General features: G+C 72.5%; 106 protein-coding genes (1 of these 106 cut by a window edge). 37 read left to right on the top strand and 69 right to left on the bottom strand.

What is annotated here, in order from left to right; translation table 11 throughout:
• The first annotated feature begins 291 nt into the window (after positions 1–291).
• From ACSMX9_RS10515 to rarD, 3 genes are all read left to right on the top strand, one after another.
• Positions 292–2,247 carry a 2-oxoacid:acceptor oxidoreductase subunit alpha gene (locus ACSMX9_RS10515; RefSeq protein WP_445401835.1) on the top strand — a complete coding sequence of 652 codons (1,956 nt, stop codon included), beginning with the start codon at positions 292–294 and terminating at the stop codon, positions 2,245–2,247.
• On the top strand, positions 2,240–3,322 hold the full coding sequence (locus ACSMX9_RS10520; RefSeq protein WP_445401837.1) for a 2-oxoacid:ferredoxin oxidoreductase subunit beta: 1,083 nt from the start codon (positions 2,240–2,242) through the stop codon (positions 3,320–3,322). Before ACSMX9_RS10515 ends, ACSMX9_RS10520 begins: the two co-directional genes overlap by 8 nt.
• Positions 3,323–3,558: 236 nt before the next feature.
• Complete coding sequence (gene rarD / locus ACSMX9_RS10525) at positions 3,559–4,551, top strand: EamA family transporter RarD (protein WP_445402950.1); 993 nt, start codon at positions 3,559–3,561, stop codon at positions 4,549–4,551.
• Between the two features lie 9 nt (positions 4,552–4,560).
• On the opposite strand, the gene ACSMX9_RS10530 is transcribed toward rarD, so the two are convergent.
• Positions 4,561–6,006: an MFS transporter gene (locus tag ACSMX9_RS10530; protein ID WP_445401839.1), complete on the bottom strand. Its 1,446-nt coding sequence runs from the start codon at positions 6,004–6,006 to the stop codon at positions 4,561–4,563.
• Between the two features lie 327 nt (positions 6,007–6,333).
• Between ACSMX9_RS10530 and ACSMX9_RS10535 the strand changes: the two genes are divergently transcribed.
• Positions 6,334–6,675, top strand: coding sequence for a winged helix-turn-helix transcriptional regulator (locus ACSMX9_RS10535; RefSeq protein WP_445402951.1), 342 nt, complete (start codon positions 6,334–6,336; stop codon positions 6,673–6,675).
• A 39-nt stretch (positions 6,676–6,714) separates the two neighbouring features.
• Here ACSMX9_RS10535 and ACSMX9_RS10540 read toward each other — a convergent pair whose 3' ends face one another.
• Positions 6,715–7,425: a CGNR zinc finger domain-containing protein gene (locus ACSMX9_RS10540; RefSeq protein ID WP_445401841.1), complete on the bottom strand. Its 711-nt coding sequence runs from the start codon at positions 7,423–7,425 to the stop codon at positions 6,715–6,717.
• 21 nt (positions 7,426–7,446) lie between these two features.
• Here ACSMX9_RS10540 and ACSMX9_RS10545 point away from each other — a divergent pair, with 21 nt between their 5' ends.
• From ACSMX9_RS10545 to ACSMX9_RS10565, 5 genes are all read left to right on the top strand, one after another.
• Positions 7,447–7,911 (top strand): VOC family protein, encoded by a 465-nt coding sequence (locus tag ACSMX9_RS10545; protein WP_445401843.1) that lies wholly within the window; start codon positions 7,447–7,449, stop codon positions 7,909–7,911.
• 149 nt (positions 7,912–8,060) lie between these two features.
• Positions 8,061–9,017 (top strand): M28 family metallopeptidase, encoded by a 957-nt coding sequence (locus ACSMX9_RS10550; protein WP_445401845.1) that lies wholly within the window; start codon positions 8,061–8,063, stop codon positions 9,015–9,017.
• Positions 9,018–9,225: 208 nt separating this feature from the next.
• Positions 9,226–10,308 (top strand): iron ABC transporter substrate-binding protein, encoded by a 1,083-nt coding sequence (locus ACSMX9_RS10555; protein WP_445401847.1) that lies wholly within the window; start codon positions 9,226–9,228, stop codon positions 10,306–10,308.
• Between the two features lie 34 nt (positions 10,309–10,342).
• Positions 10,343–11,947: an ABC transporter permease gene (locus ACSMX9_RS10560; RefSeq protein WP_445401849.1), complete on the top strand. Its 1,605-nt coding sequence runs from the start codon at positions 10,343–10,345 to the stop codon at positions 11,945–11,947.
• A complete protein-coding gene (locus ACSMX9_RS10565; protein ID WP_445401851.1) occupies positions 11,944–13,011 on the top strand; it encodes an ABC transporter ATP-binding protein in 1,068 nt (355 codons plus the stop codon). The genes ACSMX9_RS10560 and ACSMX9_RS10565 overlap by 4 nt, the downstream gene beginning before the upstream one ends.
• 22 nt (positions 13,012–13,033) lie before the next feature.
• Here the strand turns inward: ACSMX9_RS10565 and ACSMX9_RS10570 are convergent, their stop codons facing one another.
• The 4 genes from ACSMX9_RS10570 to ACSMX9_RS10585 form a co-directional block, all read right to left on the bottom strand.
• Positions 13,034–13,231, bottom strand: a complete 198-nt coding sequence (locus ACSMX9_RS10570) for a hypothetical protein (RefSeq protein ID WP_445401853.1) — start codon at positions 13,229–13,231, stop codon at positions 13,034–13,036.
• A complete protein-coding gene (locus tag ACSMX9_RS10575; protein WP_445401855.1) occupies positions 13,228–13,551 on the bottom strand; it encodes a hypothetical protein in 324 nt (107 codons plus the stop codon). The genes ACSMX9_RS10570 and ACSMX9_RS10575 overlap by 4 nt, the downstream gene beginning before the upstream one ends.
• Positions 13,552–13,646: 95 nt before the next feature.
• Positions 13,647–14,390 (bottom strand): hypothetical protein, encoded by a 744-nt coding sequence (locus ACSMX9_RS10580; protein ID WP_445401857.1) that lies wholly within the window; start codon positions 14,388–14,390, stop codon positions 13,647–13,649.
• A 91-nt stretch (positions 14,391–14,481) separates the two neighbouring features.
• Complete coding sequence (locus ACSMX9_RS10585) at positions 14,482–14,760, bottom strand: DUF7848 domain-containing protein (protein WP_445401859.1); 279 nt, start codon at positions 14,758–14,760, stop codon at positions 14,482–14,484.
• 590 nt (positions 14,761–15,350) lie between these two features.
• On the opposite strand from ACSMX9_RS10585, the gene ACSMX9_RS10590 reads away from it, so the two are divergent.
• Positions 15,351–16,502, top strand: coding sequence for a helix-turn-helix transcriptional regulator (locus ACSMX9_RS10590; RefSeq protein WP_445401861.1), 1,152 nt, complete (start codon positions 15,351–15,353; stop codon positions 16,500–16,502).
• Between the two features lie 238 nt (positions 16,503–16,740).
• Positions 16,741–17,268 carry a GNAT family N-acetyltransferase gene (locus tag ACSMX9_RS10595; protein ID WP_351248328.1) on the top strand — a complete coding sequence of 176 codons (528 nt, stop codon included), beginning with the start codon at positions 16,741–16,743 and terminating at the stop codon, positions 17,266–17,268.
• Between the two features lie 16 nt (positions 17,269–17,284).
• Here ACSMX9_RS10595 and ACSMX9_RS10600 read toward each other — a convergent pair whose 3' ends face one another.
• From ACSMX9_RS10600 to ACSMX9_RS10620, 5 genes are all read right to left on the bottom strand, one after another.
• On the bottom strand, positions 17,285–18,184 hold the full coding sequence (locus tag ACSMX9_RS10600; protein ID WP_445401863.1) for an ABC transporter permease: 900 nt from the start codon (positions 18,182–18,184) through the stop codon (positions 17,285–17,287).
• Positions 18,171–19,106, bottom strand: a complete 936-nt coding sequence (locus ACSMX9_RS10605; RefSeq protein ID WP_445401865.1) for an ABC transporter ATP-binding protein — start codon at positions 19,104–19,106, stop codon at positions 18,171–18,173. The genes ACSMX9_RS10600 and ACSMX9_RS10605 overlap by 14 nt, the downstream gene beginning before the upstream one ends.
• Positions 19,107–19,212: 106 nt before the next feature.
• Positions 19,213–20,499, bottom strand: coding sequence for a LolA family protein (locus tag ACSMX9_RS10610; protein ID WP_445401867.1), 1,287 nt, complete (start codon positions 20,497–20,499; stop codon positions 19,213–19,215).
• A 250-nt stretch (positions 20,500–20,749) separates the two neighbouring features.
• Entirely contained in the window at positions 20,750–21,760 is a 1,011-nt protein-coding gene (locus tag ACSMX9_RS10615) for a polyprenyl synthetase family protein (protein WP_445401869.1), read from the bottom strand.
• Positions 21,761–22,188: 428 nt separating this feature from the next.
• Positions 22,189–23,064, bottom strand: a complete 876-nt coding sequence (locus tag ACSMX9_RS10620; RefSeq protein ID WP_445401871.1) for a Cof-type HAD-IIB family hydrolase — start codon at positions 23,062–23,064, stop codon at positions 22,189–22,191.
• A 267-nt stretch (positions 23,065–23,331) separates the two neighbouring features.
• Between ACSMX9_RS10620 and fahA the strand changes: the two genes are divergently transcribed.
• Positions 23,332–24,654 carry a fumarylacetoacetase gene (fahA, locus tag ACSMX9_RS10625; RefSeq protein WP_445401873.1) on the top strand — a complete coding sequence of 441 codons (1,323 nt, stop codon included), beginning with the start codon at positions 23,332–23,334 and terminating at the stop codon, positions 24,652–24,654.
• A 34-nt stretch (positions 24,655–24,688) separates the two neighbouring features.
• On the opposite strand, the gene recQ is transcribed toward fahA, so the two are convergent.
• From recQ to ACSMX9_RS10700, 15 genes are all read right to left on the bottom strand, one after another.
• Complete coding sequence (gene recQ / locus ACSMX9_RS10630; RefSeq protein WP_445401875.1) at positions 24,689–26,719, bottom strand: DNA helicase RecQ; 2,031 nt, start codon at positions 26,717–26,719, stop codon at positions 24,689–24,691.
• Positions 26,720–26,908: 189 nt separating this feature from the next.
• The gene (gene nuoN / locus ACSMX9_RS10635; RefSeq protein WP_445401877.1) at positions 26,909–28,558 is read right to left on the bottom strand and encodes an NADH-quinone oxidoreductase subunit NuoN; all 1,650 of its coding nucleotides are present in this window, start codon (positions 28,556–28,558) and stop codon (positions 26,909–26,911) included.
• Entirely contained in the window at positions 28,555–30,129 is a 1,575-nt protein-coding gene (locus ACSMX9_RS10640) for an NADH-quinone oxidoreductase subunit M (RefSeq protein ID WP_445401879.1), read from the bottom strand. Before ACSMX9_RS10640 ends, nuoN begins: the two co-directional genes overlap by 4 nt.
• 5 nt (positions 30,130–30,134) lie before the next feature.
• Complete coding sequence (gene nuoL, locus ACSMX9_RS10645; protein ID WP_445401881.1) at positions 30,135–32,033, bottom strand: NADH-quinone oxidoreductase subunit L; 1,899 nt, start codon at positions 32,031–32,033, stop codon at positions 30,135–30,137.
• A gap of 14 nt (positions 32,034–32,047) precedes the next feature.
• Positions 32,048–32,347 (bottom strand): NADH-quinone oxidoreductase subunit NuoK, encoded by a 300-nt coding sequence (gene nuoK / locus ACSMX9_RS10650; protein WP_351248307.1) that lies wholly within the window; start codon positions 32,345–32,347, stop codon positions 32,048–32,050.
• Positions 32,344–33,156 carry an NADH-quinone oxidoreductase subunit J gene (locus ACSMX9_RS10655; protein WP_351248305.1) on the bottom strand — a complete coding sequence of 271 codons (813 nt, stop codon included), beginning with the start codon at positions 33,154–33,156 and terminating at the stop codon, positions 32,344–32,346. The genes nuoK and ACSMX9_RS10655 overlap by 4 nt, the downstream gene beginning before the upstream one ends.
• Positions 33,153–33,821, bottom strand: a complete 669-nt coding sequence (gene nuoI / locus ACSMX9_RS10660) for an NADH-quinone oxidoreductase subunit NuoI (RefSeq protein WP_445401883.1) — start codon at positions 33,819–33,821, stop codon at positions 33,153–33,155. The genes ACSMX9_RS10655 and nuoI overlap by 4 nt, the downstream gene beginning before the upstream one ends.
• Positions 33,814–35,208: an NADH-quinone oxidoreductase subunit NuoH gene (nuoH, locus tag ACSMX9_RS10665; RefSeq protein ID WP_445401885.1), complete on the bottom strand. Its 1,395-nt coding sequence runs from the start codon at positions 35,206–35,208 to the stop codon at positions 33,814–33,816. Before nuoH ends, nuoI begins: the two co-directional genes overlap by 8 nt.
• Positions 35,205–37,712, bottom strand: coding sequence for an NADH-quinone oxidoreductase subunit G (locus ACSMX9_RS10670; RefSeq protein ID WP_445401887.1), 2,508 nt, complete (start codon positions 37,710–37,712; stop codon positions 35,205–35,207). Before ACSMX9_RS10670 ends, nuoH begins: the two co-directional genes overlap by 4 nt.
• Positions 37,709–39,070 carry an NADH-quinone oxidoreductase subunit NuoF gene (nuoF, locus tag ACSMX9_RS10675; protein ID WP_351248296.1) on the bottom strand — a complete coding sequence of 454 codons (1,362 nt, stop codon included), beginning with the start codon at positions 39,068–39,070 and terminating at the stop codon, positions 37,709–37,711. The genes ACSMX9_RS10670 and nuoF overlap by 4 nt, the downstream gene beginning before the upstream one ends.
• On the bottom strand, positions 39,067–39,957 hold the full coding sequence (nuoE, locus tag ACSMX9_RS10680) for an NADH-quinone oxidoreductase subunit NuoE (RefSeq protein ID WP_445401889.1): 891 nt from the start codon (positions 39,955–39,957) through the stop codon (positions 39,067–39,069). The genes nuoF and nuoE overlap by 4 nt, the downstream gene beginning before the upstream one ends.
• Positions 39,954–41,285: an NADH-quinone oxidoreductase subunit D gene (locus ACSMX9_RS10685; RefSeq protein ID WP_351248292.1), complete on the bottom strand. Its 1,332-nt coding sequence runs from the start codon at positions 41,283–41,285 to the stop codon at positions 39,954–39,956. Before ACSMX9_RS10685 ends, nuoE begins: the two co-directional genes overlap by 4 nt.
• The gene (locus ACSMX9_RS10690; protein WP_445401891.1) at positions 41,285–42,019 is read right to left on the bottom strand and encodes an NADH-quinone oxidoreductase subunit C; all 735 of its coding nucleotides are present in this window, start codon (positions 42,017–42,019) and stop codon (positions 41,285–41,287) included. Before ACSMX9_RS10690 ends, ACSMX9_RS10685 begins: the two co-directional genes overlap by 1 nt.
• A complete protein-coding gene (locus tag ACSMX9_RS10695; protein ID WP_361265313.1) occupies positions 42,016–42,570 on the bottom strand; it encodes a NuoB/complex I 20 kDa subunit family protein in 555 nt (184 codons plus the stop codon). Before ACSMX9_RS10695 ends, ACSMX9_RS10690 begins: the two co-directional genes overlap by 4 nt.
• A gap of 35 nt (positions 42,571–42,605) precedes the next feature.
• Positions 42,606–42,965, bottom strand: coding sequence for an NADH-quinone oxidoreductase subunit A (locus tag ACSMX9_RS10700; protein WP_351248286.1), 360 nt, complete (start codon positions 42,963–42,965; stop codon positions 42,606–42,608).
• Between the two features lie 1,164 nt (positions 42,966–44,129).
• Between ACSMX9_RS10700 and ACSMX9_RS10705 the strand changes: the two genes are divergently transcribed.
• Positions 44,130–45,050: a C40 family peptidase gene (locus tag ACSMX9_RS10705; protein ID WP_445401893.1), complete on the top strand. Its 921-nt coding sequence runs from the start codon at positions 44,130–44,132 to the stop codon at positions 45,048–45,050.
• Positions 45,051–45,117: 67 nt separating this feature from the next.
• Here ACSMX9_RS10705 and ACSMX9_RS10710 read toward each other — a convergent pair whose 3' ends face one another.
• Entirely contained in the window at positions 45,118–46,401 is a 1,284-nt protein-coding gene (locus ACSMX9_RS10710) for a geranylgeranyl reductase family protein (protein ID WP_445401895.1), read from the bottom strand.
• Between the two features lie 148 nt (positions 46,402–46,549).
• Between ACSMX9_RS10710 and ACSMX9_RS10715 the strand changes: the two genes are divergently transcribed.
• Together ACSMX9_RS10715 and ACSMX9_RS10720 are read left to right on the top strand one after the other, a co-directional pair.
• Positions 46,550–47,113, top strand: a complete 564-nt coding sequence (locus ACSMX9_RS10715; protein ID WP_445402952.1) for a GNAT family N-acetyltransferase — start codon at positions 46,550–46,552, stop codon at positions 47,111–47,113.
• 177 nt (positions 47,114–47,290) lie between these two features.
• A complete protein-coding gene (locus ACSMX9_RS10720) occupies positions 47,291–47,614 on the top strand; it encodes a PASTA domain-containing protein (protein WP_351248280.1) in 324 nt (107 codons plus the stop codon).
• Positions 47,615–47,667: 53 nt separating this feature from the next.
• Here the strand turns inward: ACSMX9_RS10720 and ACSMX9_RS10725 are convergent, their stop codons facing one another.
• From ACSMX9_RS10725 to ACSMX9_RS10745, 5 genes are all read right to left on the bottom strand, one after another.
• A complete protein-coding gene (locus ACSMX9_RS10725; RefSeq protein WP_445401897.1) occupies positions 47,668–49,332 on the bottom strand; it encodes a zinc ribbon domain-containing protein in 1,665 nt (554 codons plus the stop codon).
• A gap of 273 nt (positions 49,333–49,605) precedes the next feature.
• Complete coding sequence (locus tag ACSMX9_RS10730) at positions 49,606–50,301, bottom strand: demethylmenaquinone methyltransferase (protein WP_351246619.1); 696 nt, start codon at positions 50,299–50,301, stop codon at positions 49,606–49,608.
• A 60-nt stretch (positions 50,302–50,361) separates the two neighbouring features.
• Positions 50,362–50,841 carry an imidazolonepropionase-like domain-containing protein gene (locus ACSMX9_RS10735; RefSeq protein WP_445401899.1) on the bottom strand — a complete coding sequence of 160 codons (480 nt, stop codon included), beginning with the start codon at positions 50,839–50,841 and terminating at the stop codon, positions 50,362–50,364.
• Between the two features lie 7 nt (positions 50,842–50,848).
• Positions 50,849–52,048, bottom strand: a complete 1,200-nt coding sequence (gene mqnC, locus ACSMX9_RS10740) for a cyclic dehypoxanthinyl futalosine synthase (RefSeq protein ID WP_445401901.1) — start codon at positions 52,046–52,048, stop codon at positions 50,849–50,851.
• A 130-nt stretch (positions 52,049–52,178) separates the two neighbouring features.
• Positions 52,179–52,919, bottom strand: a complete 741-nt coding sequence (locus ACSMX9_RS10745; protein ID WP_445401903.1) for a prepilin peptidase — start codon at positions 52,917–52,919, stop codon at positions 52,179–52,181.
• A 246-nt stretch (positions 52,920–53,165) separates the two neighbouring features.
• Here ACSMX9_RS10745 and ACSMX9_RS10750 point away from each other — a divergent pair, with 246 nt between their 5' ends.
• The gene (locus ACSMX9_RS10750) at positions 53,166–53,888 is read left to right on the top strand and encodes a hypothetical protein (RefSeq protein ID WP_445401905.1); all 723 of its coding nucleotides are present in this window, start codon (positions 53,166–53,168) and stop codon (positions 53,886–53,888) included.
• A gap of 309 nt (positions 53,889–54,197) precedes the next feature.
• On the opposite strand, the gene ACSMX9_RS10755 is transcribed toward ACSMX9_RS10750, so the two are convergent.
• On the bottom strand, positions 54,198–55,073 hold the full coding sequence (locus ACSMX9_RS10755) for a menaquinone biosynthetic enzyme MqnA/MqnD family protein (protein ID WP_351246736.1): 876 nt from the start codon (positions 55,071–55,073) through the stop codon (positions 54,198–54,200).
• 421 nt (positions 55,074–55,494) lie between these two features.
• On the opposite strand from ACSMX9_RS10755, the gene ACSMX9_RS10760 reads away from it, so the two are divergent.
• Positions 55,495–55,698 carry a cold-shock protein gene (locus ACSMX9_RS10760; protein WP_351246629.1) on the top strand — a complete coding sequence of 68 codons (204 nt, stop codon included), beginning with the start codon at positions 55,495–55,497 and terminating at the stop codon, positions 55,696–55,698.
• Between the two features lie 202 nt (positions 55,699–55,900).
• Here ACSMX9_RS10760 and ACSMX9_RS10765 read toward each other — a convergent pair whose 3' ends face one another.
• The 6 genes from ACSMX9_RS10765 to ACSMX9_RS10790 all read right to left on the bottom strand — a co-directional run bounded on the left by ACSMX9_RS10765 (position 55,901) and on the right by ACSMX9_RS10790 (position 60,934).
• Positions 55,901–57,841, bottom strand: a complete 1,941-nt coding sequence (locus ACSMX9_RS10765) for an alpha/beta hydrolase (RefSeq protein ID WP_445401907.1) — start codon at positions 57,839–57,841, stop codon at positions 55,901–55,903.
• A 99-nt stretch (positions 57,842–57,940) separates the two neighbouring features.
• Positions 57,941–58,258 carry a helix-turn-helix domain-containing protein gene (locus ACSMX9_RS10770; protein ID WP_445401909.1) on the bottom strand — a complete coding sequence of 106 codons (318 nt, stop codon included), beginning with the start codon at positions 58,256–58,258 and terminating at the stop codon, positions 57,941–57,943.
• Positions 58,259–58,429: 171 nt separating this feature from the next.
• Entirely contained in the window at positions 58,430–58,957 is a 528-nt protein-coding gene (locus ACSMX9_RS10775) for an EF-hand domain-containing protein (RefSeq protein ID WP_445401911.1), read from the bottom strand.
• Positions 58,958–59,406: 449 nt separating this feature from the next.
• On the bottom strand, positions 59,407–59,730 hold the full coding sequence (locus tag ACSMX9_RS10780; RefSeq protein ID WP_445401913.1) for a hypothetical protein: 324 nt from the start codon (positions 59,728–59,730) through the stop codon (positions 59,407–59,409).
• Positions 59,731–59,861: 131 nt separating this feature from the next.
• Positions 59,862–60,599: a hypothetical protein gene (locus tag ACSMX9_RS10785; RefSeq protein ID WP_445401915.1), complete on the bottom strand. Its 738-nt coding sequence runs from the start codon at positions 60,597–60,599 to the stop codon at positions 59,862–59,864.
• Positions 60,600–60,658: 59 nt separating this feature from the next.
• Positions 60,659–60,934 (bottom strand): hypothetical protein, encoded by a 276-nt coding sequence (locus ACSMX9_RS10790; RefSeq protein WP_351246643.1) that lies wholly within the window; start codon positions 60,932–60,934, stop codon positions 60,659–60,661.
• Positions 60,935–61,289: 355 nt separating this feature from the next.
• Between ACSMX9_RS10790 and ACSMX9_RS10795 the strand changes: the two genes are divergently transcribed.
• Positions 61,290–62,360 carry a hypothetical protein gene (locus tag ACSMX9_RS10795; RefSeq protein WP_445401917.1) on the top strand — a complete coding sequence of 357 codons (1,071 nt, stop codon included), beginning with the start codon at positions 61,290–61,292 and terminating at the stop codon, positions 62,358–62,360.
• Positions 62,357–62,917 carry a GNAT family N-acetyltransferase gene (locus ACSMX9_RS10800; RefSeq protein WP_445401919.1) on the top strand — a complete coding sequence of 187 codons (561 nt, stop codon included), beginning with the start codon at positions 62,357–62,359 and terminating at the stop codon, positions 62,915–62,917. The genes ACSMX9_RS10795 and ACSMX9_RS10800 overlap by 4 nt, the downstream gene beginning before the upstream one ends.
• A gap of 60 nt (positions 62,918–62,977) precedes the next feature.
• Here ACSMX9_RS10800 and ACSMX9_RS10805 read toward each other — a convergent pair whose 3' ends face one another.
• From ACSMX9_RS10805 to ACSMX9_RS10845, 9 genes are all read right to left on the bottom strand, one after another.
• On the bottom strand, positions 62,978–64,138 hold the full coding sequence (locus ACSMX9_RS10805; RefSeq protein ID WP_445401921.1) for a hypothetical protein: 1,161 nt from the start codon (positions 64,136–64,138) through the stop codon (positions 62,978–62,980).
• Between the two features lie 225 nt (positions 64,139–64,363).
• Complete coding sequence (locus ACSMX9_RS10810; RefSeq protein ID WP_445401923.1) at positions 64,364–64,624, bottom strand: hypothetical protein; 261 nt, start codon at positions 64,622–64,624, stop codon at positions 64,364–64,366.
• Positions 64,625–64,813: 189 nt separating this feature from the next.
• The gene (locus tag ACSMX9_RS10815; RefSeq protein WP_445401925.1) at positions 64,814–66,160 is read right to left on the bottom strand and encodes a dicarboxylate/amino acid:cation symporter; all 1,347 of its coding nucleotides are present in this window, start codon (positions 66,158–66,160) and stop codon (positions 64,814–64,816) included.
• A gap of 183 nt (positions 66,161–66,343) precedes the next feature.
• Positions 66,344–66,493 (bottom strand): hypothetical protein, encoded by a 150-nt coding sequence (locus ACSMX9_RS10820; RefSeq protein ID WP_351246746.1) that lies wholly within the window; start codon positions 66,491–66,493, stop codon positions 66,344–66,346.
• Between the two features lie 237 nt (positions 66,494–66,730).
• Positions 66,731–67,090: a DUF4229 domain-containing protein gene (locus tag ACSMX9_RS10825; protein WP_445401927.1), complete on the bottom strand. Its 360-nt coding sequence runs from the start codon at positions 67,088–67,090 to the stop codon at positions 66,731–66,733.
• Between the two features lie 63 nt (positions 67,091–67,153).
• Entirely contained in the window at positions 67,154–67,726 is a 573-nt protein-coding gene (locus tag ACSMX9_RS10830) for a GNAT family N-acetyltransferase (protein WP_445401929.1), read from the bottom strand.
• A 172-nt stretch (positions 67,727–67,898) separates the two neighbouring features.
• Entirely contained in the window at positions 67,899–69,062 is a 1,164-nt protein-coding gene (mqnE, locus tag ACSMX9_RS10835) for an aminofutalosine synthase MqnE (protein ID WP_351246657.1), read from the bottom strand.
• Positions 69,063–69,146: 84 nt separating this feature from the next.
• Positions 69,147–69,602 carry an Lrp/AsnC family transcriptional regulator gene (locus ACSMX9_RS10840; protein WP_351246659.1) on the bottom strand — a complete coding sequence of 152 codons (456 nt, stop codon included), beginning with the start codon at positions 69,600–69,602 and terminating at the stop codon, positions 69,147–69,149.
• A gap of 139 nt (positions 69,603–69,741) precedes the next feature.
• Positions 69,742–70,434: a UbiX family flavin prenyltransferase gene (locus tag ACSMX9_RS10845; RefSeq protein WP_445401931.1), complete on the bottom strand. Its 693-nt coding sequence runs from the start codon at positions 70,432–70,434 to the stop codon at positions 69,742–69,744.
• Positions 70,435–70,649: 215 nt separating this feature from the next.
• On the opposite strand from ACSMX9_RS10845, the gene ACSMX9_RS10850 reads away from it, so the two are divergent.
• Positions 70,650–71,237, top strand: coding sequence for a rhomboid family intramembrane serine protease (locus ACSMX9_RS10850; protein ID WP_445401933.1), 588 nt, complete (start codon positions 70,650–70,652; stop codon positions 71,235–71,237).
• Positions 71,238–71,248: 11 nt separating this feature from the next.
• Here the strand turns inward: ACSMX9_RS10850 and mqnP are convergent, their stop codons facing one another.
• Together mqnP and ACSMX9_RS10860 are read right to left on the bottom strand one after the other, a co-directional pair.
• Positions 71,249–72,166, bottom strand: a complete 918-nt coding sequence (gene mqnP, locus ACSMX9_RS10855; RefSeq protein ID WP_445401935.1) for a menaquinone biosynthesis prenyltransferase MqnP — start codon at positions 72,164–72,166, stop codon at positions 71,249–71,251.
• A gap of 40 nt (positions 72,167–72,206) precedes the next feature.
• Positions 72,207–73,658, bottom strand: coding sequence for a menaquinone biosynthesis decarboxylase (locus ACSMX9_RS10860; RefSeq protein ID WP_445401937.1), 1,452 nt, complete (start codon positions 73,656–73,658; stop codon positions 72,207–72,209).
• Positions 73,659–73,745: 87 nt separating this feature from the next.
• On the opposite strand from ACSMX9_RS10860, the gene ACSMX9_RS10865 reads away from it, so the two are divergent.
• On the top strand, positions 73,746–74,120 hold the full coding sequence (locus ACSMX9_RS10865; protein WP_445401939.1) for a PLD nuclease N-terminal domain-containing protein: 375 nt from the start codon (positions 73,746–73,748) through the stop codon (positions 74,118–74,120).
• Positions 74,121–74,216: 96 nt separating this feature from the next.
• Here ACSMX9_RS10865 and ACSMX9_RS10870 read toward each other — a convergent pair whose 3' ends face one another.
• From ACSMX9_RS10870 to hemL, 9 genes are all read right to left on the bottom strand, one after another.
• A complete protein-coding gene (locus ACSMX9_RS10870) occupies positions 74,217–75,158 on the bottom strand; it encodes a CU044_5270 family protein (RefSeq protein WP_445401941.1) in 942 nt (313 codons plus the stop codon).
• Complete coding sequence (locus tag ACSMX9_RS10875; protein ID WP_445401943.1) at positions 75,155–75,802, bottom strand: RNA polymerase sigma factor; 648 nt, start codon at positions 75,800–75,802, stop codon at positions 75,155–75,157. Before ACSMX9_RS10875 ends, ACSMX9_RS10870 begins: the two co-directional genes overlap by 4 nt.
• Before the next feature lie 102 nt (positions 75,803–75,904).
• The gene (ccsB, locus tag ACSMX9_RS10880) at positions 75,905–76,915 is read right to left on the bottom strand and encodes a c-type cytochrome biogenesis protein CcsB (RefSeq protein ID WP_445402953.1); all 1,011 of its coding nucleotides are present in this window, start codon (positions 76,913–76,915) and stop codon (positions 75,905–75,907) included.
• Positions 76,916–76,974: 59 nt separating this feature from the next.
• Entirely contained in the window at positions 76,975–78,693 is a 1,719-nt protein-coding gene (resB, locus tag ACSMX9_RS10885; protein ID WP_445401945.1) for a cytochrome c biogenesis protein ResB, read from the bottom strand.
• 4 nt (positions 78,694–78,697) lie between these two features.
• Complete coding sequence (locus ACSMX9_RS10890) at positions 78,698–79,420, bottom strand: cytochrome c biogenesis CcdA family protein (protein ID WP_445402954.1); 723 nt, start codon at positions 79,418–79,420, stop codon at positions 78,698–78,700.
• 67 nt (positions 79,421–79,487) lie between these two features.
• On the bottom strand, positions 79,488–80,183 hold the full coding sequence (locus ACSMX9_RS10895) for a TlpA family protein disulfide reductase (RefSeq protein WP_351246698.1): 696 nt from the start codon (positions 80,181–80,183) through the stop codon (positions 79,488–79,490).
• Positions 80,184–80,326: 143 nt separating this feature from the next.
• Positions 80,327–81,607, bottom strand: coding sequence for a hypothetical protein (locus ACSMX9_RS10900; RefSeq protein ID WP_445401947.1), 1,281 nt, complete (start codon positions 81,605–81,607; stop codon positions 80,327–80,329).
• A gap of 299 nt (positions 81,608–81,906) precedes the next feature.
• Positions 81,907–82,587, bottom strand: a complete 681-nt coding sequence (locus ACSMX9_RS10905; protein WP_445401949.1) for a histidine phosphatase family protein — start codon at positions 82,585–82,587, stop codon at positions 81,907–81,909.
• The gene (gene hemL, locus ACSMX9_RS10910) at positions 82,584–83,924 is read right to left on the bottom strand and encodes a glutamate-1-semialdehyde 2,1-aminomutase (RefSeq protein WP_351246704.1); all 1,341 of its coding nucleotides are present in this window, start codon (positions 83,922–83,924) and stop codon (positions 82,584–82,586) included. The genes ACSMX9_RS10905 and hemL overlap by 4 nt, the downstream gene beginning before the upstream one ends.
• A 997-nt stretch (positions 83,925–84,921) precedes the next feature.
• On the opposite strand from hemL, the gene ACSMX9_RS10915 reads away from it, so the two are divergent.
• The 8 genes from ACSMX9_RS10915 to ACSMX9_RS10950 all read left to right on the top strand — a co-directional run bounded on the left by ACSMX9_RS10915 (position 84,922) and on the right by ACSMX9_RS10950 (position 93,489).
• Positions 84,922–85,548: a hypothetical protein gene (locus tag ACSMX9_RS10915; RefSeq protein ID WP_351246706.1), complete on the top strand. Its 627-nt coding sequence runs from the start codon at positions 84,922–84,924 to the stop codon at positions 85,546–85,548.
• A gap of 254 nt (positions 85,549–85,802) precedes the next feature.
• Positions 85,803–86,543: a Crp/Fnr family transcriptional regulator gene (locus ACSMX9_RS10920; RefSeq protein WP_445401950.1), complete on the top strand. Its 741-nt coding sequence runs from the start codon at positions 85,803–85,805 to the stop codon at positions 86,541–86,543.
• Positions 86,544–86,714: 171 nt separating this feature from the next.
• Complete coding sequence (locus ACSMX9_RS10925; RefSeq protein ID WP_445401952.1) at positions 86,715–87,479, top strand: hypothetical protein; 765 nt, start codon at positions 86,715–86,717, stop codon at positions 87,477–87,479.
• Positions 87,476–89,722, top strand: coding sequence for a hypothetical protein (locus ACSMX9_RS10930; RefSeq protein WP_445401954.1), 2,247 nt, complete (start codon positions 87,476–87,478; stop codon positions 89,720–89,722). The genes ACSMX9_RS10925 and ACSMX9_RS10930 overlap by 4 nt, the downstream gene beginning before the upstream one ends.
• A gap of 95 nt (positions 89,723–89,817) precedes the next feature.
• Positions 89,818–90,792: a hypothetical protein gene (locus ACSMX9_RS10935; RefSeq protein ID WP_445401956.1), complete on the top strand. Its 975-nt coding sequence runs from the start codon at positions 89,818–89,820 to the stop codon at positions 90,790–90,792.
• Positions 90,789–91,172: a hypothetical protein gene (locus ACSMX9_RS10940; protein ID WP_445401958.1), complete on the top strand. Its 384-nt coding sequence runs from the start codon at positions 90,789–90,791 to the stop codon at positions 91,170–91,172. Before ACSMX9_RS10935 ends, ACSMX9_RS10940 begins: the two co-directional genes overlap by 4 nt.
• Before the next feature lie 140 nt (positions 91,173–91,312).
• Entirely contained in the window at positions 91,313–91,894 is a 582-nt protein-coding gene (locus ACSMX9_RS10945; protein ID WP_445401960.1) for a Pycsar system effector family protein, read from the top strand.
• A gap of 293 nt (positions 91,895–92,187) precedes the next feature.
• On the top strand, positions 92,188–93,489 hold the full coding sequence (locus ACSMX9_RS10950; protein ID WP_445401962.1) for a glycosyltransferase family 4 protein: 1,302 nt from the start codon (positions 92,188–92,190) through the stop codon (positions 93,487–93,489).
• A gap of 55 nt (positions 93,490–93,544) precedes the next feature.
• Here the strand turns inward: ACSMX9_RS10950 and ACSMX9_RS10955 are convergent, their stop codons facing one another.
• From ACSMX9_RS10955 to ACSMX9_RS10965, 3 genes are all read right to left on the bottom strand, one after another.
• Entirely contained in the window at positions 93,545–94,219 is a 675-nt protein-coding gene (locus ACSMX9_RS10955) for an FMN reductase (protein WP_445401964.1), read from the bottom strand.
• Positions 94,216–95,328, bottom strand: coding sequence for an LLM class flavin-dependent oxidoreductase (locus tag ACSMX9_RS10960; RefSeq protein ID WP_351246724.1), 1,113 nt, complete (start codon positions 95,326–95,328; stop codon positions 94,216–94,218). Before ACSMX9_RS10960 ends, ACSMX9_RS10955 begins: the two co-directional genes overlap by 4 nt.
• Positions 95,329–95,480: 152 nt before the next feature.
• The gene (locus ACSMX9_RS10965; RefSeq protein WP_445401966.1) at positions 95,481–96,116 is read right to left on the bottom strand and encodes a TIGR03086 family metal-binding protein; all 636 of its coding nucleotides are present in this window, start codon (positions 96,114–96,116) and stop codon (positions 95,481–95,483) included.
• Between the two features lie 83 nt (positions 96,117–96,199).
• On the opposite strand from ACSMX9_RS10965, the gene ACSMX9_RS10970 reads away from it, so the two are divergent.
• Complete coding sequence (locus tag ACSMX9_RS10970) at positions 96,200–97,036, top strand: AraC family transcriptional regulator (RefSeq protein WP_445401968.1); 837 nt, start codon at positions 96,200–96,202, stop codon at positions 97,034–97,036.
• 31 nt (positions 97,037–97,067) lie between these two features.
• Here the strand turns inward: ACSMX9_RS10970 and ACSMX9_RS10975 are convergent, their stop codons facing one another.
• Complete coding sequence (locus tag ACSMX9_RS10975; protein ID WP_445401970.1) at positions 97,068–97,610, bottom strand: hypothetical protein; 543 nt, start codon at positions 97,608–97,610, stop codon at positions 97,068–97,070.
• A 182-nt stretch (positions 97,611–97,792) separates the two neighbouring features.
• Between ACSMX9_RS10975 and ACSMX9_RS10980 the strand changes: the two genes are divergently transcribed.
• The 3 genes from ACSMX9_RS10980 (at position 97,793) to ACSMX9_RS10990 (ending at position 99,286) form a co-directional block, all read left to right on the top strand.
• On the top strand, positions 97,793–98,131 hold the full coding sequence (locus ACSMX9_RS10980; protein WP_445401972.1) for a YnfA family protein: 339 nt from the start codon (positions 97,793–97,795) through the stop codon (positions 98,129–98,131).
• 145 nt (positions 98,132–98,276) lie between these two features.
• A complete protein-coding gene (locus tag ACSMX9_RS10985; protein ID WP_445401974.1) occupies positions 98,277–99,074 on the top strand; it encodes an SDR family NAD(P)-dependent oxidoreductase in 798 nt (265 codons plus the stop codon).
• Entirely contained in the window at positions 99,071–99,286 is a 216-nt protein-coding gene (locus ACSMX9_RS10990; protein ID WP_445401976.1) for a hypothetical protein, read from the top strand. The genes ACSMX9_RS10985 and ACSMX9_RS10990 overlap by 4 nt, the downstream gene beginning before the upstream one ends.
• A gap of 221 nt (positions 99,287–99,507) precedes the next feature.
• On the opposite strand, the gene ACSMX9_RS10995 is transcribed toward ACSMX9_RS10990, so the two are convergent.
• On the bottom strand, positions 99,508–100,701 hold the full coding sequence (locus ACSMX9_RS10995) for an RtcB family protein (RefSeq protein WP_445401978.1): 1,194 nt from the start codon (positions 100,699–100,701) through the stop codon (positions 99,508–99,510).
• Positions 100,702–100,917: 216 nt separating this feature from the next.
• On the opposite strand from ACSMX9_RS10995, the gene ACSMX9_RS11000 reads away from it, so the two are divergent.
• The 3 genes from ACSMX9_RS11000 (at position 100,918) to ACSMX9_RS11010 (ending at position 104,588) form a co-directional block, all read left to right on the top strand.
• Positions 100,918–101,763, top strand: coding sequence for a DUF3558 domain-containing protein (locus ACSMX9_RS11000; protein ID WP_445401980.1), 846 nt, complete (start codon positions 100,918–100,920; stop codon positions 101,761–101,763).
• Between the two features lie 123 nt (positions 101,764–101,886).
• A complete protein-coding gene (locus ACSMX9_RS11005) occupies positions 101,887–102,732 on the top strand; it encodes a DUF3558 family protein (RefSeq protein WP_445401982.1) in 846 nt (281 codons plus the stop codon).
• Positions 102,733–102,983: 251 nt separating this feature from the next.
• Positions 102,984–104,588, top strand: coding sequence for a DUF2637 domain-containing protein (locus ACSMX9_RS11010; protein WP_445401984.1), 1,605 nt, complete (start codon positions 102,984–102,986; stop codon positions 104,586–104,588).
• 204 nt (positions 104,589–104,792) lie between these two features.
• Here ACSMX9_RS11010 and lysS read toward each other — a convergent pair whose 3' ends face one another.
• Complete coding sequence (gene lysS, locus ACSMX9_RS11015) at positions 104,793–106,517, bottom strand: lysine--tRNA ligase (RefSeq protein ID WP_445401986.1); 1,725 nt, start codon at positions 106,515–106,517, stop codon at positions 104,793–104,795.
• A gap of 292 nt (positions 106,518–106,809) precedes the next feature.
• Here lysS and argS point away from each other — a divergent pair, with 292 nt between their 5' ends.
• On the top strand, positions 106,810–108,582 hold the full coding sequence (gene argS / locus ACSMX9_RS11020; RefSeq protein ID WP_445401988.1) for an arginine--tRNA ligase: 1,773 nt from the start codon (positions 106,810–106,812) through the stop codon (positions 108,580–108,582).
• Positions 108,583–108,647: 65 nt separating this feature from the next.
• On the opposite strand, the gene ACSMX9_RS11025 is transcribed toward argS, so the two are convergent.
• The 4 genes from ACSMX9_RS11025 to ACSMX9_RS11040 form a co-directional block, all read right to left on the bottom strand.
• The gene (locus ACSMX9_RS11025) at positions 108,648–109,838 is read right to left on the bottom strand and encodes an aminotransferase-like domain-containing protein (RefSeq protein ID WP_445401990.1); all 1,191 of its coding nucleotides are present in this window, start codon (positions 109,836–109,838) and stop codon (positions 108,648–108,650) included.
• A gap of 76 nt (positions 109,839–109,914) precedes the next feature.
• On the bottom strand, positions 109,915–110,643 hold the full coding sequence (locus ACSMX9_RS11030) for a hypothetical protein (protein WP_445401992.1): 729 nt from the start codon (positions 110,641–110,643) through the stop codon (positions 109,915–109,917).
• A gap of 272 nt (positions 110,644–110,915) precedes the next feature.
• Positions 110,916–111,911: a porphobilinogen synthase gene (hemB, locus tag ACSMX9_RS11035; protein ID WP_445401994.1), complete on the bottom strand. Its 996-nt coding sequence runs from the start codon at positions 111,909–111,911 to the stop codon at positions 110,916–110,918.
• 71 nt (positions 111,912–111,982) lie between these two features.
• Positions 111,983–113,312: the 3' portion of a uroporphyrinogen-III synthase gene (locus ACSMX9_RS11040; protein ID WP_445401996.1), read on the bottom strand. The gene runs 365 nt beyond the window's last position; only the last 1,330 of its 1,695 coding nucleotides appear in the window; its start codon lies off the right edge, out of view; the stop codon is at positions 111,983–111,985.

Raw genomic sequence — 113,312 nt, forward strand, 5'->3', positions numbered from 1 at the left:
CTCCACGGGCGGGGCGGCCCCGTCCCGCCCGCGGAATCCCCGCCGGCGACGGGCCCGGCGGGGCACGGCCTCCACCGACACGGACGGGTGGGAGTGGGGAGCGTCACCCTCACGGGCGGGCGGAATCGAGGAATCATGGAGCGGCGGGGTATCACGCGGTCTCAGCCGTCTCAAAAACGCGTCCATCATACGAACGGCCGAGGGTAGGTGACCCTTACCGACGTAGGGTGGGCGGTGGAAGGGCCGGTGGGCCGACCCTTCTCAGAGCCGCGCCGAGGGAGGTCCAGTTCAGTGACCAGCCAGGTCAGTAGCCCAGCCGAGCCAGCCGACGGGACCGTCGTGGAGCAAGTGGGCGAGCAGCGTACGCCGACGACCGCGGAGCCGGGCGGTGAGAAGGAAGTCCGCAAGCTGGACCGAGTGATCATTCGATTCGCGGGTGACTCGGGTGACGGCATGCAGCTCACCGGTGACCGGTTCACCTCGGAGACGGCGTCGTTCGGGAACGACCTGTCGACGCTGCCGAACTTCCCCGCCGAGATCCGTGCTCCCGCCGGGACCCTGCCGGGTGTGTCCTCGTTCCAGTTGCACTTCGCCGACCACGACATCCTGACCCCGGGTGACGCGCCGAACGTGCTGGTCGCGATGAACCCGGCCGCCTTGAAGGCGAACGTGGCCGACCTGCCGCGGGGCGCCGAGGTCATCGTGAACACGGACGAGTTCACCAAACGGGCGATGCAGAAGGTCGGCTACGAGACCTCCCCGCTGGAGGACGGGTCGCTGGACGGGTTCCACGTCCACCCGGTGCCGCTGACCACGCTGACGGTCGAGGCGCTGAAGGGCTTCGACCTGTCGCGCAAGGACGCCGGCCGCAGCAAGAACATGTTCGCGCTGGGCCTGCTGTCGTGGATGTACCACCGGCCCACCGAGGGCACGGAGAAGTTCCTCACCGCCAAGTTCGCGAAGAAGCCGGAGATCGCGGCGGCGAACATCGCGGCCTTCCGCGCGGGCTGGAACTTCGGCGAGACCACCGAGGACTTCGCGGTCTCCTACGAGGTGGCCCCGGCGTCGACGGCGTTCCCCACCGGCACGTACCGCAACATCTCCGGGAACCTGGCCCTGTCCCTGGGGCTGGTCGCCGCCGGGCAGCAGGCGGACCTGCCGCTGTACCTCGGCTCGTACCCCATCACCCCGGCCTCCGACATCCTGCACGAGCTGTCGAAGCACAAGAACTTCGGCGTGCGCACCTTCCAGGCCGAGGACGAGATCGCCGGCATCGGTGCGGCGCTGGGCGCCGCCTTCGGCGGTTCGCTGGCGGTGACCACCACCTCGGGCCCCGGAGTGGCGCTGAAGAGCGAGACCATCGGCCTGGCGGTGTCGCTGGAGCTGCCGATGGTGATCGTGGACATCCAGCGCGGCGGCCCCTCCACGGGCCTGCCCACCAAGACCGAGCAGGCCGACCTGTTGCAGGCCATGTACGGCCGCAACGGCGAGGCCCCGGTGCCGATCGTCGCCCCGCGGACCCCGGGCGACTGCTTCGACGCGGCGATCGAGGCGGCGCGCATCGCGCTCACCTACCGCACCCCGGTGTTCCTGCTCTCCGACGGGTACCTCGCCAACGGCTCCGAGCCCTGGCGCATCCCGGAGCCCGGTGAACTGCCCGACCTGCGCACCCAGTACGCCCAGGGCCCCAACCACACCCTCGACGACGGCACCGAGGTCTTCTGGCCGTACAAGCGCGACCCCGAGACCCTGGCCCGCCCGTGGGCGATCCCGGGCACCCCGGGCCTGGAGCACCGGATCGGGGGCATCGAGAAGCAGGACGGCACGGGCAACATCTCCTACGACCCCGCCAACCACGACTTCATGGTGCGCACCCGTCAGGCCAAGGTCGACGGGATCACCGTCCCCGACCTGGAGGTCGACGACCCCTCCGGCGAGGCCGAGCTCCTGGTGCTGGGCTGGGGCTCGACGTACGGGCCGATCACCGCCGCGGTGCGCCGGCTGCGGAACTCGGGCGAGCGGGTCGCGCAGGCCCACCTGCGTCACCTCAACCCCTTCCCCGCCAACCTGGGCGAGGTGCTGAAGCGCTACGACAAGGTCGTGGTCCCCGAGATGAACCTCGGTCAGCTCGCCGCCCTCATCCGCGCCGCGTACCTGGTGGACGCCCGGTCGTACACCCAGGTCACCGGTCTGCCGTTCAAGGCGGAACAGCTCGCCACGGTCCTCAAGGAGACCATCGATGGCTAACCCCACCACCGACGCCGCCCCCGCGGGCCTGCCGGCGCTGTCCCTGGTGCCCAAGGCGACCGCCAAGCAGTCGATGAAGGACTTCAAGTCCGATCAGGAGGTCCGCTGGTGCCCCGGTTGCGGGGACTACGCCGTCCTCGCCGCGGTCCAGGGCTTCATGCCGGAGCTGGGCCTCGCCAAGGAGAACGTCGTCTTCGTCTCCGGCATCGGCTGCTCCTCCCGCTTCCCGTACTACATGAACACCTACGGGATGCACTCCATCCACGGTCGGGCCCCGGCCATCGCCACCGGTCTGGCCACCTCCCGCCGCGACCTGAGCGTCTGGGTCGTCACCGGTGACGGCGACGCGCTCTCCATCGGCGGCAACCACCTGATCCACGCGCTGCGCCGCAACGTCAACCTGAAGATCCTGCTCTTCAACAACCGCATCTACGGCCTGACCAAGGGGCAGTACTCCCCCACCTCCGAGGTCGGCAAGATCACCAAGTCCTCGCCGCTGGGTTCCCTCGACGCCCCCTTCAACCCGGTGTCGCTGGCCATCGGCGCGGAGGCCAGCTTCGTCGCGCGGACCGTGGACTCCGACCGGCAGCACCTCACCAGCGTGCTCCGTCAGGCGGCGGCCCATCCGGGCACGGCGCTGGTGGAGATCTACCAGAACTGCAACATCTTCAACGACGGCGCGTTCGAGGTCCTCAAGGACCGCGAGCAGGCCCAGGAAGCCGTCATCCGCCTGGAGCACGGCCAGCCCATCCGCTTCGGCGTCGACGGCGCCAAGGGCGTCGTCCGCAACCCGGTCACCGGGGACCTGGAGGTGGTGGAGGTCACGGAGGAGAACCAGAGCAGCGTGCTCGTCCACGATGCGCACGGCTCCTCGCCCACCACGGCCTTCGCCCTCTCCCGGCTCGCCGATCCGGACACCCTGCACCACACCCCCATCGGCGTCTTCCGCTCCGTCGACCGGCCCGTCTACGACACCCTGATGGCCGACCAGCTCGACGCCGCGGTGGACCAGTACGGCAAGGGCGACCTGGGTTCGCTGCTCGCCGGAGGCGACACCTGGACGGTCGTCGGCTGACCGTCTCCCCCGTACGAAGGGCCCGGGGTCCGGAACGTGAGCTGACACGTTTCGGACACCGGGCCCTTCTTCCCTCACCGGCCCCGTACCGCATCGTGGTAGGGACATGACAGTCCGGGGAGGTCGGGTCTACCGTCGGAGGATTCGCGCCGTGCGGGTGCGACCGGTCACGAGGAGGACCCTTGTCGGCGCACGAAGGGGAGCCCACGGCGGCAGCGGCGACGGCAGCGCACCCCCTGGGCGGTGTGCCCGCCCCGCCCCCCACCGGCCGTCCCGCACCGGCCCCGACCGGCCCCGGACGGGACGCCCCCGGACCGGACGGCCCCTCCGGTCGGGAGCACCGGTTCGGGCTGCTCAACGGGATCGCCTCGTACGCGATGTGGGGGCTGGTCCCGCTGTTCTGGCCGTTGCTCAAGCCGGCCGGCTCGGTGGAGATCCTGGCGCACCGGATGGTCTGGTCCCTGGTCCTGGTCGCCCTCGCGCTGCTGGTGGTCCGCCGGTGGGGGTGGACCCGGACCCTGCTGCGGGACCCCCGCCAACTGGCGCTGATCACGCTCGCGGCGGCCCTGATCACCGTCAACTGGGGCGTGTACATCTGGGCCGTCAACAACGGGCAGGTGCTGGAGGCGTCCCTCGGCTACTTCATCAACCCGCTGGTCACCATCGCGATCGGGGTGCTGCTGCTGAAGGAGCGGCTGCGGCCCTGGCAGTGGGTCGCCGTCTGGACCGGTGCCGCCGCGGTCGTGGTGCTCGCCCTGGGCTACGGTCGGCCGCCGTGGATCTCGCTCTGCCTGGCCTTCTCGTTCGCGGTGTACGGCCTGGTGAAGAAGAAGACGGGGCTGGGCGGGCTGGAGTCGCTGGCCGCGGAGACGACCGTGCTCTTCCTGCCCGCCCTGGGCTTCCTGGTGTGGTGGGGCGTCCGGGGCGACGGCACCTTCACCACCGAGGGGGCGGGGCACGCGGCCCTGCTCGCGGCCACCGGAGTGGTGACCGCGGTACCGCTGGTGTGCTTCGGCGCGGCGGCGATCCGGGTGCCGCTGTCCACCCTGGGGCTGCTCCAGTACCTGGCGCCCACCTTCCAGTTCCTGCTGGGGGTGCTGTACTTCCGCGAGGAGATGCCGCTGGAGCGCTGGATCGGCTTCGGCCTGGTCTGGGCGGCCCTCTCGCTCCTCACCTGGGACGCGGTACGGACCGCCCGCCGGGCCCGCCGCCGGCTCGCCCTCGGCTGAGCCGGCCCCTCACGCCCGGCTGGGTTCCCGGGCGGCCGACAGGCGGGTCGCCACGGTGACCGCGTGCCGCCGGCCCCGGTGCACCCCGTACAGGGCGAGGACCAGGCCCGCCGCGGCCATGGCGAAGGGCACGGTCAGCGCCCAGCGGAACGCCTCGACGCGGGTGGCGCCGCCCTCCGCGACGATCCCGTACACCGCCGTGACCACCGCGATGCCGATGGCCGAGCCGAACTGGACGGCCGTGGTGAACAGCCCGCCGGCCAGGCCCTGTTCCGAGGCGTCGACCCCCTCGGTGGCCGTCACCGTCAGCGGGCCGTAGACCAGTGCGAAGGCGATGCCGGCGAGCAGCAGCGTCGGGAACAGCGCGAGGTAGGGCCAGTCGGCCCCGAGCGGCAGCACCAGCCCGTACCCGAGGGCCGCGAGGGCGAAGCCGACCGCGGCCACCCGAGCGGTGCCGAACCGCCGCACCAGGTGCGGGGTGAGCGTCGGCGCGAGGACGGCGTCCAGGCCCATCGCGATCAGCGCGAACGCGGTCTGGATCGGGGACCAGCCGCGCACCTCCTGGAAGTACAGGGTGAGCACGAACTGGAAGCCGAAGAAGGCGCCGACGAAGAGGGCGGCCCCCAGGTCCGCGCGGACCATCGCCGAGCGGCGCAGGATCGCCAGTCGGACCAGCGGACGGGCGGCCCGCCGCTCGACCCGGAGGAACACCAGGGTGAGCAGGACGCCCGCGACCAGCACCCCCACCGTGGTCGGCCACCCCTCGAAGCCGTGCTCCAGCCGGACCACGCCGTAGGCGGTGAGCAGCATCGCGCCGGCGGCGGTGACCGCTCCGGGCACGTCGAAGGAGCGGCCGTCCGCGGCCGACCGGGGCGGGTCGGCGGGCACCAGACGGACCGCGGCGGCCCACAGCACCGCCGCGAACAGCACCGGCGCGAAGAACACCCATCGCCAGCCGAGCGCCGTGAGCAGACCTCCGATCACCAGTCCGAGGGAGAAGCCGGCGGCGCCGGCGCCGGCGAACACCATCAGCGCCTTGGTGCGCTCGGGTCCCTCGGCGAAGGAGGTGGTGATCAGGGAGAGGGCCGCGGGGGTCATGAAGGCGGCGGCCACTCCGGTCGCGAACCGGGCCGCGACCAGGGTGGTGCCTTCGGTGGCGAATCCGCCGAGGCCGGAGAAGACGAGGAAGACGCCGAGCCAGGACAGGAACATCCGGCGGCGGCCCAGCAGGTCGGCGGCCCGCCCGCCGAGCAGGGTGAATCCGGCGTAGCCGAGGACGTAGCCGCTCATCACCCAGGCGGCCGTGCCGGTGCCCAGGTCGAGGTCGGCGCGGATGCCGGGAACGGCCACGCCGAGCATCGCCACGTCCGCGCCTTCCAGGAAGATCGTGCCGCACAGGACCAGCAGCAGTGCTCTGGCCCGTCCGGTCATCCGGGAGGTGCTGTCCGTGCCCACCGTGGCACTCCTTCGGCAGTCGTGGTGCCGCGCCCGGCGGGGCACGGCCTGGGGGGTTACCGGATCGAGGGTCGGTTCCCTCTTGTAACCGTCTCGATGGTGCGGCATCCTCAAGACCCCAGGGAAGAAGGCACTATGAAGTCACCCGGTTACTCCGAAGGCACCGTGGACGGCGCACGGGTCGAGGTCGCCGCCGAGGGGCGGCCCCCGGTCGTGCTCGACCTCGGGGGACACGGCCGCGACGGGGCGGCCTGCCCGTCCGCGCCCGCCGTCTGCGCCTGCCCCGACGCCGATCCCTTCCAGTGGGACACCCGCGAGGACTGCGAGGTGCGGCAGATCCTCGACCGGATCGCGGACAAGTGGTCGCTGCTGGTCATCGCCCTGCTCGACGGCCGCACCATGCGGTTCACCCAGTTGCGGCGGGAGATCGACGGGATCAGTCAGCGGATGTTGACGGTGACGCTGCGCCAGTTGGAGCGGGACGGGCTGGTGCTCCGCACGGTGTACCCGGTGGTGCCGCCGCGGGTGGAGTACGCGTTGACCTCGCTGGGCCGCACCCTGCACGAGACGGTGCACGCGCTGGTGGAGTGGACCGAGGCGAACCGTCACGAGGTGGCCGCGGCCCGCGAGGCGTACGACGAGCGGGCCGCGGCGCGCGACGGGGAGTGAACCGGGGGCCGGACGGCGGCGGCTGACGGCCCGCCGGGTTCAGCCGGCCGTCTCCGGGGCAGCGGCGCGCGCCCGGTGGGCGCGGACCTTGTGGCGGTTCCCGCAGCGTTCCATCGAGCACCAGCGGCGGCGGCCCGGCCGCGAGGTGTCCACGAACAGCAGGGCGCAGTCCTCGGGCGCGCACTCCCGGACGCGGTGGGCGTGGGGGCCGGTGAACAGGTCGACGGCGTCCCGGGCGACCGTCGACAGCAACTGGGACACGGTGGCTCCGGGCACCCAGGCGCGTTCGCCGGCGGGGGTGAAGCGCACCCCGAGGGGGGCGTTCCCGGCCGCCGCGTTGACGGTCGCCAGGTGGGCCGGGTCCCACGGGCGACCGTGGGCCCGGTCGGCGGCGAGGACGTACAGGGCGTTGCGCAGGCTCCGGGCGGCGGGCAGGTCCTCGGGGGTGACGGCGAGGTCGAGCCCGTCCGGGAGGCGGCTGAGCGCCGCCCAACGGACGAGGTCTTCGGGGTGGTGCAGGGACTCGAAGCGGGCCAGCCGGCCGGGGCCGCCGGTGAGCACCAACTCCAGGCAGAGCGCACCGGGGTCGAAGTGGAAGGCTGCGCCGTCGCGACCGTGGAGCGTGAAGCCCGCACCCCGGCGCGGGCGTTGCCCGTCGAACCTGATCCCGGCCCGCGGGATCCCGTCCGGGGGCCCCGTGCCCGCCCCGGGGGTGACCTGCCGTGCTGCCGCGCTTGCCGTCTCCGTCATGTAACCACTATAACTAGTTACATGACGAAGAGCCCACGCCCCCTGCACTGGAAACTGGTCGTCGACGCGACCGACCCGCACGCACAAGCCGCCTTCTGGGCCGCCGCGCTCGGCTACGAGATCGAGGACAACGACGCGCTCATCACCCGACTGTTGGGCTTCGGCGCGGTCGGCGAGGAGCAGACCGTCACGGCCTGGGGGCGCCGCACCTGGCGCGATCTGGTGGCGGTGCGCCACCCGGAGGACCCGTACGACGCCGAGAGCGGCACCGGGCTCGGGCGCCGGGTGCTCTTCCAGCGGGTCCCGGAGCCGAAGACCGGCAAGAACCGGCTCCATATCGACGTGCACACCTCAGACGGGGACCGGGAGGCGGAGGTCGCCCGACTGACCGGACTGGGCGCATCCGTCGACCGGCGGGTCACGGAACCCGCAGGTGGCTGGGTGGTCATGGCTGATCCCGAGGGCAACGAGTTCTGTCTGCACTGACGGGTCGTCCACCCCCTCCCCCTTCGCACGGGTTCGACTATCGGACACTTCACCGATAGTCGAACACCGATGTCCGAATAACGCCCTTGAGGGAATCCCCCGTTCCGCTGACCATCGGGCTCACGTCCCCCACGGAACCGGAGCCCCTCATGCCGTTCCCGCACCCCCACCGCTCCCGCCGCGCCCTGACCGCCGCCCTGGTCGCCGGGGCCACCCTGGTCACCAGCGGCCTGGTCACCGGGGCCAGCGCCGCCTCCCCCGCGGTCGCGGCTCCCCCCGACCTGCCGCTGGCCAACGTCCAGACCCATCTCAGCCAGTTCCAGTCCATAGCCACGGCCAACGGCGGCAACCGGGCGCACGGCCGGCCCGGTTACCGGGCCTCGCTCGACTACGTCAAGGCGAAGCTGGACTCCGCCGGCTACACCACCTCCGTCCGGAGCTTCACCTCCGGCGGGCGCACCGGCTACAACCTGATCGCCGACTGGCCGGGCGGCGACCCGAACCAGGTGCTCATGGCCGGCGCCCACCTGGACAGCGTCGCCTCCGGGCCCGGCATCAACGACAACGGCACGGGCTCGGCGGCCGTGCTGGAGACCGCGCTCGCGGTGGCCCGCGCCCAGTACCGACCGACCAAGCACCTGCGGTTCGCCTGGTGGGGCGCCGAGGAGTCGGGGCTGGTCGGCTCGCGCCACTACGTGAACGGGCTGACGGCCGCGGACCGGGCGGCCGTCAAGGGGTACCTGAACCTCGACATGGTGGGCTCCCCCAACCCCGGCTACTTCGTCTACGACGACGATCCGACCATCGAGCGGACCTTCAAGGACTACTTCGCCGCCCTCGCCGTCCCCACCGAACCCGAGACCGAGGGCGACGGCCGCTCGGACCACGCCCCGTTCAAGAACGTCGGCATCCCGGTCGGCGGACTCTTCACGGGCGCCGGGAGCACCAAGTCGACCGCCCAGGCGGCGAAGTGGGGCGGCACCGCGGGCCAGGCGTTCGACCGCTGCTACCACCGGTCCTGCGACACCCTCGCGAACGTGTCGGCCACCGCCCTCGACCGCAACGGCGACGCCTTCGCCCACGCGGTGTGGACGCTCTCGTCCTGATCTCCGCCCGGTCCGCACCACCGCCCGGGGCCCGGGCCCCGTCCACCCCGGGCTGCGGTGCGCCACACCGCCCGCAGAGTGGCTGATCTTGCTCAGATAGTGGCCAGAATTGACAGTAAGGCAAGCCTGACCATATGCATGGGGTCGTCCGAGAACACCCCGATGGCCGAATGTGCGCGGCCCCCGGGTCCAGCCCAGGAGGCCCCTCATGCGTCGTCGTCGCCCGCCCGTCCGTCGCACCACCGCCCTCGCCCTGTCCGCGCTGCTGCTGCCCGCCCTCGCGGCCTGCGGCTCGAACGACGGTGACAAGAACGGCGACGCCAAGGACGCCAAGAAGGACGGTGCGACCACCGCGCAGTCCACGGACCAGCTCGTCATCTACTCCGGCCGCAACGAAGAGCTGATCTCCCCGATCATCGAGAAGCTGGAGAAGGCCACCGGCACCGAGGTCGAGGTCCGCTACGGCGACAGCGCCGAGCTGGCCGCGCAGATCCTCGAAGAGGGCGAGCGCACCAAGGCCGGCCTCTTCTTCTCCCAGGACGCGGGCGCCCTCGGCGCGCTCTCCCAGGCCGGCCTCCTCGCCGACCTGCCGCAGAAGTCGCTGGAGAAGGTCGACAAGGCGTTCCGCGGCTCGGAGGGCGACTGGGTCGGCGTCTCCGGCCGCTCCCGCGTCATCGCCTACAACCCGGAGCAGGCCGACAAGGCCCCCGACAGCGTCCACGACCTGGTCGAGCCCGAGTGGAAGGGCAAGGTCGGCTACGCGCCCACCAACGCCTCGTTCCAGGCGTTCGTCACCGGCATGCGCGTCCTGGAGGGCGACGAGGCCACCCTGAAGTGGCTCAAGGGCCTCAAGGCCAACGGTGCCAAGCAGTACGCCAAGAACGGCGCGATCCTGGACGCCGTCGACTCCGGCGAGGTCAGCCTCGGCCTGATCAACCACTACTACTGGTACGAGAAGGCCGCCGAGGTCGGCGCCGACAAGCTGAAGGCGAAGATCCACTTCCTGCCGGGCGGCGACCCGGGCGCGCTGATCAACGCCGCCGGCGTCGGCGTCCTCAAGGACGGCGGCCAGGACGCCGCCGCGGTCAAGGCCGTCGACTACCTGCTCTCCGACGAGGCCCAGACCTACTTCGCCGAGCAGACCAAGGAGTACCCGTTGGCCTCCGGCGTGGCCTCCGCCGTCAAGGACCTCCCCCCGCTGGACTCCCTGGACGCCCCCGAGATCGACCTGGGCAAGCTGGACTCCCTCCAGCAGACCCTGGAGATGCTGAAGGAAGCCGGGCTGGTCTGAGCCCGCGGACACGGACGGACCACCGGGTACCGGCGTGAAGAACCGAGTGACCGAGCAGGACCGGGTCACCGCCGCTCCGGCGCGCACGGGCGACAGCCCGCGTGCGCGCCGGGGCGGTTTCCCGCGTCCCCGCGCCGGACGGCGCACCCCACCGTTGGTGCTCCTGCTGCCGGCCGCCGCCGCCGCGGTGATCGCCCTGCTGCCGCTCGGTTACCTCGGCGTACGGGCCCTGGAACGGGGCACCGGCTTCGCCCTCGACATCGCCCTCGAACAGCGCACCCTCGAACTCCTCGGCCGCAGCCTGGGACTCACCGCGATCGTGGTCAGCGCCTCCCTGGTGCTCGGCATCTCGCTGGCCTGGCTCACCGTCCGCACCGACCTGCCCGGCCGCAAGGCGTTCGGGGTGCTCGCCACCCTGCCGCTGGCCGTCCCCAGCTACGTCGCCGCCTTCACCTGGATCTCCGCGGCCCCCTCCCTCGCCGGACTCGCCGGCGCCTGCGTCACCCTCACCTTCGCCTGCTTCCCGTACGTGTACCTGCCGGTGGCCGCGGTGCTGCGCGGCATCGACCCGGCGCAGGAGGAGGCCGCCCGCTCCCTGGGCAGCGGGGCGTGGCGGGCCTTCCGCACCGTCACCCTGCCGCAGCTGCGGCCCGCCGCGGCCGGCGGCGCGATCCTGGTGGCGCTGTACGTGCTCTCCGACTTCGGCTCGGTGTCGATCACCCGGTACGACACCTTCACCCGCGCCATCCACACCTCCTACCAGGCCAGCTTCGACCGCACCCCGGCCGCCGTCCTCGGCTGCGTGCTGGTCGCCATGACCGTGCTGCTGGTGGCCGCCGAACACCGCACCCGCGGCCGGGCCGGGCACGCCCGCACCGGACGGGGCAGCGCCCGCCCGCCGGTCCGACTGCGCCTGGGCGCCTGGACCGGGCCCGCGCTGGCCTGGTGCACCGCCGTCGCCGCCGCCTCCGTCGCCTTCCCGCTGCTGACCCTCGGCTACTGGCTCACCGTCGGCAACTCCGGCTTCGACGGCGCGAAGTTCTGGTCCGCGACCCTCACCACCCTCACCGTCGCCGCCGTGGGCGCCCTGGTCACCACCCTGCTGGCGCTGCCGGTCGGCGTGCTCTCCGCCCGCCACCGGGGACGGCTCGCCCGGCTCCTCGAACAGTCCGTGTACGCGGGGCACGCCGTCCCGGGCATCACCGTGGGCCTCGCCCTGGTGTTCTTCGCCGTCCGCTACGCCTACCCCCTGTACCAGGAGTACCCGCTCCTGATCGTCGCCTACGTGGTGCTGTTCCTCCCGGTCGCCGTGGGCGCCGCCCGCGCCGCGGTGCTCCAGTCGCCGCCCGTGCTGGAGGACGTGGCCCGCTCCCTGGGGCGCGGCCCGATCGGGGTGCTGCGCGAGGTCACGGTGCCCCTCGCGGCCCCCGGCGTCGCGGCGGGCGCCGCCCTCACCTTCGTCGTGATCATGAAGGAGCTGCCGGCGACCCTGTTGCTGCGCCCGACCGGCGCGGACACCCTCGCCACCCGGCTGTGGACCGAGACCGGCGCGGGCGCCTTCGCCGGCGCCGCCCCCTACGCCGCGGCCATCGTGCTGCTCGCCGCCGTCCCCTCCTACCTCCTCGGAAGACGCTCATGACCGGCCTCGACATCACCTCGCTGACCACCTCCTACGGGCGCGGCGACCGGGTGCTCGACGGACTCGACCTCACCGTCCCCGAGGGCGAGGTCGCCGCCCTGCTCGGCCCCTCCGGCTGCGGCAAGACGACCCTGCTGCGGGTCGTCGCCGGCTTCCTGACCCCCGACGCCGGCACGGTCGCGGTCGGTGGAAGGACGGTCAGCGGCCCCGGCGTCCAGGTGGCCCCGGAGCGCCGCGGCGTTGGGATCGTGGCCCAGGAGGGCGCGCTGTTCCCGCACCTCAGCGTGGCCCGCAACATCGCCTTCGGCCTCCGCGGCCTCCCCCGCGCCGAACGCCGCTCCCGCACCGCCGAGATGCTGGACCTCGTCGGACTCGGCGACCTCGGCGAGCGGATGCCGCACGAACTCTCCGGCGGCCAACAGCAGCGGATAGCCCTGGCCCGAGCCCTCGCGCCCCGCCCCGCGCTGGTCCTGCTCGACGAACCCTTCAACGCCCTGGACAGCGGACTCCGCGCCGGCCTGCGCTCCGAGGTCCGGGCCGCCCTCCGGGCCAGCGGCGCCACCGCCCTGCTGGTCACCCACGACCAGGAGGAGGCCCTGTCCAGCGCCGACCTGGTCGCCGTGGTGCGGGCCGGCAAGGTCGTGCAGTGCGCACCCCCCGAAGAGGTCTACGCCCGGCCCGCCGACCCCTGGGTCGCCTCCTTCGTCGGCGAGGCGGTACGCCTACCGGCCACCCGCGACGACCGGCACCCCGGCCGGGCCGTGACCGCACTCGGCCCCGTCGACGTCACCCCCGCCCCGGACGGAGGGACGGGCACGGGCACCGTGGTGCTGCGCCCCGAGCAACTCCGACTGGCCCCCGCCGACGGGGCCGACCCCGACGCCCCAGCCCCTCCGACCGGCCGGGTCACCGAAATCCGGTTCCACGGCCACGACGCGCTGGTCCTGGTCGACGTCCCGGGCACGGACACCGTCACCGTGCGGGTGTCCGGTCCCCTCACGGTGCGGCCCGGGGACCCGGTGGCGGTCCGGGTGGCCGGGGCGGGCACCTTCCACCTCGGGTGACGCGCAACTGGGCTGCGGACCTTCAGGTGGCGCTGCCGTGGTCGGCGGTGCACGGGCCGGGGGCGGTCAGGTGGTGGGGGCAGGCGTGGTGGGTGGTGAACCCGGTGTCGCGGGCGCTGGTGTAGCCGATGACGACGGGGGCGGTGGTCCAGCGTCCGCAGGTGCAGCAGTGGGTTCCGGAGGGGGTGGGTGGGGTGGTGGTGAGGGCGTCGCGGGTCATGCGTCCGCCCCGGACGTGGAGGGGTGGCGGGGGTAGGCGTAACCGCGTCGGGCCCAGGCGGTGGCGTAGTAGTGCTCGCGGTCCTCGGGGCTGAGGTGGCGGGCCTCGGGGGCGTGGAAGACGGCGCGGGCTTCGGCGGAGCTGGGGCCGGGCCAGGGTTTGGCCCATGGCCGTGCCGGGGTTGCGGTCGGAGCGGGAACGGTGGCGGTGGCGGGCCGGGTGGTGAGGTGGTGGGTGGTGTGGCGGCCGGGTTGGGTGCGGCGGGTCAACGTGAGGTGGGTGAGCACCCGTACGAGTGCACGGGCGATACGATCACGCATACGTCGGTCAGCTCCTAGATCAGCTGGTTCGGCGAGCCCCGGTGGACCGTTGCAGCGGTCCCCCGGGGCGTCCTGGTTGTCGGGGTCGTGGGGGGTCAGGGTGGTGGGAGGGGGCGGAGGGGGACGCCGAAGCGGGGGAGGGCGTTGATGGCTTCGGTTGCGGTGGTGACGGCGTGGCCGGGGGTGTGGCCGGTGGACATGCGGCGGATGGCTTCGGTCTGCCAGCCGTCGGGGAGGGTGTCGAGGAGTTCGGCGACGTCGTTGGCGTCGCCGGTGGCGCGGTGGTTGGTGGCGCGGGGTTTGTCTTCGTCGAGGGCGCGTTGTTGGACGTGGTGGAGGGCGTCCCAGGTGGTGGGTGGGTGGTGGTCGGGGTCGTGTTCGGTGGTGAGGTGGGCGTGGGTGAGGGTGCGGAAGACTTCGGGGCGCCAGGCGGGGTGGAGGGAGCGGTACCAGAGGAGGGCTTGTACGGCCTCGGTGTGCTCGTCGGCGCGGCCGTCCGCCTCGGGCCAGCGCTGAGCGTGTTTCGCTGCGCAGTGGACGGCGAAGTGGGCGCATTCGCGGCGGAGTTCGGTGACCAGGGGTCGCCAGTCGCTGAGGGCGGGGTCCCATCCGGTGCTGATCCGCTGGCCGGTGGTCAGGGCCCAGTACAGGGCGGCCCGGTCGGCCGCGTCCATGCGGTGCCACACCTCCCGCTCCCGCAACTCCGCCCACACCAACGGCACCACCCGACCGGCCAGGGCCTGCATGTCCTTGCGGTGCTGGTGATCGCTGCCGGGCCAGCCCTCCAACACGTCCAACGCACTGCGGAGTTGATCGAGTCGGTCGGTTCGGTGCGTCATGCGTCCTGCCAGAGAGGGTGAAGGGTCGAGCGGAGGGATGCGTCGGGGCTCTTGGCTCGGGGGCCGGCGCCTGCGCGGGTACGTCGGCGGCTCATGTGGTCACCCCGGGAAGGGCACGGGGGTCGACGTCCCGAGGCGGGTCCCACTGCACCGTGTCGAACAACAACCGGTCGTAACGCCGGTGCCCCGTGGCCCGGAAGTGCTCCTCCGCCCACCCCAACGCCTCCTCCGGACTGCGGGACCCCGGCCGACCCGGCGGAACCTCCCCACACCGCGGACTCCCCGACACACACTGGATGTGCACCCACCCCCTGCACTCCACGACCCTGAGCGTCCACACCAGATGACGAAACCGCCGCCTCACCCCCACACCCCACCCCGACGACCCCGCACGTTCCCCACGGCCACCGCCGGCCCCTCCCGGTCAGCCCCCCGAACAGACCGCACCTCCCCGTACGGCACCTCCCACTCCACACCACCACCCGGCGGACGCAGGAAGTACCACCCCCGCACGTCATCCATCACCACGCCCACCACACGCCTGTGCGTGTCATAAGCCAGTTCACCCACCCGAAGCCCGCCGCTCATACCGCTCCCGCTCCCGTCCACTTGTCGCACGCCCCATAACGGCCACGCATATACTCGAATCACTCTTCGAATGCCTGTCTGGATATGCGGGGGATGAAGACACATGCGCCTGCGGACCGCTCACGCACAGCGGCCTCGATCGGCGCTCCCACCGGCGAACGGGCTTGTTGTCGTCCCGGGAAACCACTTCCCGGCTCCGCACCACAAACCGTTCAGGCCCTCATGACGCGAGGGTCTGAACTGCATCCGAGGCGAACCAGGTTCCCCGGTTGCCATCGGAACCAACACGGCAGAACTACGGCGTCAAAGCTGCGTTTTCGCTGCACGGACTACCCTGTTCAGGGACGACGGCAGCCAAGCGAAGGTGCGGCCATGGCAGGCAAGCGGAAGCGGTTCGCGCAGCGTCGGAAGGCGTGCGGATACTCACAAGAAGCCCTGGCCGAAGCCCTGCAAGTGGATCGCACAACAGTGCAGCGCTGGGAACGCGGGGTGGGCGATCCTCACCCACATCAGCGGCCACTCCTGGCCAAGCTGCTGCATGTCGAACTCGAAGAGTTGGACGACCTGTTGGCGCCTGACATCTCAGTCGACCTTCCTACCGTTGACCGGGAGCGCGGCGACGGGTTCGCGTGCGCCATTCGCCAGATGTCACAGCAGCTGATCATGCTGGACAACGAGTTGAACGGCCTACCCATCGCAGAAATCGCCGCACGCTCCTTCAAGAAGGTCCACCGCCGTCTGGGCAACGGGGATTACGACCGCAAGGCGGAGCACGAAATCCAGTCTGCTGCGGCTGAGTTGGCCGAGATTGCAGGATGGGCGCTCTTCAATGAGGGCAAGTTCAACGCCTCTCGAAGGTTCAACCAGGAGGCTCTCCTCCTCGCCAAGCTCGCCTGTGACCGGTCAACGGAACTCATCACGCTTCAGAACATGGGCATGCTGGCGGGCTGGTCCGGGCGTCCTCGTGAGGAGCTCGCCATCGCGCAATCGGTGATCGAGCGGGAGCGGATGAGTCCTCGGGTGGAGGCCATGTTCAGAGCTCGGGAAGGTCAGGGGCTGGCAGGGACGGGACACCATCGGGAAGCGGCTCGCTCCTTCGGCCGGGCCCGTTCTCTCCTGCTGGACAACGGGCCGGACAGCGAGCCCCCCTGGGTCTGGTGGGTGTCCGACCAGGAGATCGACAGGCAGCAGGGACGATCCCTCCACGAGACCGGAGACCTGCATGCCGCCATCCCTGTTCTGGAACGCGCGATGCATCACCAGGAGGGTTCCCAGGTCGGCTACCGGAGCGTCGCGGCAGTGCGTCTGCTGGACAGCCTGCTCCGCGTGAGGTCCTGGCAGACGGCAGAGGTGGAGGCGAGGAACCTGGTGCCCGCGGTGAACGAGATGTCATCCGTGATCACTTTGGAGATCCTCACGAAGGTGGCCGGTCGGGGCAAGGCGACCCCTGGGGCTCCAAGCAGCCTGCGGGACACCCTTGAGCAGATCGAATCCATCGCGACCGAAGACCCTTACGACTTCTGAGCGAGCCACCCCAGCGGAAACCACGCGCCCTCGCCGCGCCCCCAATCGGCCGGTATGGCACCGGGAACTGGAGCATCCGGAGTGGGCGTGCGGCACCTGGGGAATGCCCTCGACAAGCTCGGTGCCCGCGCATCTGCCCACATGCAAGTGGTCCCCGAGGACCGACAGGGCGATCCCGAGCAAACCGACGTGCGCACGCGACCGGGCTGACCCACAGGCAGAAGGAATGGAGTCAAGGATGACCGAACCGACCGACCTGCGTCATTACCACCACGGAAGCCTTCCGGACGGCTTTCGCGACCTGCTGATCGATGTGCACGCCGATGCCTACGCCACCGCCATGGACGACGAGTTCAACCGCAGGTTCCCGTGGTTCGTCGACCGCTGGACCGCGAACAACGGGTTCACCTGCGTGGTCGCCTTCGAGGAAGGGGAGCCGACGGGGTTCGCCTACGGCGCACCGCTCCCGCCCGGCCGCGAGTGGTGGAGGTCCACGGCGTTCGAACCGAGCGACGAGCACACCGCGACGTACGCGGTCTCCGAGATCATGGTGCGTCCGCGCTGGCGCAAGAAGGGCATCGCACAACGACTGCACGAGGCGCTGTTGAGCGATCGCGCCGAGGGCCTGTCCGTGCTCCTGGTCGACGTGACCCACCCGAAGGTGCAGGACCTGTACCAGACCTGGGGCTACCAGAAGGTCGGCGAACAACAACCCTTCGCCGACTCGCCACTGTTCGCCGTCATGGTGAAGGACCTCCGGCCCTGAGCAAGAAGCGGGGCGCTCAGCTCGTGACGTCCTTGGTGGTGAACCTGGCCCAGGCCGCCGAGCCGAACACGGCGGCGTAGAGGGCCTGGAGTCCCAGGTTGCGCAGGATGTCGTCCCAGTGGACCGGTTCGCGCATCACATCGGCGAAGGACAGCCAGTGGTGCGAGAACAGATAGGGGTGGACGGCGTCCAGCTGGGGGATCTGGTCCACGATCTGCACGGTGATCAGCAGCCCCACGGTGGTCGCCATCGCGGCGATCCCGCTGCCGGTGAGGGTGGAGACGAAGAGTCCGAGTGCTGCCACGCCCAGCAGGGACGCGGCCACGACCAGGGCGACGAGCAGGGCCCGGAGCAGCCCCTCGGCGAAGGTGATCCGGGTGCCGGAGATGGTGGTGAGTTCGCCGAGCGGGAAGAGCAGGGCGCCGACGAGGAGCCCGGAGAGGGCCACCACCACCGTCGCCAGCAGGCAGAACGCCGTCACCGTGGCGTACTTGACGGCCAGGAGTCGGCTGCGGCCGGCCGGGGCCACCAGCAGGTAGCGCAGCGTTCCCGCGCTGGCCTCGCCCGCGACGGCGTCCCCGGCTACCACCCCGACGGCCATCGGGAGGAAGAACGGGAGGGTGGCGGCGAGCCCGGCGAACACCAGGAACAGACCGTTGTTGGTGACCTGGGCGAGGAAGGCGGGCCCGGCCTCCCCCGAGCCGCCGCCCGCGCCGCCCCCGCCGCCGGTCTCGATCCGGACGGCGATCCCGATCAGTACCGGCACCGCGGCGAGCACGCCCAGCAGGGCCAGGGTCCGCCACCGCCACAGCGTGGTCAGCAGCTCGGACCGGAACAGTCCGAACGTCCAGGTCCACCGCGGTGGGCGCGGGGTCGTCGGGCCGCGCCCGGGGTCGACCACCTCATCGAGCGACATCGAACCCCTCCCCGGTGAGCGCCACGAAGGCGTCCTCCAACGATCCCCGTTCCACCCCGAGGCCGCGGACCCGCACCCCCGCCGTCACCAGGGCCGCCGTCACCTCGGCGAGGTCGCCCGCGGGCGGGTCGGCGGCGACCCGGTCGCCGTCGACGGTGATGTCGGTCAGGCCCCGTTCCTTCAGGACGCGTGCCGCGTCCGCCGGGTCGGGGGTGGTGACGAGGAGTCGGCCGCGGGCGTTGGCGGCGAGGTCGGCGACCGGGCCCTGGGTGATCAGCCGGCCGCGGGCCATCACCGCGGCGTGGGTGCACACCTGCTCGATCTCGTCGAGGAGGTGCGAGGAGAGGAAGACCGTGGTGCCGTCCGCGGCGAGTTCCCGCACCAGGGTGCGGATCTCCCGCATGCCCTGCGGGTCGAGGCCGTTGGTCGGCTCGTCCAGCACCAGCAGGCGGCGGGGCCGCAGCAGGGTGGCCGCGAGCCCCAGGCGCTGCTTCATGCCCAGGCTGTAGGCCCGGGCCCGTTTGCCGGCCGCCGCGGTGAGGCCGACCCGGTCCAGGGCCTCGTCGACCCGGGCCCGGCGGGTGCGGGGGTCGGCCGTGGGGTCGGCGGAGTCGTAGCGCAGCAGGTTGTCCCGACCGGTGAGGAAGCCGTACGGGGCGGGGCCCTCGATGAGGGCGCCGACCTGGGGCAGCACGGTGCGGGCGGCGCGGGGCATGGGGAGGCCGAGCAGGTGCGCGGACCCCTCGGTGGGTTCGATCAGGCCCATCAGCATGCGGATGGTGGTGGTCTTGCCGGAGCCGTTGGGGCCGAGGAAACCGAAGACGGTGCCGGCGGGCACGCTCAGGTCGAGCCGGTCGACGGCACGTTGCCCGCCCCGGTACCGCTTGGTCAGTCCGCGGGTCTCGATCACCGCGCGTTCCATCCGTCTCCGCCTTCCGTCCGTGCTGCCCCTGACCGGGGGGCGGGTGCGGGGCCGCGTGGCCCCGCACCCGCCCCCCGGCGAACGCCCGTCCGGTGTCCGGGTGGGACTACCGGTCGCTCTCGGCTGCCTTGACCAGGGCGTCCTTGGTCACGGCGCCGACGTACACCGTGCCGTCGTCGGTCATCAGCGCGTTCACCAGGCGGGTGGAGAACACCGTGCCGGAGCCGAAGGAGCCCGAGACCTGGTCGCCGAGGGAGTCGAGGAAGTCCTGGGCGTCGACCGGGCCGCCGGCGCCCTTCGCGTCCTTCTCCGAGGCCGCCGCGCCGCCGCCGGGGGTGCCGATGCGGGCGATGGTGCTCCAGCCCTCGCCGAAGGTCTTCACCTCGCCGCCGTCCGCGCGGGCGGCCTCGTCGACCCCGGGCAGTCCGAGGCCGTCGAGCAGGCCCGGGCCACCGGCCGCGGAGCCGTCCTTGCCGTGCTCGGCGGTCAGTTCGTCGGCCTCGGTGACCTCGGCGCCCTTGGGCGGGGTGAAGGCGAAGGTCGACGCGTCGGGCCGGGCGAAGTCGATCTTGGTGAAGCTGACGTCCACGACGGCGCTGCCGCCCGCGGCGGGCACCAGGGTGAACTTCAGCGGGACGCCGTTCTCCGCGTCCACCGCGAGCTGCACCGAACCGACCGTGGAGCCCGACTGCTTCGGCTTCACGACGAGCTTGTACGCGTCCCGTCCGGCGACCCGGGTGCTGCCGTCGACCGTGACCGAGGTGGTGTCGCCGGCGGCCTTCAGCACCTCGTCGGCGAACTCGCCCGGGGTGGTGGGGGCGTGCTCCTCGGCCTTCGGCGCCTGCTTGCCGCGGGCGTGCGCCTCGCCGCCCTCGGCGTGGTAGACCTGGTTGGAGCCGCTGTCGTAGGCCCAGACCTCGCCGCCGTTGCGGATGAGGCTGTACTCGGAACCCTCGCCCAGCACGGAGACCTTGGCGCGCTCGGGGCCGTCCACCGCGACGCGCAGGGTGTGGGTGCCCGAGGCCAGTTCCATCAGCTTGGCCTGCGGGTCGGCGCTGTCGCCGCCCTCCCCGGCGTCGGGGGCGAAGGAACCCAGCGCGCCCCCGAGGTCCGGCAGGCCGAGGTCGGTGCTGATCTTCACCGTGCCGGACAGCCGCTCGGTGTCGGACGCGGCGATCTTCTCGATGAGCCGTTCCGCGCTGATCTTCGGCAGGTCGGGGTCGCCGGAGTCGGCGAGCGCCGGGACGAGGCCGATGGTCGCCGCCGCCACCCCCACCACCGTCACCGGAACGGCGTAGCGGGCCGCCCGGCGGCGAGCCCCGCGCTTCGGCGCGGGCCGTGCGTCCTCGACGGCGCCCGTGCCGGGAGTCTGGTCGGATTCGTACGGTGCCATGTGTTCCCCTACCTCCGTGGTCGGCGGCGACCTTCCGTGCCCCTGATGGGTCCCACCCCGCGCCGCCATTGTCCCCCGTGGTGCTCAGGAGTGGTCTGCTTCCATGACACCAAACCCGTGGGCTTCGAACGTCAGACCTCGGGGGCAACTTGGCGTACTGCCCGGGTATGACGTCGGGGCGTACGGGGTCCGCCCACCCGTAGGGGACGCACCCCCGTCCGGCGGGGCCGCCTCCCCCTCGGCCGACCGGTCAGCCGGCGCGGTGCACCACGGCGTCGCATAGTTGCACGAGCGCCGCCTTGGCGTCGCACTCCGGCAGCGGCTCCAGGACGGCCCGGGCGTCCTCGGCGTACCGCACGGTGTCCCGGCGGGCCTGCTCCAGCGCGGGGTGGGCCCGCAGCCGGGTGAGCGCCTCGCGGTGGCGGTCGTCGTCGCTGAGGTCCGAGGCCAGCAGCTCGCACAGGGCCTTGTCCTCCTCCGCGCCGAGGAGTCGGGCCTGCTCGTGCAACCGCAGCACCGGCAGGGTGGGGATGCCCTCGCGCAGGTCGGTGCCCGGGGTCTTGCCCGACTCGTGCGAGTCCGAGGCGATGTCCAGGACGTCGTCGGCGAGCTGGAAGGCGACGCCGAGCCGCTCGCCGTACTGGGTCAGCACGTCCACGATCCGGTCGTCGGCGCCGGACATCATCGCGCCGAACCGGCCGGCCACGGCGATGAGGGAGCCCGTCTTGCCGCCGATCACGTCGAGGTAGTGCGCCACCGGGTCGCGCCCGTCGCGGGGGCCGGCGGTCTCCAGGATCTGCCCGGTGACCAGCCGTTCGAACGCCTCCGCCTGGATGCGGACCGCCTCGGGGCCCAGGTCGGCGAGGATGTGGGAGGCGCGGGCGAACAGGAAGTCGCCGGTGAGGACGGCCACCGAGTTGTCCCAACGGCTGTTGGCGCTGGGCACCCCGCGGCGGACGTCCGCCTCGTCCATGACGTCGTCGTGGTACAGCGTCGCCAGGTGGGTCAGCTCGACCACGACCGCGGCGGGCACGATGCCGGGCGCGTCCGGGTCGCCGAACTGGGCGGCCAGCAGCGCCAGCAGCGGACGGAACCGCTTGCCACCGGCCCGCACCAAATGCTGGGCGGCCTCCGTGATGAAGGGCACCTCGCTCTTGGTGGCGTCGAGCAAGCCCTCCTCGACAGCAGCCAATCCGGCCTGGACATCGGCTTCGAGAGCCTGGTCCCGCACGCTCAGCCCGAAAGGCCCGACGACGGTCACGAGGGGGTCTCCTGTCTACTGACGGTCACTAGGTCGTACACATGGCTGGTCGATGTGCGCTGCCCTCCTCAAGTCAGCGTATCCGGTCCCCTTTCGATCACTGTGAGCCCCCGCCCGCCCATCACGGTCGGTGCACGATCGATCTTGCCGTGTTTTGATCACTTCATCTGATTTCCCCCAACAAGGAGAGAAAGCAGCCAAAGGAGGGAAACGCCACATCACCCACTGCAAGGGACAAGACTCCCACCCTTCGCCGCGTTCTCGATCACCGGCCCCCGCCACGTCCTCACGGAACGGACGCCCACACCCATGCGCCCCGGGGCCGTCCCGCTCCCCGGCGGCCCGCCCGCCCCCGTCGAACCGCCCGCACTCATCTCACGCCCGAGCGGCCCGGAACGTCACACCCCCACCGTCCCGACCGGGGCCGGTCAGGACCGGGCGCCCCCGGTCCGCGCCCGCGGCCGGGGCTGGCTGACCACGTCCGTGTGCCGCTCCCCCGCCGCCCCGTAGAGACGCTCCAGGACCACCGCGACCCCGTCCTCCTCGTTGGACTCCGTGATCTCGTCCGCCACGGCCTTCAGCTCCTGGTGCGCATTGGCCATGGCCACCCCGTGCCCCGACCACAGGAACATGGGGATGTCGTTGGGCATGTCGCCGAACGCCAAGGTCGCCTCCGGCCCCACCCCCAGCAGCGCGGCGGCCCGGGCCAGGGCGGTGGCCTTGGTGATGCCGAGCGGCTGGAGCTCCACCGCCCCGGGGCCGGCCATGGTCACCGTCACCAGCTCCCCGACGACCGCCCGGGCCGCCGCCGCCAGCTCGTCCTCGCCCAGCTCCGGGTGGCGCATCAGCACCTTGGTCAGCGGCCGGGCCCACAGCGCGTCGCGGTGCGGGGCCCGCACCCCCGACAGCGTCGGGTGCGTCACCGTAAAACCGGGCTCCATCAGCATCAGCCCGTCCGCCCCGTCCTGGTTGACCGCCGCGTGCACCGCGCCGACCTCCGCCTCGACCTTGCCGAGGGCGACCTCGGCGACCTCCCGGTCCAGGGTCACCGACCACACGATGCGCCCGGCCTCGGCGTCGTACAGCTGGGCGCCCTGGCCGCACACCGCGAACCCCCGGTGCCCCAGCCCGCGCAGCACGGGCACCACCTGCGGGACGGGCCGGCCGGTGGCCACCACGTGCGTCGCGCCCGCCGCGACGGCCAGGGCCAGCGCCGCACGGGTCCGCGCGGAGAGGGAATCGTCGTTGCGCAACAGGGTGCCGTCGAGATCGGTGGCGACGAGGGAGAGAGCATGTGCGGGCATGGCCCCGAGAATACGGACGGGGAGCCTCCAACGGGCCCGCAGCGCCGCCGAGATGACGGAGAGGGGGTCCGTACGGTAATGAACGCCTGACACAGCATCAGGACGCGCGGGGTCCCGCCCGCACCGGGGCTCCGAACACCTCTGCGGTGCACCCACCCGGGACGTTCATCCGTTCGACCGCCCCGGCCGTTGCGTCCGCTCCCCGCACCCCGCCGCGGCCACCCCCGTAACGTGGGCCCCAACCACACGGAAAGTGAGGCAGCAGCGATGCCCGACCCGCACGAGCAGACCCCGCTCGACCGTCCCGAGGGCGACCCCACCCCATGGCCCGACCTGGCCGAGGGCGACCCCTTCGGTCCGCACAACCTTCCGTACGGTGTCTTCTCGCTCCCCGCGTCCACCGACGCGTCCCCGTCCCCCGGCGCGTCCTCGGACGGCCGCCGGGTGGGCGTCCGGCTGGGCGGGTACGTGCTGGACGCCGGTGCCGTCGCCACCGCGCTCGGCTCCCCCTACGCGTCCCTGCTGGCGCGGCCCACCCTCAACCCGCTGCTCGCGGCCGGCCGCACCGCCTGGAGCGACGTGCGCCGCGCCCTGACCGCCTGGGTGACGGTCCCCTCGTACCGGGAGACGGTGGCCCCGCTGCTGCACCCGCTGTCCGAGGTGACCCTGCACCTGCCGTTCGAGGTCGCCGACTACGTCGACTTCTACGCCTCCGAGCACCACGCCCGCAACGTCGGCCGGATGTTCCGCCCCGACGCCGAGGACTCGCTGACCCCCAACTGGAAGCACCTGCCGATCGGTTACCACGGTCGGTCGGGCACCGTCGTGGTGTCCGGCACCGAAGTTGTCCGGCCGCAGGGGCAGCGCAAGGCGCCCACCGACCCGGCGCCGGTGTTCGGGCCCTCGGTGAAGCTCGACATCGAGGCCGAGGTGGGGTTCGTGGTGGGCGTGCCCTCGGCACAGGGCACCGCCGTCCCGCTCGGGGACTTCCGCGAGCACGTCTTCGGGCTCTGCCTGCTCAACGACTGGTCCGCCCGGGACCTCCAGGCGTGGGAGTACGTCCCGCTGGGCCCCTTCCTCGGCAAGTCGTTCGCCACCTCCGTCGCCGCCTGGATCACCCCCCTGGACGCGCTGGACGCGGCCCGCACGGCGCCGCCGGAGCGCACCCACCCGCTGCTGCCGTACCTGGACGACTCCCCCGGGGCGTCGAACGGCCCCGGCGGGCAGGAGCCCGGCGGTTACGACCTGCACATCAGCGTGGCGGTCAACGGCCGGACCGTTTCCGAACCGCCCTTCGCCACCATGTACTGGACGGCGGCCCAGCAACTCGCGCACCTGACCGTGAACGGGGCCTCCCTGCGCACCGGCGACCTCTACGGTTCCGGCACCGTCAGCGGGCCCCGGCCCGAGCAGCGCGGCTCGCTGCTGGAACTCACCTGGAACGGCCGGGACGCGCTGGAGCTGCCCGACGGCCCGCGCACCTTCCTACGGGACGGGGACGAGGTCGTGCTGACCGCCTGGGCCCCGGGCCCGGACGGGGTCCGGGTGGGCCTCGGCGAGGTCCGCGGACGGATCGTCGCCGGCGGCTGACCCGGGCCGGCGCCGGGACGGGGCGCCGGCGGCCTCACCAGTCGAGGTCCTCCGGCTCCGCCGGCTCGGCGCCCCAGTCGAAGCCGTCGTCGGGGGCGTCTGCGGCGGGGTCGGCCGGGGGCTTGGCTCCGGGGGCCTTCGCCGCCGGGGCCTTCGCCGGGGCGGCGGACGGTGCGTCCGGCGCATCGGCGACCGCACCGGCCGCCGTGGCCGCCAGGACCGCGAGCACGCCCTCCCCGTAGGTCGCCAGCTTCTTCTCGCCGACCCCGCCGATGCCGCCCAGCTCGGCGACGGTGGTGGGCGCCGCGGTGGCGATCTCCCGCAGGGTCGCGTCGTGGAAGACGACGTACGCGGGAACGCCCTGTTCTCGGGCCTGCTCGGCGCGCCAGGCGCGCAGCGCCTCGAAGACCGGCAGCAGCTCCGGCGCCAGGTCGACCGCGGCCTTGGCCTTGCGCTCGCCGCCCGACCCGGTGTTGGTCCGGGTGGTGGGCCGCTTGGGCTCCTTGCGCAAGGGCACCTTCCGCTCCCCGCGCAGCACCGCCCCGCTGTGTTCGGTGAGCACCAGGGTGCTGTACTCGCCCTCCACGCCGAGCAGTTCCATCGCCAGCAACTGCCGCATCACGCCGCGCCATTCGGCCTCGGTCAGCTCCTCGCCGATGCCGAACACGGAGAGCCGGTCGTGGTCGAACTGGATGACCTTCGCGGTCCGGCGGCCCAGCAGGATGTCCACCAGGTGGACGGCGCCGAACTTCTGTCGGCGCTCCCGGTCCAGCCGGACCACGGTGGACAGCACCTTCTGCGCGGCCACCGTGCCGTCCCAGGTCTCGGGCGGGGCCTTGCAGGTGTCGCAGTTGCCGCACTGCTCGCTCTCCGGCTCCTGGCCGAAGTACCGCAGCAGCCGGGCCCGCCGGCACTCCACCGTCTCGCACAGCGCCAGCATCGCGTCCAGGTGGGAGGTGGCACGGCGGCGGAACGCCTCGTCGCCCTCCCCGGACTGGATCATCCGGCGCTGCTGGACCACGTCGTTCAGCCCGTACGCCATCCACGCCGTGGACGGCTGCCCGTCCCGGCCGGCGCGGCCGGTCTCCTGGTAGTAGCCCTCGACGGACTTGGGCAGGTCCAGATGGGCGACGAAACGGACGTCGGGCTTGTCGATGCCCATGCCGAAGGCGATGGTGGCGACGACGACCAGGCCGTCCTCGCGCAGGAACCGGGACTGGTTCGCGGCCCGGGTGCGGGCGTCCAGGCCCGCGTGGTAGGGGACGGCGTCGATGCCGTGCCGCACCAGGTACTCGGCCGTCTTCTCCACCGAGGAGCGGGACAGGCAGTACACGATGCCGGCGTCACCCGCGTGCTCCTCGCGCAGCAGCGTCAGCAGCTGCTTGCGCGGCTCGGCCTTCGGCGCGATCCGGTACTGGATGTTGGGCCGGTCGAAGCTGGCCTCGAAGTGCCGGGCCCGGTCCATGCCGAGCCGGGCGGTGATCTCCTGGTGGGTGGCGGCGGTGGCGGTGGCGGTGAGCGCGATCCGGGGCACGTCCGGCCAGCGTTCGCCGAGCACGGCCAGGGCCAGGTAGTCCGGCCGGAAGTCGTGGCCCCACTGGGCGACGCAGTGCGCCTCGTCGATCGCGAAGAGCGAGACCTTGCCGCGGGAGAGCAGGTCGAGGCTGGAGTCCAGCCGCAGCCGCTCGGGGGCGAGGTACAGCAGGTCCAGCTCCCCGGCGAGGAACTGGGCCTCCACCACCCGGCGCTCGTCGAAGTCCTGGGTGGAGTTGACGAAGCCGGCGCGCACCCCGAGCGCCCGCAGGGCGTCCACCTGGTCCTGCATGAGGGCGATCAGCGGCGAGACCACCACCCCGGTACCCGCTCTGACCAGGGCGGGGATCTGGTAGCACAGCGACTTGCCACCGCCGGTGGGCATCAGCACCACCGCGTCCCCGCCGGCGATCACGTGCTCCACGATCGCTTCCTGGTCGCCGCGGAACGCCTCGTAGCCGAACACCCGCCGCAGCGTCTCCAGCGCGCCCTGCGGCCCGCCCGGCCCCTCGGCCCCCGTCGTCTCCGTCACCCCGGTCACGTTCCTTCGCTTCCCCTGTGCCTCGGCCGACCCGGCCCCGTCGGCCACCGCGACCGCACCCGTCCCACGATAGGCGCACCCGCCGACACCGGGACGCGTTGTCCACGACCCGACCCGGAACGTGCGACGGCCCGCCCCGGCGCTCGGCGGGGGCGGGCCGTCGCATCGGGCCGCGGAGGGTCAGCGCACGAACACCCCCGCCTGACCGGCCAGGTCCAGGAAGTACTGGGGCGCCACGCCCAGCACCAGGGTGACCACCACGCCCAGGGCGATGGCGGTGGAGGTGAGCGCGGAGGGCACCGCCACGGTGGGGCCCTCGGGGGTGGGCTCGCTGAAGAACATCAGCACGATCACCCGGAGGTAGAAGAACGCGGCGATCGCGGAGGACAGCACGCCCACCACGACCAGCGCCCCGGCGCCGCCCTCGGCCGCCGCCTTGAACACGGCGAACTTCCCGGAGAACCCGCTGGTCAGCGGGATGCCGGCGAAGGCCAGCAGGAACACCGCGAAGACCGCGGCGACCAGCGGGGAGCGCCGCCCCAGCCCGGCCCACTTGGACAGGTGGGTGGCCTCGCCCCCGGCGTCCCGCACCAGGGTGACCACGGCGAAGGCGCCGATCGTCACGAAGGAGTACGCGCCCAGGTAGAAGAGCACCGAGGAGACGCCCTCGGGCGAGGCCGCGATGACGCCCGCGAGGATGAATCCGGCGTGCGCGATGGACGAGTACGCCAGCAGGCGCTTGACGTCGGTCTGGGTGATCGCGACGATCGCCCCGGCCAGCATGGTGAGGATCGCGACGCCCCACATCACCGGCCGCCAGTCCCAGCGCAGCCCGGGCAGCAGCACGTACAGCACGCGCAGCAGCGCGCCGAAGGCGGCGACCTTGGTGGCGGCGGCCATGAACCCGGTGACCGGGGTGGGCGCGCCCTGGTAGACGTCGGGGGTCCACATGTGGAACGGCACCGCGCCGACCTTGAACAGCAGCCCCATCACCAGCAGGGCGGCGCCGACCAGCAACAGCGCGTCGTTGCCCATGGTCTCGGCGAGGACCGGGGTGACCTCGGCAACCGTGCCGTCGACGACCTGCGCGAGGGTGGCGTAGGACACGGAGCCGGCGTACCCGTACAGCAGGGCGATGCCGAAGAGCATGAACGCGGAGGCGAAGGCGCCGAGCAGGAAGTACTTGACGGCGGCTTCCTGGGAGATCAGCCGCTTGCGGCGGGCCAGCGCGCAGAGCAGGTACAGCGGCAGGGAGAAGACCTCCAGGGCGATGAAGAGCGTCAGGAGGTCGTTGGCGGCGGGGAAGACGAGCATGCCGCCGATGGCGAACATCGCCAGCGGGAACACCTCGGTGGTGGTGAACCCCGCCTTCACCGCGGCCTTCTCCCCGTCGCTGCCGGGGGTGGAGCCGGCCTGCGCGGTGAAGGAGTCGACGCGGTTGCCGTGGACCACGGGGTCGAGGCGGCGTTCGGCGAAGGTGAACACCGCGACGAGCCCGGTGAGCAGGATGACGCCCTGGAGGAACAGGGCGGGCCCGTCGACGGCGATCGCGCCCATGGCGACGATGCCGGCCTTGGTGGTGGCGTACCCGCTGGCGGCGAGGGCGACGACCGCGGCGAAGGCGGAGGCCAGCGCCACGGAGGAGACGAGGAGTTGGACGTGGTAGCGCGCTTTGCGCGGGACGGCGGCCTCCACCAGGATGCCGATGACCGCGGCGGCGATCACGATGAGGACGGGCGCGAGCTGCCCGTACTCGATGTCCGGCGCGTCGATCTTGTTGAGCGGCTCGGCCGCTGTTGTCCACAGGCTGTGGACGGCTGTGGCACTCACTTGGCCGCCTCCACCTCGGGCTGGGGGTCCGTCTTCTGGACGTCGGACATGGTGTGCTGGACCGCCGGGTTGACGATGTCCGTGAGCGGCTTCGGGAAGACGCCCAGGAAGATCAGCAGGGCGATCAGCGGGGCCACCACCACGAGTTCCCGCACCTTGAGGTCGGGCATGGTGGCGATCTCGGGCTTGACCGGGCCGGTCATCGTCCGCTGGTAGAGGACGAGGACGTACAGCGCGGCCAACACGATGCCGAGGGTGGCGATGACGCCGACCACCGGGTACCGGGCGAAGGTGCCGACCAGCACCAGGAACTCGCTGACGAAGGGGGCGAGCCCGGGCAGGGACAACGTGGCGAGCCCACCGATCAGGAAGGTCCCGGCGAGCACCGGGGCGACCTTCTGGACTCCCCCGTAGTCGGCGATGAGCCGCGAGCCGCGCCGGGAGATCAGGAACCCGGCGACGAGCATCAGGGCCGCGGTCGAGATGCCGTGGTTGACCATGTAGAGCGTGGCGCCGCTCTGGCCCTGCGAGGTCATCGCGAAGATGCCGAGCACGATGAAGCCGAAGTGGGAGATCGAGGCGTACGCCACCAGCCGCTTGATGTCCCGCTGGCCCACCGCGAGCAGCGCCCCGTAGACGATGCTGATCAGCGCCAGCACCAGGACCACCGGGGTGGCCCACTGCGAGGCCTCGGGGAACAGGCCCAGGCAGAAGCGGAGCATCGCGAAGGTGCCGACCTTGTCGACGACCGCGGTGATCAGCACGGCGACCGGGGCGGTGGACTCGCCCATGGCGTTGGGCAGCCAGGTGTGCAGCGGCCACAGCGGGGCCTTCACCGCGAAGGCGAAGAAGAAGCCGAGGAACAGCAGCCGTTCGGTGGTGGTCGCCATCTCCAGCGAGCCGCTGGCCCGGGCCGCCGCGATCTCCTGGAGCGAGAAGCTCCCGGCGACCACGTACAGCCCGATCACGGCGGCCAGCATGACCAGCCCGCCGGCCAGGTTGTAGAGCAGGAACTTGACCGCGGCGTAGGACCGCTGGGTCGCCGCCGCCTTGTCGCCGCCCTCGTGGGCGCGGTCCCCGAAGCCGCCGATGAGGAAGTACATCGGGATGAGCATGGCTTCGAAGAAGACGTAGAAGAGGAAGACGTCGGTGGCCTCGAAGGAGAGGATCACCATCGCCTCGACGGCGAGGATCAGGGCGAAGAAGCCCTGGGTGGGCCGCCAGCGGGAGTCGACGTGCTCCGGGGAGGGGTCGGCGTCGTGCCAGCCGGCGAGGATGATGAACGGGATCAGCAGGGCGGTGAGCCCGATCAGGGCGACGGCGATGCCGTCCACCCCGAGTTCGTAGCGCACCCCGAAGTCGCTGATCCAGGAGTGGGACTCGGTGAGTTGGTAGCGGTCGCCGCCCGGTTCGAAGCGGACGGCGACGACGATCGCCAGGACCAGGGTGGCCAGCGAGACCAGCAGCGCCAGCCACTTGGCGGCGGTGCGCCGCGCGGCGGGGACGGCGGCGGTGGCGATCGCTCCGATCGCCGGGAGCGCCGCCGTCGCGGTGAGCAGGGGAAAGGACATCGCTATCAGACCGCCCTCATGAGCAGGGTCGCGGCGACCAGGACGGCGGCGCCGCCGAACATCGAGACCGCGTACGAGCGCGCGTAACCGTTCTGGAGCCGGCGCAGCCGCCCGGAGAGGCCGCCGAAGGACGCCGCGGTGCCGTTGACCACCCCGTCGACCAGGGTGTGGTCCACGTACACCAGGGAGCGCGTGAGGTGCTCGCCGCCGCGCACCAGGACCACGTGGTTGAAGTCGTCCTGGAGGAGGTCGCGGCGGGCCGCCCGGGTGAGCAGGGAGCCGCGCGGGGCGACCACCGGGACGGGCCGGCGGCCGTACATGGCGTAGGCGACGGCGACGCCGATGACGAGCGCCGCCACGGTGGCGAGGGTGACCGTCATCGCGCTGAGCGGCGGGTGGCCGTGTTCGGTGGGCCCGGTGACCGGCTCCAGCCAGTGCTGGAAGCGGTCGCCGATGCTGAACAGACCGCCGGCGAAGACCGAGCCGAAGGCCAGGACGATCATGGGGATCGTCATGGACTTCGGGGACTCGTGCGGGTGCGGCGGGTTGCCGTCCGCGTCCGGCTGCCAGCGCTTCTCGCCGAAGAAGGTCAGCAGCATCACCCGGGTCATGTAGAACGCGGTGATCACCGCGCCCAGCAGGGCCGCGGAGCCGAAGATCCAGCCCTGGACGCCGCCCTTGGCGAAGGCCGCCTCGATGATCATGTCCTTGGAGAAGAAGCCGGACAGCCCGGGGAAGCCGATGATCGCCAGGTAGCCGAGGCCGAAGGTGACGAAGGTGACCGGCATGTACTTCCGCAGGCCGCCGTACTTGCGCATGTCGACCTCGTCGTTCATGCCGTGCATCACCGAGCCGGCGCCCAGGAACAGCCCGGCCTTGAAGAAGCCGTGCGTCACCAGGTGCATGATCGCGAAGACGTAGCCCAGCGGGCCGAGGCCCGCGGCCAGCACCATGTAGCCGATCTGGGACATCGTCGAACCGGCGAGCGCCTTCTTGATGTCGTCCTTGGCGCAACCGACGATCGCACCGAACAGCAGCGTCACGGTGCCGACGACGGCGACGACCAGTTGGGCGTCCGGGGCGGCGTTGAAGATCGCGCCGGAGCGGACGATCAGGTAGACGCCGGCGGTCACCATGGTCGCCGCGTGGATCAGCGCGGAGACCGGGGTCGGGCCCTCCATCGCGTCGCCCAGCCAGGACTGGAGCGGCACCTGCGCGGACTTGCCGCAGGCGGCCAGCAGCAGCATCAGCCCGATCGCGGTGAGGGTGCCCTCCGAGGTCTCCCCGACCGAGCCCAGCACCGGCCCGAAGGCGAAGGTGCCGAAGGTGGTGAACATCAGCATGATCGCGATGGACAGGCCGATGTCGCCGACCCGGTTGACCAGGAACGCCTTCTTGGCGGCGGTCGCGGCGCTGGGCTTGTGCTGCCAGAAGCCGATCAGCAGGTACGAGGCGAGGCCCACGCCCTCCCAACCGAAGTACAGCAGCAGGTAGTTGTCGGCGAGGACCAGCAACAGCATCGCCGCGAGGAACAGGTTGAGGTAGCCGAAGAAGCGGCGGCGCCGCTCGTCGTGCTCCATGTAGCCGATCGAGTAGACGTGGATCAGCGTGCCCACGCCGGTGATCAGCAGGACGAAGGTCATCGAGAGCTGGTCCAGCTGGAAGGCGATGTCCGCCTGGAAGCCCTCCACGGGGATCCAGCTGAACAGGTGCTGGTGCAGCGTGCGGTCCTCGGCGCCGCGGCCGAGCAACTCCACGAAGAGCACCGCGCCGATGAGGAACGACGCGCCCGCGAGGGCCGTGCCCACCAGATGACCGGTGCGGTCGAGTCGACGGCCGCCGCACAGCAGGACCGCCGCTCCGAGCAGGGGCGCCGCGACGAGCAGCGCAATCAGGTTCTCCACGAGTCAGGGTCCCCTTACAGCTTCATCAGGCTGGCGTCGTCGACCGAGGCCGAGTGCCGGGAACGGAACAGCGACACGATGATCGCGAGCCCGACCACGACCTCGGCGGCGGCGACGACCATCGTGAAGAACGCGATGATCTGGCCGTCGAGGTTGCCGTGCATCCGGGAGAAGGCGACGAACGCGAGGTTGCAGGCGTTCAGCATCAACTCGATGCACATGAACACCACGATCATGTTGCGGCGGATCAGCACCCCGGTGGCCCCGATGGTGAACAGCAGGGCCGCCAGGTACAGGTAGTTGACCGGGCTCACTTCGCCGCCTCCTCGGGCCGGGCCCGCTCCAGTCGCTCCTCGGAGCGCTGCTCGATGGCCTTCAGGTCCTCCAGCGCCTGGCCGGACACGTCCCGGACCTGGCCCCGCGCGCGGAGCGTCTGGTTCACGGTCAGCTCGGACGGGGTGCCGTCCGGCAGCAGGCCCGCGATGTCGACCGCGTTGTGCCGGGCGTAGACGCCCGGGGCGGGCAGCGGCGGCAGGTGCTTGCCCTCGCGCACCCGCTGCTCGGCCAACTCGCGCTGGGTCTTCGCCCGCTCGGTGCGCTCCCGGTGGGTGAGCACCATCGCGCCCACCGTCGCGGTGATCAGCAGCGCACCGGTGATCTCGAAGGCGAAGACGTACTTGGTGAAGATCAGGGCGGCCAGGCCCTCCACGTTGCCCCCGGCGTTGGCCTGCGCCAGCCCCCGGGACTCGGAGAGCGCGGCGTTGCCGATCCCGCCGACGAGCAGCGCCCCGAAGCCCAGGCCGCACAGCGCGGCCAGCCAGCGCTGGCCCTTGATGGTCTCCTTCAGCGAGTCCGCGGCGGTCACCCCGACGAGCATGACCACGAAGAGGAACAGCATCATGATCGCGCCGGTGTAGACGACGATCTGGACGATGCCGAGGAAGTAGGCGCCGTTCGCGAGGTAGAACACCGCGAGGACGATCATGGTCCCGGCGAGGCAGAGTGCGCTGTGCACCGCCCTGCGCATCAGGATCGTGCACAGCGCGCCCACGACGGCGACCGTCCCGAGAATCCAGAACTGGACGGCCTCGCCCGTCGAGGTGGCGGCGGCGAGCTGGTTCACGCCTGGCTCCCTTCCGCCCGCTGGGCCCCGCCGGGGGCGGCGGAGTCCTCGACGGACGCGTCCTCGACGGGCTTCTCGCCCCGGGAGGTGGCCGTCTGCCGGACCGTGCCGGGCGCGGCGTGCGTCACCAGCCCGCGGTAGTAGTCCTGTTCGTCGGTCCCCGGGTAGATCGCGTGCGGGGAGTCGACCATGCCCTCCTCCAGGCCGGCGAGGAGCTGTTCCTTGGTGTAGATGAGGTTCTCGCGGCTGCTGTCGGCCAACTCGAACTCGTTGGTCATCGTGAGCGCCCGGGTGGGGCACGCCTCGATGCAGAGCCCGCAGAGGATGCAGCGGGCGTAGTTGATCTGGTAGACGCGGCCGTACCGCTCGCCCGGGGAGTAGCGCTCCTCCTCGGTGTTGTCGGCGCCCTCCACGTAGATGGCGTCCGCCGGGCACGCCCAGGCGCACAGCTCGCAGCCCACGCACTTCTCCAGCCCGTCCGGATGCCGGTTGAGCTGGTGGCGGCCGTGGAACCGGGGCGCCGTGGTCTTGGGCTGCTCCGGGTACTGCTCGGTCAGCCGCTTCTTGAACATGGCCGTGAACGTCACGCCGAAGCCCGCCACGGGGTTCTGGAACCCCTGCTTGGCCGCCTCGACGCCGTCCGGCTCCGGGGATCGCTCAGCCATCGGACGCCTCCTTTCCGTCGGTGGTCCCGCCCGCGGCACCGTCGTTCGCCGTGTCCGGTCCGCCACTGCCAACCAGCTCCCGCTCCCGGCGCGGACGCCGCCGCGGCACCGCGGGCAGCTCCTGACCGGGCAGCGGCGGCACCGGGAACCCGCCGGCCATCGGGTCGAACGCGACGGGCGCCGGCGCCTCCTCGGCCGCGGCCCGGGCCCGACCGCGGTCGCGGAGCACGTCCACCACCACGGAGAGCAACAGCAGGGCGATCACGCCGCCGCCCACGTAGAGGGCGATGTCGGCGAAGTCGTAGCCCTCGTTGCGCAACGTCTTGACGGTGGCGACGAGCATCAGCCAGAGCACCGAGACCGGGATGAGGACCTTCCAGCCGAGCTTCATCAGCTGGTCGTAGCGGACGCGGGGCAGGGTGCCGCGCAGCCAGATGAAGAAGAACAGCAGCAGCTGCACCTTGAGGACGAACCAGAGCAGCGGCCACCACCCCTGGTTGGCGCCCTCCCAGAAGGTGCTGATCGGGTACGGGGCCCGCCAGCCGCCCAGGAACAGGGTCACCGACACCGCGGAGACCGTCACCATGTTCACGTACTCGGCGAGCATGAACATCGCGAACTTGATGGACGAGTACTCGGTGTTGAAGCCGCCGACCAGGTCGCCCTCGGACTCCGGCATGTCGAACGGGGCCCGGTTGGTCTCGCCGACCATGGTGACGATGTAGATCAGGAACGACACCGGCAGCAGCACCACGTACCAGCGGTCGGCCTGCGCGTCCACGATCGCGGAGGTGGACATCGACCCCGAGTACAGGAACACCGAGGCGAAGGCCGCGCCCATGGCGATCTCGTAGGAGATCATCTGCGCGCAGGAGCGCAAGCCGCCGAGCAGCGGATAGGTGGAACCGGAGCTCCACCCCGCGAGCACGATGCCGTAGATGCCGACCGAGGCGACCGCGAGGATGTACAGCATCGCGATCGGCAGGTCGGTCAGCTGCATCGTGGTGCGCTGCCCGAAGATCGACACCTGGTTGTCGGCCGGGCCGAAGGGGATCACCGCGATCGCCATGAACGCGGGGATCGCCGCCACGATCGGCGCGAGGACGTACACCACCTTGTCCGCGCGCTTGACGATGACGTCTTCCTTCAGCATCAGCTTGATGCCGTCGGCGAGCGACTGGAGCATCCCCCACGGACCGTGCCGGTTGGGGCCGATCCGCAGCTGCATCCAGGCGACGACCTTGCGCTCCCACACGATGGAGACCAGGACGGTCACCATCAGGAAGGCGAAGCAGAACACCGCCTTGATGACCACCAGCCACCACGGGTCGCGGCCGAACATCGACAGGTCTTCCAGGGCGAGCGGCATCAGCGTCTGAGGCGTCATGACTCCACCTCCGTGACCTCCTGCGAGCCCGGCCGGTCAGCCGGGCCGATGCGGACGAGTGCGCCGGGCAGCGCCCCGGTGTCGGCGGCGACGCCCTCGCCCGCCGAGTTGAGCGGCAGCCACACCACCCGGTCGGGCATCCGGGTCACCACCAGCGGCAGCGCGGTGGAGCCGGCGGGACCGGTGACGCCGAGGAACTCGCCGTCACCGACGCCCACCTCCGCCGCGGTGGCCGCGGAGAGCCGGGCCACGGCCGGGTGCCGGGTGCCGGCGAGGGCCTCGTCGCCCTCCTGGAGCCGGCCCCGGTCGAGCAGCAGCCGGTGACCGGCGAGCACGGCCTGGCCGGCCGCCGGGCGGGGCGGAGCGCCGGCGGAGTGCACCGGGTCGTCGGCCCGGGGGCCGTCCCAGCCGCCGAGCCGGTCCAGTTCGCCGCGCAGGGTGCGCAGGTCCGGCAGGCCGAGGTGGACGTCCATCGCGTCGGCGAGCATCTGGAGGACGCGCGCGTCGGTGGGCGCCACCCGACGGGCCAGCTGGTCGGGCTTGAGGGCTGCCTCGAACGGCCGCGCGCGGCCTTCCCAGTTGAGGAAGGTGCCCGCCTTCTCGGCGACCGCGGCCACCGGGAACACCACGTCGGCACGGTCGGTGACCTCGCCGGGCCGCAGCTCCAGGCTCACCACGAAGCCGGCCCCGTCCAGCGCGGCCCGGGCCCGGGCCGGGTCGGGCAGGTCGGTGACCTCCACCCCGCCGACCAGCAGGGCGCCGAGGAGTCCGCCGGCGGCGGCCTCCACGATCTCGCCGGTGTCCCGGCCGTAGCGGGGCGGGAGTTCGGCGAGGCCCCAGGCCGCGGCGACCTCCTCGCGGGCCCGCGGGTCGGTGGCCGGTCGGCCGCCCGGCAGCAGCGAGGGCAGGGCGCCGGCCTCGACCGCTCCCCGCTCGCCGGCCCGGCGCGGGATCCACACCAGCCGGGCGCCGGTCGCGGTGGCGGCCCGCAGGGCCGCCGTCAACCCGCCCTTGACGCCGGCCAGCCGCTCGCCGACGACCAGGACCGCGCCTTCGGCGTGCAGCGCCTCGGCGGCCTCGGTGCCCCCGCTCTCCAGACCCACGCCGCTGGCGAGGGCGTCCAGCCACTCGGTCTCGGTGCCGGGCGCGGCGGGCAGCAGGGTGCCGCCGGCCTTCTCCAGTCCGCGGCTGGCGTGGCTGGCGAGCGCGAAGACCCGCTGGCCGCGGGTGCGCCACGCCTTGCGCAGCCGCAGGAAGACCCCGGGGGCCTCCTCCTCCGACTCGAAGCCGACCAGCAGCACCGCGGGCGCCTGCTCCAGCTCGCGGTAGGTCGTTCCGCTGCCGTCCAGGTCCCGGCCGCGGCCGGCGACCCGGGCGGCGAGGAAGTCGGCCTCCTCGGCGCTGTGCACGCGGGCCCGGAAGTCGATGTCGTTGGTGCCCAGGGCGACCCGCGCGAACTTGCTGTACGCGTAGGCGTCCTCGACGGTGAGCCGGCCCCCGGTGAGGACGCCGGTCCGGCCGCGGGCGGCGCTCAGGCCGCGGGCGGCGGCGTCGAGGGCCTCGGGCCAGCCGGCCGGCTCCAGTTCACCGGTGTCGGGGTTGCGCAGCAGCGGGTGGGCGAGCCGGTCGGGCCGCTGTGCGTAGCGGAAGCCGAAGCGGCCCTTGTCGCACATCCACTCCTCGTTGACCTCCGGGTCGTCGGCGGCGAGGCGCCGCATGACCTTGCCGCGCCGGTGGTCGGTGCGGGTGGCGCAGCCGCCGGCGCAGTGCTCGCAGACGCTCGGCGAGGAGACCAGGTCGAAGGGGCGGGAGCGGAACCGGTAGGCGGCGGAGGTGAGCGCGCCGACCGGGCAGATCTGGATGGTGTTGCCGGAGAAGTACGACTCGAAGGGGTCGCCCTCGCCGGTGCCGACCTGCTGGAGGGCGCCGCGTTCGATCAGCTCGATCATCGGGTCGCCGGCGACCTGGTTGCTGAAGCGGGTGCAGCGGGCGCAGAGCACGCAGCGCTCGCGGTCCAGGAGCACCTGGGTGGAGATCGGGACGGGCTTCTCGTAGGTGCGCTTGCGGCCCTCGAAGCGGGTGTCCGGGGAGCCGACCGACATGGCCTGGTTCTGGAGCGGGCACTCGCCGCCCTTGTCGCAGACCGGGCAGTCCAGCGGGTGGTTGATGAGCAGCAGCTCCATCACCCCGCGCTGGGCCTTCTCGGCGACGGGCGAGGTGAGTTGCGTCTTGACGACCATCCCGTCGGTGCAGGTGATGGTGCAGGACGCCATGGGCTTGCGCTGTCCCTCCACCTCGACGATGCACTGCCGGCAGGCGCCGGCGGGGTCGAGCAGGGGGTGGTCGCAGAAGCGGGGGATCTCGATGCCGAGGAGCTCGGCGGCCCGGATCACCAGGGTGCCCTTGGGCACGCTGATCTCGACGCCGTCGATGGTCAGCGTGACCAGGTCGGCGGGCGGGGGCGCGGCTCCGCCGCCGGAGGGCGCGTTCGTGGTGACCGTCATGCGTTCACCTCCGTGGTGTCGGCGGGGTGGTCGGCCCAGGCGGTGGACTTGGCCGGGTCGAAGGGGCAGCCGCGGCCGGTGATGTGGTCCTCGTACTCGGCGCGGAAGTACTGGAGCGAGGAGAAGATCGGCGACGCGGCTCCGTCGCCGAGGGCGCAGAACGACTTGCCGTTGATGTTGTCGGCGATGTCGTTCAGCTTGTCGAGGTCGCTCATCACGCCGCGGCCCGCCTCGATGTCGCGCAGCAACTGGACGAGCCAGTAGGTGCCTTCGCGGCAGGGGGTGCACTTGCCGCAGGACTCGTGGGCGTAGAACTCGGTCCAGCGGGTGACGGCGCGCACCACGCAGGTGGTCTCGTCGAAGCACTGGAGGGCCTTGGTGCCGAGCATCGAGCCGGCGGCGCCGACGCCCTCGTAGTCGAGGGGCACGTCGAGGTGCTCGTCGGTGAGGATCGGGGTGGAGGAGCCGCCGGGGGTCCAGAACTTGAGGCGGTGTCCGGGACGCATCCCGCCGCTCATGTCGAGGAGTTGGCGCAGGGTGATGCCGAGCGGCGCCTCGTACTGGCCGGGGCCGGCGACGTGGCCGCTGAGCGAGTACAGGGTGAAGCCGGGGGACTTCTCGCTGCCGAGCGAGCGGAACCACTCCTTGCCCCGGTTCAGGATCGCGGGAACCGAAGCGATGGACTCGACGTTGTTCACCACAGTGGGGCACGCGTACAGGCCCGCGACGGCCGGGAAGGGAGGTCGCAGGCGCGGCTGGCCGCGACGGCCTTCGAGCGAGTCCAGGAGTGCGGTCTCCTCGCCGCAGATGTACGCGCCGGCGCCGGCGTGGACGACGACGTCGAGGTCGAGGCCGCTGCCGAGGACGTTGGTGCCGAGGTAACCGGCGTCGTACGCCTCGCGCACGGCTTCGTGCAGCCTGCGCAGCACGGGGACGACCTCACCGCGCAGGTAGATGAAGGCGTGCTGCGAGCGGATGGCGTAGCAGGCGATGACGATCCCCTCGATGAGGGAATGCGGGTTCGCGAAGAGGAGCGGGATGTCCTTGCAGGTCCCCGGCTCCGACTCGTCGGCGTTGACGACGAGGTAGTGGGGCTTGCCGTCGCCCTGGGGGATGAACTGCCACTTCATGCCCGTGGGGAAGCCGGCGCCGCCCCGGCCGCGCAGGCCGGACTCCTTGACGTAGGCGATGACCTCGTCGGGTGACATGGCGAGGGCCTTGCGCAGTCCCTCGTAGCCGTCGTGCCGTCGGTAGACCTCCAGTGACCAGGACTTCTCCTCGTCCCAGAAGGCCGACAGGACCGGTGAGAGCAGTTTTTCCGGGTTGCTCTGGTTGATCTCCGGCGCCAAGGTCATCACGCTCCCTCCGCTGTGTTCCCGGTGCTTGCGGTGCCTCCGGGGTTCTCGGTGACCGGCCCCGAGGGGTGCGCGGGGTCGGATGCCGAGGTGTCCTGTGGTGCGTCGTGCGAGCTGGGGTGTTCCGCGCCCGGACCGGGGGCGCCGGCGGGGCGCGCGGCGGACCGGGAGGCGCGCGGGTGGACCACCCGGGCGGCGGGTTCGCCCTTGGCCAGGCGCAGTCCGATGAGGGAGGCGGGGCCGGCGCCGCCGGTGGCGTCGACGGCTCCCGGGCGCTCGTCGGGGAAGCCGGCGAGGATGCGGGAGGTCTCCTTGAAGCTGCACAGCGGGGCGCCGCGGGTGGGTTCCACGGTGGCCCCGGCGCGCAGGTCGTCGACGAGCCGGACGGCGGATTCTGGGGTCTGGTTGTCGAAGAACTCCCAGTTGACCATCACCACGGGCGCGAAGTCGCAGGCCGCGTTGCACTCGATGTGTTCGAGGGTGACCTTGCCGTCCCCGGTGGTCTCGCCGTTCTCGACGTCGAGGTGGCGCTTGAGGGTCTCGAAGATGGCGTCGCCGCCCATGACCGCGCAGAGCGTGTTGGTGCAGACGCCGACCTGGTAGTCGCCGCCCTGCCGGCGCCGGTACATGGTGTAGAAGGTGGCGACGGCGGTGACCTCGGCGGTGGTCAGGTCGAGCATCTCGGCGCAGAACCGCATGCCGGTGCGGGTGACGTAGCCCTCCTCGCCCTGGACGAGGTGGAGCAGCGGCAGCAGGGCGGAGCGGGAGCCGGGGTAGCGGTCGATGAGTTCCCGGGCGTCGGCTTCGAGGCGGGCGCGGACGTCGGCCGGGTAGTCGGGGGCCGGCGGCTGGGGCATGCCCAGGCTGACTTCTCGGGGTGCGGTGGTCATCGGTCGACGCCTCCCATCACGGGGTCGATGGACGCGACGGCGACGATGACGTCGGCGACCTGGCCGCCTTCGCACATGGCCGCCATGGCCTGGAGGTTGGTGAACGACGGGTCGCGGAAGTGGACCCGGAAGGGGCGGGTGCCGCCGTCGGAGACGACGTGCGCCCCGAGTTCGCCCTTGGGGGACTCCACCGCCGCGTACACCTGTCCGGCGGGGACCCGGAAGCCCTCCGTCACCAGCTTGAAGTGATGGATCAGGGCCTCCATGGAGGTGCCCATGATCTTCTTGATGTGGTCGAGGGAGTTGCCGAGTCCATCCGGGCCCTGGGCGAGTTGGGCGGGCCAGGCGATCTTCTTGTCGGCGACCATGACCGGGCCGGGCTCCAGCCGGTCGATGCACTGCTCGACGATCCGCAGTGACTGGCGCATCTCCTCCAGCCGGATCAGGAAGCGGCCGTAGGAGTCGCAGGTGTCGGTGGTCGGCACCTCGAAGTCGTAGGTCTCGTAACCGCAGTAGGGCTGGGTCTTGCGCAGGTCGTGCGGGAGACCGGCGGAGCGCAGGACGGGTCCGGTGGCGCCGAGGGCCATGCAGCCGGTGAGGTCGAGGTAGCCGATGTCCTGCATGCGGGCCTTGAAGATGGGGTTCCCGGTGGCGAGCTTGTCGTACTCGGGGAGGTTCTTCTTCATCTTCTTGACGAAGTCGCGCAGGTGGTCGACGGTGCCGGGGGGCAGGTCCTGGGCGAGTCCACCGGGTCGGATGTAGGCGTGGTTCATCCGCAGGCCGGTGATCAACTCGTAGATGTCGAGGATGAGTTCGCGGTCGCGGAAGCCGTAGATCATGATGGTGGTGGCGCCGAGTTCCATCCCGCCGGTGGCGATGCACACCAGGTGGGAGGAGAGCCGGTTGAGCTCCATGAGCAGCACCCGGATCACGGTGGCCCGGTCGGGGACCTCGTCCTCGATGCCGAGCAGCTTCTCCACCGCGAGGCAGTACGCCGCCTCGTTGAAGAACGGCGTCAGGTAGTCCATGCGGGTCACGAAGGTGGTGCCCTGGGTCCAGGTCCGGTATTCGAGGTTCTTCTCGATGCCGGTGTGCAGGTAGCCGATGCCGCAGCGGGCCTCGGTGACCGTCTCGCCGTCGATCTCCAGGATCAGTCGCAGCACCCCGTGCGTGGAGGGGTGCTGCGGGCCCATGTTGACGATGATGCGTTCGTCGTCGGCCTTGGCGGCGGACTGGACGACCTCGTCCCAGTCTCCGCCGGTGACGGTGTAGACGGCGCCCTCGGTCGTCTCCCTCGGGGACGCGGACGAAGCAGATGCTGTGGTCATCAGGAGTACGACCTCCGCTGGTCGGGAGCCGGGATCTGGGCGCCCTTGTACTCGACGGCGATGCCGCCCAGGGGGTAGTCCTTGCGCTGCGGGAAGCCCTGCCAGTCGTCCGGCATCATGATCCGGGTGAGCGCGGGGTGGCCGTCGAAGACGATCCCGAAGAAGTCGTAGGTCTCGCGCTCGTGCCAGTCGTTGGTGGGGTAAACGGCGACCAGCGAGGGGACGTGCGGATCGGCGTCGGGGGCGGTGACCTCAAGCCGGACCAGCCGGTTGTGGGTGATCGAGCGCAGGTGGTAGATGGCGTGCAGTTCGCGTCCCCGGTCGCCTGGGTAGTGCACCCCGCTGACGCCGGTGCAGAGTTCGAACCGCAGCGCCGGGTCGTCGCGCAGCGTCTGGGCGACCCGCACCAGGTGCTCGCGGTCGATGTGGAAGGTCAACTCGTCGCGGTCGACGACCGTCTTGACGATCGCGTTCTCCGGAACGAGCCCCTGTTCCTCCAGGGCGCCCTCCAGCTCGTCGGCGACCTCGTCGAACCAGCCGCCGTAGGGGCGGGTGGCCTCGCCGGGGAGCCGCACCGAGCGGACGAGTCCGCCGAAGCCGGAGGTGTCCCCGGTGTCCGCGGCGCCGAACATGCCGCGCTGGACCCGGACCTCCTCCCCGTGGTCGCCCCGTTGACCGGGCAGGTTCTGGGCGTTGACCTCCTGGTCGGGGTTCACGCCGTTGCCCTCGCTCATCGCAGCAGCCCCTTCATCTCGATGGTCGGGAGCGCCTTGAGGGCCGCTTCCTCCGCCTCGCGGGCCGCCTCCTCGGCGTTCACGCCGAGCTTGGAGGTCTGGATCTTCTGGTGGAGTTTGAGGATCGCGTCCATCAGCATCTCGGGCCGGGGCGGACAGCCCGGCAGGTAGATGTCCACGGGGACGACGTGGTCGACGCCCTGGACGATCGCGTAGTTGTTGAACATGCCGCCCGAGGACGCACAGACGCCCATCGAGATGACCCACTTGGGGTTGGGCATCTGGTCGTAGACCTGGCGCAGCACCGGCGCCATCTTCTGACTGACCCGGCCGGCGACGATCATCAGGTCGGCCTGGCGCGGTGAGCCGCGGAAGACCTCCATGCCGAAGCGTGCGAGGTCGTAGCGGCCCGCGCCCGTCGTCATCATCTCGATCGCGCAGCACGCGAGGCCGAAGGTGGCGGGAAAGACGGACGCCTTGCGCACCCAGCCCGCGGCCTGTTCGACGGTGGTCAGCAGAAAGCCGCTCGGCAGTTTCTCTTCGAGTCCCATTGGTGGCCCCTAGACCCTTCTGTCCCTCGCGGGTTTCAGTCCCATTCCAGGCCGCCGCGCCGCCATACGTACGCGTACGCGACGAAGACGGTGAGCACGAAGAGCAGCATCTCCACGAGCCCGAAAAGACCCAGGGCGTCGAAGCTGACGGCCCACGGGTAGAGGAAGACGATCTCGATATCGAAGATGATGAAGAGCATCGCCGTCAGGTAGTACTTGATCGGGAACCGGCCGCCGCCCGCGGGTGACGGCGTCGGTTCGATACCGCATTCGTACGCTTCGAGCTTCGCCCGGTTGTACCGCTTTGGACCGATAAGCGTGGCCATGACCACGGAGAAGATCGCAAAGCCTGCCCCGAGGGCTCCCAGTACGAGGATGGGCGCATAAGCGTTCACCGCTCCTCGCTCCTCTCAGTCGGCATTGACTGCTTCGGCGGTCCCCCCGCGGCCACAGGACCCGGGAGGGCGCTGAACCCGTCACCCACCCCATGGACCCCACCAGCCCCACGGAACTCTCGCGTCCCGTACGGCTCGTGAGTCCCTGCCATCCGGGAGAGTCCTCCGCGTCACTCCCGGAAGACGGACCAAGATCGCATTCATGTGAAGCAGGTCACAAGCCCAACTGCGCTGCATCCTATGCCTGCGGGTCTGTGATCTGCGACACGGGGGTCTTGATCGGCTTTGTGATCTCCACCACCCGACGAAGGATCATGAAGTCAGATGAGCGGTGATCTTCGCACGCGAAGCGGCGTAGTGATCACGATACGTGACAACTCACCCCGTCGACCCAGGTGAAAACGGGTTTGCACTATCAAGCCGATCACCCTGGAAGCAAATTGGCGCTGGACGCATTGGCTTGATAATGGGGGCTCATTCACACCACCCCGGGCCCGGACCGGCGATGTGAACGCCCTGTGAACCCCTGCCCGCACCGATGGACTACGTGCCCCGATTCACGAGCGGCGCGACCTCGAACCCCCTCGAACTCGCCCCATGCCCCACATTGATGCCATACCGCCCCATGAGCTACACACCGCACCACCCTCCCTCAAGAGGGACCAAAGGTCAGGAAACGCCCTCACCGCACCCCCTCGAACACCACTGCGGAAGCAAGCAGGAGCAAAGGGCACGGAGGACGCACGCGCCCCGGCGGGACGGACCCGTCCACGGAGCGCGGCGGAAGGAGCGGGGGTGACCGCCGGGGCCGACCCCTCCCCCACCACAGGACCGTCGCGTTCCGGCCAAGGGCGACACCGGCCGCGCACACCGGATCATCACGACCGCCGGGGGCGCGGAGATATCGAGAAGTGACCTCCATCACATTAACCGAGTCCCCCCACCTGACGGGCTTGGCCATCTTCCCCGACAGGTGGTAGGCGCGAGGCAATTCGGGCGTAAAAAGGAAACCGCGTGATCACGGGCATGATCACAAGTGCCCGTATTGTCCGGTACGGCGTCAATAAAGGGCGACACGCCCGGGATTCACGCAACGCGGGTAGCAACTGTGGCGCAGACCACGTTTCTTGAAGGTAACGGTGGCCCCCTGATAGCGGTGGACCCATGGCCCACACCGCTCATATACCCAGCCACCGGAAGCCCCGCCGTAGCAACGCCACGAAGTTGCGCGCCGGGGTGGCCGGTGGCGTACTCAGCACCCTCGCGGTGGCCGGCACCGCGGGCTCGGCTTCGGCGGCGCCCGCCGCCGAGCCGGTGACCGAGACCCTGGAACTCCCCACCCTGACCGCCGACCTGTCGACCCAGGTCGCCCGCTCCGCGAGCGCCACCCAGCTCGCCGCCGCGACCTACGAGCTCCAGGCCGAGCAGGAGCAGATCCGGGCGCAGCAGGACGCGGCCGCCAAGAAGGCCGCCGCGCAGGCGAAGAAGGACCGTGCCGAGGCCGTCCGCAAGGCCGAGGCCGAGAAGGCCGAGGAGCGGGCCGCCGAGGCCGAGCGGAAGGCCGCCGCCGAGCGCGCCTCCCGCACCGCGGAGCGCACCACGCTCACCACCACCGCCGCGGCGAACGACGCGGGCCCCACCGGTTCGACCGGCTCCGGCTCCTCGGGGTCCGCCGCCTCCTCCGGCTCCTCGCAGGCCGGCGCGGAGCAGAGCACCCCCGCCCCGTCCAGCGGCAGCGTGTCCGCCGTCATCGCCTTCCTCAAGGCGCAGGTGGGCGACGCCTACGTGATGGGCGGCACGGGCCCCAACTCCTGGGACTGTTCGGGCCTCGTGCAGGCCGCGTTCAAGCAGGCGAACATCAGCCTGCCGCGCACCTCGCAGCAGCAGTCCACCGCCGGGACCCAGGTCGGCACGTCCAACCTCCAGGTCGGCGACATCCTCTACTGGGGCAGCGCCGGCGCCGCCTGGCACACCGGCGTCTACATCGGCAACGGCCAGTACCTGGACGCGGCGAACCCCGCCAAGGGCGTCGTCATCCAGGACCTGTCCGGCTACCCGGCCGACGGCGCGGTCCGCGTGCTCTGAGCCGGACCCCGCACCGACGCGGAAGGGGCCGTCACCCGATGGGTGACGGCCCCTTCCGCGTCGTGGGTCAGGCCCGCGGGGCCGCCTTGCTCAGGCCGTTGATGATGCGGTCCATCGCGTCACCGCCGGTGGGGTCGGTGAGGTTGGCGAGCATCTTGAGGGTGAAGCGCATCAGCACCGGGTGGGTGAGGCCGCGTTCGGTGGCCACCTTCATGACCTTCGGGTTGCCGATCAGCTTCACGAACACGCGGCCCAGGTTGTAGTAGCCGCCGTAGGTGTCCTTGAGGACCTTCGGGTAGCGCTGGAGCGCCAGCTCCCGCTGGGCGGCCGTGCTCCGGGCGTGCGCCTGGACGATGACCTCGGCCGCGGTCTGCCCCGACTCCATGGCGTACGCGATGCCCTCGCCGTTGAACGGGTTCACCATCCCGCCCGCGTCCCCGACCAGCAGCAGGCCGCGCGTGTAGTGCGGCTGCCGGTTGAAGGCCATCGGCAGTGCGGCGCCCCGGATCGGGCCCGTCATGTTCTCCTCGGTGTAGCCCCACTCCGCGGGCATTGAGGCGCACCACGCCTTGAGCACCTCGCGCCAGTCGAGCTCCTTGAACGAGGCGGAGGTGTTGAGGACGCCGAGGCCGACGTTGGAGGTGCCGTCGCCCATGCCGAACACCCAGCCGTAGCCGGGCAGCAGCCGGTCCACCGGGCCGCGCCGGTCCCACAGCTCCAGCCAGGACTCCAGGTAGTCGTCGTCGTGGCGCGGGGAGGTGAAGTACGTGCGCACGGCGACGCCCATCGGGCGGTCGTCGCGCCGGTGCAGCCCCATCCCCAGCGACAGCCGGGTGGAGTTGCCGTCCGCGGCGACCACGACCGGGGCGTGGAAGGTCACCGGGGTCTTCTCCTCGCCCAGCTTGGCCTCGACGCCGGTGATCCGTCCGGTGCGGGGGTCGGTGATCGGGGCGCCGACGTTGCAGCGCTCGTACAGCCGGGCCCCCGCCTTCTGCGCCTGGCGGGCGAGTTGCTCGTCGAAGTCGTCCCGCTTGCGGACCAGTCCGTAGTCCGGGAAGGAGGCGAGTTCCGGCCAATCGAGTTGGAGCCGCACGCCGCCGCTGATGATGCGCAGTCCCTTGTTGCGCAGCCAGCCCGCCTCTTCGGAGATGTCGATCCCCATGGCGACGAGCTGTTTGGTGGCCCGCGGGGTGAGCCCGTCACCGCAGACCTTCTCGCGCGGGAAGGCGGTCTTCTCCAGCAGCAGGACGTCGAGGCCGGCCTTGGCCAAGTAGTACGCGGTCGTCGCGCCGGCCGGCCCGGCTCCGACGACGATCACATCTGCGCGGTGTTCGGAGAGCGGCTCGGTCACGGCGGGATCTCCCCAGGACTCGTATTTTTCTGCGTGCCGGCGGGCACTGGACAGATGCAGTCTATGAGGCGGAAGCCGTCGTCATCCGAAGGGTCGTACCGTGAGCCAATCCGCACCCCGTACCGTCCCGTCCACCGCGCCACGCGCCGTGCCGACCGTTTCCCCGCGTTCCGCAGCAGCGGACCGGAACCTGCCCGCCGTACGGCTGCGGGTACCCACCCACGAGGACGCCCACTCCTGGTACCGGGTGTTCGACGATCCGGAGGTCATGGCCTTCCTCGGCGGCAGTTCGGCGGAGCGCTCCGCGTACGAGGAGTTGACCGCCCGGCAGCGACGGCACCACGCAGAACTCGGCTTCTGCCTCTGGACGGTGACCGCCTTCCCCCGGGAGGGCGTCACCACGGACACCGCCGGCGAGACCGTGCTGGGCTTCGCCGGCGCCCAGCCCTGGCCCCATCCGTGGGGGCCGGTCGGGGAGATCGAGATCGGTTGGCGGCTGGGGCGGGCGCACTGGGGCCGCGGCTACGCCACCGCGGCGATGCTGGCCGGGCTGGACGCGGTGCGCGCGGCCGGGGTCGGCCGGGTGGCCGCCGTCGTGGACCCCCGCAACACCCGCTCCGTCGCGATCGCGGAGCGCTTGGGCATGGCCCGGGGGGAGGAGTACGAGGCCCCCGGCGGGCGGTGGGTGCGCGTCTTCAGGCTGGAGTGTTAGGTCCCGTACCGTCGCCGTTGTCCACGCCCGGCGCGCGGGCGTGGACAACGGCACACTGCTTCGTACGGGCGCCGTCGACGGACGGATCACGCTCCGCGCACGCCGGGTCGCGGAGGTTCCGGACCCCCTCGCCCCGGGGCTACCCTTTCGGTAGCACTGGGGGTGAATTCCGTGCATATGACACCCAGGACCCACGGGGTACGGGTTCCCCGGTTCGTCGGTCTGATGGCCGTGGACGCCAGGGCGGCGGCCGTGGCGCACGGCGTGGTGCTCGACACGCCGGACCGGCCTGACCCCTCGCACCCCGACCGGCCCGTCGTCGACTACGTCGTCCGGCAGTACCCGGTCCCCGGGGCGGTGGTGCCCCGGGGCACCACCGTCACCGTCTGGTTCGACCTCGGACCCGGGGAGGGCGAGGGCGGTTCCGGGGTGCGGGAGCCCCGCCGCCCGGTGCCCTCGCCCGGTGGCGAGGGCCGGGAGCGCACGCCCTGCGGGGCCTGACCCGGGAACACGGCGCCCGGGCGGGGCCGGCGCCCCGCGCGGGCGGCGGCCCCTCAGGCCCCGGGCGGCCGGGCCCCGGGCGCGTGGGCCCCCTGCACGGTGAACAGCCGGACCAGCAGCCCGCCCACCGCGATGCCCCCGGCGACCCAGAGCAGGCCGAAGAGCAGTGCCGCGGAGACCTCGGTGCCCATGTGCATCTGTCCCGCCGAGCCGAAGCCCGCGCCGGACTGGTCCATCCCGACCCCGCCGATCGCCACCAGCCCCAGGAACAGGACCAGGAACACGCCGCCGGCCAGGTAGCGGTCCGCGGCGCGGGCGTGGCGGCGGGCCGCGAGGACGCCGAGGAGCAGCGCGCACACGGCGCCCGCCGCGAGCGAGCCGGCGACCGCCCAGCCGCCGACCGCCTCGCCCAGGTCGGAGAGTCCGAAGCTCTCGCGTCCGCCTCCGCTCCCGGAGCCGGCCTCCATCCGCGCCGGGGCGCCCCAGCCGAAGCCCAGGCCGCTGACCGCGAGGTTCGCCAGCAGGAACACCACGATGAGGTGCGGCGAGAACTCCCCGTCGACGGCGCTCTCGTCGTGGACCGCGTCCCACTGGAGGTAGACGACCAGCAGGATCAGCGCGCACAGGGCGAGGGCCGCCGCGAGGGCGCGCAGCGCGGTCCCGAACGCTTCGGTGAGGCGCAGCAGGCCGGGCCGGGCGGCGAGCCAGGAGGCGTGCTCGTCGCGGCTGAGGACCACCGCGGACAGGACGCCGGCCAGCAGCAGGGTGCCCGGGACGGCCCACAGGGATCCGGTCACCTCGATCTCCCGGAGGGAGGGCCGGGCGATCAGTGCCAGCACCAGCGTCCCGAGGGTGAGGAGCACGGTCACCCGGGCCGCCGCTTCGAGACCCGCCGTGCTGCCCCGGGTCCACGGCGTGGCCGCCGCCCAGGGGCCGGCCGGGGGCGGCGGGGCCCCGGGACCGGCGGAGGGCGACGGTCCGTCCGTGCGGTGCCGGAGGCGGTCGCGCAGCAACCGCACCCCGCCGTAGAGGGCCAGCAGCCACACGGCGGTGACCAGGAGCGGAGTCATCGCGAGCCCGCCCCGGCCGGCGTCCGGTTCGCCGAACGGGCTCCGGTCGGAGCCGTAGCCCTCGTCCGCGTCGACGGCCGGCCAGTCCTCACCGGAGCCGAACCGCGGGCCGCCGACCTCCTCGAACTCCATGTCGCCGCCCACCGATTGGAGCACCAGCGCCAGGCTGACCTGGAAGCGGTCGCCGAAGCCCACGGCGTCCTCGTCGTACTCGCTCTGTCCGTACGACGGCGCCGCGAGCAGCACGGTGACCACCAGCAGGGCGAACAGCGGCCAGACCGCGGCCCGGAAGGCTCCGGCCCAGTCGCCGCCGGCGACCCGGCGGAAGAACGTGGCCGCCCCGCCGGGCGGGGCGGGCGGCGGCGGCAGGACGTGCCCCGGCGGGAAGCCGGTGCCGCCCGGGAGGGTGGCGGCGGCGGGGGCGGGCGGGGCCACGGGAGGCGCGGGTGCCTCGGGGGGCGCGGGCGGGGCGCCGGGCGCCGGGGGCGGCGGGTTCGACGGCGGCGTCGTGGGGGCGGGCGGGCCCGTGGGGTGCGCGGGCTCGGCGGGGACCGCGGGCTTGGTGAGGGGCGGGGGCGGGGCGGCCCCCGGGGCCGGGGCGGCCGGGGGCGCGTCGGGTATGGAGGGGCGCTCCCGGCCGCATCTCATGCAGAAACTCCCCTCGTCCGGGCCGGGGGTTCCGCAGTACGGGCAGTAGGACGCCATGGGCACGCTCCGAGTCCGGGGCCGGTCGGTGATCCCCCTGCTACGGGCGCGATCACGCAGTGAACGGACACATCTTCGATGCAGTCGGTTCCCGTCATCCAGACGTCCGGGCAAGGAAGTTCACCCACCGGTCGATCCGCACGGACACGCGGGCGTGCCCGCCGGCGCGCGGTGCCCCTGCCCACCTGGCGCGCGCCCGAGCGCGCGCCGGCGTTGTCAGTCCTGCTTGAAGCCCCGGTGCAGGGACACGATCCCGCCCGACAGGTTCCGCCAGGCGACCCTCGACCAGCCCGCCTCGACCAGCATCCCGGCCAACTCCGGCTGGTCCGGCCAGTCCCGGATGGACTCGGCGAGGTAGGCGTACGCCTCCGGGTTGGAGGAGACCGCTCGGGCCACCGGCGGCAGTGCGCGCATCAGGTACTCGGTGTAGACGGTGCGGAAGGGCGCCCAGGTGGGGTGGGAGAACTCGGCGATGACCACCCGCCCGCCGGGGCGGGTGACGCGCAGCAGTTCGCGCAGGGCCCGTTCGGTGCCCTGGACGTTGCGCAGCCCGAAGGAGATCGTCACCGCGTCGAAGGCGTCGTCACGGAAGGGCAGTCGGGTCGCGTCGCCGGCGGTGAACGACAGCCAGGGGTGGCGCCGCTTGCCCACCCGGAGCATGCCGAGGGAGAAGTCGCAGGGCACGACGTAGGCGCCGGCGCGGACGAACGGGAGGGAGGAGGTGGCGGTGCCGGCGGCGAGGTCCAGGACCTTCTGCCCCGGCCGTGCGTCCACCGCCCGGGTGACCTCCCGGCGCCAGATCCGGTCCTGCCCGAGGGACAGCACGTCGTTGGTGAGGTCGTAGCGTTCCGCGACGTCGTCGAACATCGAGGCGACTTCGTGCGGCTGCTTGTCCAGGGATGCGCGGGTCACGCCCCCATTGTGGCAGGGTCGCCGCGGGCGCTCCGGGGCAGGGGCGCGCCCCGCGCGGGTTCAGCGCCTGCGGTGGACGATGCGCCCCGCGCACACCGTGACGAGGCACTCCGCACCGCCGCCGGGGGCGTCGCCGAAGGCCGTGAGGTCGGCGCGGCCCCCCTCGACGAGGACGGCGGTGCCGGGCGCGTGTTCCGGGGCGACGGCGTGCACCAGCACCCCGGCGCGTTCGGCGGCGGACCGGAGCGCCGGATCGGTGACCCGGGCGGCCAGTACCCCGGTGGCGCCGGTGGTGAGGACCGCGTGCACCCGCTCGCGGGGCGAGGGCGCCGACGGGAGTGCGCCGGTGTGCGTCCGCCCCGGGCCGAGCACCCCCGGCCAGGAGCGCACCCGGGCCCCGGGGAACCGTTCCCGCAGGTCCTCCAGCGGGCCGACCGCGGCGATCCGGTCCCCGCGCACGGCGACCGCGCCGTCCGGCAGCGCCGGGCCGGGGCCGTGCCAGGCGAGGACCAGCTCCCGACCGGTGTGCAGGGTCAACACGGGCGGCTCAGTTGGTGCTGAGGAGCTTCAGCTCGGGGTGCGCGGTGCCCCCGGCGATGGCGGTGGAGGAGATGTGCGACTGCACGCGCTCGTCCACCGGGTCCTGGGCCGGGTCCTCGTGCACGACCAGGTGCTCGTAGGTGGTGGCGCGCTGGGCGGGGACCCGGCCGGCCTTGCGGATGAGGTCGATGATCTCCAGCCGGTTGGAGCGGTGCTTGGCCCCGGCGGAGGAGACCACGTTCTCCTCCAGCATGATCGAGCCGAGGTCGTCCGCCCCGTAGTGCAGGGAGAGTTGGCCGACCTCCTTGCCGGTGGTCAGCCAGGAGCCCTGGATGTGCGCGACGTTGTCGAAGAACAGCCGGGCCACCGCGATCATGCGCAGGTACTCGAAGAGGGTGGCCTGGGTGCGGCCCTTCAGGTGGTTGTTCTCCGGCTGGTACGTGTACGGGATGAAGGCCCGGAAGCCCCCGGTGCGGTCCTGCACGTCCCGGATCATCCGCAGGTGCTCGATGCGCTCGGCGTTGGTCTCGCCGGTGCCCATCAGCATCGTGGAGGTGGACTCCACGCCCAGGCCGTGCGCGGTCTCCATGATCTCCAGCCAGCGCTCGCCGCTCTCCTTCAGCGGGGCGATCGCCTTGCGCGGGCGGGCGGGCAGCAGCTCCGCCCCGGCCCCGGCGAAGGAGTCGAGCCCCGCCGCGTGGATGCGGGTGATGGCCTCCTCCACGGAGACCCCGGAGATCCGCGCCATGTGCTCCACCTCGGAGGCGCCGAGGGAGTGGATCACGAGCTGCGGGAAGTCCTTCTTGATGGCGGCGAAGTGCTTCTCGTAGTACTCGACGCCGTAGTCGGGGTGGTGACCGCCCTGGAACATGATCTGGGTGCCGCCGAGCTCGACCGTCTCCGCGCACCGGCGCAGGATGTCGTCGAGGTCCCGGGTCCACCCCTTGGCGGTGTCCTTGGGGGCCGCGTAGAAGGCGCAGAACCGGCAGGCCGTGACGCAGACGTTGGTGTAGTTGATGTTGCGCTCGATGATGTACGTCGCGATGTGCTCGGTCCCGGCGTACCGCAGACGGCGGGCCGCGTCGGCGGCGGCGCCCAGGGCGTGCAACGGCGCGTCCCGGTAGAGGTCGAGGGCTTCCTCGGGGGTGATCCGGCCACCGGCGGCGGCGCGGTCGAGGATGGGCTGGAGGCCGGCCTTCTCGGTCACCGGGTCGTCCCTTTCGGCAGGCGGTGGGCGGTCCGCCCCAGCCTACGCCCCGGTTTTCCGGCGCGACGGACAGGCCCCGTGCGCCCGGCGCACGGTCCGGCGCGACCGGACCGGCGCGCCGGGGCCGGGCTCAGGCTGCGCGCCCGCCGAGGAGCACGCCCACCAGCGCCCCGACGATCAGGAACGGGCCGAAGGGGATCGCGGTGCGGCGGGTCGCCCGGCGCAGCAGCACCAGCCCCGCCCCGTACAGCGCGGCCAGCAGGAACCCGGCGAAGGTGCCCACGATCACGGCGCCCCACCCGTACCAGCCGAGCACCGCGCCCAGCGCGAGGGCGAGTTTGACGTCCCCGAAGCCCATGCCCTCCGGGTTCACCAGGAAGAGGAGGAGGTAGCCGGCGCCCAGCACCAGCGCCCCGAGCAGCGCCCCCGGCCAGCTGCCCGCGTGGCCGGGCAGCAGGGCGACGGCCCCCAGCAGGGCGAGCGCGGCGGCGGCGAGCGGCAGGGTCAGCACGTCGGGGAGCCGCTTCACCGCGAGGTCCACCAGGGCGAGCAGCACCCCCGGCGGCGCCAGCAGCAGCCACACCGCGAGTTCCGGTCGGGGCCCGGTGGCCGCCCCGAGCAGCCCGCAGACGACGGCCGTCACGCCGGCCACCGCCGGGGTGCCGGGGCCGAACCGGTCGCCATGCGCACAGCGCGCCGGGCCGAGCCAGCCGCGGGCGCCGGCGGCCAACGGCCAGCCGTGCGGGCACTCCCCGCGCCAGGGCTCGCCGGGTTCCACCGCGAACCGGTACGCGGGCCGCGGCAGGAGCACCCCGACGGCCAGGCCCCACACCACCGCGACCGCGGTCAGGACCGCCTCGCCCGTTCCCATGTGCTTCCCCGTCCCCCGTTCCCGCCTCCCGGGGTCCTTCCCCGTTCCCCGGACCGCGACCGCCGTGGCCGGTGGCGGAGCCCCCGTTCACCCTGCCACCCGCCCGTCGCACCGCCCCGAACGGGAGCGGACCTTGGCCGAAACCGCACTGTCGCGGCCGGACGCAACCGAGTGGGCCCCGGTGACGTCACCCTGCACGGAACGAGCCGGACGGGGACGGACGGCCCACGGGGCGAGGAGGGGCGCATGCGCACGGTGACGACGGAACCGGGCCGCCGGGACGGCGGTCGGTCGACGGGGCGCACCGGACCACGGGCCGCCGGAGGCGTGCTGGCCGCGGCCCTGCTCCTGACGGGCTGCGCGGGCGCCGACGGCGACACCGGGGACGCCGGCGCGCGCACCACCACCCCGGCCCCGTCGGGTACGCCGGCGACCTCGATCGCCACCCCGAGCGCCCCGCGGCACCTGGCGCGCCCCGACGTCCGGCTCCCCCGTGACCTCACCGAACGGTTCGACGAGTGGTTCACCGAGGAGCCGGAGAAGGATCTGGTGCTGTCCGATGCCGGCCAGGCCCAGGGTGCGGTGCTGGACGCGCTCGTGAGGGGGTCGGCGGACACCGCAGCGGTGCGCTTCTTCTTCACCGGCGAGGCCCGGTCCGCGGTGGGCGCGTATGTGCGCGACCACGCCCGCACCAGGAACGTGCCGACCGGTTTCGTCCGTTACCACAGCCCCGAACTCGGCTTGCCAGACGCGCACTTGGAGGTTCCCACGGAGGGACGCGCCTCGCTGTCCTTCTGCGTGGACGAGTCACGCCTGCACACCAAGGACCTCGCCGGCGAGGTCGACCGGACCCCGCGGGGGGCCGAGGCCCACGTCCGTTACGACACCCGGCTCAGGTTGAGCGCGCGGGGGGTGTGGCAAACGTACGAACTCGCCACGGAACGCGGAACCGGGAAGTGCCGGCCGTGACGGCACGGAAGGCCACAGCGCCGGTCGCGCCGTCAACTACCCCGTCGGAAGAAACGGGTTGACACCCGTGGGCGCTTCGCCCCGCAAATGATCCGTGCAATTGCCGGGGTCCGTATTGCACGGAGAACGAGACCGACCGATCCTCCGCACCACCGCCCGAGAGCGGAGAAGACGGGCAGGGCGGAATTCCGGTGACGATTCGTTGAATTCCCGGGTGCTCCGATCCGATCAAAGCCCCTTCCGGGGAATCCGCCCGCCGCTCTCCGTGAATTCGGTACCACTCAGTTCCATCGGGTGGACGGTCCCGACTCAGGGCTCCAGGAGGCGCACCCGGACGTCCGCGGGGAACCCGGTCGTCGGCCCGACCCGACGCGCGAACTCGGCGACCGCCGCCAACTGGGGCGCCGCGAAACGGAAGTCGAGGGTGCGGAAGTACCGTTCCAGCACCTCCGCGTCGAACTCCTCCCAACGGGCCGCCTGCTCGGCGACCTTGGGCACCTCCTCCAACGACAGGTCCCGGGAGGCCAGGAACGCCTCGTGCACCTGGCGCACCACCTCGGGCTCGCGCTCCAGGTAGTCGCGGCGGGCCGCCCACACCGCGAACACGAAGGGCAGTCCCGTCCACTCCTTCCACAGCGTGCCCAGGTCGTACACCCGGAGCCCGAGGCGCGGCGCGTAGTGCAGGTTCGCCCGCAGCGCCGCGTCCCCGATCAGGACCGCCGCCTCGGCCTCCTGCATCATCACGCCCAGGTCCGGGGGGCAGCTGTAGTAGTCAGGGCGGACGCCGAAGCGCTCGGCCAGCAGGAGCTGCGCCAGGCGCACGGAGGTCCGGGAGGTGGAGCCGAGGGCGACCCGCGCCCCGTCCAGCCGGTCCAGCGGCACCTGGGAGACGATCACGCAGGACATGACCGGGCCGTCGCAGCCCACGGCGATGTCGGGCAGGGCCACCAGGTCGTCCGCGTTCTTCAGGAACTCGACCAGGGTGATCGGCGCGACGTCCAGCTCCCCCGCCACCAGCCGCTCGCTGAGCTTCTCCGGGCTGTCCTTCAGCAGCTCGAAGTCCAGGAGCGCCCCGGTCCGCGCCAGCCCCCAGTACAGGGGGACGCAGTTCAGGAACTGGATGTGCCCGACGCGGGGACGGGTCCGCCCGGCCGCCGGCCGGGCCGGGTCGTCCTGGGACGGCAGGGGTACCGCGGGAGAATTGTCCACATCGTGAGGCTAGCCCGCCCCCGCCGGCGGGCGGCGCAGGGGGCACCCGGTACGGTGAGCCGGTACCCGCGGCGCGGAGCCCAGCGCCCGGGCGGGCCCCCGTCGACGGGCCGCCGCGAACGCGCACCGAGCGGCTTATCCCCGTCCCTTCGCCCCCTTATCGGGACGCGTGCGTCAAGGACGGCGCCCGGACTCAAACATCCGGGTGACGTGATCTTGACCTCTATCGCTTTCCCGCGCCCGCGTGCTAAGCTCGACGCAAGTTGCAGTTTGGTTTCCCTTGCAGTACAGAGCCTGCGGAGCATGTGACCCGCAGGCTTTCGTCGTTTTCAGACTTTTGCAGTTGTTACAACAGCAGGTTCTGGAGCAGGGCAACCCTTTGGCCCAAGGAGGGCTTATGGCTACCGGAACCGTGAAGTGGTTCAACGCCGAAAAGGGCTTTGGTTTCATCGCCCAGGAAGGCGGGGGCCCCGACGTCTTCGTCCACTACTCCGCGATCAACTCGTCCGGGTTCCGCTCCCTTGAGGAGAACCAGGCCGTGTCCTTCGACGTCACGCAGGGCCCGAAGGGTCCGCAGGCGGAGAACGTCACCCCGCTGTAGCGGGGCTCCCGGGGCGACCCGGGAACCGACGATCCGGAACGGATAGCAGTACCCAAGGAGCCCCGCTCCCCCGCGCCACCCGCGCGGGGAACCGGGGCTCCTGCCTTTTCTCCCGCCTCCGCCGGGGTCAGCCGGTGCGGGGCGGGATCGCCGTTCCCGGGCCCCGCCACCGGCCCCGGTTCCTTGCGGCGCCCGGCGGGCCTCAGTCGGGAGCCGTCCGCCCTTCGGCGCGCTCCGCCTCCTCGGCGTCCTGGGCGTCGGCGGGGCACGAACCGCCGCTCCCGCCGCCCGGCAGGTCCCCTTCGAGGAAGAACGCGTCCACGGCCCGCCGCACGCACTTCGACGAGGTGTAGCCGCCGTGGCCCTCGCCCCGGTTGTCCAGCACCACCGCCGAGTCGCCGAGCCGGCGTGCGGTCTCCACGGTCCAGCGGTACGGGGTCGCCGGGTCACCCCGCGTGCCCACCAGCAGCATCTTCGGCGTCGACACGTCGTGGATCGACCGGATGAAGTCGCTGCCCGGCGGATACCCCGCGCACAGCAGCACCTGGCCCAACTGGGCCGGCCCGAAGACGGGCGAGGCCGCCGTGTACCGGGCCAGCAACCGTTCGTAGGCGGCCGGGGTGAGGTCGGCCGCGGTCAGCCGGTCCGGGTCGTCGGCACAGTTGACCGCGGTCAGCGCGACCAGCATGTTGTCGGCGGGCACGGGGGGTGCGACGGGTCCGGTGCGGGTGGTCCGCGGATGCGCCGCCGCCCCGGTCCCCGCACGGCCCCCGGGGGGCGGGCGGACCCCGGTCACCGGTACCGGCATCGAGGTCGCCAGCAGCGGAATCGGGTCGTCGTCCTCGATCAACGAGGCCAGCGCCAGGGACAGGGAGGGCCAGTTCGCCCGGCTGTACAGCGCCGCCGACAGGGCTGCCACCAGGGTGTCGACCGTGAACCGCGAACCGTCGTAGAGGGTGATCGGGTGCTCCGACACCCGCTCGACCAGCCGCGCCACGTTCCGCTTGGCGTCCCGCGCGTTGTCCCCCAGCGGACAGTCCGCACGGGTGGCGCACCAGGTCGCGAAGTCGTCCAGCGCGGTCTGCCGGCCCTCCGCGGTCACCAGCCCCTGCTCCACCAGCGGCTCCACCAGGGTGTCCACCCCGTCCAGGACCATCCGGCCCACCCGGCGCGGGAACTCGGCCGCATAGGCCGCACCGAGCCGGGTCCCGTACGAGAACCCCAGGTAGTTCAGCCGGTCGTCGCCGAGGGCCTGCCGGATGACGTCCAGGTCACGGGCGACGTTGACGGTCCCCACGTACGGCAGCACCGGGCCCGAGGCGCGCAGACAGCGCTGGTAGTGGGCCTCCGCCTCGCGGAGGAACGCCTCGGGGTCCGTCCCGGTGAACTCGGGGGGCGGGGCGTGGTCGCAGGTCACCGGGGAACTCCGACCCACCCCGCGCGGGTCGAAGGTGACCACGTCGTACGCGTTGGTGAAGGTGTTGAAGGTCCGGCCGAACCCCGCGAGGTTGACGACGCCCGGGTCCCCGGGGCCCCCGAAGTTCAGCAGCACCGAGCCCTTGGGGTCGTCGGTGGTCGCCGCGATCCTGGCCAGCGCGAGGCGCAGGGTGCCCCGCTCGGGCGCCGCGTAGTCCAGCGGGACGGTCACCTCGGCGCAGGTCATGCCCTCCGGGTTCTGCGGCAGGTCCGCACACTCGCCCCAGGTCGGGCGCTGGTCGTAGAACTGCCGCAGGTCGGGCTGGGCCGCCGCCTCGCCGGCCCCCGTGCGGGTGCCCCCGCCCCGTTCGGCGCCGGGAACGGAGGGGTCCCGGGCGGTCGGCATCGGGCCCGTGGGGGCCGTGGCGGTGGGGTTCCGGCCGGCGGGTGCGGTGGCCGGCGGGGTGGTGGTGGGCGGTGCGGTGAACGCCGGGAGGCGGGGTGCGCCCGGCGGGTGGGTCAGGGGAGCGGTCACCGCTGCGGGGCCCCCGTCCCTGTCCCCGGCGGCGGTGCTGCGGCTCGGGCCGGTGGGCGGTGCGGCCCCGGTGCGGGCGGGTGACCCCGTGGCCGGCCCGGCCGCCGGGGCGACCAAGGCGAGCAGGGCCACCGCCACGGCCGCGTACCGCACCCGCCCACGCGGCACGGCCCGCCTGTCCGTCGCGCCCATCGCACCCTCCAGGGCCAGAGGTGCACCTCCGGCCACGATAGGCCCGGCCCTGCGGGGGCGCTTGCCGGCGGGGCGGGCCGGGCCCGCCGCCGGCGGGTCTCAGGCGATGGCTGCGATGTCCCCATCGTCGAAGTGGATGGCCTGATGCAGCCGCCCGCCCAGGGCCACCGCGAAGCGGGCAAGAACGTCCTGTCCCGAGACGTGCCCCCGCTCGATCTGCGACACACGCCCCTTGGTGACGCCCATGCGGTCGGCCACTTCCTGCTGGGTCAGTCCTCGCGCACGCCGCAACTCGGCGAGGCGGCGGCCGGTCATCTCGGCGAGCAGCTCTTCCTTGCCCGCCCGCACGGCCTCCTCGCCTCCGGCACGGGCGACATGCTCAGCACGGATGTCCTGCCCACGCGTGTAGCCGCTCACGATCGTTCTCCTTCCACCCGGGATCGTCCAGCGCCTTCACCACCCGAGCATGTGCAAGGTCATCAAGGTCTGCGATCCAGTCGCGGACCTCGTTGACCAGGAAGATTTCCCACTCGCCGCCCACAGCGGTGGGTATAGCGTTCGCTATACCCACCGCTGTGGGCGGCCCGGTCACCCCGTGACGAGGCGGTCCCCCGCGATCCCCGCCCGGTCGGGGCGGTAGTAGTCCCGGATGCCCTCCGCCCACACGGCGACGGGGACCCGGTCGCCCTCCACCGGGCCGAAGGCGTCGAACAGCGCCTCGATGTGGGCCGGTGCGAAGCCGATGGCGATCATGAGTGCGAGGAAGTCGGGCCGCTCGACCAGCCCGTCGCCGTCCGGGTCGCCCATGGCCGACAGGGCGACCGCGAACGCGTCGACGGCCGCGTCGAACCGCTGCGGGTCGAGGACGACCGCGGCGAACTCCTCCGGGCTGATCCGCCCGTCGCCGTCGACGTCCAACTCCGTGGTCAGGGTGGCGCCGTATCCGCGGAAGGCGTCGAGCAGCGCCTGTCCGGCCTCCTCCCGGGCGGTCGGCAGGGCCGCGACCGTCCGGCGGCCCATCAGGTCGAAGTCCGTCGGTTCGAGATAGCCGTTGCCGTCCGCATCGAAGAGGGTGAACACGAGTTGGGCGCGGGCGGCGGCCTCGGTGGTGGGCATGGCGGAACACCTCTGCTTCGCAGTGGGGACAAGGAGGCCGGGGACGTGGCCCGGCGGTCGCCCCACTATCCGGCGGCCCGCCTGCCCGGTCCGTCGAAAGCCCCGCGGCGCCACCCGAACGAGGGCAAACTTCCGGTGCCGCGCATGGCGCGCGGCACCGGGGGAAGTGCGGGCGCCCGACCGCACACGGGTCACGAACTGCTGGCCCCGTCACCGATCGTCTCGAAAGCCGACGCTGCGGCGAGGGTGTTCAGGGCGGGGGTCGAGTTCGTCGCGTATCGGGGCCGGGGTGAGGCTCACCGCGCAGTGGGGGCAGGCGTTTATGGTCGTGGTGCTGCCGCCGGGGCGTCGCGGGACGCGGACGGGGAGGGGCGCGAGGGTGCGGCGGTGGCAGGCGCAGCAGGTGGCGTCACGGTTAACGGGGCGGGGCGCGGTGAGGGCCTCGGGGATCACGCGGAGACTCCCACCCGGGGGCGCGAGTCGGCAGCGGAGTACGGGACCGTCGTCCGCACGGGGAGTTGCTCAGCCCAATCCGCTTCCTGGCGGGCGATCCAGTCGCGGAGGTAGGGCGGGACGCGGTGACCCCAGGGGGACGGGGCGGTGCGGGCCAGGACGTGGGGCGGGACGGGGAGGCGTGCCGTGCAGATGACCGTGGGCGGGAGCGCCGCGGGGGGTGTGAGGTGGGCGCACGTGTGGCGGCCGGGGCGGGGGCGGCGGGTCAACGGGAAGACGTTGAGCATCCGTACCAGGGCACGGGAGATACGATCGCGCATACGTCGGGTCAGCTCCTCGGAAGCTGGTTCGGTGAGCCCCGGTGGACCGTTGGTGCGGTCCACCGGGGTGCTTTGCGTCCGTGCGGGAGGGGCCGTGGTGCTCCCTGACGGGCGGGAGGCGCGTGCAGTCGTCAGGGAGGGGGCGCGAGGCGCAGCGCGACACCGAATCGGGGAAGGACGTCGATGGCCTCGGCCGCTTCGGTGATCGTCGGCAGGGGCCGGCGTCCTCGGCCGATGCGGCGCAGGCACTCCACCTGCCAGCCCTCCGGGAGGGACGCGAACCGTTGGACGGCTTCGCCGTCCTCTCCGGTCGGGGACTCCTCGCGGCCGATGCGGCGTTGGACGTCCGCGAGGGCGTCCCAGACGCAGGACGGTTGGGCCCAGTCGGCCGGGCCCGGGTCTGCGACCGGACACGGGTCGACGTCCAGGGCGTGGAAGACCTCGGCGCGCCAGGCGGGGCGGAGGTCGTGGAACCAGGCCAGTTGGTGGTGGGCGGCTTCGCGTTGCTCGTGTCGCCCCTCGGCCTCGGGCCAGCGGTCCGGGCGGTGTGGTTCGCCGTGGGTGGCGAAGTACGCGCAGTCCCGAACCAGTTCGGTCAGAGCCGGCCGGCGGTCGGTCGGCTCGGGGGGACGGCCGGTGTGGAGGCGGTGGCCGGAGGCCAGGGCCCAGTACAGGGCGGCCCGGTCGGCGGGGGTGAGCTTGTCCCAAGCGCCGGTGGACTTCAGCTCCTCCCACACCAGGGGGACGGCGCGGCCCGCGAACTGCCGCGCCTCGGACCAGGGGAGGTCAACGGAAGGGGCTGCCAAGGCGTCGAGCACGGTACGGAGTTCGCCCAGGCCCGGCCGGGTGGCGATGGATCGGTTGGTCATGGTTCCCCGTGGATGAGGGTGGCGGGTGTCGATCGGTTCCCGATGGAGCAGCGGCTCGGTCAGGTGGTGGTGCCGGGCAGGGTGCCCGGGTCGACGTCCCGGGGTGGGTCCCACTGGACGGTGTCGAACAGGACCCGGTCGTAACGGCGGTGGCCGGTCGCCCGTAGGTGGCCCTCCACCCAGGCGAGTGCCTCCTCCGGGGTGCGGTTCTCCAGCCCGGACGGAGGGGTCTCCCGGCACGGCGGCGTCCCGGAGACGCACTGCACGTGCGCCCTGATCCCCAGGGACTCCACCTGCTTCAAGGTCCACTCGATGTGACGGAAACGCCTGGTCACAGAACAGCTCCCTTCTCTCTCTGTGACCATTCCATCGCCTTCAGTCGTCACATCAGCTCGGATGAAGCGGACTTTTAGGCGGACATTTGAGCCGTCGCCCACTGGCAACTGAGTACTTTGAGGTGAACGCCGGTGCTGAAGCGAAAGGGCGGGCATGCCAGTGGTGAGTCCCCACAGCCTCGGCCTGCTGCGGAAAGCAGCGGGCTTCACGCAAGCGTCCTTCGTAGCTGAGTTCCTCAGAGAGGCGACTCGTCTCGGTGTCACCGCGACAACGAGCGTCAGGCAGTTGCGACGGTGGGAGACAGAAGACCCTCCTCCGCTGCCTCACCCGGGGCAACAGAAGGTACTCGAAGTGATGTTCGGGCTACCGCTCTCGGACATGGGTTTCGTGGTGCCCGCTCATCGAATGGCGCTTTCGGCGTCCGGCAACGACGATGAAGAGGTGAAGCGCAGAACATTCGTCACTCGTTCGAGCCTGACTGCGACGGCACTTCTCTCGGACCGGCAGGGGACTCGCGTCGGCGCCACCGACGTGCGGGATGTCCGTTTTCGCCTGGCCGATCTCTACTCCGTCGACCACTCTTCTGGCGGCACATCGGCCAAGGACCGTGCCCTGCGCATCGGGAACGCGGTCACTCGAATGTTGAACCAGGGCGTCTACACAGGGCGAGTTGGCCGAGAGTTGCAGACCGTCCTGTGTGAAGTCACATGCCATCGAGCCTGGTTCGGATACGACGGTGGCCCCTCTGATGAAGCGCGCAACACCTGCATGGAAGCCCTGACTACCGCGCAACTCGTCGGCGACCCACTGCTCCAAGTACGCGCACTCAACACTCTGTCGCTCCTTTCAGTCGACACGGCACGCATCTGGGAAGCCTCCTCCGCGATCGAACACGCTAGCTCCCTCGCACAACAGGTGGCCGCCGGCCCGACGGTCCGCTTGGTGATCTCGCTGCGCGAGGCGAAAGTCGCTACCGGCGCGGCCGACTTCACGCGCGCGAGCCGGGCGCTGAATCGCGCGATCTCCTACCAGGCACATGTGGACAGCGACTCCGATGCACCCAATTGGGCCCGGTTCGCCGGGCCTGTCGAAGTGGACTATGCCATGGCCGCCTACCACACCAAGGCAGGCAAGCTCACGAGGGCGGTGCCCTTTCTGCGGTCTGCGGTAGCCGGGCTCGGCGGTGGCTACCGACGCAACACCGCCTGGTACCGAGCCCGACTGGCCCAAGCCCTGCTCATCACCGGGGAAGTCGAGGAAGCCTGTCATGAGATCGACAAGGTGCTTCCCGCGACCACCCACGTTTCCTCGAACCGACTGTGGCAACGTCTGAGATCCTTCGAACAGGCAGCACGGATCGTCGGGAACTCCACCGCACACGAATCGGCCGACCGTATTCGAGAGGCCAGGAGGAGTGCGCCGTGAAGCCCACCGAGGACGTCACCGTCGAACCGCTGGACGGAGCGGGGGCGGCACGCGCCGCCGACGCGTTCACGCTCGTGTACGCCGAGGCCTTCGCCGAGCCGCCCTACCGGAAGACGGCGGCCGAGGTGCGGGCGAACGCCCAGCGGTTCGGGGTCCAGACGCGCAAGGCGACGTTCCGGGCGGCCCTCGCCCGGGCCGCCGACGGCACGCCCGTGGGCATCGCCTACGGGTATCCGCTCGGGCCCCGCACCGGTTGGTGGGACCGGCTGACCACGCCGGTCCCCGTCGACCTGCGGCGGGAGGACGGGAGCCGCACCTTCGGCCTGATCGAGTTGGCGGTGCGGGCGCCCTGGCGTCGGGGCGGCGTGGCCGCACGCCTCCACCGTGCGGTGCTCGACGGGGCCGCCGAGGAGCGCGTGCTCCTCAACGCCCGTCCCGAGGCCGGAGCCGCGCAGGCCGCGTACCGGTCCTGGGGCTACCGCAAGGTGGGCGAGGCCCGTCCCTGGGACGGGGCAGCGCTCCACGACGTGCTGGTGCTCCGGCTCGGTCCCCGGTAACGCACGTGCCGGGCCGGCCGTTGACGTCGCGAGGGACGTGAACGGCCGGCCCCGGTGCGGTCAGAACGACCCGCGGTAGCCGGTCAGGTCGGCCTCCGCGCAGGCGATGCTGCCGACCAGGCAGCGCGCGTCGGCGTACTTGCGGGTGTAGACGTTGGTGACCCGGCCGCCGTCGTAGAGGTAGATGTGGTGGTTGGGCATGAGCCGGTGCTTGCCCGAACGGATGGCGTAGTTGCCGCTCTTGGTGAGGTTCATGGTGAGCGCGCCGCTGATGGCGCCCTTCACCCCGCCCAGTCCGCGGCAGAACGGGTTGGTGGCGTGCAGGGTCATCCGGATGTCGACGTGGTTGGCGCCGGAGCCGAGCTTCTTGACCTTCATGCCTCCGGTGCCGGCGGTCTTGGTCGCGACCTTCCGGCCGTTGCTCTTGCGGTAGACGGTGGTCGAGCCGACGCTCTGGTGACCGGACACCGCCTTGGAACGCCAGGTGACGACGGCGTTGAGCGAGGTGCGGTACTTGCTGGAGCGCCAGTCGAAGTTCGACCGGCCGTCGCCGCCGAACTGGAAGTTGGGCCCGTAGTCGCAGCCGGCCGTGGGGGCGGCCACCTTCGCCTGCGGGATGAAGGTGGTCCAGGTCAGGGTGGAGGTGGCGGCGGTGCCCGCGGCGGCGGCCAGGGCGGACGCCTGCTTGCGGAGGCCGGTGAGGGAACCGGAGGCGGGCACGGACGCCTTCACCCCCCACAGTCGGGCCCGGGGGTCGCCGCCCTCCGGCAGGACCGGGGCGACCTGGTAGTGGTGGACGCGGCCGGACCGCACGTTCGTGTCGCGGAACGAGACCGCGCCGGGCGGCAGTTGTGCCACCGGGCGGCCGTCACGGGTGACGACGTAGCGGGCGTCCGCGGCGTATCCCTTCCAGGACAGTTCCACGAAGGAAGGGCCGGTCGCCGTGGTGATGCCTTCGTGGGCGCTGGAGCGGTCGACGACGGCCGTCCGGCCGGACGGCGCCTTCATGACGGCGAAGCCCTGGGCCTTCAACTGCCGGCCGGTGGCGCTGTCCGCGGCGACGCCCGACACGTCGGTGAGGGCGCCGGCGGCCAGGAAGGAGGCGGCGGCCGTGGGCGTGGCGGCGGGCGTGCGGTCCGCGGCCGAGGCCGGCAGCACGCCCGCGACGAGCGCGAGCGTGGACGCCGACAGCACGGTGGTCATCCCCCCGGACTTCTTCATGTGTGTGTTCCTCTCCCCGTGTTGCCCCGTGACGGGACGTGGTGCGCCCCGGTGACGGGGCGCGCGTCGCCGGACGGCGGACACGTGTCAACGTGCTCCGACCGCCTGGCAGGTCTGCGTCAATTGTCGGAGACGAAGGCCCTGTGGATCAAGGGAAATTCGGCGCGGACGCCCGTGACCGCCCCGCCGGGAACGCGGCGGGCCCCCCGGGTGGGGGGCGCCGGCTCAGGCGGTGACGAGGGACATCAGGAACAGGGGGTAGAGCACGCTCAGCGCACCGGCGACGGTCCCCACCAGGCAGGCGGGGCGGCTGAGTCCGCGCCCCAGGCCGAGGAGGCCGAAGGTGACCGCCAGGACCCCGGCGAGCACCGGGATGGCGGCCCCGATGTACCCCGCGAACACCGCGGAGACGACGCCGATCACGCCCAGGAAGGCCGAGGCGGGCCCGTACAGGGTCGCGGGGCTGTCGGCGGGGTCGACGGTCATCACACAGTCCTCGTGGTGGGGGGTCGGGTGCCCGGCCGCCGGACGGCGGCGGGCGGGGGTTACTCGTGCGCCATCATCGCACTCCCCTTCCGGCCGCTCCGCGGCGCTCCCCCGTGCGGCAGGCCGAAGGCCCCGCGACTCCGGGGGGAGTTGGCGGGGCCTTCGGGTCGGACGGGAGCGGCGGGGGCGTCAGCCCGCGGCCGGGACCGGCACCGCGTCGCGCGGGGCGGCGGGCTCGTCGGCGTCGATCGGGGACGCGGAGGCGTTGTCGTAGGCGTCGTGGTCGAGGATCTTCTCGCGGGCCGAGACGATCACCGGGACGAGGGCCTGGCCGGCGACGTTGGTGGCGGTGCGGATCATGTCGATGATCGGGTCGATCGCGATCAGCAGGCCCACGCCCTCCATGGGCAGGCCCAGGGTGGACAGGGTCAGCGTCAGCATGACCGTGGCGCCGGTGAGGCCGGCGGTGGCGGCGGAGCCGACCACCGAGACGAAGGCGATCAGGATGTAGTCACCGACGTTGAGGTCGACCTTGAAGATCTCGGCGACGAAGATCGCGGCGATGGCCGGGTAGATGGCGGCGCAGCCGTCCATCTTGGTGGTGGCGCCGAACGGGACGGCGAAGGACGCGTACTCCTTGGGGACGCCGAGACGCTCGGTGACCCGCTGGGTGAGCGGCATGGTGCCGACCGAGGAGCGGGAGACGAAGGCCAGCTGGATCGCGGGCCAGGCGCCCTTGAAGAACTGGATCGGGTTGACCTTGGCGACCAGGGCGAGCAGCAGCGGGTAGACGCCGAACAGCACCAGGAGGCAGCCGATGTACACGTCGGCGGTGAACACGGCGTAGTCGCCGATCAGGTCCCAGCCGTAGGTGGCGATGGCGTAGCCGATGAGGCCGACGGTGCCGAGCGGGGCGAGCCGGATGACCCACCACAGGGCCTTCTGGAGGAGTTCGAGGACGGCCTCGCTGAGGCTGAGGATCGGCTTGGCGCGGTCGCCCAGCTTGAGGGCGGCGATGCCGGCGACGGCGGCCAGGAAGACGATCTGGAGGACGTTCAGCTCGGTGAACGGGGTGATGACGTCGGTCGGGACGATGCCGGTGAGGAAGTCGATCCAGGAGCCGGTGGCCTTCGGCTCGCCGCCGTCCTTGCTGGTCAGGCCGGTGCCCGAGCCGGGGTTGGTGATCAGGCCGATGAACAGGCCGATCGCCACCGCGATCAGCGAGGTGATCATGAACCAGAGGAGGGTGCGGGAGGCCAGCCGGGCGGCGTTGTTGACCTTCCGGAGGTTGGTGATCGACACCAGGATGGCGAAGAACACCAGGGGGCCCACGGCCAGCTTCAGCAGCCCGACGAAGATGCCGCCGATTTTCTCCAGCGTGGTCACCAGCCACGAGACGTCGAAGTGACGGGCTGCCCAGCCCAGGGCCACGCCGAGCACGAGACCGATGAGTATCTGGGCCCAGAAGGGCACCGGGAACTGCCGCTTGGCCGGGGCGACCGGCTGCGACGGCGTGTTCGTGGCGGGGACGGACACGGGGGACACACTCCCTTGGGGGGTGAGGGGGACGGGGGGTCGGGCTGAGGGGGTGCGCTGGTGCCCGGGGACGGGCACCCGGGGGTCCGGATGAACGGGACGGGTCGCCGGCGGTGCGGTGCCGGTGTGCGCACGGGGTGCCGGACGGGCCCTGGGACGGGGCCGTCGGGTCCGGCGGGGGCGTCAGAAGCGGCGACAGACCGCGAGGGGGGTGCGACACGCCGCGGAGAGGCAGCGGCACAGGTCCACGTGCAGGCGCGCCACGAGCGGGAGGCCCATGGTGGTCATGGGCCTCGGACCCATGACGGAGCGGCGCGCGGCGGTGGACTTCATGCCGCACACGCTAACACTTGTACTTTGAGGTCCTCAAAGACCCACTTTGACCCCGGAGCGGGGCGGCGCGCTCTCGGTTCCATGCCTTGATGGTCCCCAACACCCCGTGCACGCACACCACATGGAACCGGCCGGCCCCACGCGTTCGACGAGGGGCCGGCCGGTTCGCCGGAGCGTTCTGAGACGTACTTCACGCCCTGCCGGGGCAGGGACCGGGTGGAATTGACCGGCCCGGGATCAACCCTGGGTCGGCGTGGTGGGGGTGTGGGCGCGGGCGCGGCCACCGGTCGTCCTGGTCGCGGGCTGGGCGGCGGGCGCCTCGGCGGCGTCGAGGAGGTGGTCCTCCTGGCTCGCGGACTTGGCGAACCCGACCTTGGCACGGTCGACGCGGGTGACGATGTTCTCGGAGGCCGCGTCCCGCTGCTTGCGCAGGGCGACGAAGCTGATCGGCGCGGAGATCACCAGGGCGAGCAGCAGGACCCACAGGCCGTTGGAGTCGCCGAGCCCGCGCGGGAGCAGGCCCGCGTAGACGAGGGCCCAGACGGCCGCGAAGCAGCCCACGAAGATCGCCAGGCGCAGCAGTGTGTAGCGGAGCATGATCCGACTCTTCCGTTCCGACAATGGGCGCATATCAGTGAAGCACCTCGTGCGGCGCGTCCCTCAGCCGGGTCGCCCGGCGGTCTCCGGGAGGCCCTCGCGGGAACCCGACCGGCGCAGCGGAAGCAGCATGAGGACCTCGTCGCGGTCGTCCCCGGGGGCGACCCGGACGGCGGCGGGGACGCGGCCCACCTCCCGGTAGCCGCAGGAGGCGTAGAAGCGTTCGAGGCCGAGGCCGCCGCGGCAGCTGAGCCGGACGGCTTCGATGCCGGGGGTGTCGCGGGCGAGGTCGGCGGCGGCGGCCATGAGGTCGCGCCCGCGGCCCCCGCCCTGGAGCTTGGGGTGGACCATCACCGTGTAGAGCGAGGCCCAGTGGGCGGTCAGCGGGTGGGAGTCGAGGGAGAGGAAGGCGGTGGCGGCCGGGCGGCCGTGTTCGTCGCGGCCGAGCAGCAGTCGGGTGCGGCCTTCGGCGAGCGCGGCGGCGTAGGCGTCCACCGCGGGCCGGATCTGGGCGGCGGCCACGGGGGCGAGGAAGCCGACCGCGCCGCCGGCGTTGGTCACGTCCACCCACAGGTCCACCAGGGCGTCGGCCAGGGCGTCGTCCATGGCCGGATCACGCTCAAAGGTAAGGGTCATTCATGAATCTTACTTATTACTCCCAGCGGGGTTCGCCCACCGCCGGGGGCGCCTCGGACGGCCGGCGAACGGGCGCGGCCCCCGACGCTCGACTGCGCACGGGGGCCGCGGAGCCCGACCGCCCCGAACCGGCGGGACGGGAACGGGAACGGAAACGGGACGGGGACGGGACTCAGACCCGCATCGGCTGCGGGGACTCCCGGCGCCCCGCGTCCGGGCCGTCGTACTCGCGGATGACCTCGTAGCGGGTGTTGCGCTCCACCGGGCGGAAGCCGGCGTCCCGGATCAGCTCCAGCAGGTCCTCGCGGGTCAGCTTGTTCGGCGTGCCGAAGTCGTCGGCGTCATGGGTGATCTTGTACTCGACGACCGAGCCGTCCATGTCGTCGGCGCCGTGCTGGAGGGCGAGCTGGGCGGTGTGCAGGCCGTGCATCACCCAGAAGACCTTCACGTGCGGGACGTTGTCGAAGAGCAGCCGGGAGACCGCGAAGGTCTTCAGTGCCTCGGCGCCGGTGGCCATCGTGGTCCGCTCCTGGAGCCGGTTGCGGACCTTGCCGTCCTTCACGTCCACGAAGTCGTGCTGGTAGCGCAGCGGGATGAAGACCTGGAAACCGCCGGTCTCGTCCTGGAGTTCGCGCAGCCGCAGCACGTGGTCCACCCGGTGCCGGGGCTCCTCGATGTGGCCGTACAGCATCGTGGCGGGGGTCTTCAGACCCTTCTCGTGGGCCAGCCGGTGGATGCGGGACCAGTCCTCCCAGTGGGTGCGGTGGTCCACGATGTGCTGGCGCACCTCCCAGTCGAAGATCTCCGCCCCGCCGCCGGTCAGCGACTCCAGGCCGGCGTCGATCAGCTCGTCCAGGATCTCGCTCGCGCTCAGCTTGGAGATCGTCTCGAAGTGGTGGATCTCCGTCGCGGTGAACGCCTTCAGCCCGACGTTCGGCAGGGCCTCCTTCAGCGCCCGCAGCGACCGCGGGTAGTACCGCCACGGCAGGCTGGGGTGCAGCCCGTTGACGATGTGGAGCTCGGTGAGGTTCTCCGACTCCATCTCCGTGGCGAGCTTCACCGCCTCCTCGATGCGCATCGTGTACGCGTCCTTCTCCCCCGGCTTGCGCTGGAAGGAGCAGTACGCGCACGAGGCGGTGCACACATTGGTCATGTTGAGGTGCCGGTTGACGTTGAAGTGGACCACGTCACCGTTCTTGCGGGTGCGCACCTCGTGCGCGAGACCGCCCAACCAGGCCAGGTCGTCGGACCCGTACAGCGCGATCCCGTCCTCGCGGGACAGCCGCTCGCCGGCGAGGACCTTCGCCTCCAGTTCACGCTTCAGTCCGACGTCCATGTCCTGCCGCCCTTGCCTCTCTCGTCCGACGGCCGTGCTCGCCACGGCCTCGACTCCCACCGGTTCACCGTAGCCGCGCGGGCCCTACAACTCCTCGGGGAGGTCCCCGGAACGGTTCTCCCACTTGGTGGAGAGCACGATGGTGGTGCGGGTGCGGGAGACCCCCTTGGTGCCGGACAGCCGGCGGATCGTCTTCTCCAGCCCGTCCACGTCACCGACCCGGACCTTCAGCATGAACGAGTCGTCGCCCGCGATGAACCAGCAGTCCTCGATCTCGTGGAGGTCCCGCAGCCGCTGCGCCACGTCCTCGTGGTCGGCCGCGTCGGAGAGCGAGATGCCGATCAGCGCGGTGACCCCGAGGCCCAGCGAGGCGGAGTCCACGGTCGCCCGGTAGCCGGTGATCACACCGGCCGCCTCCAGCCGGTTGATGCGGTCGGTCACGCTGGGACCGGAGAGTCCCACGAGGCGCCCCAGCTCGGCGTAGGAGGCCCTGCCGTTCTCGCGCAGGGCCTGGATGAGCTGCCTGTCCACAGCGTCCATAGGTCCAAAGCCTTTCATTATTCAGAAGTCCCGCGAGTTTACGTCTGGGATCGAAGGCGCGTGCGCCGGACACCCTACGATCTCGCCCCTTGGACGTCTGGTGGGGGATGCGCCCGCCCGGGGCGCGGAAGGGGGTCGTTCAGGCGGTGCCGGGGGCGGGACGGGCAGCGGCCCCCAGTTCCCCGTCCCAGCGCCGGTACAGCCGGTGCGGTACGCCCACCGCGTCCAGGGCCCGCCCGGCGACGAAGTCCACCAGGTCCTGGATGTGGCGGGCCCCGGCGTAGAAGGCGGGCGACGCCGGGAGGACCACCGCACCCGCCTCGTCCAGCGCCACCAGGTGCCGGAGCGTCTGCCCGGCCAGCGGGGTCTCGCGCACCGCGACCACCAGCGGCCGGCCCTCCTTCAGGGTGACGCTCGCGGTCCGCTGGAGCAGGTCCTTGGAGAGCCCCAGGGCCACCCCTGCCACGCACGCCGTGGACGCCGGCACCACGATCATGCCGCGGGCCGGGTACGAGCCCGAGGACGGACCGGCCGCGAGGTCCCCGGCCGCCCAGTACCGCACGTCGTCCAGGGGCGGCGGCGCGAAGGCGTCGGGGCTGCCGTCCGCACCGCGCGCCAACCACCGGGTGAGGTCGTCGCGCCAGTGGGCGTCCCGGAAGGAGAGGCCCGTCTCGTCGAGCAGGGTCAGCCGCGAGGCCCGCGACACCACGAGGTCGACGCTCTCGCCCGCCGCGAGCAGCGCCCGCAGCACGGACGCCGCGTACGGCGTGCCCGACGCGCCCGACACCCCCACGATCCAGGGGCGCCGGCTGCTCTTCTCTGGCTGCTCCACACCGTCGAGCCTATCCGGCGGCCCTCCGGCCGCCCGCGCCCGGTGGGCTCACGCCGCGGGAACCGGGAACGCACGGCCCGCCCGGGGCGTTGCACGTGCACGGACGCGCCCGGCGGGGCAGCCTCCGAGGGGCCGCGCACCGGGGGACGGCACGACGGTCCACGGGAGCCGAGCGGCCGAACGACGACCGGAAAGCACGGGGAGGAGTCGTACGCATGGCCGTCGACACGCCCAAGACCGAACCGGCGTACGCCGGTGCACTGCCCGCCGCCAAGCTGATGCTGTGGTGGGTGGCCTTCCTGTGGGTGCTGGAGGCCGTGGACACGGCCCTCGGTCACTCCCTGGACTCCTACGGCATCACCCCGCGGATCGGGGGCGAACTGCGGGACGTGGTCCCGGCGGCGTTCCTGCACGCCGGCTGGGACCACCTCGCCTCGAACACGGTCCCGCTGCTGGTCCTCGGCTTCCTCACCGCCGCCGCGGGGCTGCGCACCTTCCTCGGGGTGGTCCTGACGATCATCGTGGTCAGCGGGCTGGGGGTGTGGCTGGCCTCCCCGCCGAACACGGTCACCCTCGGCGCCTCGGGCGTGGTCTTCGGCCTGCTGGGCTACCTGCTGGTGCGCGGGCTGGTCGACCGCCGGCTGTGGGACCTGGCGATCGGCGTGGTGGTCGCGGTGCTGTACGGCTCGCTGCTGTGGGGCGTGCTGCCCACCGACTCCGGGGTCAGCTGGCAGGGCCACCTGTTCGGGCTGGTCGGCGGCGTCCTCGCGGCCTTCCTCTTCCGCCGCAGCCGCGCCGCCTGACCCCTCCCCTCTTACGGGGTGAGCCCACGCACCACCAGGTCGAGCAGGGCGAAGCCGAAGAGGGCGATGCCGATGATCCCGTTGACCGTGAAGAACGCCCGGTTCAGCCGGGACAGGTCGTGCGGGCGGACCACTTGGTGCTCGTAGCCGAAGGCGACCACGACCAGCAGCAGGCCCAGCCAGAGGAAGGGGCCGCCGTCGACGAGGACCGCGTACCAGGCGAACAGGGCCGTGGTCACCGCGTGGCAGACCCGGGCGCCCCAGAGCGCGGCGGGCACCCCGAAGCGGGCCGGGAAGGACAGCACGCCCTGCTCCCGGTCCGACTCCACGTCCTGGCAGGCGTAGATCAGGTCGAAGCCGCCGATCCAGATGCCGACGGCCAGGCCCAGCACCACCGCGTCCCAGGACCAGGCCCCGGTGACGGCGAGCCAGGCGCCGATCGGGCCCATCGCCTGCGCCAGGCCCAGGATGGCGTGCGGGAAGTGGGTGAACCGCTTGCCGTACGGATAGACCACCATCGGCACCACGGCGACCGGGGCCAGCGCCAGGCAGAGCGGGTTGAGCAGGGCCGCCGCGCCGAGGAACACCACCAGCGCGACGGCCGCACCGGTCCACGCGGAGCGCACCGACACCGCGCCGGTCACCAGTTCGCGGCCGGCGGTGCGCGGATTGCGGGCGTCGACCTCGCGGTCGATGATCCGGTTGGCGGCCATCGCGAAGGTCCGCAGCCCCACCATCGCCAGCGTGATCAGCAGCAGCGTCAGCCACTGCACGCCCTCGCCCTGCTGGTACATCGCGGTCAGCGCCGCCATGTACGCGAACGGCAGCGCGAAGACCGAGTGCTCGATCATCACCAACCGCAGGAACGCCCGGACCCGACCGACCTCCGCGGGCCCGCGCCCGTCGAGGACGCCTCCGGCCGCCGACATCAGCGGTCCCCGCCCGGGCCGGGGGTGCGCACGGGGGTGCTCACAGCCCGTACTCCTTCCAACGGCGGTCGACCTTGGCCGCGGTCTCCGGGTCGGAGGAGACCATCTCGGGCCAGCCGCCGTCGCGGGTGTACCCCTCCTCGGGGAGCTTGCGGGTGGCGTCCAACCCCAGCTTGCCGCCCCAGAACTTCTGGTAGGAGGCGTGGTCGAGGTGGTCGACGGGGCCCTCCACCAGGCTGATGTCCCGGGAGTAGTCGACGTTGCCCAGCGCCCGCCAGGCGACCTGCTCCAGGTCGTGGACGTCGCAGTCGGCGTCGACCACCACGATCAGCTTGGTCAGCGACATCATGTGGGCGCCCCAGATGGCGTGCATGACCTTCTGCGCGTGCTTCGGGTACTTCTTGTCGATCGCGACGATCGCGCAGTTGTGGAAGACGCCCGCCTCCGGCAGGTGGTAGTCCACGATGTCCGGCACGACGATCTTCAGCAACGGCAGGAAGAACCGCTCGGTGGCCCGGCCCAGCGGACCGTCCTCGGTCGGCGGGCGGCCCACCACGATCGACTGGAGCAGCGGGCGCCTGCGCATGGTGACGCAGTCGATGGTGAGGGCCGGGAAGTCCTCCTGGGGAGTGTAGAACCCGGTGTGGTCGCCGAAGGGGCCCTCCGGCAGCATCCGCCCCGGCTCCAGCCAGCCCTCCAGCACCACCTCCGCCTGCGCGGGCACCTGGAGCGGCACCGTCTTGCAGTCGACCATCTCCACCCGCTTGCCCTGGAGGAACCCGGCCAGCAGGTACTCGTCGATGTCGCCGGGCAGCGGCGCGGAGGAGGCGTACGTCACGGCCGGCGGACAGCCGAAGGCGATGGCCACGGGCAGCCGTTCGCCGCGCCGGGCGGCCACCTGGTAGTGGTTGCGGCTGTCCTTGTGGATCTGCCAGTGCATGCCGATGGTGCGCTTGTCGTGCCGCTGGAGCCGGTACAGACCCAGGTTGCGCACCCCGGTCTCGGGGTCCTTGGTGTGGGTGAGGCCCAGGTTGAAGAAGGAGCCGCCGTCCTTCGGCCAGGTGAACAGGGCCGGCAGGGCGTCGAGGTCCACCTCGTCGCCGTGCAGCACGACCTCCTGGACGGGCCCCTCCTTGACCTTCCGCGGCGGCACGTGGGTCATCGCGCCCAGCTTGCCGAACGCCTCCCGCACCCCGACGAACCCGTTGGGCAACTCGGGCTTCAGCAGCCCGCCGATCTTCTCGGTGATCTCCGTGTACGACTTCAGCCCCAGGGCCTTCAGCAGCCGGCGGTCCGTCCCGAAGACGTTCATCGCCAGCGGCATCGCCGAGCCCTTGACGTTCTCGAAGAGCAGGGCCGGGCCCTGGGCCTTCTGCACCCGGTCGACGATCTCGCCGACCTCCAGGTACGGATCGACCTCCGCCTTGATCCTCTTGAGATCGCCTTCGCGTTCGAGCGCCCTGAGCAGAGACCGGAGATCGTCGTAAGCCATGCTGTCCAGTATCCGGTACCGGTTACCCTGGCCCCGTCACCGGGGCCGTTACCACGGCCCTCCGCCGCTCGATGAGGATTTCGCCACATGCTCAGGTACCTGCCGTTCCTCCTCGTCCTGGCGCTGTGGATCTACGCGTTCATCGACTGCCTGAACACGCCGGAGGAAGAGGTCAAGCACCTCCCCAAGGTGGCCTGGGTGATCATCGTGCTGCTCTTCGGTCAGGTGCTCATCGGCCCGATCGCCTGGTTCGCGGCGGGCAAGGTCCGCAAGGGCGCGGGCGCCGGCGGCGGGCCGGGCCTGCGGGGGCGCGGCGGCCGCCCGCAGTGGGTGGCGCCCGACGACAACCCCGAGTTCCTCAAATCCCTCGGCGAGGAGAACCGCCGCCGGGCCGCCCAGGAGCCCACCACCGACGAGGACACCCAGGACCCGGACGGCGACGCCCCCGGCAAGGGCAAGTAACCGCGCGGCCCCGGCGGGGCCGGACGGGGGTTCGGGGCCGCTCGCATCGGCTCCGAACCCCCTTCCGACCGACCGCCGGGGGACTCCCCTCAGGGGTCAGGGGCGCTGCTCCACCTTGTCGACGACCTCCCGGTCGAGGACCGCGGCGGTGCCCGTCACATCGCCCTCCTCCAGCCCGTCCTCCGTCTCGCGGGTGGCCACCACGCGCTCGCCCAGGTACTCGAAGGTCTTCGGGTTGAAGATCAGCTGGGTCTGGAGGCCGTGCTCGTCCTCCCGGCTCACCGCGACGCCGGTGCGGCCCGCGGCGTCCTTGACGCCCTTGACCACCTCGACGGCCGGCAGCTTGGCGGCGGCCCGGTAGAGCGCGGCGCCCTGCGCCGGCGGCACCAGGGACTCGCGCACCAGGTCGCCGAAGGTGATGAACGCCTGGTGGTCCTTCTGGTTGTCGCCCTGCCGGTTCTTGTAGAGCCACTTCAGCATGGCCTCGGGGTCGGTCGGCAGGGTCGTCAGGTTGCGGTAGCTGGTGTTGGTGGCCAGGCCCGGCTTCTCTGCCTCCAACTCGGTGCGGCCGTTGCGGTTGTCCTCGACCAGCAGCCCGGGCCGCTTGCCGTCGACGGAGAACCACACCTCGCGGTCGTGCACCGGGTCCAGCTTCGGCTTCGACAGCTCCTGGTCCGAGGCGGTCAGCTGCTGCGAGGAGTAGGCCACCTTGCTCTTGACGTACACGTACTGGTCGTCGCGGATCTCCGGGGCGTCCCGCTTGGCGGTCGCCAGGGCGATGTCCTCCAGCAGCGCCACCGCCTCGTCGGAGGTGTGCTTCACCGCGGTGTTCCGCTCGGCACCGGACGGCAGCGCCACCAGCACCCCACCGGCGACGGCGGCGGCGGCCGCACCGACCAGCACCGGTCGCAGCCAGGGGCGACGGGCACGGGCGGTGCGCTCGGCGCGCGGGGTTTCCTGCCGGATCTCGGTCATCAGATGCTCCTTGAGGAGTCGGTGACGGCCCGGCGGAAGGTCCTTCTCGGGAAGTTCGCTCATCGGTTCCCCTCCTGGGTGGGCCCGGCCGCGGAGACGCGGCCACCTCTCATCTGTCCGTGGCGCACGAGGGGTTCCCGCAGTGCGGGAACTTCCGCGCGGACCTCGCCGACCGCCGCGGCGAGCTTCTTGCGGGCCCGCGACAGCCGGGACCGCACGGTCCCCACCGGCACCCCGAGGGCGGCAGCGGCGGAGGCGTAGTCGAGGCCCGACCACACGCACAGCGCCAGCACCTCCCGCTCCGCGCGGCGCAGCTTGGCGAGGGCGGCCCGCACCAGCGCGAGTTGCCGGGCGTCGTCGATGCGGTCGGCCAGTTCGTCGGCGAAGTCGGGCACCGCCTCGGCGCGCGGCAGCCGGGCGACGGCCGCCGCGTGCCGGCGGGCGGTGCGCCGGGTGTTGCGGGTGACGTTGGTGGCGACGCCCAGCAGCCAGGGCCGCAGGGAGCCGCCTTCGGGGTCGATCTTGGAGCGCAGTCGCCAAGCCTCCAGGAAGGTCAGTGAGACGACGTCCTCGGCCGAGGCCCAGTTGCCCGTCAGCCGGAACCCGTGGTTGTAGACGGAGCGGGCGTACGCGTCGAAGAGTTCGCCGAAGGCATCGGCGTCCCCCTCCCGTACGCGGGCCCGCAGCCGCCGCGTGTTGGTGTCCACGTCCCCTCACCTGTCCGGGCGTCGGCCCCGGGTTCCCGCACGGACGGGGCCGGCCCCGTGACCTGGGTCACGGGGCCGGCTCCGGGTGATGCGTCAGGCGGGTCAGACGCCCGAGTACGAGTGCTTGCTGGTGACGAAGATGTTGACGCCGTAGTAGTTGAACAGCCAGCAGCCGAAGGCGATCAGCGCCAGGTAGGCGGCCTTGCGGCCCTTCCAGCCGGCGGTGGCCCGGGCGTGCAGGTAGCAGGCGTAGGCGACCCAGGTGATGAAGGCCCAGGTCTCCTTGGGGTCCCAGCCCCAGTAGCGGCCCCAGGAGTCACCGGCCCAGATGGCGCCGGCGATGATGGTGAACGTCCAGAGCGGGAAGACGGCCGCGTTGATCCGGTAGGCGAACTTGTCGAGGGAGGCGGAGGCGGGCAGCCGCTCCAGCACCGACCGGGCGAAGGCGCCGGGCTGGCCGCCGAGGGCGACCTTGTTCTCGTACGAGTCGCGGACGAGGTACAGGACCGTCGTCACGGCGCCCAGGTAGAACACGGCGCCGCAGAGGATGGCGGTGGAGACGTGGATCCACATCCAGTACGACTGGAGGGCGGGCACCAGCTGCGCGCTCTCGGTGTACAGGACGGTGACGGCCACCCCGAGGTCCAGCAGGACGACCGTGGTCAGCGGCAGTCCGATCCAGCGCACCTTCTGCCGCGCGAGCAGGAACGCCAGGTACACCCCGGTGGCCACGCAGGAGAACGTCACGTTGAACTCGTACATGTTGCCCCAGGGGGCGCGCTGCACGGAGAGGGCGCGGGTGACCACGCCGGCCGCGTGCACCAGGAACCCGACGATGCTGAGCGCGATCGCGATCCGCCCGTAGAGGTCGCCCTTGTACGTGCCGCCCGCGGCGCCCGGGCCGTCGGGCACGTCGCGGGTGCCGGCGGCTACCCGGGTGACGACCTTCGGCCGCTCCAGGGTCGTGGTGGTGCCGGCGGACTTCACGGTGACGGCGGGGGCGGCGGAGCGCGCCGTGGTGGTGAGCGAGGCGGCGGTGCGGCCGACCTTGCTGCGACTGCCGAAGATCCACTCGGCGATGTAGGTGAGGAAGGCCAGGGTGTAGACGGCCATCGCCGAGTACACCAGCACGTTGCTGGTGCTGGCGAGGTCGTGGTTGGTCGCGGCGAGGATCACGGGTTGGCCCCTTCGGCAGGATCGGCGGGGGAGGTGGCGGAGGCGTCGGCTGGGGGGTCGGTGCGTTCGGGGGCGGTGGGCGCGCGGTCGTGCAGCGCCCCGGTGAGTTCGGCGAGTTCCTCGGGGACCTTCGCGGACTCACTGCGACCGAGCCCGGCCAGTTCCACCACGGTCACCCCGTCCGGGCCGGTGGCGGCCCGCACCCAGACCCGGCGGCGCTGGATGAACAGCGAGCCGGCGAGGCCGACGATCGCGGCGATGGAGCCGCCGAGGGCCCAGCCGCTGCCGGGCTCCCGGGTGATCTGGAACCCGGCCCACTCCTGGATCTCCTCCTCGAAGGTGATCGAGCCGGCGCCGCCGGGGAGCTTCATGGTCTCGCCGGGCCGCAGCATCTGCTTGAACAACTCGCCGTTCTCGTCCTTGAACTCCTTCATCTTCTTCTTGTTCAGCTGGTAGACGCTCTGCGGGATGCCCGAGTCGACGCCGAGGGAGCCGTGGTAGGCGGAGAGGGCCATCACCGGGTAGTCCAGGGCCGGGAACTGGGAGACCATCTGGCCCATGCCGGCGCCGGCGAAGGTCGGCACGAAGAAGGCGTTGAAGCCGAGCTGTTCCTTGTCGCCCTTCTTGTTCCGGTAGCCGTCCATCACCTTGATGGCGCCGGAGGAGGTGACGTTGGCGTCCAGCGGCAGCAGCGGCACCGGCTCCCGGAAGACGACCTTGCCCTTCGGATCGCGCACCGTCACCACGGGCGCGTAGCCGTGGCTGACCAGGTACACCTTGGCGCCGTCGATCTCCAGCGGCTTGTTGACCTTGATGGTCGCCTTCTTCTCGGGCCCGTCGGCGCCCTCGCTGTAGACCACGTCCGCCTTGAAGGTGGTCGGGGTGCCGCGGGTGGGGCCGGTGCGCTCGTAGGTGCCCTCGAACTTCTCGAACCGGAAGCTGAAGGGCGTCAGGTCGTCCGGGACGAAGAGGTTGCCGGACTTGAAGTCGTCGTAGTGGAGGATCGTGTTGGAGAACCCGCCGCCCGGCACGATCAGCTTGTTGCCCTCGTAGCGCAGCAGCTGGCCGGCGCCGAAGGCCACCAGCATCACGATCAGCGACACGTGGAAGACCAGGTTGCCGGCCTCGCGCAGATAGCCCTTCTCGGCGGCGACGGCGTCTCCGACGAGGTGGGCCCGGAACCGGCGCTTCTTCAGCAGCGCCAGCGCCAGCGCGCGGACCTCCTCCGGGTCGGTCTCGGTGCGCCAGGTGGCGTACGCCGGCAGCCGGGTGAGGCGCTTGGGCGCGCCCGGCGGGCGGCTGCGGAGCTGGCCGACGAACTGCCAGGTGCGCGGGACGATGCAGCCGATCAGCGAGACGAACAGCAGGATGTAGATCGCGGAGAACCACACCGAGCCGTACACGTTGAACAGGCCCACCGCGTCGTAGAAGGACGCGAGGTTCGGGCTCTCCTTGCGGAGGTCGTCGATCCGGAAGTCGTCGGTGCCGCGCTGCGGGATCAACGAGCCGGGGATGGCGGCCAGCGACAGCAGCAGGAGCAGCAGCAGCGCCACCCGCATCGAGGTCAGCTGGCGCCAGAACCAGCGGGCCCAGCCGATCACCCCGAGCGCGGGGAGGTTGGGCGCCTCCTCCCGGGGGGCCGTGCTGAGCTGCGCGCCGGCGGCGTGGAGGTCGTCGCCTCCGGGCGCCTCGGGCTTGGCCTTGGTGTCACTCATCCGTTCAGATCCCCACCGTGAAGCCGTCCGACCACACCTGCATCTGCTGGATCATGAGGTTCCAGACGCCCGTCAGCATCAGCAGACCGGTCACGATCATCATTACGCCGCCGATCCGCATCACCCAGACGTAGTGCCGCTTGACCCAGTCGAAGGCGCCCATCGCCTTGCGGAAGGCCACGGCGGCGAGGACGAGGGGCAGCCCGAGTCCGAGACAGTACGCGACGGTCAGGACGGCACCGCGGCCGGCGCTGCCCTGTTGGAGGGAGAGCGTGGTGACGGCGGACAGTGCCGGTCCCATGCAGGGCGTCCAGCCGACGCCGAACATCGCGCCCAGCAGGGGGGCGCCGGCGAGCCCGGCGGCGGGCTTGCGGTGGAAGCGGAACTCGCGCCGGGTCAGCCAGGGCATGCCGCCCATGAAGAAGAAGCCCATCAGCACCATGACGGCGCCGAGGATCCGGTTGATGACCTCCTGTTGGGCCTGGAGGTCCTGGCCGAAGTACCCGAACAGGGCCCCGCCGGAGACGAACACCGCGGTGAAGCCCAGCACGAACAGCGAGGCCCCGGCGACCATCCGGCCGCGCTTGGCCTCGGCCAGGTCGGTGCCGCCGATGCCGGTGACGTAGCTGAGGTAGCCGGGGACCAGCGGGAGCACGCAGGGCGAGAAGAACGAGACCAGCCCGGCGAGCAGGGCGATCGGCAGGGCGAGCAGCAGGGCGCCGCTCATGACGGTCTGGTTGGGGTCCGCGATCTCCACGGCGAGGAGGGGACCCGTGGCGAAGGAGGTCACCGGGTCACTTCTTCTCCGCGAGCACGGGGTCGATCATCTTCCGCAGCTTCTCCTCGCTGAGCGGGGTGAGCGCACGGGCGGCGACCCGGCCCTCCCGGTCGAGCACCAGCGTGGAGGGGATGGCCTGCGGGTTGAGGGTGCCCTTGGGGAAGCGGAGCATCAGCTTGCCCATCGGGTCGTACAGGCTCGGGTAGGTGACGCCGAAGCTCTCCTCGAACGCCTTCGCCGGGGCCTGGCTGGTGTCACGGGTGTTGATGCCGACGAACTCGACGCCCTGGGACTTGGTCTCCTTGGACACCTTCTGGAAGGAGGGTGCCTCCGCCCGGCAGGGCGGGCACCAGGAGCCCCAGACGTTGAGGACGACGACCTTGCCCCGGTGGTCGGCGAGGTCGAGCCGCTCGCCCTCCAGGGTCTCGCCGTCGATCTTCGGGGCGGGCCCGCGCTCGTCGGCGGCCAGGGTGGCGATGCCGTCCTTTCCGGCCACGAAGTTGGTGCCGCCGGCCCCTCCCGCGGTGCCGCCGGAGGAGCAGGCGGTGAGCAGCAGGGCGGCGGAGGCGGTGACGGCGGTGAGCGCCGCGGCCCGGCCGCGGCGCCCGCCCGTGCCTCGGACGGCGGCCCCGGAGCGACGACGGCGAACGCCCGGGAAGGGGGTGCGGGGTGCTGCGGCTGGGCTCTGCGGGGCACGGCGGACGGCACTCATGTGAAAAGTTTCGCATGCCCGATTCGGGGATCTTCCGCACCCCCCTGGAGGGGTCGAACGCCCATGTCGGACGGGGTGCGGGGAAGGTCGACCGCCCTGCTCGGCGGGGGTTTTCGGCCCCCGCGCGGAACCCGTCCGACCGGTCAGCGGCCGGTGCCGGGCGTCCGAGTGGCGGAGGGGGTGGCGGGTGTTCCCGCCAGGTGGGTGCGCCAGCCGCCGGCGGGCTGCTGGCCCACCTCCAGGGCGCGCAGCCGGTCGAGGACGGCGGGCGGCTGGACGTCCAGCCAGTCCACGAGTTGCCGGAAGGAGACCAGGCGCACGTCCTTGCGGCCGGCGATGCGCTTCACCGCGTTCTCGACGGCGTCCATGTAGATGCCGCCGTTCCACTGCTCGAAGTGGTTGCCGATGAACAGGGGCGCGCGGTTGGTCTCGTAGGCGCGGCGGAAGCCGGCGAGGAAGGCGTCGGTGGCCTGTTCGCGCCAGCGGGCGCGGTGCCGGACGGGGCCGTTGGTGGCGTTGCCGGACTGGTTGACCATGAGGTTGTAGTCCATGGAGAGGACCTCGAACCCGCGCCCGGGGAAGGGGATCGCCTGGAGCGGCAGGTCCCACAGGCCGCCCCGCTTGTCCGGCCAGCGCTGGGTGCCGCCCGGGGAGGAGGAGTCGTAGCGCCAGCCCAGTGCGCGGGCGGTGGGCAGCAGGGCGTCCCGGCCGAGCAGGCACGGGGTGCGGGAGCCGACCAGTTCCTTCTCGTAGTCGAAGGGCAGCGGGGGTATGTCGTCCCAGCCGGTGTGGGTGCGCCACCGGGTGACGAAGTCCTTGGCCTGTCGGATCTCGCTGCGCCACTGGGCCGGGGTCCAGTGGGCGACGGAGCCCCGGCCGGCGCAGAAGTGGCCGTTGAAGTGGGTGCCTATCTCGTGGCCCTCGCGCCAGGCCCGGTCGACGTACTTCAGCGTCAGCCGGATGTTCTCGTCCTTCAGGTATCCGATGTCGGAGGCCCCGACGGCGTTGTTCGGCGGCTTGTACAAACGTTTCTTCGCTTCCGGCAGCAGATAGATCCCGGAGAGGAAGAAGGTCATGTGCGCATCGTGCTCGCGGGCGAGGTCGAGGAAGCGCGGAAAGAGTCCGTTGCCCACTTCGCCGGCCCCGTCCCAGGAGAAGACCACGAACTGCGGCGGGGTCTGGCCGGGTTCCAGGGGAACGGGCGCGGGCGGCTGGTGCGGCTGCTTTCCGGTGTACGAGGTGGAACCGTCACCGATGGTCCGGGCCGGTCGGGCGGCGGGGCGGCTCTTCGTCGGCCCGGGTTCCCTCCCCCCGCGGTCGGCGGCGGCGGCCGCCTTCCCGTCGGTGCTGCATCCCGCGAGCCCGAAGGCCGCGAGCGCCCCCGCTCCCACTCCCATGGCCCGTCGTCGGTCGAGGTCCCGCATGAAATCCCCTGAGATCGTTTAGCGTCCCCCAAAGACGCATTCCTTTTGTTCGGACGCTTCTTGAGAGCGCACAACGAACCCAGGGGTTCCATTTCTGACTATTTCTCGATCACTTCTTTACCGTGCGCGTCAGGCTCCCTCAAAGAAACGATCATTCGCCCGAGGTTCGCCCGCCACCCGGGACGGTCCTGACGGAGTACCGGGCACCTGCCGAAAGACGCTCCGAGCCGACGTCGGAACGGGTGGTCTCCGACCGTTCGGGCCGGGCCGGCCCGAACGGTCGGAGACCACCCGCGGGCCTACGCCCCGAACGCCTTCGCCGAGCCCTTGACCTTCTTGGCACCCGCCAGCAGGTGCGGCGGCACCAGGTCCCGGGCCGGCTCGGAGTAGCCCACCGAGACGATCCGGTCGCCCTCGTAGGTGAAGCTGGTCAGCGAGGCCAGGGTGCACTGCCGGCGCCGCGGGTCGTGCCACAGGTGCCGCCGCTCCAGGTAGCTGCGCACGATCCAGATCGGCAACTGGTGGCTGACCAGCACCGCCTCGTGCCCCCGCGCGGCCTCCTTCGCCGCGTCCATCGCCCGCATCATCCGCACCACCTGGTCGATGTACGACTCGCCCCAGGAGGGGCGGAAGGGGTTCACCAGGTGCCGCCAGTTCCCCGGCCGGCGCAGCGCCCCGTCGCCCACGCCGAAGGTCTTCCCCTGGAAGACGTTGCCCGCCTCGATCAGCCGGGCGTCACTGCCCACGTCCAGCCCGTGGGCCTTGGCGACCGGCTCCGCGGTCTCCTGGGCCCGCTCCAACGGCGAGGCCGCGACATGGGCGACGTCCCGGTCCGCGAGGTGCTCGGCGACCCGGTCGGCCATCCGCCGACCCAGCTCGGACAGGTGGTACCCGGGCAGTCGGCCGTACAGGATGCCCTCCGGGTTCGCCACCTCCCCGTGCCGCACCAGGTGGACGACCGTGCGGTCCGACCCGCTCATGCCGCGCCCCCCGCCTGCTGCGGGGCGACGGCCCGGGCCGCGGCGCGGGCGGCGGCCGGCAGCGCGGCGGCGATCCGCTCGATGGCACGGTCGTCGTGGGCCGTGGAGACGAACCACGACTCGAAGGCGGACGGCGGCAGGTACACCCCGTGCGCGAGCATCGCGTGGAAGAACGCGGTGAAGCGGAACGCCTCCTGCCGCTTGGCCTCGGCGAAGTCGTGGACCTCGTCCTCGGTGAAGAAGACGGAGAACATGTTGGAGGCGCTCTGCACCCGGTGCACCACGCCCTCCTTGGCGAGCGCCTCGGAGACCAGGGTCCGCACCTGGTCGGCGACCCGGTCCACGGTCGCGTAGGCGGCCTCGTCCAGCAGCCGCAGCTGGGCCAGCCCGGCGGCCGTGGCCACCGGGTTCCCGGACAGGGTGCCGGCCTGGTAGACCGGCCCGGCCGGGGCCAGCGCGGCCATGACGTCCGCCCGGCCGCCGAAGGCCGCGGCGGGGAAGCCGCCGCCCATGACCTTGCCGAAGGTCATCAGGTCCGGCGCCACCCCGTCCACCCCGAACCACCCGGCGCGGGAGGTGCGGAAGCCGGTCATCACCTCGTCCGAGACGTACAGCGCGCCGTTCGCCCGGCACAGCTCCCGCAGCCCGGCGTTGAAGCCCTCGCGGGGCGGGACCACGCCCATGTTGCCGGGGGACGCCTCGGTGATGACGCAGGCGATCTCCCCGGGGTGCGCGGCGAAGGCGGCCCGGACGGCGTCGAGGTCGTTGTACGGCAGGACGAGGGTCTCCCCGGCCTGAGCGCCGGTGACGCCGGGGGTGTCGGGCAGGGCGAAGGTCGCCACCCCCGATCCGGCGGCGGCGAGCAGCGCGTCCACGTGACCGTGGTAGCAGCCGGCGAACTTGACCACCTTGGCCCGGCCGGTGAAGCCGCGGGCCAGCCGGATGGCCGACATGGTGGCCTCCGTGCCGCTGGACACCAGCCGCACCTGGTCCACCGGGGCCACCCGGGCCACGATCTCCTCGGCCAGCGCCACCTCGCCCTCGCCGGGCGTCCCGAAGGAGGTGCCGCGCACCACGGCCTCCTGCACGGCGGCGACGACCTCCGGACGGGCGTGCCCGAGGATCATGGGCCCCCAGGAACACACCAGGTCCACGTACTCGCGGCCGTCCGCGTCGGTCAGGTACGGGCCGCTGCCGGAGACCATGAACCGGGGCGTTCCGCCCACGGCGCGGAAGGCACGCACGGGGGAGTTCACTCCCCCCGGCGTCACCTGTGCCGCGCGGTCGAAGAGCGACTGCGAGACGGGGGCTTCATACCGATAGGGTTGTTGACTCATAACCTGCGGTTCCCTAGGGCCGAATGGGGTGGACGTCCCCCAGAGTAGAAGAAAGCCCCCGCCCCCTTCTCCGCGGGCGCCGCCGGACGGGCACCCCGTGCCCGCCTTGACGGCATCAGCCCCGGAACCCGTTTCCGGGCGACCGCGCCGGGGCCGCGCCCCCGCTCCGGGCCCGGGGCGGATCCCCGCCCCGCAAACCGGCGGGCCGGTTCACCCGGTCGACGAAACCGCCGCCCGTCGAAGCACCGCGTGCCCCTTGCACCCAGTCGCCCGGCGGGTTTCCGTGCGCACCGCGGAAACGGCGGGGGAATTCGCGAGGCCAACACCCCCGCGGCAACCGCACTTCCGGTACCGGATGGACGTTCTGTTTATGCTTCGACACACGGCGCCGGAACCGATGCGTGCACCCACCACCGTACGGCGCACGGAACTCGGAATAACGGCCCGACCGGCCGTCGCGCCCGTTCTCCTCGCCCCGCACCACCCCGTCCCGGACCCAGGACCGTACGGCAGGACGCGGTGAAAGCCCCGCACAACGGACCGCCGCGGCTCCGTGCCCGCGGCGCGCCCGGCACCGCGCGCCCTCCCGGGGCGTCCGCCGGAATGGCCGGTGCACGCACCCGGCACTTTCCCGGGTCCCGGCCCGTACGGCATTTTCCGGTGGAACTCCACCCCGCGCTTTCCGGTCGACCTTCGTCCTTATCCCGATTGGGCTTTGCCCCTCCGGTATATCCTGCGGTCACCCGGAGTACGGTCGCGACCCGCTCCGGGCGACCCACCCCCTGGGCCGAGTCCAAGATCCGTAGACTACCCGGGCAGCCCGAAGCCGTGCATGATACGGAGAGCTCGCACAGCCGCGGTGACAGAGGCTTCCGACGTCCCGCGTCAGGGTGTTTCACCACACGTTTCGGCGCGTGGGCGCGGGGGAGGTCACTGACACGATGATCGGGTTGCGCGGTGCGGACCGCGCGCCTCGGAAAAGCAGTCGGGTGGAGATATGCATCGCGGTGGCGGACTGGGCGAGGGGACCGGCGACGTGGGCCCCCGGCGTGCCCGGCGGGGAAGGCACCGGCGCGAGGCGGAAGCGGCGGAGACGGCGGGAGCGCACCACCTCCCGGGCGGGACGCACGTTCCGCGGGGGCGGGGCGGCACGGATCGGGAGCACACGGGAAGCGGGAGCGGGCGGATGGGGGTGACCTACAAGTACTTCGGGGCGCCCGACGGGGCCACCGCTGCCCGGGTGCCGATCTCGATGCGCCCCGAGGAACTCGGCGGCGACGAGCTGGGCATGGGCGGCATGTTCACCCGGATCAAGCCGGAGACGATGGCCGCGATGGTCCTCACCGGCATCCAGGGCATACCCCTGCACAAGGTCCCGCCGCTCGAACTCGTCGTCCTCCACCCCGACTACGCCGTCGTCAAGCTGCCCATGACGGTCGTCGACCCGCTGCGCGGCGTGGGCGAGGAAGCGGTGGGCGCAGCGGCGTTCATATGGTCCACGGTCCCCGACCGCGGCGGCCCCCGCGACGCCTTCAACGTCTACCAGCTGCTGCACGAGTGGCAGGACTTCTCGCACCGCCTGCACGAGGCCGGACACCAGCCGTACTGCCTGGTGTGGCCCTGAGCGGGCGTCGACCGCGGTGAGGGGCGGGGCCTTCGGGCTCCGCCCTCGTCGTATCTGCGGACCCGGGCCCGGACGCCAGGTGTCACCTCTCGTACCCATGACGTTGCCGGTTGTCAGGGCCATGGGTAAGAATCGAGACACGTGAGGGGGCCCGCACCGCGGACGATGCCACCCGCCGTCCGTGCACCGCCGGGGAGGTCCCGCGCGCCGGAGGGCGACGGCGGCGACGGGCTCCGCCGGAGGAAGGACACCCCGTGGCCAGCAGCGCCGACAAGGCGAGGAGAGCGGCCCCCCGCCCGTCGACGCAGCCGGTCCCGGTGCTGACCGACGACCGCGTCCCCTACCTCGCGCGGCTGCCGGACGAGGCCGCCGCGGCCCTGGTCGAGGCCGGGTCCGCACTGCGGTACCCGGCGCGCACCGTCGTCCTCATGAAGGGCGAACCCTCCTCGCACGTCCTGCTGATCCTGGAGGGTTGGCTGAAGGTGACCGACGACTCCCCCGACGGCCACGAGGCGCTGCTGGCGCTGCGCGGGCCGGGCGACGTCATCGGGGAGAGCGCCGCCCTGGAGGGCACCTCCCGGTCCGCGTCGGTGACCGCCCTGGAACCGGTGCGCGCGGTGGTCGTGCCGGCCGACCGGTTCACCGCCTTCCTGGACCGGTACCCGGTCGCGGCACGCCAGTTGATGGCCGTGGTCACCGACCGGATGCGGGCCGCGGACCGCAAGCGGCTGGAACTCGCGGCCAGCGGCGTCAAGGAGCGGCTGGCCCGGCTGCTGCTGGAGCTGGCCCAGTACCACGGGGAACCCGTCGAGGAGGGCGTCCTCGTCAAAGTGCCGCTCACCCAGCAGGAGTTGGCCGGGGCGGTGGGTTCGTCCCGGGAGTCGGTCACCCGGCTCCTGCGCGAACTGCGGGAACGCGGCTGCATCAGCACCCGCCGGCAGTCCCTGGTGGTGATCAGGCCGGAGGTGCTGCGGCGGATCGGCGGCTCTGCGTAATCCGTCACATCCCCCGTGCGGCAACGGTCCTCCCGCATCCGCCGCCACGGGTGAATCCTGGTGGTGGGGGTGGATGCGGGACCGCCCGGGGGTTGCGGTCCGGCGTCCGCCCCCCACCCCGCACCCCGTCCGGCCCGGCGGGTCCGGTCAGGCGCTTCCGAGGAGACACTCATGGCGGAACCCAGCAACAAGACGATCCTGCTCACCGACGTGGAGGGCTCGGGGCGGCGGCTCGACAGCGAACGGCCGGTCATGCGCCGCATGCTCTACACCGTCCTGCACGAGACCCTGCTGGCCGCCGGCGTCGAGGCGGGCCGTTACCGCTGCGAGGACCGCGGTGACGGCGTCTTCGTCCTGGTCGACCCGGACCTGCCCAAGCCGCCGCTGCTGCGGGCCCTGCTGTCGGTGACCACGGAGCGGTTGGTCAGCATCAACCGGCTGGCCGCCGCGGGGGCCGGGCTCAGGCTGCGGATGGTCGTCCACGCGGGCGAGGTGGCCCTGGACGAGTACGGGGCCGCCGGCGCGGACGTCGACCACGCCTTCCGGCTGCTGGAAGCACCCTCGCTGCGCGCCGAGTTGGCCGCGACGACCGAGCCGAGCGTGCTGTGCGTGTCCGACGCGGTGTACCGGGGCGTGGTGCACCACGCCCACCCGGGCGTCCGCCGGGAGCACTTCCACCCCTTGGCGGTGGACAGCAAGGAGGGCCCGTTGCGGGGCTGGTACCACGACGCCTCGCGCCGGCACCGCGCCGAGGACGCCCGGTCGGCGCCGGCCGCGGACGCGCCGGCCGCCCCGGCCCCGGTGCTGCGGGCGCACACCGGCAACTTCTTCCTCGGCACCGCCACCATCGCCGGGGACGCCGTGGCGGGCGACAAGCACGTGGGCGTCCGCACCGCGCCGCGCCCGCGCCGCGAGCAGGAGGGGACGGGTCGGTGAAGCAGCACCCGGACCCGGCCGAGCGGCCCGCAGAGGCGGGCCCCGGGTCGACCGAGGAGCAGGACCGGGGCGCCGCGGACCCCGGGCGGGGCGCCGGCGAGCGTCCCCCGACGCCGCCCGCGGACGAGGAGCCGGCGCCGGAGGCGTGGGAGGCCGTCGAGCAGCTCTTCGCCCTCGCGCCGCACCTGCGCTCGGGGCGCGCCAACGTCATGGGCGACACCCGGGTCTCCGGTGACGTCGTCGCCGGGGACAAGCGCGTCGACCTGCACCTGCACGAAGGGGCTCCGCCCCGGTTGCACGCGGTCGGCCCCCTGCCGCCCGCCGAACTGGACCACGTGGCCGAGACCTTCGTCCCGGGCCCGCGCCACCGGGAGCTGTGCGCCCTGCTCACCGCCGGACGCGTTCTGGTGCTGCGCGGACGGACCGGCACCGGGCGCCGGACCGCCGCCCTCGCCCTGCTGCTGGAGGTCGGCGACCGGGACGGCGACACCATCGCCCTGGACCCGGGCACCGAGCCCGCGGACTTCGCCGAGCAGGTGCGGCCCGGCGGCACCCACGTGGTGGTGGACCCGGTCACCAGCCGGGACGGCCCGCTGCGCGACGTCCATCTGAACGCCGTCCGGCAACGGCTCGGCGAGGACGGGCTGTTCGTGGTCGTCACCACGCACGGCACCGCCACCCAGGAGGTGACGGCGCACGACTGGGAGCCGCCCGCGGCCCGGGACATCGCCCGGGCCCATCTGCGGCACGCCCTGCGCCTGCCGTCCCCCGCGGACGAGGAGGCCGAGCTCCACCGGCTCCTCGAACTCGCCCCGTCCACCCGCTACTTGGGGTCCGGGCCGGCGCCCTCCGACACGGTGGGGTTCGCCCGGCTGCTGGCCCGGCACGCCGAGGGCCACTGCGGTACGGAGGAACTCGACCGCTACGGCGACGCGCTGGCCGCGGAGGTCACCGGCGGCTGGTTCGACGAGAGCACCGGGTCGAGCGGGGTGAGCCTGCGCGACAAGGCGTTCCTCATCTCGCTCGCCGTCTTCGACGGGATGTCCTATCCGCTGGTGGCCGAACTCGGGGACCGCCTGCACCTGCTGCTGCACGCCGTCGAGGACCCCGAACGGAGCGCGGGACAAGCGGTCTTCGGCTCCTCCCTCGCCGAACGCCTGGTGCTGGCCCGGGCCGTGGAGTACGAGGACGAGGTCGACACCCCCTGGGGCCGGATGCCCGAGCGGGCCGTGGCCTTCCGCAACGCATCGGCCTGGCGGGCCGTGCTCGGGCACGTCTGGCACGACCACCCCGCCGTGCGCAGGCCCCTGTCGGCGTGGCTGGAGACGCTGGTCGCGGACCACCGGATCGCGGTGCGGCTGAGGGCCGCGGTGGCCACCGGGGTCCTGGCGGCCACCGACTTCGGCTACGCCTTCGGCCACTACCTGGACCCCTGGGCCGCCGCGCCGGAGGCAGCCCGACGACAGCTCGCCGCCTGGGCGCTGTACACGGCGGCCGAGCACGGCACGGACACGGCGGTGCGACGGCTGCTGTCCCTGTGGAGCCGGCGCCACGACCCGGCCCGCCGGTGGACGGCCGCCCGCACCTACGCCCTGCTGGGCAGCGCCACCGCCACCAGCGCCCTGCGGGACGTGGAGCTGATGGCCTCGACCGGCCCGGAGCCCGAACCGGTGCTGCGGGCCGCCCTGGAACAGGCCCTGGAGGCACTCCTCCAGGGACCGGCGGCGGTGACCGTCCTGGAGCGCCTGGTGCAGTGGCTGGAACCGCGTGGCCCCCTGTTCGACCTGGCCGCGGCGGGCTTCCTCCGCAGTGCCCGCCGGCGGCACTGGGCCGAGGACTCCGGGGCCACCGCATGGCCGCGGCTGCTGTGGCTGGCGCACCGGGACGACCGGGCCCGGCGGTGCGTGGTCGCGCTGTGGCGGGCCCTGCTGGGCGACCGGGCCACCCGGGACCCGGCCCGGGACGAACTGGCGCGGTGGGTCCGCGCCGCGGAGCGGGCGTCGGCACGGCCGCCGTGGCGCACCGCACCCGAGGACACCGGGCCGACCCCCGGGTGGGAGCCGGAGCCGGCGCCCGAGGAGCGGGTGTCGGACGTCGAAGCGGCCCTGGCCGACCTGCTCCCGCTGCTGGTCGGGACGGAGAACGACCGGGCGCGGTTGGACTACCTGCTGCGCCGGCACCCCGACCTGGAGGACGCCGCGGGCCCCACCACCACCCGGCTGCGGGCCGCCCTCGCCGACTGACCCCCGGGCCGCGCCCTCCCCGCGGGGCCGCGCCCGCACCATCCGATCCCCGCACTCCACCGCCGCGGGCGGTGTCCCGACCGCAGGAGCAGCACATGCCGATCGTCAACGACCCGGTGCGTCAGGTACGGAACCTGGGCCGCTTCGAGTTCGTCCGCAACCGACCGCCGACCTACGCCGAGCGCGCCCTGGTGTTCCTCACCTCCGGCGGTCGGCCCCGGACGTACCTCCCCAACCGGCAGCCCACCCGGGGCGAGTTGCTGAACAGCAACTTCCGGACCCTGTACGAGGTGGACATGGCGCTTCAGCGCATGTCGCTGGAGCACCGGCTGCCGAGCGAGGGGGACGCCGCGTTCTTCACCGCGGAGACCGATCTGACCTGGCGGGTCGTGGAGCCGGCCACCGTGGTGGAGCACCAGGTGCGGGACGTGCGGGCGCTGTTGGAGCCGCGGATGCTGACCCGGATGCGCCGGGCGAGCCGGCGGTACGCCATCGAGGAGAGCGCGGCGGCGGAGGTCGCGGTCGCGGAGGCCCTGGCTGCGGAGCCGCTCGCCGAGGACCTGGGGCTGCACGTCCTGTGCGAGGTGCGGCTCGGCCTGGACACCGAGGCGGTGGACCAGCTGTCCTCGCTGCGCGCCCTGGACTACACCAAGGACCGCACGCGCAGCGAGCACGAGTTGACCCGGTTGCGCACCGACAACGAGCAGGAGGTCATGGAGGCGCGCAGCACCTTCTACGCCCGGTTGCTGTCGCAGGGCGAGTTCGAGCGCTGGGGCGCCCACCTGGCGCAGAACCCGGCGGACATCCCGTTGGCGATCGAGTCCATCCGCGACGACGAGCGGGAGGCCAGCGCCAACCAGATCCGGGTCATCGAGCGGGTCCTGGACTCGGGGGCGGTGGAGGACCACATGGTGGAGGACGCCGCCCGGGCGGCGCTGGCGGCGGTGAAGGAGCGGCTGAACGACGCCGGCCGCGGCCGGACCCGCAAGCAGCCCCTGTACCGGGAGCAGTTGGAGCAGGGTCCTGCCCACCCGGACGAGGAGACGGACGCCCCCCAGGACCCGCGGTGAACGGCTTCGCGGAGTACGAGGCGCTGGTCCTGCCCGCCCTGGTGGCCGGCATCGCCGGGTACGTGCTGTTGCGGTGGGCGGCGGTCCCGCTGCTGAACCATGCGCTGACCGGCCTGGAGTGCCTGGTGAACGTGCTGGTCGCGGGGGTGCTGCTGCCCGAGTACTACTGGACCCGGGCCCAGCGCCGGTTGTCCGGCCAGGCCGCGCCCTTCGCCTACGCCTACGGGGACGCGGTGTGCGCGGTCGCGAGCGCCGGGCAGCGCTGTGCGGGCACGGTGCTGGGCGCGTTGCGCGAGGCGGCCGGGCGGCTGGGGCACCGGGGCTCGCTCTGCGGCGGGCTGTTGCTGGCGGCCGTGCTGGTGTGGTCCGGTCGGCCGTGAACCGGGGTGGAGCGGTGTCGACGGCCGACTCCGTCCACCGGTGTGCGACGCCGCGGAGGCGGGAGGACGGAGCCGCCGAACGAGAAGGCACCGAACGACGGGGCGCGGGACGGGAAGGCACCGGACGAGGAGGACCGACGATGACGGACGCCACACTTTCGACGGCCGGGGCCGGCGCGGGCGACCCGTGCCCCACCGGGGCCGCAGCGGGCGCGGACCCCGCCGTCCCCGCCCTCCCGGCCGCCGGGGCACAGACGGCGGAGCGGCTGCTGTCCGAGGTGCGGGCCGAGATCGGGCGGGCCGACACCAAGGCGTCGGTGCTCATCGGCGCCCTGGGGATGTGCGCGGGGGTCGTCCTCACCACCTACTGGAGCCATGTGCCGGTGAGCGGGCTGAGCCGCTTCATGGGCATGGCGACCCTGCTGACCTGGGCCTGTGCCCTGGGCTTCCTGTTGTTCGCGACGGCTCCCCGTTATCGGGCGAGCCGTTGGAGCAGCGGCGCCCCCCTGACGTACTTCCTGGACATCCGTCGGGCGGCGGGGTCCGGGGTGCTCGCCGACGCCCTGCGCACCACGGAGCGGGAGCCGTTGGCGGGGTTGGTGATAGCGCTGCGCGACACCAGCGACATCGCGGCGGCCAAGCACCGGTGGATCAGGACGGGGCTGGTGTGCTTCCTGGTGGGGGCGGTCGCCCTGGCGGGGAGCGCGCTGGCCGCGGTCTGACCCGGGGCGCACGCCCCGGTGGGACGGGGCCCGGCGCGGATGCTTCCCGCCGCCGCCGTCCGCGGCTCGTAACCCGATCCCGTCGAAGGGCGTTCCAGGGGTGTACGCCGTGCGCCCCTGCGCGGGCGTGCTGGGACGTGTGCGCGTGTGGTGCGCGGCGCGGTGGGAAGCGGGAGGCAGCACGTGCAACGACCGAAGTGTCGAGACGGGGGCGCACGCGCCGTGCCGGCCCGCGCACCGGCCGGCGCGGACGGCCGGCGCCCGCGGGGCCGCTCGGGACGGGGGCGCCGCCGGTGAGGATCACCTTCCTGCTGCACAACGCGTACGCGATCGGCGGCACCATCCGCACCACCTACAACCTCGCGGGCGCGCTCGCGGAGCGCCACGAGGTGGAGATCGTGTCGATGATGCGGCACCGGGGGGTGCCCCGGTTCGCCGTGCCGCCCGGGGTGCGGATCGTGCCCCTGGTGGACCTCCGTCCGGGCAGCGCGGACGCCGCGCTGCCCGCGTACCGGGAACCGGCCCGGGACTTCCCGGTCGAGGACAAGCGGCACCACCAGTACAGCCGGCTGGTCGACCTGCGGGTGCGGGAGTACCTGAGGGGCTGCGCGGCCGAGGTGGTCATCGGCACCCGGCCCGGGGTCAACGTGTACCTGGCGCGGTTCGGTCCGGCGGGCGCGCTGCGGATCGCCCAGGAGCACCTGCGCCACGACGCGCACGGCAAGGCCCTGCGGGGGGTGCTGGCCCGGCACTACCGCACCCTGGACGCGCTGGTGACGATCACCGAGGCGGACGCGGCGGCCTATCGGGCGCGGATGCGGTTGCCGGGGGTGCCGGTGGTCGCGGTGCCGAACATCGTGCCGGCGCCGGACGTGCCGCCCTCGGACGGCTCGGCGAAGGTCGTCGTCGCGGCGGGGCGGCTGGCCAAGGGGAAACGGTTCGACCTGCTGATCGACGCCTTCCGGGTGGTCGCCGACAAGCAGCCGGACTGGCGGTTGCGGATCTACGGCGGCGGGGCGGCGCGGGAGCGGCTGCAACGGCGCATCGACCGGTTGGCCCTGGCGGACCGGGCCGCGCTGATGGGGCCCCGCTCCCCCATCGAGCCGGAGTTCGCGAAGGCGTCCCTGCTGGTCTCCGCGTCGGACGCGGAGTCGTTCGGGATGACCCTGGTGGAGGCGATGCGGTGCGGGGTGCCGGTGGTCAGCACGGACTGTCCGCTGGGTCCGGCCGAGATCGTCCGGGACGGGGTGGACGGCCGGCTGGTGCCGATGGGCGACGGCGACGCCCTGGCGGCGGCGATGCTGGAACTGATCGACGACGACGCGGCCCGCCGGGCGATGGGCGCTGCCGCCCGGGAGGGGGCCCGGCGCTACGACCCGGCGCCGATCGTCGACCGCTACGAGCGGCTGTTCGCGGAGTTGGGCGCCAGCCGCAGGAGGCGCGGCTGGCAGCGCACCCGCGCCCGGTACGCGGCGTCCTTGGCGCGCCGGCGCCGGACGTTCCTGCGGCACGTGCGCGGCTCGCGGCCGGGGCGGTGGCTGCGGCGGCTGCGGCGCGCCCGACGGGCGCGGGGCGCGGGCGGCGCCGGGGCGTGAGCGTGCGCGGGGCGCCGTTCGGGCGCCCCGCGCACGGGGGGTGGGGTGGGCGGGGTCAGCGCACCTTCAGGGCGGCGAGTTGCTGCTCGAAGGGGACGACCCGGTCCTTGAGGGAGCCGGTGCCCAGCGGGCGGTCCTCCACCGAGCCGACGGTGCGCGGGGCCCGGCCCTGCGCCGGGCCGTCGCCCCGGTCCTGCGGGGGCACCTCGGCGGTGGGCCGGGGCGCCAGCAGGGCGGCGAGTTCCCCGGCCGCCCGGTCGACGCGCTCGGCGAGCCCCTCGGCGCCGAAGTCCTCGGACGCCGCGTACACCCCGGTGGGGACGACCACGGCCCGCAGGTAGCCGAAGAGCGGCCGGAGGGCGTGGTCGAGGACCAGCGAGTGCCGTCCGGTGCCGCCGGTGGCGGCGATCAGGACCGGCTTCCCGGTCAGCGCGTCCTTGTCGATCACGTCGAAGAACGACTTGAACAGTCCGCTGTAGGAGGCCGAGAACACGGGCGACACCACGATCAGCGCGTCCGCGTCCGCCACCGACTCCAGGGCCTTCTCCAGGTTCGGGCCGGGGAACTTGGTGACGAAGTTGTGCGCGATCTCGACGGCGAGGTCCCGCAGCTCGATCACCTCGACGTCGGTGTCCGGCACCCGCCGCACCGTGGACTCGGCGAGCCGGTCGGCGAGCAGCCGGGTGGACGAGGGGGCGCTCAGTCCTGCGGATACGACCACGAGCTTCATGCGCTCGTCACCTCCTGCTCCTTCGAGTGGTCGCCGGCGTCACGCGCGGCGAGCAGACTGGCGTGGGTGGGGGCCTCCGGCACGCCGGCCGGACGGTTCTTGGCGAACTCCTCGCGCAGCACCGGCACGACCTCCTCGCCGAGCAGGTCGAGCTGCTCCAGGGCGGTCTTCAGCGGCAGGCCCGCGTGGTCCACGAGGAACAGCTGGCGCTGGTAGTCGCCGGCGTACTCGCGGAAGGACAGCGTCTTCTCGATGACCTCCTGCGGGGAGCCCACGGTCAGCGGCGTCTGCTGGCTGAACTCCTCCAGCGACGGCCCGTGTCCGTAGACGGGCGCGTTGTCGAAGTACGGGCGGAACTCGCGGACCGCGTCCTGGGAGTTCTTCCGCAGGAACACGTGGCCGCCGAGACCGACGACGGCCTGTTCGGCCGTGCCGTGCCCGTAGTGGGCGTACCGCTCGCGGTACAGCTCCACCATCCGCTGGGTGTGCTGCTTGGGCCAGAAGATGTTGTTGTGGAAGAACCCGTCACCGTAGTACGCGGCCTGTTCCGCGATCTCCGGCGAGCGGATCGAGCCGTGCCAGACGAAGGGCGGCAGCCCGTCCAGGGGCCGCGGGGTCGAGGTGAACGACTGGAGCGGCGAACGGAAGTTGCCCTCCCAGTCGACCACGTCCTCGCGCCACAGGCGGTGCAGCAGCGCGTAGTTCTCGATCGCGAGCGGGATGCCCTGCCGGATGTCCTGACCGAACCACGGGTAGACCGGGCCGGTGTTGCCGCGGCCCATCATCACGTCGACGCGGCCGTTCGCGAGGTGCTGGAGCATCGCGAAGTCCTCGGCGATCTTCACCGGGTCGTTGGTGGTGATGAGGGTGGTCGAGGTGGAGAGGATCAGGTTCTCGGTGCGGGCGGCGATCCAGCCGAGCATGGTCGTCGGCGAGGAGGGGACGAACGGCGGGTTGTGGTGCTCGCCGGTCGCGAAGACGTCGAGGCCCACCTCTTCGGCCTTGACCGCGAGGGCCGTCATGGCCTTGATCCGCTCGTGCTCGGTCGGGACGCGTCCGTTCGTGGGGTCCGGCGTGACGTCGCCGACGGTGAAGATCCCGAACTGCATGGCTGCTCACCCTTCGAAATGGTTGATTCTTCAACTACATGTATCGGAACCGTACCCCACCTCCAGGTATTCCCGCACCTCGCGGGCGCACCCGCAGGGGCCAGGACGGCCCGCCCGCGCGCACCCTCCGGACCCCTCCGCCACACCCTCCGTCACGCGTCGTCACCGTCCGGCGGCTTCCAGCCCGGGTCCCGCCCGGTCAGCGCCAGCAGCCGCGCCCACCGGTCCGCCCCCGCCGCCGCCACCGGCTCGCCGAACATCCCCATCGCCCGCGCCGTGGGCGCCATCTCCGCCACCGCCCGCTCCAGCACGCCGACCACGCCCGCCCCGTCCGGATCCGGGTCGTACGGCACCCCGAGCGCCCGCGCCAGGTCCCAGCCGTGCACGGCCAGGTCCAGCAGCACCATGCAGCCCACCGTCCGCGCCGGCAGGTCCATCGCCCCCGTGGTGCCCTGCTCCGCGCCCGGCGACGACCACGCCCGTACCAGCTCCCCCACCGCCCCGGCGAACCCCTCCCGCCACTCGGGATCCGCGCCCAGCCGGTCGGGGGTGACACTGAAGTCGGACAGCCGCTTCAGGGCCAGCTCGCGGAACTCCACCACCACGTGGAACAGGTGGTTCACCAGCGCCCGCACGTCGTACTCGGCACACGGCGTCGGGGCGCCCCCGGCCGACCCGCCGGGCGGAACCGCCCGGACCAGCGCCGCCGCGGCCCGCCCGGCGGAGTCCAGCAGCGGGCCCAGCGGAGGCTCGGAAACGGGAGCGGCGCCCGTAGGAAGATCACTCATGTGTTCACCGCAAGAAGGCGCCACGGCCTCCGCTTGAACAAACGCGACACCTCACCACGAACACCCCCGCATACGATTCCCCCATGCCAGCGCCACGCCAAGACACCCGGGGCATCGTCAACGCCGCCGACCTGCTCAGCCGCGTACGCTTCCGCCGCCACGAACCCGCCCCCCGGCTCCGCCCCTACCTGGAGCACTACTGGCTGATCGACTGGGACCTCCCCCAGCCGTACGCCACCCACGTCGTCCCCCACCCGTCCGTCAACATCGTGTTCCAGCGGTACGCGCGCCAGGAACCGTTCGCCGAGGTCGCCGGCGTCGGACTCGACCTGTTCAGCCAGGAGATCACCGCCGTGGGCCGCGTCTGCGGCGTCCAGTTCCGCCCCGGCGGCTTCCGTCCCTTCGCCCCGCAGGCGCCCGTCGCCGAATGGACCGGCCGCCGCCTCGCCCTCCCCGCCGTCTTCCCCGACCCCGCCCACGCCCCGGCCCTCGCCGGCGCCCTCGACGCCGTCCTCGCCCCGGACGACGACCACGCACGCGTGGCCGCCCTCGACGCCCTCCTGCTGGGCCTCGGCCCGCACGGCCGGGGCCCCGAACCCGACCCCCAGGCCGACCTCGCCATGACCCTGGTGGACCGCATCCGCCGGGACCGCTCCATCCGCCGGGTCGGGGACTTCGCCCGCGACCAGGAACTCCCCGTCCGGTCCCTGCAACGCCTCTTCGCCGCCTACGTCGGCGTCGGCCCCAAGTGGATCATCCTCCGCTACCGCATCCACGAGGCCCTGGAACGCGCCGAGGACGAACGCGCCGTCGACTGGGCCGGGCTCGCCGCCGACCTCGGCTACGCGGACCAGGCCCACCTCGTCCGCGACTTCACCGCCACCATCGGCGTCCCCCCGACCGTCCACGCCGCCCACTGACCCCGCCCCGCACCAGACCGGACGCCCCCGCTCAGAAGCGGTAGACGTCCCCCGTGTCCAGCACCAGCACCTCGTGCACGTCGTTGTCCGGGTTGGTGTCCTGCGCACCGCCGCGCCACGGCGTGTCGATCCGCAGGGTCACCTCCGCCGGAGCACCCCGCAACACCAGCCCCACCTCCACCCGCTCCCCCAGCCCGCCCGCCGTCAGGGCGCCCGTACGGCACAGCACGGACGCCCGGCCCGCCCGCACGCACGCCCCCGGCAACGCCTGCTCGACGGCGAGCGGCACCGACCAGTCCAGCCGCACCGTCGCCCCGTCCACGTCGGACGGCCCGTGGTTCTGCGGGACGAGCACCAGATCGACCCGTCCGCCGGCCAGCGTCACGGCGCCGTGCTGCGCCAGGTCCGCCTCCACCACCGCCGGCTCCGCCCCGGCCGCCCCCGACGGCAGCGGCCCCGCTCCCCCCGCCACCACGCCCACCAGCACCACGGCCCCCACCGCCGCCCCGCGCCGGCCCCGGCGCCGCGTCCGCTCCACCGCCCCCGTACCGCCCGTCGACCCTGCTGCCCGCACCGGCCCGCGCCTCCTCCGCACCCAACCGAACGGCTCGCGCCCGGCCCCGGGTCGGGACGGCGCGGACCGGACGTCGAAGCCGGGCACCCGCACGGCCTCCGGGACGATGTATCCCCGCTGGAGTCCCGCACAGGCGCCACCCAACAGGTGATGCAGGCCACCCGCATGACAGCCTGGGCCCCATGCTGACCTCCCGTTCCGTACTGCTCTTCGCCCTCGCCGCCCTGTTCGAGATCGGCGGCGCCTGGCTCGTCTGGCAGGGCGTGCGGGAGCACCGCGGCTGGGTGTGGATCGGGGCCGGCGTCATCGCCCTCGGCATCTACGGCTTCGTGGCGACGCTCCAGCCCGACGCCGAGTTCGGCCGGGTCCTGGCCGCCTACGGCGGGGTCTTCGTCGCCGGCTCGATCGCCTGGGGCGCGGTCGCCGACGGCTACCGGCCCGACCGGTGGGACGTGACCGGCGCACTCATCTGCCTCGCCGGCATGGCCGTCATCATGTACGCACCCAGAAGCGGCAGCTGACCCCCTGACCGTCACGAAAAAGACCTGGTCAACAAGGGTGCCGCAGAGTTATCCACAGGCCCCCACACGATCCTCCGCCCCGGCCTATCCTGATTCCGGCGACGCAACCGCGCCACCAGCCGCCCGCAGGCCGAGGAGTCCCCGCATGCCCAGCACGGACACCACCCCCCTCTCCTCCAGCGCACCCCCGCCCGGGCGCACGGCGGTGGTGACCGGCGCCAGCAGCGGAATCGGCGCGGCCACCGCACGCCGCCTCGCCGCCGAGGGCTACCACGTGGTGCTCACCGCCCGCCGCAAGGACCGCATCGACGCCCTGGCGACCGAGTTGACCGCAGCGGGCCACCGGGCCACCGCCCACCCCCTCGACGTCACCGACCGCGCGGCCGTGGAGTCGTTCGCCGCCGCCCTGGAGCGGTGCACGGTCCTGGTGAACAACGCGGGCGGAGCCCTCGGCGCCGATCCGGTCGCCACCGGCGACCCGGCCGACTGGCGACGCATGTACGAGACCAACGTCCTGGGCACCCTGCACGTCACCCAGTGCCTGCTGCCCGCCCTGGAGGCCAGCGGCGACGGCACGGTCGTCGTGGTGTCCTCCACCGCCGGCCACGGCACCTACGAGGGCGGCGGCGGGTACGTCGCGGCCAAGCACGCCGAGCACGTCCTCGCCGAGACCCTCCGACTGGAGATAGTGGGGCGCCCGGTGCGGGTAGTCGAGGTGGCGCCGGGCATGGTGAAGACGGAGGAGTTCGCGACCACCCGGTTCCGCGGGGACGCCGAGAAGGCCGCCCGGGTCTACGCGGGGGTGGCCGAGCCGCTGACCGCCGACGACGTCGCCGACACCATCGCCTGGGCCGTCACCCGCCCCAGCCACGTCAACGTCGACCTCCTGGTGGTGCGTCCCCGCGCCCAGGCGTCCAACACGAAGGTCCACCGCGCACGATGACCGACGAACCGCACCCCACCGACCGACCGGCCGCCCCCGCGGACCCCGGCGGGCCCGTGCCCGGCCCGGACGGGCCCGGCGCGGCCGACGCCCGCCGCCACGCCGAGGAGAGACGCACCGAGCGCCAGGTCTGGTGGTACCTGGCCTACTTCCTCTTCGGCATCCACCTGGTCGCCTTCGTCATGATCTTCGCGGTGCGGCACGGCAAGTGACCGGGGCGGTGCGTCCGGTCGGGCCGGCCGGACGCACCGGCGGCCACCACGACCGACCGCACGCCGGCGCGCCTCGAAGGCGAGCGCCGTCACGGTCCCGGACGCCCGTCCCCGAGGGCCGAAGCATGTCGAGAGCAGTCGGCGCCTTGTGCCCGGGGCACACGACGGGGGGCAACGCAGAGGGGCGGGAGGGGAGGGGAGGGGGGAGGGCCCCCACCCCGTCACCCCTTCACACAAACGACCTGCTTCAGCTTGGCCACCACCTGCACCAGGTCCTGCTGCTGCCCGATGACCTGCTCGATCGGCTTGTAGGCGCCGGGGATCTCGTCCACGACCCCGGCGTCCTTGCGGCACTCGACGCCCCGGGTCTGGTCCGCCAGGTCCTGCACGGAGAACCGCCGTTTCGCCGCGTTGCGGCTCATCCGGCGACCGGCGCCGTGCGAGGCGGAGTTGAACGACTTCTCGTTGCCGAGCCCGCGCACGATGTACGAGCCGGTGCCCATGGAGCCGGGGATGATGCCGTAGTCACCGGAGCCGGCGCGGATGGCGCCCTTGCGGGTGACCAGCAGGTCCATGCCGTCGTACCGCTCCTCGGCCACGTAGTTGTGGTGGCAGGAGATCTCCGGCTCGAAGGCGACCCTGGCCGCGCGGAACTCCTTGCGGACGACGTCCTTCAGCAGCGACATCATCAGCGCGCGGTTGTACTTGGCGTACTCCTGTGCCCAGAAGAGGTCGTTGCGGTAGGCGGCCATCTGCGGGGTGCCGGTGACGAAGACGGCGAGGTCGCGGTCGACGATGCCCTGGTTGTGCGGGAGCGACCGGGCGACGCCGATGTGGTGCTCGGCGAGTTCCTTGCCGATGTTGCGCGAGCCGGAGTGCAGCATCAGCCACACGGAGTCGTCGGTGGCGATGCACACCTCCACGAAGTGGTTGCCGCCGCCGAGCGTCCCCATCTGCTTGACCGCCCGCTCCTGGCGGAAGTGCACCGCGTCGGCGATCCCCCCGAACCGGTTCCAGAATCCGTCCCACCCGGCGGTGGCGAACCCGTGGAAGCGGCCCGGGTCGACGGCCTCGTCGTGCATGGCGCGGCCGACCGGGATGGCCTCCTCGATCTTCGTCCGCAGTCGGGACAGGTCGCCGGGGAGGTCGCCGGCGGTCAGCGAGGTGCGGACGGCGGACATCCCGCAGCCGATGTCCACTCCGACCGCTGCGGGACACACGGCGTCCTGCATCGCGATGACCGAACCGACCGTGGCGCCCTTGCCGTAGTGGACGTCCGGCATCACGGCGAGACCCTTGATCCACGGCAGGGTGGCGACGTTCCGGAGCTGCTGCATCGCCCCGTCCTCCACCGTGGTCGGATCGGCCCACATCCGGATGGGTACCTGGGCGCCCGGAACCTCCACGTACGACATAGCGTCCTCTTTCCCCCATAACCGATAAAAAAGTAGTGAAGCGCAAATAACCGGAGCCAAGGTCACGAAAAGGATGGTGGACCGGCGTTCACGGCCGTGCGTGCGATACACATTGTGTCGGCCGGTCCCTCCCTCACGGCAAGCGATTAAGCCTCCGCAGGGCCCGGCCGCGTTCCCGCGCCCCCGGCGCGCACCGGATCGAGAGGAGCCATCACCGTGCAGCGGAAGGCGTACCCGCCGGGCATCGCCGTGCTCCTCACGGCGGCCCTGCTCACGGGCTGCACCAACGGATCCGACCCGGACGCCGAGCCGGCCGACGCCAAGCAGGGCGGCCCCGGGGCCACCGCGCCCGCCGCCGAACCGGGGCGCCACCGCACCCTGCCCGAGCCCTGCGGGGCCGTGGACCGCGACACGCTCGACTCGCTGCTGCCCGGCGTCAAGGAACAGCCGGACGAGGAGCAGCGGGAGAAGGCGTACCAGGGCACGGCGACCGCCACCTACGACACCGACCGCAGGGTCGGTTGCCGTTGGAAGGCCGAGTCGGTCGACGCCACCCACCACCTGCTGGTCGACCTGGAACGGGTGGTGTCCTACGACGGCGAGGTCAGCGACGAGGACCGCGCCCAGGAGGTGTACGCGGCGAAGGAGGCCGAGGCGGACCTGCCCGCCCCGACCGCGAGCGCCTCCGAGGAACCGTCCGGCTCCGCCTCCGCCTCGACGGCGCCCTCCGGCTCCGCCTCTCCGGACGCCACCGGGTCCACCGCCCCGTCCGAGGGGGCGTCGGGTTCGGGCGACCCGTCCGAGGGGGCGGACTCCGTCGAGGACCTGCTGCCCCGGGTGCTGGACGATCTCGGTGACAGCGCCTTCCTCGACGACGCGCTGACCTCCTCGGGCTCCGCCCAGCACCGGGAGGTGACTGTGGTGTTCCGCACGTCCAACGTGGTGGTGACCATCGGGTACGAGGCCCAACCGACCCTCGCCGGTGCGCAGCCCGACAGCAAGGAGATGCAGGACAGCGCGCGCGCCCTGGCGTCCCGGTTGGTCGAGCGGCTCAGCGGGTGACCGGCGTCCCCCGGTCGGCCGCTCCTTCCGCCACCGGCCCGCCCCTCACCCGTTCGGCGTACCGTGACCCTTCGGACCACGTCCCCGGGCCCACCGATCCACCGCGTCACGAGTGAAGGAACCATGCACCGACCAGCACAGCGACTCACCCGCATCCTCGTCTGCGCGGCCACCGCAACGGTGATCGTCGGCGCGGCCGGCTGCTCCTCCGACTCCGAGGGCGGCGACGCCAAGGAGGGCGGGCCCAGCGCCTCGGCCTCCTCCTCCGCCGCGCCGAGCGCCTCCAGCGCGCCGCCGGCCGTGGAGAAGGCGAAGTTCTCGCGGCTGCCCAACGCCTGCGAGGCGCTGCCTAAGAAGGTCCGCGAGGACCTCGTCCCGAACGCCAAGTCCGGCAAGGCCGGTTCGTCGAACGAGGCGGACTCCCGCGGCACCTGCTCGTGGAGCAGCCTCGACAACAACGGGGTGGACGGCTCCCAGTTCCGTTGGCTGACCGTCTCGCTGCTGCGCCTGGACTCGGACCAGTCCCGTGGCTCCGGCGAGGAACTCGCCCGGGAGTACCTGACGAAGCAGGTGACGGACGCCAAGGCCACCGCGGGCGCGAAGAAGCTCACCGCGACCCCGCTGTCGGGGGCGGGCGACGAGGCGCAGACCATCGCCTACGACCTGAAGAAGAAGGAGGGCACCTTCAAGCAGCAGACGGTCGTGGCGCGGGTCGAGAACGTGGTGGTGACGGTGGACTACAACGGCGCTGGCCTCGCGGGGGACGCGACGCCCGGCGCGGACGCCCTCACCAAGGCGGCGCAGCGGGCGGCCAAGGAGGTGGTGTCCGCGGTCGTCGCCGCCAACGACACCGCGGCCGACGCCGCCGAAGAGGACCCGAAGGACGACAAGGGCACCAAGGACGCGAAGGACGACAAGGGTGACGCCGGTGAGGGCGCCGGCATGTCCATGTCCCCGTCGAAGTCCTGACGGTCCGGGCCGGCAGGCCCCTCCGAACGGCCCCCGCCGCTCCCGGCGGGGGCCGTCTCCGTCCGCGGGGCGAGCCCGTGGAGTGACGCGGGACGCCCCGCGGCGCCTGCTCCGACGACCGGTCGGCAGCAGTCCCACCAGCCCCTCACCCGCACCTCTGAGCACATGTGTGCGACTCTGTTGCGCGCAACGGCCGTTCTGCGGCAGAGCGAAGCGCAGCACGCCCGGGTGGCGCAGGGAGGGGAACGACGGTGGCCCAGCCACTCAAGCTGACGCGGACCCACCGCATCCTCATCGGCGTGGTCATCGCCGGCGCGATCGTCATCGCGGGCATCGGCTTCGCCGGCTCCTACGCCGCGGTGCGGGAACTCGCCCTCGCCAAGGGCTTCGGGAACTTCAGCTACGTGTTCCCCATCGGCATCGACGCGGGCATCTGCGTGCTGCTCGCGCTCGACCTGCTGCTGACCTGGATCCGCATACCGTTCCCGCTGTTGCGGCAGACGGCGTGGCTGCTGACGCTGGCGACGATCGCGTTCAACGGTGCCGCGGCCTGGCCGGACCCGCTGGGCGTGGGCATGCACTCGGTGATCCCGGTGCTGTTCGTGGTCTCGGTGGAGGCGGCGCGGCACGCCATCGGCCGGATCGCGGACATCACCGCCGACAAGCACATGGAGGGCGTGCGGCTGACCCGGTGGCTGCTGTCGCCGTTGCCGACGTTCCTGTTGTGGCGCCGGATGAAGCTGTGGGAGCTGCGGAGCTACGACCAGGTGATCCGGCTGGAACAGGACCGGTTGGTCTACCAGGCCCGGCTGCGTTCCCGGTTCGGGCGCGCGTGGCGCCGCAAGGCCCCGGTGGAGTCGTTGATGCCGCTGCGGCTGGCCCGGTACGGGGTGCCGCTGGCCGAGACGGCGCCGGCAGGGCTCGCGGCGGCCGGCATCGAACCGGCCGTGCTGCCCGCCGCCGAGGTGACCCCGGGCGGGCCGGCACTCCCGTCCGGTCCGTCCGAACCGGACGGCCCGTCCGGGGCGTCCGGCGCCCCGGTGCTCGAACGGGAGCCGGACCGTCAGCTCGCAGCGGCCCGCAGCGGCTCCGCCGTTCCGGCCGGCCCCGTGCGCCGGGCACCCGGCGCGGACGCTGCCGAGGGGGGTGCGGGGGCGGAGGGCAACCCGTGGTTCGCGTCCGGTCAGCAGCAGCCCTACGAGGGCGGTTACGACCCCTCCTACGCACCGGACGAGCAGTACGGACACTGGTGGTCGGAGGACCAGCAGGGGCGGCGGCACCCGGTCGGCGGGGGCCCCGGTCGGGCGGAACCGCCGGTGGACCCGTTCCCGGAGGAGGCGTGGCCGGAGGGTGCCCTACCGGCGCCGCGGAACGTTCCGGAGGACGCGGCGGCGTGGTCCGAACCGCCGCCCGGGTACGTCGTGCCCGAGCCTCCGCGGCCCGGGTTCCGGGTACCGGCGGGGCCGAACCAGATGCGCCCGCTGGGTCACGGCACCGCTCCGGCCGACCGTGCGGCGGCCCCGGAGGTGCCGGGCGCCGAGGCCGTGGACCGCCCCGACGACCTGACGGAGCTTCCGGAGGTCCCCGAGGCGGCCGACCCGGCGGCGGACGACCGGCGCCGGCCGACGGAGCGGCGTGGTGGCGGGTTCCCGGAGGGCGTGTCCCGGGAGGACGCCTACTACCAGGTGTTCCGTCAACTGACCAAGGCCCAGGGCGGCATCCCGACCCCGGCGAGCTTCGGCACGGACCTCCGGGCCGCGTACGAGGTCGAGGAGAGCGACACCGCGTTGAAGCGCTACGTCAAGTCCTTCGGGGAGCGCCTCAACGCCGAGCTGACGGAGGACCACATCGCCTGAGGCGGGGGCCGACTCGACGGCCTCCCCCGGAGCGGTGACGCACCGGGGCCGCGGAGGCGGCCTCACCCCCGGGCCCCGGTGCGTCCGCGCTCGGCACGCCCCCGCCGGATCAGCAACGCTCCGCCCACCATCAGTCGCCAGAGGGAGTAACGGCCTCCGCCCCGACCGGGGCGCCGGTCGGGGCGGAGAGCACGCGGTCAGCGGTCAGCCGCCGAGCAGCTTGCGCACCCGCTCGGCGCCCACCGCGAGCAGCAGCGTGGGCAGCCGGGGGCCGGTGTCGCGGCTGACGAGCAGCCGGTACAGCAGGACGAAGAACTCCCGCTGGGCCACCTTCAGTTCGGCGGTCGGCTTGGCGTCGGGCTCCAGTCCGGCGAGGACCTTCGGGACGCCGTAGACGAGTCCGGTGAGCCCGTCCAGCGACCAGTGGGCGTCGAGTCCGTCGAGCAGCAGCCGCAGCGAGTCGCGGCCCGGTGCGTCGAGGGAGGCCAGCAGGGCGGTGTCGGGCTCCTCGCGGACCACCGTGCGGGCCTCGGCGGGGACGTACCGCAGGGTCCAGGTCTCGGCCCGGTCGAAGCGGGGCCGCACCTCGTCCAGGGTGCTCAGCGGGCGCTCGGGGTCGAGGTCGCCGAGGATGCGCAGGGCCTGGTCGTCGTGGCCGCCGGTGATGTCGGCGACGGACGCCAGGGTGCGGTACGGCAGCGGGCGCGCGGTGGCGGGCAGGGGGCCGGCGGCGGTGCCCACGGCGCGGGCGTGCGCGGCGGCGTCGGCGGGCAGCACCGTGCCGTCGGCGACCTTGGCGCCGAGCTTGTCCCACTCGTCGTAGAGCCGCTGGATCTCCTGGTCGAAGGCGATCTTGAACGACTGGTTGGGCCGGCGGCGGGCGTACAGCCAGCGCAGCAGCTGCGGTTCCATGATCTCCAGCGCGTCGGAGGGGGTGGGCACCCCGCCCTTGCTGGACGACATCTTCGCCATGCCGGAGATGCCCACGAACGCGTACATGGGGCCGATGGGCTGCCGGCCGCCGAAGATCGGGCCGACGATCTGCCCGCCGACCTGGAACGAGGAGCCGGGCGAGGAGTGGTCGACGCCGGAGGGCTCGAAGACGACGCCCTCGTAGGCCCAGCGCATGGGCCAGTCGACCTTCCACACCAGCTTGCCGCGGTTGAACTCGCTCAGCCGGACGGTCTCCGCGAAACCGCAGGCCGTGCACGTGTACGCCAGTTCGGTGGTGTCGTCGTCGTAGGAGGTGATGGTGGTGAGGTCCTTCTCGCACCCGCCGCAGTACGGCTTGTACGGGAAGTAGCCGACGACCCCCGAGGAGCCGTCCTCCTCGGCCGCGGCGCCGGAGCCCTCGGCGGCCTCCACCTCGGCCTCGTCCAGCGGCTTCTGCTGCTTCTTGGGGGCGGCCTTGCGGGTGCGGTACTGGGCGAGGATGGCGTCGATGTCGGCGCGGTGCCGCACGGCGTGCAGCACCTGCTCGCGGTAGGTGCCGGAGGTGTACTGGGCGGTCTGGCTGATGCCGTCGTAGTCGACGCCGAGCGCGGCCAGCGCCTCGGTCATCGCGGCCTTGAAGTGCTCGGCCCAGTTGGCGTGCGGGGAGCCGGCGGGGGCCGGCACCGAGGTGAGCGGCTTGCCGATGTGCTCGGCCCAGCCCTCGTCGACGCCGGCGGGCACCTTGCGGTACCGGTCGTAGTCGTCCCAGGACAGCACGTGGCGGACCTCGCGCCCGCGGCGCCGGATCTCGTCGGCGACCAGGTGCGGGGTCATGACCTCGCGCAGGTTGCCCAGGTGGATCGGGCCGGACGGGGACAGGCCGGACGCGACGACGACGGGTTTCCCGGGGGCGCGGCGCTCCGACTCCTCGATGACCTCGTCCGCGAAACGGGAGACCCAGTCGGTGGTCTCGTTGCTCTGAGCCACGATCGGCACGTCCTTCTTTCCCAGTGCTACCGAATGTTGCCGGTGGTTCGCCGGTAGTCGTCCCCGCTGTCCGGGACGGTCACGGCGGCACCCGGCCGGCCGGCCCGTACGGGCGTGCGAGGGCCGGTCCGTCCCATTCTCCCAGCTCCCCCCGCCGGGGACGAAAACGGCTCATCAGGGGCCCCGGGCCGCGTGGGATACTGGGCCCGGCCGGTAGGCGCCGGGCCCGCGACGCGGGCGGCGCGCCGGCCGGGAACCCTCCCAGACAGCTCCGGAAACACGAGCAGAACGGCACCCATCCATGGCTTCGGTCACGTCCCTTTCCGCTTCCGTCCACCAGCGCCTCGCGACGGCCCTACGGGCGGCCCTGCCCGAGGCCGGTTCCGCGGACCCGTTGCTGCGACGAAGCGACCGGGCCGACTTCCAGGCCAACGGCATCCTGGCTCTCGCGAAGAAGGCCGGGGCCAACCCGCGCGAGCTGGCCGCGACGGTCACCGACGCGGTGCCGGCCGGCGGGGTGATCGCCGGGGTCGAGGTCTCGGGCCCCGGCTTCCTGAACGTGACGGTCGCCGACCGGGCGATCACCGAGAACCTCGCGGCGCGGCTCGCCGACGGCGAGGGCCGCCTCGGGGTGCCGTACGCCGAGGCGCCGGGCACCACGGTCATCGACTACGCGCAGCCGAACGTGGCCAAGGAGATGCACGTCGGCCACCTGCGCTCGGCGGTGATCGGCGACGCGGTGAACCGGCTGATGGAGTTCACCGGCGAGACGGTGGTGCGCCGGCACCACATCGGCGACTGGGGCACCCAGTTCGGCATGCTCATCGAGTACCTGATCGACCACCCGCACGAGCTGGACCACGAGGCCGCCGGCGACGACGGCGACACCGCGATGTCCAACCTGAACCGGCTCTACAAGGCGGCGCGGGCGCTCTTCGACGCGGACGAGGACTTCAAGGCGCGGGCCCGCCGCCGGGTGGTCGCGCTCCAGGCCGGCGACCCGCGCACCCGCGAGCTGTGGCAGCGGTTCGTGGACGAGTCGAAGATCTACTTCTACTCGGTCTTCGACAAGCTGGACATGGAGATCCGCGATGCCGACGTGGTCGGCGAGTCCGGTTACAACGACATGCTGGACGAGACCTGCCGGCTGCTGGAGGAGTCCGGGGTCGCGGTCCGCTCCGAGGGCGCGCTGTGCGTGTTCTTCGACGACGTCAAGGGCCAGGACGGCCAGCCCACGCCGCTGATCGTCCGCAAGTCCGACGGCGGCTACGGCTACGCGGCCACCGACCTGTCGGCGATCCGCGACCGGGTGTTCCACCTGAAGGCGTCGACGCTGCTGTACGTGGTGGACGCCCGGCAGGCGCTGCACTTCCGGATGGTCTTCGAGACCGCCCGGCGCGCAGGCTGGCTGAACGACGAGGTGCGGGCCGTGCAGTTGGCGTTCGGCACGGTGCTCGGCGCGGACGGCAAGCCGTTCAAGACCCGCGAGGGCGAGACGGTGCGGCTGGTGGACCTGTTGGACGAGGCGGTCCAGCGGGCCACCGCGGTCGTCCGCGAGAAGGACTCCCTCCAGCAGCTGTCCGAGGCGGAGATCGCCGAGCGGGGCGCCCAGGTCGGCATCGGTGCGGTGAAGTACGCGGACCTGTCGACGTCCGCGAGCCGCGACTACAAGTTCGACCTCGACCAGATGGTGTCCCTGCACGGCGACACCAGCGTCTACCTCCAGTACGCCTACGCCCGCATCCGTTCGATCCTGCGCAAGGCCGGCGGGGACGCCCGCGCCGAGGCCCGCCCGGAGCTGGCGCTGGAGCCCGCGGAGCGGGCGCTGGGCCTGCACCTGGACCAGTTCGGCGACACGGTCGCGGAGGCCGCCGCGGAGTACGCCCCGCACAAGCTGACCGCGTACCTGTACCAGCTGGCCTCCCTGCTCACCGCGTTCTACGACAAGTGCCCGGTGCTGAAGGCCGACACGGCCGAGCAGCGCGCCAACCGGCTGTTCCTGTGCGAGATCACCGGGGCGACCCTGCACCGGGGCATGGACCTGCTGGGCATCCGCACGCCCGAGCGCCTCTGACGCGTCCGCGCCCGACGACGGGGGTCACGGCCGGCGGCCGTGGCCCCCGTCGCGTGCCGCCCCGCTCAGGGCCAGACCCGGGCCAGGCGCTCCAGGCCCACCCGGATCTCGTCCGGGGTGTGGGTGACGAAGCACAGCCGCAGGGTGGACGGGTCGGGGGCGTCGCAGTGGAAGGGCGCCCCCGGCACGTACGCCACCTCGTGGGCGACGGCCCGGGGCAGCGCCCCGGCGGTGTCGTACCCCTCGGGCAGCCGGGCCCACACGAACATGCCGCCCTCGGGACGGGTCCAGACGGTTCCCTCGGGCAGGGCTCCGGGGAGGCCGCCGAGCAGGGCGTCCCGCCGCTGGCCGTAGGCGGCGGCGACCCGGCGCACATGGGCGTCGAGGTCCCGGTCCGCGAGGTAGCGGGCGGCGGCGAGCTGGTTGACGGTGGGGGTGTGCAGGTCGGCGGCCTGCTTGGCGACCGTGCAGGCCCGCAGCAGCGCCGCGGGCGCCCGCAGCCAGCCCAGCCGCAGCCCGGGGGCCATCACCTTGGAGAAGCTGCCGAGCAGCACGGTGCGGTCGGCGGCGGCGTCCAGCGCGGCGATCCACGGCACCCGCTCCCCCTCGAACCGCAGCTCCCCGTACGGGTCGTCCTCCACCAGCCACAGCCCGCGCCGGGCGGCGACCTCGGCGAGGGCGAGCCGGCGGTGCAGCGGCACGGTCCGCCCGGTGGGGTTCTGGAAGGTGGGCACCGAGTAGAACAGCTTGGGCCGCAACCGGGCCGTGTACCGGTCGAGTTCGACCGGGTCGACGCCCTCCTCGTCGCCCGGCACGGCCACCACCCGGGCGCCGGCGAAGGTGAACGCCTGGATCGCGGCCAGGTAGCAGGGGCGTTCCACCAGGACGGTGTCTCCCGGGTCGACCAGGGACTGCGCCAGCAGCGACAGCGCCTGCTGCGAGCCGGTGGTGACGATCAGGTCGTCCGCGCCGGTGGGCAGCCCCCGCACGGTGGTCCGCTCGGCCAGGGCGGACCGCAGCGCGGGTTCGCCCTCGGTGGTGGCGTACTGGAGGGCCCGGGCGGGGGTGTCGGCGAGGACGTCCCGGAACGCGGCGGCGACGCCCGCCCCGTCGAACAGCTCCGGCGCGGGCAGCCCGCCCGCGAAGTTGATCACTCCGGGGCGCCCCACCACGGACAGGATGTCCCTCACCGGCGAACCGCCCACGGCGGCGGCCCGGGCGGCCAGCGGGGGCGGGGCCGCGGCAGCGACGCTCACATCGACTCCTCGAAGGTACGGGGCCGTTGGGCCCGGCGGTGCTGGTGGCCGCACACCCTAGCGAGGTACCTGCCGTCTACACCCACCGTTCCGCGATCCGGACGGCGCCCTCCCGGCCCGCCGGGTCCCCGGTGGACCACCGCATCCCCGCCTCCAGGTGGTCCAGGTAGCCGGCGTCGACGACCTCCACCACCACCTCGGCGTAGGGGTGCCCGTCGAGCGGCCGCCCGGCCAGCAGCCGCCAGGTGCGCCAGTAGTCCAGGTCGGCGGGGGCGTTCCAGGTCGCCATCTCCTCCAACCCGGGCTCCCACTCCTCGGGGTCGACGGCGGCCACCTCGCTCCACACCGGCACGTTGCGCAGCGGCCCGACCTCGTAGCGGGTCACGATCGCCGCGGCCCGCCGGGCCAGGGCGTCCGGATCGCTGAGGGTGCGCACCCGGCCGGAGACCTCGTCCCGGCCGGCACCGTCGAGGTCGTACACGTCCACCGCCCGGCGCCGGGGCTCGCGCACGGTGCACCCGTCCTCGGCCAGCAGGAAGCCGTCCTCGTCCACCCGCACCAGCCGACCGGCGGCACAGGCGTGCAGCTCGCGCAGTTCGGGGGCGAGCCGCAGGCCCGAGGCCCGTTCCCGGCCCCCTGCGTCGCCCCCGGCCTCCCCGGCCCGGAACCACGCCTCGGCCAGCAGTCTGACGGGGAAGGTCGCGTCCTGCGGCACCCGCACCGCGTCGGCGCTGATGAGGTGTATCCGACCGCGGAGGACGGCGCCCTCGACGCCGTCGACGGACACGGTGAACAGATCGGTCATGGAGCTTCCATTTCGCCCGGGCAACGGGTGATCACCGCCGATCACCACAGCCCCGACATTAACCGGCCCGACGCACCGTCAGATCACCTCTCTCCCAAGAGGGTTCGCCCGTTCGCACCCGGCATGACGGAGTGCGACCGGGCGAACACCGGGCGGTCCGTTCCCGTCCGGACGGCCCGGCGTCGACGGCGGGAAGACGATGCGGCACCCGCACGCGCGGGAGCCCGGCAGCACCGTGGGGTGCTGCCGGGCTCCCGTGCGTCCGGACCGCGTCAGTCCGTCAGTCCCCGCGCCACCTCGGTGGCCCAGTAGGTCAGGATCACCTGCGCGCCGGCCCGCTTGATGCCGAGCAGCGACTCCAGGATCGCCCGTTCCCGGTCGATCCAGCCCTTCTCGGCGGCGGCCTCGACCATCGCGTACTCGCCGGAGATCTGGTACGCGGCCACCGGCACGTCGACCGCGTCCGCGACCTTGGCCAGCACGTCCAGGTAGGGCCCGGCCGGCTTCACCATGACGAGGTCGGCGCCCTCCGCGAGGTCCAGCGCCAACTCCCGCATCGACTCGCGGACGTTGGCCGGGTCCTGCTGGTAGGTGCGCCGGTCGCCGGTGAGCGAGGAGCCCACGGCCTCCCGGAACGGGCCGTAGAAGGCGGAGGCGTACTTGGCGGTGTACGCGAGGATCGCCACGTCGTCCCGGTCGATCTGGTCGAGGGCGTCACGGACCACCCCGACCTGCCCGTCCATCATTCCGCTGGGCCCCACCACGTGGGCGCCGGCGTCCGCCTGCACCTGCGCCATCTCGGCGTAGCGCTCCAGCGTGGCGTCGTTGTCCACCCGGCCCTCGGCGTCCAGGACCCCACAGTGCCCGTGGTCGGTGAACTCGTCCAGGCACAGGTCCGACATCACCAGCAGGTCGTCGCCGACCTCGGCGCGCACCGCGCGCAGCGCCACCTGGAGGATGCCGTCCGGGTCGGTGCCGGCGGTGCCGAGCGCGTCCTTCTTGGCCTCCTCGGGCACCCCGAACAGCATGATCCCCGACACCCCGGCCGAGACCGCGTCCACCGCGGCCTTGCGCAGGCTGTCCAGGGTGTGCTGGTACACGCCCGGCATCGACCCGATGGCCACCGGTTCGTGCACGCCCTCCCGCACGAAGGCCGGCAGCACCAGGTCGGCGGGGGCGAGCCGGGTCTCGGCGACCATCCGCCGCAGCACCGCGTTCGACCGCAGCCGCCGGGGCCGGGCCCCGGGGAAAGAACCGTACCTACTCACGTTCCTCAGCTCCGTACCGTCACGGCCCGGGGTGCGCCCCGGGCCGTCGTACTCCCTGTACTGGTCCCAACCTACGGGGCCACGCGGCGGCGCCGGGCGCCCGGGCGACGCTCGCTGGGCCGGGTCACGTGCTCGCCCGCCTCCACCGCGGCGTCGCGGCGGGCGGCGCCGAAGTCGGCGAGCGCGGCGGCCAGCTTGTGCACGGACGGCTCGGGGGCCATCACGTCCACCCGCAGCCCGTGCTCCTCCGCGGTCTTCGCGGTGGCCGGACCGATGCAGGCGATCACGGTGACGTTGTGCGGCTTGCCGGCGATGCCGACGAGGTTGCGCACCGTCGAGGAGGAGGTGAACAGCACCGCGTCGAAGCCGCCGCCCTTGATGGCCTCCCGGGTCTCCGCCGGCGGCGGCGAGGCCCGCACGGTCCGGTAGGCGGTGACGTCGTCCACCTCCCAGCCGAGTTCGATCAGGCCGGCCACCAGGGTCTCGGTGGCGATGTCGGCCCGCGGCAGGAACACCCGGTCGATGGGGTCGAACACCGGGTCGTAGGGCGGCCAGTCCTCCAGCAGCCCGGCCGCGGACTGCTCGCCGGTGGGCACCAGGTCCGGCTTGACGCCGAAGGCGACCAGGGCGGCGGCGGTCTGCTCACCGACCGCGGCGACCTTGATCCCCGCGAACGCCCGGGCGTCCAGCCCGTACTCCTCGAACTTCTCCCGCACCGCCTTCACCGCGTTGACCGAGGTGAACGCGATCCACTCGTAGCGGCCGGTGACCAGGCCCTTGACGGCCCGCTCCATCTGCTGCGGGGTGCGCGGCGGCTCCACCGCGATGGTCGGCACCTCGTGCGGCACCGCACCGTAGGACCGGAGTTGGTCGGAGAGCGAGGCCGCCTGCTCCTTGGTGCGCGGTACGAGCACCCGCCAGCCGAACAGCGGCTTGGACTCGAACCACGACAGCCTCTCGCGCCGGGCGGCGGCCGAACACTCGCCGACCACGGCTATCACCGGGCGGGAGCCGTCCGGCGCGGGCAGCACCTTCGCCTGCTTCAGGGTCTGCGCGATGGTGCCGAGCGTCGCCGACCAGGTGCGCTGACGGGTCGTGGTGCCGCCCACCGTCACGGTCAGCGGGGTGTCCGGCTTGCGGCCCGCGGCCACCAGTTCCCCGGCCGCCGCGGCCACCGTCTCCAGGGTCGCCGAGACGACCAGCGTCCCGTCCGAGGCGCCGACCTCGGTCCAGCAGCGCTCGGAGGCGGTCCGGGCGTCCACGAACCGGACGTCGGTGCCCCGCTCGTCGCGCAGCGGCACCCCCGCGTAGGCGGGCACCCCGACGGCGGTGGCGATGCCCGGCACCACTTCGAAGGGCACCCCGCCCGAGGCGCAGGCCAGCATCTCCTCGGCCGCGTCG

It is taken from the genome of Streptomyces sp. LE64 (genome assembly GCF_052606915.1).

Bases quoted from the DNA above. Each gene is read 5' to 3' on its own strand.
- ACSMX9_RS11005 (WP_445401982.1), top strand. From the start codon at position 101,887: ATGCACCGACCAGCACAGCGACTCACCCGCATCCTCGTCTGCGCGGCC.
- ACSMX9_RS10550 (WP_445401845.1), top strand. From the start codon at position 8,061: ATGCCGTTCCCGCACCCCCACCGCTCCCGCCGCGCCCTGACCGCCGCC.
- fahA (WP_445401873.1), top strand. From the start codon at position 23,332: ATGCCCGACCCGCACGAGCAGACCCCGCTCGACCGTCCCGAGGGCGAC.
- ACSMX9_RS10580 (WP_445401857.1), bottom strand. From the start codon at position 14,390: ATGACGCACCGAACCGACCGACTCGATCAACTCCGCAGTGCGTTGGAC.
- ACSMX9_RS10775 (WP_445401911.1), bottom strand. From the start codon at position 58,957: ATGCCCACCACCGAGGCCGCCGCCCGCGCCCAACTCGTGTTCACCCTC.
- ACSMX9_RS10750 (WP_445401905.1), top strand. From the start codon at position 53,166: ATGCGCACGGTGACGACGGAACCGGGCCGCCGGGACGGCGGTCGGTCG.
- ACSMX9_RS10955 (WP_445401964.1), bottom strand. From the start codon at position 94,219: ATGAAGCTCGTGGTCGTATCCGCAGGACTGAGCGCCCCCTCGTCCACC.
- ACSMX9_RS10820 (WP_351246746.1), bottom strand. From the start codon at position 66,493: ATGAAGTCCACCGCCGCGCGCCGCTCCGTCATGGGTCCGAGGCCCATG.
- ACSMX9_RS10865 (WP_445401939.1), top strand. From the start codon at position 73,746: ATGCTCAGGTACCTGCCGTTCCTCCTCGTCCTGGCGCTGTGGATCTAC.
- ACSMX9_RS10670 (WP_445401887.1), bottom strand. From the start codon at position 37,712: ATGACGGTCACCACGAACGCGCCCTCCGGCGGCGGAGCCGCGCCCCCG.
- ACSMX9_RS10945 (WP_445401960.1), top strand. From the start codon at position 91,313: ATGACGGACGCCACACTTTCGACGGCCGGGGCCGGCGCGGGCGACCCG.
- mqnE (WP_351246657.1), bottom strand. From the start codon at position 69,062: ATGGACGTCGGACTGAAGCGTGAACTGGAGGCGAAGGTCCTCGCCGGC.
- ACSMX9_RS10895 (WP_351246698.1), bottom strand. From the start codon at position 80,183: ATGAGTGCCGTCCGCCGTGCCCCGCAGAGCCCAGCCGCAGCACCCCGC.
- ACSMX9_RS10695 (WP_361265313.1), bottom strand. From the start codon at position 42,570: ATGGGACTCGAAGAGAAACTGCCGAGCGGCTTTCTGCTGACCACCGTC.
- ACSMX9_RS10600 (WP_445401863.1), bottom strand. From the start codon at position 18,184: ATGTCGCTCGATGAGGTGGTCGACCCCGGGCGCGGCCCGACGACCCCG.
- ACSMX9_RS10870 (WP_445401941.1), bottom strand. From the start codon at position 75,158: ATGAGCGAACTTCCCGAGAAGGACCTTCCGCCGGGCCGTCACCGACTC.
- ACSMX9_RS10555 (WP_445401847.1), top strand. From the start codon at position 9,226: ATGCGTCGTCGTCGCCCGCCCGTCCGTCGCACCACCGCCCTCGCCCTG.
- ACSMX9_RS10960 (WP_351246724.1), bottom strand. From the start codon at position 95,328: ATGCAGTTCGGGATCTTCACCGTCGGCGACGTCACGCCGGACCCCACG.
- ACSMX9_RS10575 (WP_445401855.1), bottom strand. From the start codon at position 13,551: ATGCGTGATCGTATCGCCCGTGCACTCGTACGGGTGCTCACCCACCTC.
- ACSMX9_RS10805 (WP_445401921.1), bottom strand. From the start codon at position 64,138: ATGAAGAAGTCCGGGGGGATGACCACCGTGCTGTCGGCGTCCACGCTC.
- resB (WP_445401945.1), bottom strand. From the start codon at position 78,693: ATGAGTGACACCAAGGCCAAGCCCGAGGCGCCCGGAGGCGACGACCTC.
- nuoE (WP_445401889.1), bottom strand. From the start codon at position 39,957: ATGACCACCGCACCCCGAGAAGTCAGCCTGGGCATGCCCCAGCCGCCG.
- ACSMX9_RS11030 (WP_445401992.1), bottom strand. From the start codon at position 110,643: ATGACCGATCTGTTCACCGTGTCCGTCGACGGCGTCGAGGGCGCCGTC.
- ACSMX9_RS10595 (WP_351248328.1), top strand. From the start codon at position 16,741: ATGACCGAACCGACCGACCTGCGTCATTACCACCACGGAAGCCTTCCG.
- ACSMX9_RS10520 (WP_445401837.1), top strand. From the start codon at position 2,240: ATGGCTAACCCCACCACCGACGCCGCCCCCGCGGGCCTGCCGGCGCTG.
- nuoH (WP_445401885.1), bottom strand. From the start codon at position 35,208: ATGACGCCTCAGACGCTGATGCCGCTCGCCCTGGAAGACCTGTCGATG.
- nuoI (WP_445401883.1), bottom strand. From the start codon at position 33,821: ATGGCTGAGCGATCCCCGGAGCCGGACGGCGTCGAGGCGGCCAAGCAG.
- ACSMX9_RS10540 (WP_445401841.1), bottom strand. From the start codon at position 7,425: ATGACGGAGACGGCAAGCGCGGCAGCACGGCAGGTCACCCCCGGGGCG.
- ACSMX9_RS10850 (WP_445401933.1), top strand. From the start codon at position 70,650: ATGGCCGTCGACACGCCCAAGACCGAACCGGCGTACGCCGGTGCACTG.
- ACSMX9_RS10890 (WP_445402954.1), bottom strand. From the start codon at position 79,420: ATGAGCGGCGCCCTGCTGCTCGCCCTGCCGATCGCCCTGCTCGCCGGG.
- ACSMX9_RS10785 (WP_445401915.1), bottom strand. From the start codon at position 60,599: ATGACCAACCGATCCATCGCCACCCGGCCGGGCCTGGGCGAACTCCGT.
- hemL (WP_351246704.1), bottom strand. From the start codon at position 83,924: ATGAGTCAACAACCCTATCGGTATGAAGCCCCCGTCTCGCAGTCGCTC.
- ACSMX9_RS10610 (WP_445401867.1), bottom strand. From the start codon at position 20,499: ATGGCACCGTACGAATCCGACCAGACTCCCGGCACGGGCGCCGTCGAG.
- ACSMX9_RS10795 (WP_445401917.1), top strand. From the start codon at position 61,290: ATGTTCGGGCTACCGCTCTCGGACATGGGTTTCGTGGTGCCCGCTCAT.
- ACSMX9_RS10760 (WP_351246629.1), top strand. From the start codon at position 55,495: ATGGCTACCGGAACCGTGAAGTGGTTCAACGCCGAAAAGGGCTTTGGT.
- ACSMX9_RS10780 (WP_445401913.1), bottom strand. From the start codon at position 59,730: ATGCGCGATCGTATCTCCCGTGCCCTGGTACGGATGCTCAACGTCTTC.
- argS (WP_445401988.1), top strand. From the start codon at position 106,810: ATGGCTTCGGTCACGTCCCTTTCCGCTTCCGTCCACCAGCGCCTCGCG.
- ACSMX9_RS10900 (WP_445401947.1), bottom strand. From the start codon at position 81,607: ATGCGGGACCTCGACCGACGACGGGCCATGGGAGTGGGAGCGGGGGCG.
- ACSMX9_RS10970 (WP_445401968.1), top strand. From the start codon at position 96,200: ATGCCAGCGCCACGCCAAGACACCCGGGGCATCGTCAACGCCGCCGAC.
- ACSMX9_RS10980 (WP_445401972.1), top strand. From the start codon at position 97,793: ATGCTGACCTCCCGTTCCGTACTGCTCTTCGCCCTCGCCGCCCTGTTC.
- ccsB (WP_445402953.1), bottom strand. From the start codon at position 76,915: ATGGCCGTCTACACCCTGGCCTTCCTCACCTACATCGCCGAGTGGATC.
- ACSMX9_RS10860 (WP_445401937.1), bottom strand. From the start codon at position 73,658: ATGGCTTACGACGATCTCCGGTCTCTGCTCAGGGCGCTCGAACGCGAA.
- ACSMX9_RS10915 (WP_351246706.1), top strand. From the start codon at position 84,922: ATGCATCGCGGTGGCGGACTGGGCGAGGGGACCGGCGACGTGGGCCCC.
- ACSMX9_RS10965 (WP_445401966.1), bottom strand. From the start codon at position 96,116: ATGAGTGATCTTCCTACGGGCGCCGCTCCCGTTTCCGAGCCTCCGCTG.
- ACSMX9_RS10605 (WP_445401865.1), bottom strand. From the start codon at position 19,106: ATGGAACGCGCGGTGATCGAGACCCGCGGACTGACCAAGCGGTACCGG.
- ACSMX9_RS10685 (WP_351248292.1), bottom strand. From the start codon at position 41,285: ATGACCACAGCATCTGCTTCGTCCGCGTCCCCGAGGGAGACGACCGAG.
- ACSMX9_RS10720 (WP_351248280.1), top strand. From the start codon at position 47,291: ATGACACCCAGGACCCACGGGGTACGGGTTCCCCGGTTCGTCGGTCTG.
- mqnP (WP_445401935.1), bottom strand. From the start codon at position 72,166: ATGTCGGCGGCCGGAGGCGTCCTCGACGGGCGCGGGCCCGCGGAGGTC.
- ACSMX9_RS10935 (WP_445401956.1), top strand. From the start codon at position 89,818: ATGCCGATCGTCAACGACCCGGTGCGTCAGGTACGGAACCTGGGCCGC.
- ACSMX9_RS10640 (WP_445401879.1), bottom strand. From the start codon at position 30,129: ATGTCCTTTCCCCTGCTCACCGCGACGGCGGCGCTCCCGGCGATCGGA.
- ACSMX9_RS10995 (WP_445401978.1), bottom strand. From the start codon at position 100,701: ATGTCGTACGTGGAGGTTCCGGGCGCCCAGGTACCCATCCGGATGTGG.
- ACSMX9_RS10705 (WP_445401893.1), top strand. From the start codon at position 44,130: ATGGCCCACACCGCTCATATACCCAGCCACCGGAAGCCCCGCCGTAGC.
- ACSMX9_RS10690 (WP_445401891.1), bottom strand. From the start codon at position 42,019: ATGAGCGAGGGCAACGGCGTGAACCCCGACCAGGAGGTCAACGCCCAG.
- ACSMX9_RS10825 (WP_445401927.1), bottom strand. From the start codon at position 67,090: ATGCTCCGCTACACACTGCTGCGCCTGGCGATCTTCGTGGGCTGCTTC.
- ACSMX9_RS10765 (WP_445401907.1), bottom strand. From the start codon at position 57,841: ATGGGCGCGACGGACAGGCGGGCCGTGCCGCGTGGGCGGGTGCGGTAC.
- ACSMX9_RS10570 (WP_445401853.1), bottom strand. From the start codon at position 13,231: ATGACCCGCGACGCCCTCACCACCACCCCACCCACCCCCTCCGGAACC.
- ACSMX9_RS10905 (WP_445401949.1), bottom strand. From the start codon at position 82,587: ATGAGCGGGTCGGACCGCACGGTCGTCCACCTGGTGCGGCACGGGGAG.
- ACSMX9_RS10985 (WP_445401974.1), top strand. From the start codon at position 98,277: ATGCCCAGCACGGACACCACCCCCCTCTCCTCCAGCGCACCCCCGCCC.
- ACSMX9_RS10990 (WP_445401976.1), top strand. From the start codon at position 99,071: ATGACCGACGAACCGCACCCCACCGACCGACCGGCCGCCCCCGCGGAC.
- ACSMX9_RS10620 (WP_445401871.1), bottom strand. From the start codon at position 23,064: ATGCCCGCACATGCTCTCTCCCTCGTCGCCACCGATCTCGACGGCACC.
- ACSMX9_RS10810 (WP_445401923.1), bottom strand. From the start codon at position 64,624: ATGACCGTCGACCCCGCCGACAGCCCCGCGACCCTGTACGGGCCCGCC.
- ACSMX9_RS10565 (WP_445401851.1), top strand. From the start codon at position 11,944: ATGACCGGCCTCGACATCACCTCGCTGACCACCTCCTACGGGCGCGGC.
- ACSMX9_RS10830 (WP_445401929.1), bottom strand. From the start codon at position 67,726: ATGACCCTTACCTTTGAGCGTGATCCGGCCATGGACGACGCCCTGGCC.
- ACSMX9_RS10840 (WP_351246659.1), bottom strand. From the start codon at position 69,602: ATGGACGCTGTGGACAGGCAGCTCATCCAGGCCCTGCGCGAGAACGGC.
- ACSMX9_RS10745 (WP_445401903.1), bottom strand. From the start codon at position 52,919: ATGGGAACGGGCGAGGCGGTCCTGACCGCGGTCGCGGTGGTGTGGGGC.
- ACSMX9_RS10925 (WP_445401952.1), top strand. From the start codon at position 86,715: ATGGCGGAACCCAGCAACAAGACGATCCTGCTCACCGACGTGGAGGGC.
- ACSMX9_RS10545 (WP_445401843.1), top strand. From the start codon at position 7,447: ATGACGAAGAGCCCACGCCCCCTGCACTGGAAACTGGTCGTCGACGCG.
- ACSMX9_RS10725 (WP_445401897.1), bottom strand. From the start codon at position 49,332: ATGAGATGCGGCCGGGAGCGCCCCTCCATACCCGACGCGCCCCCGGCC.
- ACSMX9_RS10590 (WP_445401861.1), top strand. From the start codon at position 15,351: ATGGCAGGCAAGCGGAAGCGGTTCGCGCAGCGTCGGAAGGCGTGCGGA.